94 protein-coding genes are annotated in these 93,601 nt (G+C 47.7%); 45 read left to right on the top strand and 49 right to left on the bottom strand.

The window, feature by feature from the left end; translation table 11 throughout:
- The 3 genes from EXT46_RS17755 to EXT46_RS17745 form a co-directional block, all read left to right on the top strand.
- The coding region (locus EXT46_RS17755) for a chemotaxis protein CheW (protein WP_130148903.1) at positions 1–635 on the top strand (635 nt) is incomplete at its 5' end.
- A 62-nt stretch (positions 636–697) separates the two neighbouring features.
- A complete protein-coding gene (locus EXT46_RS17750) occupies positions 698–1,192 on the top strand; it encodes a chemotaxis protein CheW (RefSeq protein WP_022944775.1) in 495 nt (164 codons plus the stop codon).
- A 3-nt stretch (positions 1,193–1,195) separates the two neighbouring features.
- Positions 1,196–1,612, top strand: a complete 417-nt coding sequence (locus EXT46_RS17745; protein ID WP_130148901.1) for a DUF2802 domain-containing protein — start codon at positions 1,196–1,198, stop codon at positions 1,610–1,612.
- On the opposite strand, the gene EXT46_RS17740 is transcribed toward EXT46_RS17745, so the two are convergent.
- Both EXT46_RS17740 and EXT46_RS17735 read right to left on the bottom strand, forming a co-directional pair.
- Positions 1,609–1,914, bottom strand: coding sequence for an EscU/YscU/HrcU family type III secretion system export apparatus switch protein (locus EXT46_RS17740; RefSeq protein ID WP_022944773.1), 306 nt, complete (start codon positions 1,912–1,914; stop codon positions 1,609–1,611). The two genes, EXT46_RS17745 and EXT46_RS17740, sit on opposite strands and share 4 nt — an antisense overlap.
- A gap of 1 nt (position 1,915) precedes the next feature.
- Positions 1,916–4,120, bottom strand: coding sequence for a flagellar hook-length control protein FliK (locus tag EXT46_RS17735; RefSeq protein ID WP_130148899.1), 2,205 nt, complete (start codon positions 4,118–4,120; stop codon positions 1,916–1,918).
- A gap of 102 nt (positions 4,121–4,222) precedes the next feature.
- Here EXT46_RS17735 and ccmA point away from each other — a divergent pair, with 102 nt between their 5' ends.
- Genes ccmA through EXT46_RS17685 form a run of 10 tightly spaced genes read left to right on the top strand, consistent with a single transcriptional unit; the run spans position 4,223 to position 11,919 of the window.
- A complete protein-coding gene (gene ccmA / locus EXT46_RS17730; RefSeq protein ID WP_081604405.1) occupies positions 4,223–4,843 on the top strand; it encodes a cytochrome c biogenesis heme-transporting ATPase CcmA in 621 nt (206 codons plus the stop codon).
- A complete protein-coding gene (gene ccmB / locus EXT46_RS17725; protein WP_022944770.1) occupies positions 4,843–5,529 on the top strand; it encodes a heme exporter protein CcmB in 687 nt (228 codons plus the stop codon). Before ccmA ends, ccmB begins: the two co-directional genes overlap by 1 nt.
- A gap of 1 nt (position 5,530) precedes the next feature.
- The gene (locus tag EXT46_RS17720; protein ID WP_022944769.1) at positions 5,531–6,280 is read left to right on the top strand and encodes a heme ABC transporter permease; all 750 of its coding nucleotides are present in this window, start codon (positions 5,531–5,533) and stop codon (positions 6,278–6,280) included.
- On the top strand, positions 6,270–6,482 hold the full coding sequence (gene ccmD, locus EXT46_RS17715; protein ID WP_022944768.1) for a heme exporter protein CcmD: 213 nt from the start codon (positions 6,270–6,272) through the stop codon (positions 6,480–6,482). The genes EXT46_RS17720 and ccmD overlap by 11 nt, the downstream gene beginning before the upstream one ends.
- Positions 6,479–6,958, top strand: coding sequence for a cytochrome c maturation protein CcmE (gene ccmE / locus EXT46_RS17710; RefSeq protein ID WP_022944767.1), 480 nt, complete (start codon positions 6,479–6,481; stop codon positions 6,956–6,958). The genes ccmD and ccmE overlap by 4 nt, the downstream gene beginning before the upstream one ends.
- A gap of 3 nt (positions 6,959–6,961) precedes the next feature.
- Entirely contained in the window at positions 6,962–8,914 is a 1,953-nt protein-coding gene (locus EXT46_RS17705; protein WP_130148897.1) for a heme lyase CcmF/NrfE family subunit, read from the top strand.
- Positions 8,911–9,480 carry a redoxin family protein gene (locus EXT46_RS17700; RefSeq protein ID WP_130148895.1) on the top strand — a complete coding sequence of 190 codons (570 nt, stop codon included), beginning with the start codon at positions 8,911–8,913 and terminating at the stop codon, positions 9,478–9,480. The genes EXT46_RS17705 and EXT46_RS17700 overlap by 4 nt, the downstream gene beginning before the upstream one ends.
- Complete coding sequence (locus EXT46_RS17695; protein ID WP_130148893.1) at positions 9,477–9,938, top strand: cytochrome c-type biogenesis protein; 462 nt, start codon at positions 9,477–9,479, stop codon at positions 9,936–9,938. Before EXT46_RS17700 ends, EXT46_RS17695 begins: the two co-directional genes overlap by 4 nt.
- Positions 9,938–11,173: a c-type cytochrome biogenesis protein CcmI gene (gene ccmI / locus EXT46_RS17690; RefSeq protein WP_130148891.1), complete on the top strand. Its 1,236-nt coding sequence runs from the start codon at positions 9,938–9,940 to the stop codon at positions 11,171–11,173. The genes EXT46_RS17695 and ccmI overlap by 1 nt, the downstream gene beginning before the upstream one ends.
- Before the next feature lie 8 nt (positions 11,174–11,181).
- On the top strand, positions 11,182–11,919 hold the full coding sequence (locus EXT46_RS17685) for a VacJ family lipoprotein (protein ID WP_053911151.1): 738 nt from the start codon (positions 11,182–11,184) through the stop codon (positions 11,917–11,919).
- Positions 11,920–11,978: 59 nt separating this feature from the next.
- Here EXT46_RS17685 and EXT46_RS17680 read toward each other — a convergent pair whose 3' ends face one another.
- Positions 11,979–13,199 (bottom strand): HDOD domain-containing protein, encoded by a 1,221-nt coding sequence (locus EXT46_RS17680; RefSeq protein ID WP_130148889.1) that lies wholly within the window; start codon positions 13,197–13,199, stop codon positions 11,979–11,981.
- Between the two features lie 374 nt (positions 13,200–13,573).
- Between EXT46_RS17680 and putP the strand changes: the two genes are divergently transcribed.
- Positions 13,574–15,061, top strand: coding sequence for a sodium/proline symporter PutP (putP, locus tag EXT46_RS17675; protein ID WP_130148887.1), 1,488 nt, complete (start codon positions 13,574–13,576; stop codon positions 15,059–15,061).
- A 111-nt stretch (positions 15,062–15,172) separates the two neighbouring features.
- Here putP and EXT46_RS17670 read toward each other — a convergent pair whose 3' ends face one another.
- From EXT46_RS17670 to EXT46_RS17635, 8 genes are all read right to left on the bottom strand, one after another.
- Positions 15,173–15,904: a DUF3379 family protein gene (locus tag EXT46_RS17670; RefSeq protein WP_022944759.1), complete on the bottom strand. Its 732-nt coding sequence runs from the start codon at positions 15,902–15,904 to the stop codon at positions 15,173–15,175.
- Positions 15,897–16,421 (bottom strand): sigma-70 family RNA polymerase sigma factor, encoded by a 525-nt coding sequence (locus EXT46_RS17665; RefSeq protein WP_257220993.1) that lies wholly within the window; start codon positions 16,419–16,421, stop codon positions 15,897–15,899. The genes EXT46_RS17670 and EXT46_RS17665 overlap by 8 nt, the downstream gene beginning before the upstream one ends.
- Before the next feature lie 141 nt (positions 16,422–16,562).
- Positions 16,563–18,164, bottom strand: coding sequence for a BatD family protein (locus tag EXT46_RS17660; RefSeq protein WP_130148885.1), 1,602 nt, complete (start codon positions 18,162–18,164; stop codon positions 16,563–16,565).
- Positions 18,158–20,056 (bottom strand): VWA domain-containing protein, encoded by a 1,899-nt coding sequence (locus EXT46_RS17655; RefSeq protein ID WP_130148883.1) that lies wholly within the window; start codon positions 20,054–20,056, stop codon positions 18,158–18,160. The genes EXT46_RS17660 and EXT46_RS17655 overlap by 7 nt, the downstream gene beginning before the upstream one ends.
- Positions 20,053–21,048 carry a VWA domain-containing protein gene (locus EXT46_RS17650; protein ID WP_045979854.1) on the bottom strand — a complete coding sequence of 332 codons (996 nt, stop codon included), beginning with the start codon at positions 21,046–21,048 and terminating at the stop codon, positions 20,053–20,055. The genes EXT46_RS17655 and EXT46_RS17650 overlap by 4 nt, the downstream gene beginning before the upstream one ends.
- Positions 21,041–21,472 (bottom strand): DUF4381 domain-containing protein, encoded by a 432-nt coding sequence (locus EXT46_RS17645; protein WP_130148881.1) that lies wholly within the window; start codon positions 21,470–21,472, stop codon positions 21,041–21,043. The genes EXT46_RS17650 and EXT46_RS17645 overlap by 8 nt, the downstream gene beginning before the upstream one ends.
- Positions 21,473–22,438: a DUF58 domain-containing protein gene (locus EXT46_RS17640; protein WP_130148879.1), complete on the bottom strand. Its 966-nt coding sequence runs from the start codon at positions 22,436–22,438 to the stop codon at positions 21,473–21,475. It abuts the gene before it with no gap.
- Positions 22,438–23,394: a MoxR family ATPase gene (locus tag EXT46_RS17635; RefSeq protein WP_130148877.1), complete on the bottom strand. Its 957-nt coding sequence runs from the start codon at positions 23,392–23,394 to the stop codon at positions 22,438–22,440. Before EXT46_RS17635 ends, EXT46_RS17640 begins: the two co-directional genes overlap by 1 nt.
- A gap of 293 nt (positions 23,395–23,687) precedes the next feature.
- On the opposite strand from EXT46_RS17635, the gene fadI reads away from it, so the two are divergent.
- The 4 genes from fadI (at position 23,688) to EXT46_RS17615 (ending at position 28,399) form a co-directional block, all read left to right on the top strand.
- On the top strand, positions 23,688–24,998 hold the full coding sequence (fadI, locus tag EXT46_RS17630; RefSeq protein ID WP_022944751.1) for an acetyl-CoA C-acyltransferase FadI: 1,311 nt from the start codon (positions 23,688–23,690) through the stop codon (positions 24,996–24,998).
- Positions 24,998–27,184 carry a fatty acid oxidation complex subunit alpha FadJ gene (gene fadJ, locus EXT46_RS17625; protein WP_130148875.1) on the top strand — a complete coding sequence of 729 codons (2,187 nt, stop codon included), beginning with the start codon at positions 24,998–25,000 and terminating at the stop codon, positions 27,182–27,184. Before fadI ends, fadJ begins: the two co-directional genes overlap by 1 nt.
- 199 nt (positions 27,185–27,383) lie before the next feature.
- A complete protein-coding gene (locus tag EXT46_RS17620) occupies positions 27,384–27,575 on the top strand; it encodes a hypothetical protein (RefSeq protein WP_022944749.1) in 192 nt (63 codons plus the stop codon).
- 371 nt (positions 27,576–27,946) lie between these two features.
- Complete coding sequence (locus EXT46_RS17615) at positions 27,947–28,399, top strand: FxLYD domain-containing protein (protein WP_130148873.1); 453 nt, start codon at positions 27,947–27,949, stop codon at positions 28,397–28,399.
- 138 nt (positions 28,400–28,537) lie between these two features.
- Here EXT46_RS17615 and EXT46_RS17610 read toward each other — a convergent pair whose 3' ends face one another.
- The 3 genes from EXT46_RS17610 to EXT46_RS17600 all read right to left on the bottom strand — a co-directional run bounded on the left by EXT46_RS17610 (position 28,538) and on the right by EXT46_RS17600 (position 33,930).
- Entirely contained in the window at positions 28,538–28,837 is a 300-nt protein-coding gene (locus EXT46_RS17610; RefSeq protein ID WP_045979849.1) for a hypothetical protein, read from the bottom strand.
- Positions 28,838–28,908: 71 nt separating this feature from the next.
- On the bottom strand, positions 28,909–31,008 hold the full coding sequence (locus EXT46_RS17605; RefSeq protein ID WP_235045733.1) for an EAL domain-containing protein: 2,100 nt from the start codon (positions 31,006–31,008) through the stop codon (positions 28,909–28,911).
- Between the two features lie 213 nt (positions 31,009–31,221).
- On the bottom strand, positions 31,222–33,930 hold the full coding sequence (locus EXT46_RS17600; RefSeq protein ID WP_130148871.1) for an insulinase family protein: 2,709 nt from the start codon (positions 33,928–33,930) through the stop codon (positions 31,222–31,224).
- Between the two features lie 164 nt (positions 33,931–34,094).
- Between EXT46_RS17600 and sixA the strand changes: the two genes are divergently transcribed.
- Entirely contained in the window at positions 34,095–34,562 is a 468-nt protein-coding gene (gene sixA, locus EXT46_RS17595) for a phosphohistidine phosphatase SixA (protein ID WP_130148869.1), read from the top strand.
- A gap of 3 nt (positions 34,563–34,565) precedes the next feature.
- On the opposite strand, the gene EXT46_RS17590 is transcribed toward sixA, so the two are convergent.
- Positions 34,566–34,895 (bottom strand): translation initiation factor, encoded by a 330-nt coding sequence (locus tag EXT46_RS17590; RefSeq protein ID WP_053911162.1) that lies wholly within the window; start codon positions 34,893–34,895, stop codon positions 34,566–34,568.
- 120 nt (positions 34,896–35,015) lie between these two features.
- Between EXT46_RS17590 and EXT46_RS17585 the strand changes: the two genes are divergently transcribed.
- The 4 genes from EXT46_RS17585 to EXT46_RS17570 all read left to right on the top strand — a co-directional run bounded on the left by EXT46_RS17585 (position 35,016) and on the right by EXT46_RS17570 (position 39,032).
- Complete coding sequence (locus EXT46_RS17585) at positions 35,016–35,321, top strand: STAS domain-containing protein (RefSeq protein WP_022944742.1); 306 nt, start codon at positions 35,016–35,018, stop codon at positions 35,319–35,321.
- Positions 35,314–37,008 (top strand): fused response regulator/phosphatase, encoded by a 1,695-nt coding sequence (locus tag EXT46_RS17580; RefSeq protein WP_240701161.1) that lies wholly within the window; start codon positions 35,314–35,316, stop codon positions 37,006–37,008. The genes EXT46_RS17585 and EXT46_RS17580 overlap by 8 nt, the downstream gene beginning before the upstream one ends.
- A 136-nt stretch (positions 37,009–37,144) precedes the next feature.
- The gene (locus tag EXT46_RS17575; protein ID WP_053911163.1) at positions 37,145–37,810 is read left to right on the top strand and encodes a GAF domain-containing protein; all 666 of its coding nucleotides are present in this window, start codon (positions 37,145–37,147) and stop codon (positions 37,808–37,810) included.
- A gap of 28 nt (positions 37,811–37,838) precedes the next feature.
- Positions 37,839–39,032 (top strand): amino acid aminotransferase, encoded by a 1,194-nt coding sequence (locus EXT46_RS17570; RefSeq protein WP_022944739.1) that lies wholly within the window; start codon positions 37,839–37,841, stop codon positions 39,030–39,032.
- Positions 39,033–39,088: 56 nt separating this feature from the next.
- Here EXT46_RS17570 and EXT46_RS17565 read toward each other — a convergent pair whose 3' ends face one another.
- Positions 39,089–39,400 carry a YebG family protein gene (locus tag EXT46_RS17565; protein WP_053911165.1) on the bottom strand — a complete coding sequence of 104 codons (312 nt, stop codon included), beginning with the start codon at positions 39,398–39,400 and terminating at the stop codon, positions 39,089–39,091.
- 216 nt (positions 39,401–39,616) lie between these two features.
- On the opposite strand from EXT46_RS17565, the gene EXT46_RS17560 reads away from it, so the two are divergent.
- A complete protein-coding gene (locus tag EXT46_RS17560; protein WP_130148867.1) occupies positions 39,617–39,913 on the top strand; it encodes a ComEA family DNA-binding protein in 297 nt (98 codons plus the stop codon).
- A 35-nt stretch (positions 39,914–39,948) separates the two neighbouring features.
- Here the strand turns inward: EXT46_RS17560 and EXT46_RS17555 are convergent, their stop codons facing one another.
- Both EXT46_RS17555 and dsbB read right to left on the bottom strand, forming a co-directional pair.
- Positions 39,949–40,251: a DUF6170 family protein gene (locus EXT46_RS17555; RefSeq protein ID WP_130148865.1), complete on the bottom strand. Its 303-nt coding sequence runs from the start codon at positions 40,249–40,251 to the stop codon at positions 39,949–39,951.
- Entirely contained in the window at positions 40,248–40,769 is a 522-nt protein-coding gene (dsbB, locus tag EXT46_RS17550; RefSeq protein WP_022945073.1) for a disulfide bond formation protein DsbB, read from the bottom strand. The genes EXT46_RS17555 and dsbB overlap by 4 nt, the downstream gene beginning before the upstream one ends.
- Before the next feature lie 439 nt (positions 40,770–41,208).
- Between dsbB and EXT46_RS17545 the strand changes: the two genes are divergently transcribed.
- The 11 genes from EXT46_RS17545 to EXT46_RS17500 all read left to right on the top strand — a co-directional run bounded on the left by EXT46_RS17545 (position 41,209) and on the right by EXT46_RS17500 (position 51,204).
- Positions 41,209–41,511: a hypothetical protein gene (locus EXT46_RS17545; protein WP_130148863.1), complete on the top strand. Its 303-nt coding sequence runs from the start codon at positions 41,209–41,211 to the stop codon at positions 41,509–41,511.
- Positions 41,512–41,534: 23 nt separating this feature from the next.
- Positions 41,535–42,029 (top strand): GNAT family N-acetyltransferase, encoded by a 495-nt coding sequence (locus EXT46_RS17540; RefSeq protein WP_130148861.1) that lies wholly within the window; start codon positions 41,535–41,537, stop codon positions 42,027–42,029.
- A 101-nt stretch (positions 42,030–42,130) separates the two neighbouring features.
- Positions 42,131–43,237 (top strand): serine hydrolase domain-containing protein, encoded by a 1,107-nt coding sequence (locus EXT46_RS17535; RefSeq protein WP_130148859.1) that lies wholly within the window; start codon positions 42,131–42,133, stop codon positions 43,235–43,237.
- A gap of 444 nt (positions 43,238–43,681) precedes the next feature.
- Positions 43,682–44,068 carry a hypothetical protein gene (locus EXT46_RS17530; RefSeq protein WP_240701160.1) on the top strand — a complete coding sequence of 129 codons (387 nt, stop codon included), beginning with the start codon at positions 43,682–43,684 and terminating at the stop codon, positions 44,066–44,068.
- 419 nt (positions 44,069–44,487) lie between these two features.
- Positions 44,488–45,018, top strand: a complete 531-nt coding sequence (locus EXT46_RS17525; protein ID WP_130148857.1) for a hypothetical protein — start codon at positions 44,488–44,490, stop codon at positions 45,016–45,018.
- A 78-nt stretch (positions 45,019–45,096) separates the two neighbouring features.
- The gene (locus EXT46_RS17520) at positions 45,097–45,585 is read left to right on the top strand and encodes a hypothetical protein (protein ID WP_130148855.1); all 489 of its coding nucleotides are present in this window, start codon (positions 45,097–45,099) and stop codon (positions 45,583–45,585) included.
- A 651-nt stretch (positions 45,586–46,236) separates the two neighbouring features.
- Complete coding sequence (locus tag EXT46_RS17515; RefSeq protein ID WP_130148853.1) at positions 46,237–46,797, top strand: SMI1/KNR4 family protein; 561 nt, start codon at positions 46,237–46,239, stop codon at positions 46,795–46,797.
- A gap of 578 nt (positions 46,798–47,375) precedes the next feature.
- A complete protein-coding gene (locus tag EXT46_RS18915; protein WP_165381156.1) occupies positions 47,376–47,618 on the top strand; it encodes a hypothetical protein in 243 nt (80 codons plus the stop codon).
- A gap of 584 nt (positions 47,619–48,202) precedes the next feature.
- Positions 48,203–48,916, top strand: coding sequence for a fatty acid metabolism transcriptional regulator FadR (gene fadR / locus EXT46_RS17510; protein WP_022945083.1), 714 nt, complete (start codon positions 48,203–48,205; stop codon positions 48,914–48,916).
- Positions 48,917–49,196: 280 nt separating this feature from the next.
- Entirely contained in the window at positions 49,197–49,802 is a 606-nt protein-coding gene (locus tag EXT46_RS17505) for a peroxiredoxin C (RefSeq protein ID WP_022946413.1), read from the top strand.
- Between the two features lie 157 nt (positions 49,803–49,959).
- Complete coding sequence (locus tag EXT46_RS17500) at positions 49,960–51,204, top strand: ectonucleotide pyrophosphatase/phosphodiesterase (RefSeq protein WP_130148851.1); 1,245 nt, start codon at positions 49,960–49,962, stop codon at positions 51,202–51,204.
- A gap of 71 nt (positions 51,205–51,275) precedes the next feature.
- Here EXT46_RS17500 and EXT46_RS17495 read toward each other — a convergent pair whose 3' ends face one another.
- The 5 genes from EXT46_RS17495 to EXT46_RS17475 form a co-directional block, all read right to left on the bottom strand.
- Complete coding sequence (locus EXT46_RS17495; RefSeq protein ID WP_045979836.1) at positions 51,276–53,048, bottom strand: DEAD/DEAH box helicase; 1,773 nt, start codon at positions 53,046–53,048, stop codon at positions 51,276–51,278.
- Between the two features lie 302 nt (positions 53,049–53,350).
- Positions 53,351–53,617, bottom strand: a complete 267-nt coding sequence (locus EXT46_RS17490; protein ID WP_022946410.1) for a GrxA family glutaredoxin — start codon at positions 53,615–53,617, stop codon at positions 53,351–53,353.
- A gap of 101 nt (positions 53,618–53,718) precedes the next feature.
- The gene (locus tag EXT46_RS17485) at positions 53,719–53,997 is read right to left on the bottom strand and encodes a peptidylprolyl isomerase (RefSeq protein ID WP_022946409.1); all 279 of its coding nucleotides are present in this window, start codon (positions 53,995–53,997) and stop codon (positions 53,719–53,721) included.
- Between the two features lie 9 nt (positions 53,998–54,006).
- Positions 54,007–55,029 (bottom strand): galactose oxidase, encoded by a 1,023-nt coding sequence (locus EXT46_RS17480; protein ID WP_130148907.1) that lies wholly within the window; start codon positions 55,027–55,029, stop codon positions 54,007–54,009.
- A gap of 22 nt (positions 55,030–55,051) precedes the next feature.
- Entirely contained in the window at positions 55,052–55,540 is a 489-nt protein-coding gene (locus EXT46_RS17475; RefSeq protein WP_130148849.1) for a TlpA disulfide reductase family protein, read from the bottom strand.
- A gap of 218 nt (positions 55,541–55,758) precedes the next feature.
- On the opposite strand from EXT46_RS17475, the gene EXT46_RS17470 reads away from it, so the two are divergent.
- From EXT46_RS17470 to EXT46_RS17460, 3 genes are all read left to right on the top strand, one after another.
- Complete coding sequence (locus tag EXT46_RS17470; RefSeq protein ID WP_130148847.1) at positions 55,759–56,205, top strand: Hsp20 family protein; 447 nt, start codon at positions 55,759–55,761, stop codon at positions 56,203–56,205.
- A gap of 64 nt (positions 56,206–56,269) precedes the next feature.
- Positions 56,270–56,614, top strand: a complete 345-nt coding sequence (locus EXT46_RS17465; RefSeq protein WP_130148845.1) for a Fis family transcriptional regulator — start codon at positions 56,270–56,272, stop codon at positions 56,612–56,614.
- A 9-nt stretch (positions 56,615–56,623) separates the two neighbouring features.
- Entirely contained in the window at positions 56,624–57,100 is a 477-nt protein-coding gene (locus EXT46_RS17460; protein WP_130148843.1) for an NYN domain-containing protein, read from the top strand.
- On the opposite strand, the gene EXT46_RS17455 is transcribed toward EXT46_RS17460, so the two are convergent.
- The 5 genes from EXT46_RS17455 to EXT46_RS17435 all read right to left on the bottom strand — a co-directional run bounded on the left by EXT46_RS17455 (position 57,086) and on the right by EXT46_RS17435 (position 62,768).
- Entirely contained in the window at positions 57,086–57,601 is a 516-nt protein-coding gene (locus tag EXT46_RS17455) for a hypothetical protein (protein ID WP_130148841.1), read from the bottom strand. The two genes, EXT46_RS17460 and EXT46_RS17455, sit on opposite strands and share 15 nt — an antisense overlap.
- The gene (locus EXT46_RS17450) at positions 57,598–58,785 is read right to left on the bottom strand and encodes a peptidylprolyl isomerase (RefSeq protein ID WP_130148839.1); all 1,188 of its coding nucleotides are present in this window, start codon (positions 58,783–58,785) and stop codon (positions 57,598–57,600) included. The genes EXT46_RS17455 and EXT46_RS17450 overlap by 4 nt, the downstream gene beginning before the upstream one ends.
- On the bottom strand, positions 58,785–59,804 hold the full coding sequence (locus EXT46_RS17445) for a phospholipase (protein WP_053911183.1): 1,020 nt from the start codon (positions 59,802–59,804) through the stop codon (positions 58,785–58,787). Before EXT46_RS17445 ends, EXT46_RS17450 begins: the two co-directional genes overlap by 1 nt.
- Before the next feature lie 95 nt (positions 59,805–59,899).
- Positions 59,900–61,456 carry a cryptochrome/photolyase family protein gene (locus EXT46_RS17440; protein ID WP_130148837.1) on the bottom strand — a complete coding sequence of 519 codons (1,557 nt, stop codon included), beginning with the start codon at positions 61,454–61,456 and terminating at the stop codon, positions 59,900–59,902.
- Positions 61,449–62,768 (bottom strand): DASH family cryptochrome, encoded by a 1,320-nt coding sequence (locus tag EXT46_RS17435; protein WP_130148835.1) that lies wholly within the window; start codon positions 62,766–62,768, stop codon positions 61,449–61,451. Before EXT46_RS17435 ends, EXT46_RS17440 begins: the two co-directional genes overlap by 8 nt.
- A gap of 124 nt (positions 62,769–62,892) precedes the next feature.
- Between EXT46_RS17435 and EXT46_RS17430 the strand changes: the two genes are divergently transcribed.
- On the top strand, positions 62,893–63,675 hold the full coding sequence (locus tag EXT46_RS17430) for a DUF4124 domain-containing protein (protein ID WP_130148833.1): 783 nt from the start codon (positions 62,893–62,895) through the stop codon (positions 63,673–63,675).
- Between the two features lie 71 nt (positions 63,676–63,746).
- Here the strand turns inward: EXT46_RS17430 and EXT46_RS17425 are convergent, their stop codons facing one another.
- The 16 genes from EXT46_RS17425 to leuS all read right to left on the bottom strand — a co-directional run bounded on the left by EXT46_RS17425 (position 63,747) and on the right by leuS (position 79,689).
- A complete protein-coding gene (locus EXT46_RS17425; RefSeq protein WP_130148831.1) occupies positions 63,747–64,919 on the bottom strand; it encodes a type III PLP-dependent enzyme in 1,173 nt (390 codons plus the stop codon).
- Between the two features lie 156 nt (positions 64,920–65,075).
- Positions 65,076–66,071 carry a DUF4382 domain-containing protein gene (locus EXT46_RS17420; protein ID WP_130148829.1) on the bottom strand — a complete coding sequence of 332 codons (996 nt, stop codon included), beginning with the start codon at positions 66,069–66,071 and terminating at the stop codon, positions 65,076–65,078.
- 60 nt (positions 66,072–66,131) lie between these two features.
- Positions 66,132–66,725 (bottom strand): hypothetical protein, encoded by a 594-nt coding sequence (locus tag EXT46_RS17415; RefSeq protein ID WP_130148827.1) that lies wholly within the window; start codon positions 66,723–66,725, stop codon positions 66,132–66,134.
- Between the two features lie 327 nt (positions 66,726–67,052).
- Positions 67,053–68,021: a lipoyl synthase gene (gene lipA / locus EXT46_RS17410; protein WP_130148825.1), complete on the bottom strand. Its 969-nt coding sequence runs from the start codon at positions 68,019–68,021 to the stop codon at positions 67,053–67,055.
- Positions 68,018–68,671, bottom strand: coding sequence for a lipoyl(octanoyl) transferase LipB (gene lipB, locus EXT46_RS17405; protein ID WP_026111315.1), 654 nt, complete (start codon positions 68,669–68,671; stop codon positions 68,018–68,020). The genes lipA and lipB overlap by 4 nt, the downstream gene beginning before the upstream one ends.
- A gap of 12 nt (positions 68,672–68,683) precedes the next feature.
- Complete coding sequence (gene ybeD / locus EXT46_RS17400) at positions 68,684–68,962, bottom strand: DUF493 family protein YbeD (RefSeq protein WP_022946385.1); 279 nt, start codon at positions 68,960–68,962, stop codon at positions 68,684–68,686.
- 157 nt (positions 68,963–69,119) lie between these two features.
- Positions 69,120–70,280: a serine hydrolase gene (locus EXT46_RS17395; protein WP_022946384.1), complete on the bottom strand. Its 1,161-nt coding sequence runs from the start codon at positions 70,278–70,280 to the stop codon at positions 69,120–69,122.
- A 47-nt stretch (positions 70,281–70,327) separates the two neighbouring features.
- A complete protein-coding gene (locus EXT46_RS17390) occupies positions 70,328–71,095 on the bottom strand; it encodes a septal ring lytic transglycosylase RlpA family protein (protein ID WP_045979817.1) in 768 nt (255 codons plus the stop codon).
- Entirely contained in the window at positions 71,095–72,198 is a 1,104-nt protein-coding gene (gene rodA / locus EXT46_RS17385) for a rod shape-determining protein RodA (RefSeq protein ID WP_022946382.1), read from the bottom strand. The genes EXT46_RS17390 and rodA overlap by 1 nt, the downstream gene beginning before the upstream one ends.
- Positions 72,195–74,078, bottom strand: a complete 1,884-nt coding sequence (mrdA, locus tag EXT46_RS17380; protein WP_130148823.1) for a penicillin-binding protein 2 — start codon at positions 74,076–74,078, stop codon at positions 72,195–72,197. The genes rodA and mrdA overlap by 4 nt, the downstream gene beginning before the upstream one ends.
- Positions 74,079–74,086: 8 nt before the next feature.
- Positions 74,087–74,557: a 23S rRNA (pseudouridine(1915)-N(3))-methyltransferase RlmH gene (rlmH, locus tag EXT46_RS17375; RefSeq protein WP_022946380.1), complete on the bottom strand. Its 471-nt coding sequence runs from the start codon at positions 74,555–74,557 to the stop codon at positions 74,087–74,089.
- Between the two features lie 2 nt (positions 74,558–74,559).
- Positions 74,560–74,877 carry a ribosome silencing factor gene (gene rsfS / locus EXT46_RS17370; protein ID WP_130148821.1) on the bottom strand — a complete coding sequence of 106 codons (318 nt, stop codon included), beginning with the start codon at positions 74,875–74,877 and terminating at the stop codon, positions 74,560–74,562.
- A 55-nt stretch (positions 74,878–74,932) separates the two neighbouring features.
- A complete protein-coding gene (gene nadD / locus EXT46_RS17365; RefSeq protein WP_130148819.1) occupies positions 74,933–75,574 on the bottom strand; it encodes a nicotinate-nucleotide adenylyltransferase in 642 nt (213 codons plus the stop codon).
- A 2-nt stretch (positions 75,575–75,576) separates the two neighbouring features.
- Positions 75,577–76,611, bottom strand: coding sequence for a DNA polymerase III subunit delta (gene holA / locus EXT46_RS17360; protein WP_045979814.1), 1,035 nt, complete (start codon positions 76,609–76,611; stop codon positions 75,577–75,579).
- Positions 76,611–77,105, bottom strand: coding sequence for an LPS assembly lipoprotein LptE (gene lptE, locus EXT46_RS17355; RefSeq protein WP_022946376.1), 495 nt, complete (start codon positions 77,103–77,105; stop codon positions 76,611–76,613). Before lptE ends, holA begins: the two co-directional genes overlap by 1 nt.
- A gap of 1 nt (position 77,106) precedes the next feature.
- Complete coding sequence (gene leuS / locus EXT46_RS17350; protein ID WP_130148817.1) at positions 77,107–79,689, bottom strand: leucine--tRNA ligase; 2,583 nt, start codon at positions 79,687–79,689, stop codon at positions 77,107–77,109.
- 167 nt (positions 79,690–79,856) lie between these two features.
- Here leuS and EXT46_RS17345 point away from each other — a divergent pair, with 167 nt between their 5' ends.
- From EXT46_RS17345 to EXT46_RS17325, 5 genes are all read left to right on the top strand, one after another.
- The gene (locus EXT46_RS17345; protein WP_022946374.1) at positions 79,857–80,315 is read left to right on the top strand and encodes a hypothetical protein; all 459 of its coding nucleotides are present in this window, start codon (positions 79,857–79,859) and stop codon (positions 80,313–80,315) included.
- 61 nt (positions 80,316–80,376) lie between these two features.
- Entirely contained in the window at positions 80,377–82,785 is a 2,409-nt protein-coding gene (locus tag EXT46_RS17340) for an ATP-binding protein (protein WP_130148815.1), read from the top strand.
- Positions 82,778–83,251: an FKBP-type peptidyl-prolyl cis-trans isomerase gene (locus EXT46_RS17335; RefSeq protein ID WP_022946372.1), complete on the top strand. Its 474-nt coding sequence runs from the start codon at positions 82,778–82,780 to the stop codon at positions 83,249–83,251. Before EXT46_RS17340 ends, EXT46_RS17335 begins: the two co-directional genes overlap by 8 nt.
- A 202-nt stretch (positions 83,252–83,453) precedes the next feature.
- Positions 83,454–85,094 (top strand): glycoside hydrolase family 19 protein, encoded by a 1,641-nt coding sequence (locus EXT46_RS17330; RefSeq protein ID WP_130148813.1) that lies wholly within the window; start codon positions 83,454–83,456, stop codon positions 85,092–85,094.
- 135 nt (positions 85,095–85,229) lie between these two features.
- Positions 85,230–86,537, top strand: coding sequence for an amidohydrolase (locus EXT46_RS17325; protein WP_165381154.1), 1,308 nt, complete (start codon positions 85,230–85,232; stop codon positions 86,535–86,537).
- Positions 86,538–86,548: 11 nt separating this feature from the next.
- Here the strand turns inward: EXT46_RS17325 and lnt are convergent, their stop codons facing one another.
- From lnt to miaB, 5 genes are read right to left on the bottom strand one after another with little or no spacing between them, the layout of a single operon-like run.
- On the bottom strand, positions 86,549–88,099 hold the full coding sequence (lnt, locus tag EXT46_RS17320) for an apolipoprotein N-acyltransferase (RefSeq protein ID WP_130148811.1): 1,551 nt from the start codon (positions 88,097–88,099) through the stop codon (positions 86,549–86,551).
- Complete coding sequence (gene corC / locus EXT46_RS17315; protein ID WP_022944677.1) at positions 88,074–88,955, bottom strand: CNNM family magnesium/cobalt transport protein CorC; 882 nt, start codon at positions 88,953–88,955, stop codon at positions 88,074–88,076. The genes lnt and corC overlap by 26 nt, the downstream gene beginning before the upstream one ends.
- Positions 88,956–89,015: 60 nt before the next feature.
- Complete coding sequence (ybeY, locus tag EXT46_RS17310) at positions 89,016–89,477, bottom strand: rRNA maturation RNase YbeY (RefSeq protein WP_053911201.1); 462 nt, start codon at positions 89,475–89,477, stop codon at positions 89,016–89,018.
- Positions 89,474–90,505 (bottom strand): PhoH family protein, encoded by a 1,032-nt coding sequence (locus EXT46_RS17305; RefSeq protein ID WP_022944679.1) that lies wholly within the window; start codon positions 90,503–90,505, stop codon positions 89,474–89,476. Before EXT46_RS17305 ends, ybeY begins: the two co-directional genes overlap by 4 nt.
- A gap of 48 nt (positions 90,506–90,553) precedes the next feature.
- Positions 90,554–91,990, bottom strand: a complete 1,437-nt coding sequence (gene miaB / locus EXT46_RS17300) for a tRNA (N6-isopentenyl adenosine(37)-C2)-methylthiotransferase MiaB (RefSeq protein ID WP_022944680.1) — start codon at positions 91,988–91,990, stop codon at positions 90,554–90,556.
- Between the two features lie 253 nt (positions 91,991–92,243).
- Between miaB and EXT46_RS17295 the strand changes: the two genes are divergently transcribed.
- Complete coding sequence (locus EXT46_RS17295; RefSeq protein ID WP_130148809.1) at positions 92,244–93,398, top strand: FAD-dependent oxidoreductase; 1,155 nt, start codon at positions 92,244–92,246, stop codon at positions 93,396–93,398.
- Positions 93,399–93,601 lie beyond the last annotated feature (203 nt).

Raw genomic sequence — 93,601 nt, 5'->3', positions numbered from 1 at the left:
AGCAACAGCAACAGCAACAGCAACAGCAACAGCAACAGCAACAGCAACAGCAACAGCAACAGCAACAGCAACAGCAACAGCAATCCAGTACGCACGTTGAGGATATTGCTCAGGCAATTAATAAGGCAAAACCTGCATCCTCTGGCACTCAGCTGCGCGCGCCACAGGCGGCGCGAGAAGAATATATGCAGGGCGAATTTCAGGCGCTGTTTTTTGACGTGGCTGGTTTGCTATTAGCAGTGCCTCTGAAATCTCTCGGTGGTATTCACCAGATTGGTGAAGTAAACCAATTATTCGGGAAACCACCTTGGTTTAAAGGGGTGATGTTAAACCGCGATGAAAAAGTTAGCCTTGTGGACACTGCCCGCTGGGTAATGCCAGAAAAATATGACAAAAACTTGGAACAGGCATTAAACTATAAGTATGTGATAATGCTTGGAGAATCTCAGTGGGGATTAGCCGCTGAGAATTTGATCAACAACGTAACCCTGAAAAGTGAAGACGTAAAGTGGCGACAAAGCCATGGTAAGCGTCCGTGGCTTGCTGGGGTTATAAAAGAAAAAATGTGTGCTTTAATTGATGTGGATAACCTGCAACTGCTTTTAGAGCAAGGGTTAGACAGTCAGGCTGAGTAATCAGGCACAAACTAATTGGTAACCAAGGCCGATTCATGACAGACGGCGTTATGGAGCTAAGTATGAGCGAAGAAAGAATAGTATCAGCGAAAGATGTAGACAGCAGTGATGAGGTACTGCAATGGGTTACCTTCCGGTTAGAGGAAGAGACCTATGGTATCAATGTGATGCAGGTACAAGAAGTACTTCGTTATACCGAGATTGCGCCCGTGCCCGGTGCACCCAGTTATGTCCTGGGTATTATTAACTTGCGGGGCAACGTGGTTACCGTGATTGATACCCGTTCACGCTTTGGGTTGGTTGACGCTGAAGTCACTGACAACTCTCGTATTGTGATTATCGAGGCGGAAAAGCAGGTTATTGGTATTTTGGTCGACTCGGTTGCTGAGGTAGTGTACCTGCGCAGCTCCGAAATCGACAGTGCGCCCAACATTGGCACAGAAGAGAGTGCTAAGTTTATCCAAGGGGTCTCAAACCGTGACGGTGAGTTACTGATTTTGGTGGATCTAAACAAACTACTCAGTGATGAAGAGTGGGACGAGTTAAGTAATATCTAAGTAATGAAAGACCCGAATCTGCTGTATATGATAGCCGCTAGCATAGTGTTATTGCTGGCGGTTTTAGTAATAGTGTTGTGGTTACGTACGTCGCAATTGGTGCGGCAAATGCGGGCGCTGCGACAAAACATGGACACTGAAAAACAGGCGTCATCACAAACGCAAATTTTGCGTGCGGAGGTCAGTGAGTTGCGCACAGCATTGGCAAATATGAGCAACCGTATTGGCCAAATTCAACAGCGCACCGAAGAAGTGGCGCAACAGCAAGACACTATTCGTGAAGCAGACCCGCAAGCGCGAATCTACTCTCGAGCAGTAAAAATGATTGAGCTAGGTGCGCCCATGGAAGAAGTCATGAGCGAATGTGAGCTACCTCGGGCAGAAGCTGAGTTACTGTTCTCACTGCATCAGAAAAATTAAGCTTTCACATTGAGCTTATTGCTAAAGTTCTGCCACCCAGGTGGAAACTTCCCACGTAATACATAGGAAAAGGCAATAAGCTCAGCAATCACATAATAAAGCTCTTTGGGGATTTCTTGGCCTTGATCGAGCTTTTCTAAGGTCTTCGCTAAATCAGCATCTTGGTGAATTAAAATGCCTTGTTCTTGCGCTGCTTCGATAATGTGCTCGGCTAACTCGCCAAACCCTTTGCTTGATACGGTTGGCGCACTGCCATGCTCGTAGAGCAGTCCAATGGCACTGCGTTGAGTCGATGCTGTCATACTACACCTTTAAATTAACGATACTATGACGGCGATAAAACTGCCGCCACTGTTGTACTTGTTGTTCACTCACCTGCTCAACCTTAATGGGCGCAACACCGAGGCCGTGACTTTGCAGCTTGCGTCTTAGTGTTTCACTGTGTTCGTTGGCAAGGTGGTGCAAAGCCTGAGAGCTGGCGCGAAGTTCACAATTGAGGGTTTGCTTACACAAGTGCGCCTGCACACTGAGCTCGCCCAATTTCGGGTAGTCAAATTGCATACGCACAAACCACACGTCTTCGCCTTTACCTTGTTGGCTCTTTTCTTTGTAGCGACCAATACTTAGCTGCGTTTGTCCTGCTTCAGGTGGCAAGCGCATAGGTAAAAACAGCTGTACCAAAGGGTTAGAATCTTGCTGCGTTGTTAATTGTGGAGCGCTGGACTGTGGCGTCATACTTTGTTTAATGGCTGCCAAATCGCCGCCTAATGCTTGCGCTCCCGCACTTTGCAGTTGCTGTAATACTTGCTCAGCAGCAGACGCTGGCGCTTGCGGTGTTTGGGCTAAAAGTAGGTTTATCAGTGGCATCAAGGCGCTTTGGCTGTGAGGAGCCATGGTGCTTGGCAGTTGTTGTAGGCTCTGAGCGCCCAACAGTGATAGCAAAAGAGTATCGATTTGAGCAGTGACGCTTGCACGGTACTGGCTGACAGGCTGTGACCAAGGCTGCAATTGGGCTTGCAACTGATTGACTGTGTTGGCTGCCGGGGTATGCGGTCCAACCATTTTACTAAAAGCTTGATTGACGAGTTGCTGTAGCTCTTTAGGCGCGTTCTGCACCAGAGTGTCTAGATTGGTAAGGTGATGAGTCAAGCTGTGCTGTGCTGTATAAGGTTTTATTAGTGGTGCCATTAACGCCTTGCTGAGAGGTAAGGAGAGTACTTGCTGTGCCCCTGATACCGTTTCTTTAGCAGCCCCGGGCACCAAGGTCGCTTTTACCGTGTGTTGCATCTGTGCGGTTAATGCTAATAGCGGCGATTGACTGCGAAGGGTATTAAGCAAGGTGCTCACCTCAACGCCTGGGCTTGATGGTTGCGCCATGGCGTTGTGTCTTGCCGCGCCATTGAAGGCGCTGAGTGACACCGGTTCAAGCCTTTTCGGCGAATCAAGTAGCACCATACTCAGTAGTGGTTTTGCAGTACTTTGTAATAACTGCTGAGCACTTGCGAGTGAATTGATACTTGGCGCACTTCGCCCTTGCTGCCAAGACTGTAATTGTTGCTTAGCATGCTGCCATAATGAGGGGTTTGCCTTGTTGTCTGTTACCGGCCTATCACCGAGTTGCTGTGTTGCCGGGGAGGCCTTGGCGGTGCTTTGAGTGCCCACAATCACTTGTGGGCGGGCAACGTGTAAGTCAATACGCGGCAATTGCAGTTTGAGTTGTAACGCAGGTGATGTTGGCGCCACCCCCAGGCTTGTTGTGAGACCCTGAGTTGGCAGTTGAGCCGATACGGTTCGGTTTATCGGCAAGGTCAATATGGCTTTATTCGCTTGGCCACCGACCAGGTTGAGCTGAGCATGCTTACCATCGGGACGTGGTAGCAACTGCAAGTTCATCGGCGTCTTTAGCAGCATGGCAACGAGCTTTTGTTGGCTCATCGGCAGTGGTAATTGGCTCCCTCCACTAAGCGGTAAGTGGGCCTGTATCTTTCCTTTCACTAACTGAACGATCAAGGATGTCGGCGATGGCTGAGCGTTAATTATCTCGGCACTGGATTTATTTAGATGCAAGCTGGCATTAAGCGCCGGTATTGATAACGCTGCTTTGTCAGTTAATTGCACGGTTAGCGCCAAACGCGTTGGGCTTACAACTTGGCCCTGACCATTGGTTAAAGCTGCGCCAAGCAAACGCATTATATCCTGAGCGGAGCCAAGGGGCAGCGAGGTTTTGCTGGGCGTTAATTGCAGTTGCCCTTGAGCATTAAGTTGTACGGTGCCTTGCTCAATAGTTAATGGTAGCGGCCCCTTTGGTGCTGATTGCAGGGGAACCTCGAGGGTACGCCATTGACCTTGTAGCTGAACTTGCATTGTTGCTTTGTCAGCGCTGATATGAACATTTTTAACCGCCAAGGGCTGCTCAGTGGGCAGCGTGAGTGTCTTAGCCTGCTGCGTATCGCCAGCGATGCTCAGCGTTTGTGTGTGATGAATTAAAGGGGCAGATGGGCCCGACATATTACCCCCGAAACAAGATCAAAGTTTTGCCCGCAATTTTTCGCATTAGCATAGCATTATGGTAGACTATCGCCCAATTTTAAGCACTGAGAATGTCTGTTCGTGTTACACGTTGACGCAGTCACTTGCATTAAGCAAGAGCGATGCCTGTTTGAAGACCTTAGCTTTTCGATAAACGCTGGGGAGATCATGCAGTTAGAGGGGCCTAATGGGGCTGGGAAAACCTCTTTATTGCGCATTTTGGCGGGCTTTTCAGAGCCTATGCAAGGGCAAGTGCGCTTTATGCAAAAGTGTATTCGCCGTGACTACGAAAACTATGCGCAGCAGGTGTTGTTTATTGGCCATAAAACGGGTGTAAACACACAGTTAAATGCATTAGAAAATTGTCAGTTTTGGCTTGATACCCACGGATTGAAAACCGACCTCAATATTTATGATGTGCTGAGCAATCTTGGCTTAGTAGGACTAGAAGATGTTCCGGTGCGACAATTATCAGCTGGCCAACAGCGCCGTGTTGCCTTGGCTCGGTTATGGCTCAATGATGCCAAACTGTGGTTTTTAGATGAGCCATTCACTGCTGTAGATAAAAAAGGCGTGGCATTATTGCAACAGCGTTTCGCTCAGCATTTAGCCCAACAAGGGGCGATTTTACTCACCAGTCACCAAGACTTGACCGCGCACTTTTCTCACCTCAGTAAGTTGCAGTTGGAGTATCGCATTTAATGATTCAGCAGCACTCCTACTGGCGAGTTTGGGCCAGCGTGTATAAAAAAGATGTGCGTCTTGCCTTTCGCCAGCGCAGCGATATTGTTAATCCGCTGCTGTTTTTCTTAATCGTGATTACACTGTTTCCACTTGGCGTGGGTCCTGAGCCAAACTTATTGGCACGTATGGCGCCGGGTATTATTTGGGTCGCTGCTTTACTAGCGACGATGTTGGGTTTGGATAAAATGTTCCGAGATGATTACCTAGATGGTACTTTGGAGCAGTTATTATTGTCGCCATTCCCTTTGTCGCTGAGTGTGTCGGCAAAAATTGCAGCGCATTGGACCATTACAGGCTTGCCAATGGTGTTATTAACACCACTGTTCGCATTACTAATGAATTTAGAAATGCAGGCCCTCAATGCAACGTTGTTAACGTTGCTTATCGGTACTCCATTATTAAGCTTGATCGGGGCGATCGGCGCGGGGTTAACCGTGGGTTTGCAAAAAGGGGGAGTGTTACTCAGTTTGTTGGTCTTACCGCTGTACATTCCCGTATTGATTTTTGCGACTTCCGCCATTGATACAGCCAGCATGTCGTTGGCTTATGGCGGTCAGCTCGCAATCTTAGGTGCATTTCTTACCGTCGCCATCGTGCTTGCGCCTATTGCCGTTTCATCAGCATTGAAAGTGAGTATTAACTAGTATGTGGAAGTGGTTACATCCCTATGCCAAGGCCGAGCGGGCCTACACGCTGTGTAACACACTGTTGCCGTTTTTTGCAGTGGTTACCGTGATATGCATGATCTTAGGTTGGGTTTGGGGGTTGGCTTATGCGCCGGCCGATTACCAACAAAAAGACAGCTATCGCATTATCTTCATTCATGTACCGTCGGCTATTTGGTCGATGGGTGCTTATTCGTCGATGGCCATTGCCGCCATCGTCGCGTTAGTATGGCAAATTCGCAATGCCCAACTGGCGGTGATTGCTATTGCGCCAGTGGGTGCGGCAATGACGGTGATCGCATTATTGACCGGCGCCGCGTGGGGTAAACCTATGTGGGGTACTTGGTGGGTATGGGATGCGCGCTTAACCTCAGAGCTCATCCTGTTGTTTTTATACCTAGGGGTCTTGTCTTTGTACCATGCCTTTGAAGACAAACGTGCCGGAGGCAAGGCAGCGTCTATTTTGGCCCTTGTCGGAGTGGTCAACTTACCGATTATTCACTTCTCAGTCGAGTGGTGGAATACCCTGCATCAGGGCTCAACCATTACTAAATTTGATACCTCTGCCATCGACCCAAGTATGTTTTGGCCGTTAATGGTTAATATTGTCGCTTTTGCTGGTTTTTTAGGCTGGGCAACGTTGATCCGTTTGAAAACGGAGCTGTTAAAAAGTGAACAACATCGACCGTGGGTGAGAGCACTCGCCACAGGAGCAAAACATGGAGTTTAATAGTTTTTCTGAATTTCTCGCCATGGGTGGGTATGGCTTTTATGTATGGCTTTCCTTCGGCAGCTGTGCATTTATTTTGATTGCGCTTTTAGTGACCTCGCTATTAGAGAAACGTAACGTGCTCAAGCAGGTTGCCGCTCAAAGCGCACGAGAGCAACGTATTGAGAGGGCGAAACGCTCGCAGCAGGAGTCGTCACTATGAACCCAAGACGCAAAAAACGCTTAATCACCATTATTGCCTTATTACTCGGTTTATCATCGGCGGTGGGGCTTACTCTGTATGCGTTGCAAGAGAACATTAACCTTTTCTATACCCCCAGTGAGCTGATTGAAGGCAAGGGTAAAGATTTGGAAAAACCCAGCATTGGCCAAAAACTACGGATTGGCGGCATGGTGGTGCCAGGCTCAGTCAAGCGCGACGAAAACTCGCTATTTGTAGAGTTTAAACTGATCGACAGTGGCCCTATGGTTACCATCCGTTACAAAGGCATCTTGCCGGACTTATTCCGTGAAGGCCAAGGCATCGTAGCCCAGGGCACCTTAGTGCAGACCGATGTGGTTGAGGCATTCGAGGTACTCGCCAAGCACGATGAAGAGTACATGCCAGAGGAAGTGGCAGAAGCGGTGAAGGGTATCAAACACGAGAAACCTAAATACAATAGCAATTACGGCAACTAAATTATGATTCCAGAGCTCGGGTACTTTTCCCTAACCTTAGCAATGGTGCTGTGTGTACTGTTGTTTATATTTCCTTTGTGGGGTGCGCATACCGGTAATCTCAGGTTAATGCGTGCAGCTCCGTCGTTGGCCGTGGGCCAATTCATTTTTGTTCTGCTCTCTTTCGCGGCTCTTATTTACGCCAGTGTCACCGATGACTTTACCGTCGCCTACGTTGCTTACCACTCCAGTAGCACGCTACCTTGGTATTACAAAATAACCTCGACTTGGGGTGGCCACGAAGGTGCTATTTTATTATGGCTGGTCATGCAAGCGGGTTGGACAGCCGCAGTGGCGCTGATGTCTAAATCGTTGCCATGGCCGCTGCGGGCACGGGTGCTCGGCGTACTTGGGTTCTTAGCGGTTGGCTTTATGCTTTACACCTTATTGATGTCGAGCCCGTTTGAACGCTTATTACCTTACTTTCCAGTAGAAGGGCGCGATCTTAATCCTTTGCTGCAAGACCCTGGCATGATTATTCACCCGCCATTGCTGTATATGGGCTATGTGGGTTTATCTGTCTCTTTCTCATTTGCTATTGCCGCACTGTTGACCGGTCAGCTAGATAATTTGTGGGCCAAGTGGTCTCGTCCTTGGACGATGGCTGCCTGGGGCTTTTTGACTCTCGGTATTACTATTGGTAGCTGGTGGGCTTATGCTGAACTTGGCTGGGGGGGCTGGTGGTTCTGGGACCCAGTAGAGAACGCCTCACTGATGCCGTGGCTGGTGGCCACCGCATTATTGCACTCTTTAGCGACCACGGAAAAACGCGGCATCTTTAAGTCATGGACTGTGCTATTGGCCATCGCAGCGTTCTCGCTGAGTTTACTGGGTACCTTTATCGTGCGTTCAGGGATCATCGTCTCGGTGCACGCGTTCGCGTCAGACCCAGATCGCGGTATGTTTATTTTGGCGTTTTTAGCCATCGTCGTCGGTGGTGGCTTGTTGCTGTATGCACTGCGTGCAGGGCAGGTACAAAGTGAGGGGCGTTACAGCCTATTCTCTCGTGAGGTCGCACTGTGGCTAAACAATATTTTACTAGTGGTGGCAACCCTTATTGTCCTGCTTGGCACTTTGCTTCCTATGGTGCACAAGGAGCTTGGCCTTGGGTCTATTTCCATTGGTGAGCCGTTCTTCAATCAGATGTTCAGTTATTTAATTGTGCCTTTTGCCTTGCTATTAGGCGCCGCACCATTGCTACGCTGGAAGCAGAATAAGTTTAGCCAAGTGGCACGTAAGTATGGCCTCGGGCTAGTCCTGACACTGATCGCGACGCCGGTGTGGCTGTATAGCAGCTTCGATAACGTCAGTGCCTTAACGCTATTGGCCACCGGCCTTGGAGTGTGGGTGTTAATCATGAGCGCCCAAGACCTGTTGTTAAAAGTGTCACAAGCAAACAGTGTGGCCACTGGCATTAAGCGCCTCGGTTTGAGCTATTGGGCGATGCTGCTTGGCCATGTCGGTCTTGCTTTAGTCGTGATCTCGGTCACCCTAACATCGGCTTATTCCACCGAACGAGACGTGCGCGTTGAGCCCGGTGAGCAAGTTGCCTTGGGCGGCTATGAATTCCGTTTTGATGGTGTGAAAGTCATTCGCGGCCCCAATTACAGTGGACACGCTGGCGTCGTCACTGTGTTTGATGGCGATGAGGTGGAAGCCGTATTACATGCAGAAAAACGCCGCTATGACATCGGCATGCAGTTTATGACCGAAGCTGCGGTTGACCCAGGTTTTACTCGTGATTTATACCTGGCCCTTGGTGAGCAGCTCAGTGGTAATGCCTGGTCCTTACGCTTGTACCATAAACCTTATGTGCGGGTGATGTGGCTAGGTGGGATATTAATCTCCTTAGCTGGGTTTGTTGTGTTGTTCGATAGACGCTATCGCCGCCGCGTGCGTAAGGAAGGTCAGTCATGAGTAAAAAGTGGATAGTGATTACGCCGTTATTAGTTTTCGTGCTGTTATGCGGGTTTTTACTCAAAGGCCTTTTCTCGGATCCGCGCGAATTACAAAGCGGTCGCGTGAATCAGCCTTTGCCGGCCTTTGACTTGCCTGATCTCATGGATCCAGATAAACGCTGGACCAATGCCGACTTGCAAGGGCAAACCTATTTACTCAACGTATGGGGCACTTGGTGTCCTACCTGCTTGGCGGAGCTGGGTTATTTGACCGAGTTGCGCGAGCAGGGAGTTAGTATTGTTGGTTTGTATTATGAGCAAGGCTACGACCCTGACTTTGACGGTCAATTTAACCTCGCTGCTTTGCAGCAAGAAGTGCGTGATATGTTGGCTCGTGCAGGCGACCCATATCAATTCAACATGCTTGATCTAGATCGCCAATTTCTTCTTGATTTAGGCGTTTCAGGCGCGCCCGAAACCTTCCTCATTGATAGCGAGGGGAAAGTGCTTGTGCATCATACCGGCGACATTAACCAACGTGTGTGGCGCGCTAAGTTCGCACCCTTAATGCAGGAGGCGCAATGAGATATTTACTATTAGCCATAGTCCTGATGTTGGCGCTGCCAGCACTTGCTGTGGAGGAAAAGTACGATTTTGCTACTGACGACCAAGCACAGCTATTTTCAGAGCTAACCAAAGAGCTACGCTGTCCAAAGTGCCAAAATCAAAACATCGCTGACTCTGATGCCGTGGTGGCCAAAGATTTACGCGATAAAGTCGAAGAGCTCGTTAAACAGGGTCAAAATAAAGACCAAGTGATTGATTATATGATCGATCGTTATGGTTACTTTGTGCACTATCAGCCGCCAGTCACCCCTGCGACCATTTTATTATGGATCTTGCCAGGGCTGATCGTTATTGCTGGCTTAGCTTTTATTGTTTTACGGCAAAAGAAAGCGGCGCAAAAAGCAAGTTGGTCAGCGGCCGATGAGCAAAAACTGCAGCAACTTATCAAGCAATATCAGCGTAAGGAGTCAGCGTAATGCTTACTATGTGGGGGGGCTTTGCTGCCCTGATTATTATTGCTTTAGCGTTTGTCTGCTGGCCGTTTTTTCGACGTTTTCAGGCACAGAGTAATTCAGGCGTTAATGCGCAGCGTATCGACATCTTCAATCAACGTCAGCAAGAGCTTGCAGACGAACTCGCCATGGAGCGCATCTCACAAAGCAGTTTTGACGAGTCCATGGTTGAGCTGAAGCGTCGTTTACTGAATGATTTATCACCTGAGCAACAGCTACATGGCCGAGGTAATAACCGTATTTTGGCGTTAACAGGGGTGCTCTTTGTGGTGGTCCTCAGTGGCGTGTTTTACTATTTTACTGGCAGTTATCAGCAGCTAAAGAGCTGGGAGCAGGCTATTGAACAACTGCCTGAGTTAGGTGAGCGCGCGGTGATGGGCAAAGGTGAGCCATTGTCGGCCAACGAGCGACAAGCGTTATTACTCGGGCTTCGCACCCGCTTGGCACAAGATGGCGATGATGCCGTTGCCTGGCTGATGTTAGGACGCGTTGCTATGACTCTGGACGAGTTTGAAATGGCCACTCAAGCTTTTGATAAAGTATTGGCCATGGACCCAGACAACTTAGGCGCTAAAGTCAGCTACGCACAAGCGCTACTGGTTCGGGGTAACGACAGCAGTATGACGCAGGCAGCAAAGTTACTCTCGCAAGTGTTGCAGCAGCAGCCACAAAACATGGATGCGATTTCCATGTTGGCGCTGATAGCCTATGAACGCCAAGATTGGCTTGAAGCAAAAAGTGCCTTTGAGCTTATTTTATCGTCCATGCGTCAAGACGACCCGCGTTATGCCATGGTGGCGCAGCGCATCGATGAAATCGAGCAACGCATTAGTCAATCGCAGCAAAGCTCCGGTGATGAAATAACGGTTGCTGTCGCGCTTGCCGATAAAGTTAAAGATCGCATTCCCCATCAAGCCATTTTGTTTGTCTATGCTAAAGCTGCTTCCGGGCCGCCTATGCCTCTGGCAGTAAAGCGTTTTTCTGAATTTTCATTGCCAATGACGGTGACTTTATCGCAAGCGGATGCGATGATGGCGGAATTAACATTGGCTCAATTTGAGCAAGTGCAAATCATTGCTCGTATCTCCAAAGATGGTGATGTCGCCATTGCCAGCGGCGAATTACAAGGACAGTCTGGTGTGATTGACCAGCAGCAACAGAAGCAAGTGGACGTGCTTATCGACACTTTGATTCAGTAGGAAGTGACATGTTAAAGAAGACTTTTATAACGCTTGTGGCGTTAGTACTCAGTGCCTGTGCCCAGGTTCCTCCAGAAAAAGAGGATCCGCGCGATCCGCTACAAAGCCTGAACCGACCATTGTATGACTTTAATATGGATGTGTTGGATGCTTACATCTTGCGCCCAGTTGCGGTGGGTTATGTGGAAGTAACGCCGGCGCCAGTTCGTCGTTCGGTGGTGAACTTTACCGACAATATCAGTGCGCCAACCGATGCTATTAACGCAGCACTGCAAGGCAAAGCGGATCACACCGGCATAAGCATTGCGCGCTTCTTAGTCAATACCACAGTAGGTATAGGGGGATTATTTGACGTGGCTTCATCCCTTGGGTTGGAGTATGTTGATGAAGACTTTGGCCAAACCTTAGGGGTTTGGGGGGTCGGTGATGGAGCGTATGTGATGATCCCAGGAATGGGGCCGAGCACCGCACGCAACGTAGCCGGCGATATTGTTGATAATGTGGTATTGCCTGAAATCGCTCTGACCACACCGCAAACTATTTTAGTGTTTGCTTTGAAGGCCGTGGAGGCGCGAGCTTCATTGATCCCCCAAGAGAGCCTGCTAAATGAATCGCTGGACCCGTATACCTTTATGAAAGATATATACTACCAGCGCCAGCTGTATGAGCTACATGACGGCAATCCGCCTGTAGAGGAAGAGCCTGAAGCGCAAGACTACGACGATGACTTTTTGGAAAACCTCTAATCGATTAGCGCGAACAGCGAATAATAAAAAAGCCGGCAATTTACCGGCTTTTTCAATTATTACATAATGGCTTGCATTTGCTCGTTGGCCCAATGAATTGCCTCGTGATAGGCATCGGGCACTTTGTTGGCATCCAGTTTCATTTCTTCTACTGTTGCGTTAGCTTGTTGCCACTGGGCGTGCTCATAATATTTTACCAAGGTGATATAGCCCGCAAGCACGCCTTCGTTGTCGCGCAGCGCCGCTTTTATATCATTGGCCAAAGGCAAACGTTCAACAACCGCTGCCATATCTTGGTCTAAAATCGCGTCTAACAGAGACATCATGCCGGTTAAGAATGCACGCCCTGGATCACCTGCATTTTGGTGTTGCTCCGCTAATACCTCAGCAAAACGGGCGCGGGTTAAGGATAAACGCATCAGTTCGGCGGGTTTGTCTGAAGACAGTTGCGCGGTGAACAGCAGCGATAAAAACTTTTTAATCTCTTTGGCACCGAGCACCACGAGCGCTTGCTTGATGGTGGATACCTCAGCGCGGCGTTTAAACATGGCGGAATTGGAATAGCGCAACAACTTGTAAGAGAGGTTAACGTCGCGCTCAAACACCTTAGTGACTTTTTCCAAATCCATTTCACTGGTTGATGTTTCGTATAGCAACTCGGCAAGCGTCAACTCCGAAGGCGGCAATGCCTTACTTTGTACCATCTCAGGCTTAGAGAAGAAGAAGCCTTGGAAGTAGCTAAAACCAAGGTCGAGGGCGTGCTGATACTGCTCGTAAGTTTCTACCTTCTCAGCCAACAGCTTGATGTTGTCAAAGCCTTTAATCGCCGCGACCACTTCCTGTATTTCTTGTTCGCTGGTTTCCAGGTAGTCGATTTTAATAATATCGATAAAAGGGAAGAAGTGACGCCAGACGTTTTGATGCTTATAGTCATCAAGGGCAATGGTATAGCCTTGCTCTTTCAGGTCTTGTACTAGGGCTAGCAGACGTTTGCCAGGTTGCACGGTCTCCAGTATTTCAACGACAATTTCGTCAGTGCCCATCATGGTGGCATATCCTTTACTGAGCGTTTCCAAAGTAAAGTTGATATAAGCCGGCTTATTGTCGGTTAGCTCTTCAAGGCCAAAGGTAAACTGACTTCCTTCGATAAGCTTGGAGGTGGCTTCATCACCATTGATTTGTGGGAACACATTGGCTAAGCCATCGCGGAACAACAGCTCGTAGCCGACCAGTGTTTTCTCTCTATCCAGAATGGGCTGACGCGCAGCGTAAAAATTCATTTATTGGCACTTCCAAAAATACGTTGCTAATTGCTTAACAATATATGAAAAATCTAGGTTGTTTTCATTAATAATTATACTTTTTTGTGAGCTAAGTGCGCAAATGTGACGTTGAAACCATCATATGTATCAAATATTTAATACATAAGTATGGATATCGCACTAATTGGAGTTGCGGGTCAGGGCCATGCTATAGTGGTGTGAGCGTACGTTGTGATAAAAAGACACTGCAACGTCGTGAGGGTATGCTGACCTTTGCTGCAAAAACAGGCAGCAAAGGTCAACGCGCCTAAGTAATAATAACAACATTCTTCGCCCAATCTGTGCTTCGTGCGGCTTTTGGGGTGAAGCTCAGCGCTAAGTTGGAGGCTAAATTGGAAGTAGGTACGATAATTTCTCTTGCTCTGTATTTCATCGTTATGCTCGGCATCGGTCTGTATGCATACAAGAAATCAACGGATGATGTATCAGGGTACATGTTAGGCGGGCGTAATCTTAGACCCAGTGTAGCAGCGCTTTCTGCAGGTGCTTCTGACATGAGCGGTTGGATATTGATGGGCTTGCCTGGCGCTATGTTCTTAACTGGCTTTAGTGCTACCTGGATTGCCATAGGATTGGTGATCGGTGCTTGGGCTAACTACCTATTAGTGGCGCCGCGCTTACGTGTATATACCGAGCGGGCCAATGATGCGATAACCATTCCTGATTACTTTGCTAACCGCTTTAACGATTCCAAAAACGCGCTGCGTGTGGTGTCGGCGGTGGTGATCATCGTGTTTTTCACCTTATATACCTCTTCAGGCGTTGTCGCTGGCGGTAAACTGTTTGAAAGCTCGTTCGGTTTATCCTATGAAATGGGCTTATATGTGACCACCGGCGTGGTCGTATTGTATACCTTATTTGGCGGCTTTTTAGCCGTGAGCCTAACTGACTTTGTGCAAGGCTGCATTATGTTCTTAGCGCTCATTATCGTGCCTTTTGTTACCTATACCTTACTTGAGCAGCCTCTGCCAGCCACGCTTGAACAGGTAAATCCGGATATGCTTGAGTGGGTGGGGACCGGCTCAGTACTAGGAATTATTTCGGCTATGGCGTGGGGTCTGGGTTACTTCGGTCAGCCCCATATCATCGTACGCTTTATGTCAGTTCGTGGTTTGAAAGATATTCGCGTTATGCGCCGTATTGGTATGTCGTGGATGATTGTTGCTGCGGTAGGTGCAGTGGCAACAGGTTTATGCGGTGCTGCTTATAGCTATGAGAAAGGTATTACCGTTGAAGATGCGGAAACCATTTTCCTCATTTTATCTCAATTGCTATTCCACCCACTGGTGGCCGGATTCTTATTAGCAGCTATCTTAGCGGCTATCATGAGTACCATTTCCTCGCAGCTATTAGTGAGTTCCAGCTCGCTGACAGAAGACTTCTACAAGATTTACATCAAACGTGATGCCTCAGAAAAAGAGCTTGTGCTCGTGGGTCGCATCAGCGTGCTACTGGTTGCACTGTGTGCCATCTACCTTGCATATGACCGCGATAGCTCGATTTTATCGTTGGTGAGTAACGCTTGGGCCGGTTTTGGTGCGGCGTTCGGTCCGCTAGTATTATTTAGCTTGTATTGGCGTCGTATGAACCTTCCAGGCGCGCTTGCAGGTATGATTGTTGGTGCGGCTACAGTGCTATTCTGGATTTACGCGCCTGTTACGATTGATGGCCAGTCACTAAGCGACTGGATGTATGAAATCGTCCCAGGCTTTATTCTTGCGAGTATCGCTATTGTTACAGTATCGCTGGCGACTAAAGAGCCTAGCGAAGCACTGACAGATACCTTTGATAAGGTTGAGGCAGAGCTGCAAGAAGGCTAATCCCTGAGAATTAGAGATAGTAAAAGGCCACCCTTAGCGGGTGGCCTTTTTTGTGTCTTTGAGCTGTCCTAAGTAGCGTTGAGGGTATTTAGTAACAGCAACCCTAGTTCGCTAATTCCAACGCAGTGATTGGTTTATTCGTGCCTGGTATTCATCCACTGGCGCTTGCGCCATAGCCACGAGTATGGCGTCTCCTTGAGGGAAGTGTGAAACGCGTCCAGCGAAGCGCTGATCATTAAAATGGGCATCACCGAGATAATCGTTCGCAGAGGGGACGATAAATACCGTCATCGGGCCGAAATCCGATTGAAAAACTAGGTGCAAACCTTTTTGCCCTTTGAAATTACAGTAACGGGCATAGGTGATAGCCCCAGGTAACTCATCAAGGTGGCCGCCAAGCTCAGAGAGTCGTAAATTGACCTCATCCAAGGCTATTTCCTCATTTACGCTCAGTGCGTCAATTTCATGATAAACATGCGCCAAAGCGTGCTCACCAATAGATAACGTTGGCGACATCAGGTGATACAACACCCCAGTAAAGGCGATAACGACAGACGCAGCTATGGCGATATACCACGGCGTTTTTGGTTTAGTCTGCTTCGCTGCGGAGTTATTGCCCGAGCGTTGATCGCTTTGCTCCCCCATGGTTTGGTTAAAAATAATTTTATCAGCCAAATTATCGGGTACAGGTACCTGCATCGCCTCAACAAGCTCTTTATCAAGCTGTTTTAACTCATTAACTAATTGTTTGCGCTCAGGACTTTGCTCTGCAAACTCAAGCACGTCCTTGTCTTTGGTGTTTGGATGAGCAAAAAGGCGCCGGCGAAATTCTAATTCATCCATTTGGAGCCCCTTTCATAGGTTCAGTGGTTCGAGTGAGTGCGCTTTTTAGCTGATTTCTAGCTCGATATAAGCGCGTCATAACCGTGTTTTTGTTTAAGCCGAGGATTTGCGCAATTTCATCGCCGCTGCAGCCACCAATCACTTGTAGGATTAACGGTTCACGGTATTCTTGCGCAAGCTCCATAATACGTCGTTGGACAACGGTCATTTCCATTTCGTCATCTAGAGAAGTGCTGCGTTCGTCGCAGAGGGTGTCTTGTTCGACATCACTGTAATCAAACTGCTTGCGTTCAAAGCGGCGAGCATTTTCTCGTCGCAAAATAGTAAACAGCCACGACTTAGCAGCGTTCTGATCGACTAATGAATCTAATGAACGCCATGCTCGTAAAAAAGTTTCTTGGACCAGGTCTTCAGCCACACTAGGGTCTTTGCAAAGCCAATAGGCAAAGCGATAGAGCTCTTTGTGGTATACCTGCACCAGCGCCTCATAGCGCTTTTGTTTATCTGCCATGCCCATTAAGACCTCCGACAGCAATAAAACATTTCACTTAACGGGAAATTTATTTGCTCAAGGCAATATTAAGCGCCTGCAGAGCAGGCGCTTAAAGACAGTTGCAGTTATTTGCAGTTGCCACTCGCAGTGAAGCGAACTAATGCCTTAATACAAGGAGTCTAGTTCAGTTTGTTGCTTTTGCTGCATGCTCACGGGTGTGTTAATACCTTGCGCAATCAAAAAGTAGTCAACCACGGTCTCGTCATGGCTATAGAGTTGCTGGCGCAACTTGGTAAGTTCTTGGCGGGCATTTTCAGGCCAATGGCTTTGCCATTGGTGAAGTGAGCTTTTGTTCGCTTTGGCATGCGCATCTAAGGCGCGATAGAGCTCCTGCGGGTTTTGCGCTTTAAGCGCGCGCTGCACAGCCTGCAAATTACCCTTTGCTGTTTTAGGCTGCGGTTTGGTGCTGGTTGGTGCTAAAGGCTGAGTACGTTGATGTTGCCACCACCACGCTGCCATAGTCAGGAGCCACAGCGCATAACCTAGTATCGCCCATAGCAAGCTTACATCAGAATGCGCGGGTGGCGCGCTAACATCGTTAGTTGCGGTGGTTTGCGGAGCATCACTAAGGGAGGGGGCGGCCGTGGTGCTGGCCTCGCCGACCACGGTAATGGTTTTTTCTGCTACTTTGGCTATTTGCGCGCGTCCTGTAACGGTATTAAACCAAGGCACCTCGATTGCTGGCAGCGTATAGGTGCCAGGCTGTTGTGGCACATAGGCAATGGATGTGGTGGTTTGAGCAATAATACGACCATCGCGAATAAGATGCGTGCGCTCGGATTGATCGGGGTAGCTGCGCACGTTTTCAAGGTCTGGGCTGGTTAAATCCGGCAGTTGCTCTTTGGTGGTATTCAAAGCCGTCAGTGTCAGCGTTCGAGTGATGGGGGTGCCCACCTGCACTTGTTCATCAGCGCCTTGCCACTGTTCACTTAAATCCACCAACTCACTTGGCAACCATGTGCCATTAATGCCTTCGGGCATGGGCTTCACATCAACCAATGTATTTGTGGCACTGGCACTGACTGCCATAGCACGGTAGTTTTTACGCACTTTGCCGTTTAAGCGTGGCGCTTGTAACTCAAAGGTGCCACTTTTTTGTGGTTGTACTAAGTAGTCGCGTTGGATCACTAGGTAGCGCCGCCCATCAATAACTTCTTGGCTCTCTCGCTGCTTGCCCATTTGCGTAATATTGGCGTTTTCCATACTCGGCGCGGCCAGTGAACCATCAATTAAATCAACACCTAAGTAAAGTTTAACGGTATAAACCCCGGCTTGCTGCACATACAGTGACTGCGGGGTGAGCTCGGTTTTAATAAAGGCGGTGCTATCGTCAAGACTGCTGTTGGCGTTGTTAACCACTTTTAGAGTGAATGGCTCTGAGCTCACGCCATTAATAGTAAACGCCGGGATTTCATAATTACCCGCTTCACGTGCCATCAGCTCGATTTGCCATGTAGATTGTCGGCTTACGGCACCATTGATAATACGTGTTTGGTTACTACGAGACATAGGGCCAACCACAAAGTCATCAAGCAGCGCTTGAGTATCGGGTTGGCTGTTGTTGACCGTATCATCGGCTTTGATGGTTATAGCGAAATACTCACCGGCAAGCACAGGGTTTTTATCGACACTGGCGGTAAGCTTAGTGAGCGCCAAAACGGGCATTGCTAAGCAGGTGAGTGCGATGAAGAAGGCGGTTCTTACCATGATTTTTCAACTCCTTGTGGTAAGCGGCGATAACGTTGTCTTTTTCTTGATTCAAGTTGCATTTTATTGCGCAGCAGAATTTCAGGGTCGTCAGGGATCTTGCGCAATAACTGATTCAACTGCTGGGCGCGCTCGCGCTCCTCAGGCGTCAGCTCACTGGCTTGTGCCGCCAGTTGTTGCTCTGTGCCCTGCTGATCACCTTGCTGTTGCTGCATTTGCTGAGCTTGTTGCTGTTGTTCAGCACTTTGCGCTTTATCGCCTTGTTGCTGCTCGCCATTTTGGCGTTGCTGCTGTTGCTGCGACTGTTCACTGTCGCTTTGTTTAGACTCAGACTCGGTAGGTTGTTGCCCACTCGATTCATCGTTTGCTTGGGCACTGTTTTGCGGGTCATTGTTGTTTGCGTCGTTACGCTGACCGGCGCTTTGTTGTTGCCCTTGTTGTGACTGTTGTTGCTCACCTTGCTGCTGATTATCGTTGTCTTGCTCTGTTTGCTGCTTATTTTGTGAGGAATCTTGTTCGTTATTTCCTTGTTGTGATTCCTGTTGCTGTTGTTGGCGCATTTGTTCCACTAATGCTTTGTTCCGTGCAGCCGATTCGAGCTCAGGATTTTTTTCCAGCGCTTGCTGATAACGCTCAATTGCCTCATCAAGTTGCCCTAATTGCGCCAGGGCGTTGCCTTGGTTGTACAGCCCTTGCGCTGAATTGTCTGAAGCAAAGGCATCAAGAGCGCCTTGGTAATCCTGTTGTTGATATTTTGCTGCTCCGGCTATCAGCGGGTTTTCAGTTTGGCTGGCCTGATCATAGGCCTCGTTCTGATAAGCGGATAGGGCGTTTTGCTGTTCGTTGTTAAACCAGCTCTGCCACTGCGCCGCATAGGCCTTAGGTTGTGGCAGTAGCACCATAAAGGCGCACAGTACTAAAGCGCGACGGCCCATTAGCCATAACATTAACGGCACGATTAGCAGGGTTAAATAGATGCCGGCATCAATGCGCCATAAGGTCTGTTTATTGTCCTGTTGCAATTCTTGCTGCGGTTGCTCGGTGCTCTGCAGTACCGAGAGGTTTGCCGCACTTGCTTGATAGCGTAATAACTTTCCGTTGCCGGCTTGGGCCAAGCGCTGGAGACGTGAAAAGTCGGTGGTAGGGATAACGATTTGCCCGTACTGATCTTTAAGAAAACCCCCATCTGGCAAGTTAATCGGAGCACCCTCGGCAGTACCTATGGCATAAATATGTAAGCGATAGTCATGACTGGCGAGCCAATCACGGACATCCGCTTCTTCATCGGCATCTATGCCATCGCTCAGTAAGATCACATCGCCACGTGCATAGCCTGCTTGGCTGAGTAACTCTTGTGCCTGTGTCAGACCAGCAAGCACATTACTGCCTTGTCCGGGCATAATATCTGGGCTGAGACTGGGAATCAGATTAGTCAACGTCTGACTATCTGAGGTTAAGGGCGAAATTGTATAGGCATCATTGGCGTAAGCAACCAGCGCAGTTTCTCCTTCGGTGAACAAATCCACCATATCCAGAGCTTTATAGCGTGCTTGTTGCAGCCGGCTTGGGGCGATGTCGGTGCTATACATTGAGCGCGACATATCCATGACTAACACCCGGGCCATTTTGCTTTGATAGACTGGCACCTCTTTTTTGCTAAAGCTTGGGCCGGCAATCGCCACTACCATCAAGGCCATAAGCAAAGTACTTAATACATGACTAGGTGCTCGCTTTTGCTGGCCTTGACTCAGGACCTGTGTTGCCAAGTGCGGAGCAATAAGTTGGCTATTGCTAGGTTGGCGTTTGCTCCCAGTGAGCCGCCAGAGCATGTACAAAGCCACCACTATCAGCAACCACAATGCATCGGGGCGAATAAACGTAAACTCGGTCATGCATCACCTACTACAGCTTGCTGCTTCAGTTGTCGCCATAAAGCAGCCAAAAATAACATCAATAAAGCGCCGCTTAGGGGCAGGTAAAACAAGGCATCCACTGGGCGGAATGTTTGCTCTTGCTCAGCTTGTGGCTCGAGCGCATCCAATTCTTTATAAATATTGGCCAAACTTTGGGTGTCTGTGGCGCGAAAATACTGACCGCCGGTCTGCTCTGCAATGGTTTTTAGCAGCGATTCGTCGAGCATGGCCCCAGAGCTGCCAAGCATAGAGAACAACCCGCCTTGGTTGCGGCCATCTGCGCCCACACCCACGGTATAGACTTTGACGCCGGCGTCTTTGGCCAAAATAAGCGCCTCTTCGGGTTTCAGGTTACCAGCGGTGTTTTGGCCATCGGTGAGTAAGATCACTACCTTGTTTGATTGTGACTTTTCATTAAAGCGCTTCACCGACAGCCCAAGGGCATCACCAATGGCGGTGGCACGTCCTACTAAACCAATTTGTGATTCTTCGAGCATTTGCGCCACAGTGTCAACGTCGCGTGTTAGTGGCGTTTGTAAAAACGCGGTGTCGGCAAATAAAATAAGCCCCAACTGATCGCCACGGCGCTGGCTAATAAACTCACTGAGCACCGCTTTAACGACACTAAGGCGGTCGACGAATCGCCCTTGATAAGCCATATCTTGCTCACGCATTGACCCAGATAAGTCCACCGCCAGCATAATGTCACGGCCTGGCTCTGAGAGGGTGATGGGTTCACCACGAAACACCGGATTGGCAGCGCTGGCCACGACCAGCGCCCAGACAATTGCGAGTAACCAGTGTGGCCACTTGCGGCTGGGCGTGACCTTGGTGTTGGTCATTCCCATGTGTGCCAGAGCGTGGATGCGCAGCATCAAGGTGCTATGGTGTTTTTGTTTGCCAGCGATGAGCGCAATAAGCCAAGGCAAAGGCAGCAGGGCAAAAGCCCAGGGCCAAGCAAATTCAAACATCGATGCGCTCCTTGGTTTTAAATTGCTTTATGGCTTGGTGCAGCTTGTTTTTTAACTCATCGCTTACCGCTCTAGGCTGATATAACTGCTGCAACTCTCGGGCGTTAAAATCAATATCACTTAATAGAGTCAATACTTGGCTCCAGCGCTCGGCACTGAGCGCCGCTACACGCGTACCATAGTAATGTTTGCCTAACCGTTTGAGCAGTTGATGCAAACGGGCGGCATCTTGGCTCTGCGCTAAGCGCAGTGCTTCGCGCTTGGCGCGGTTATGGCGGCGTTGACGCACATACAGGACGAGCGCCAATACCGCAGCAATCAACAGCACAGCCGCGATAACCCACCAGGCGGGGCCTGGCGGCCAAGCACTTACCTGCTCAGGGACCATGACATCGTCTAATTGAGAGAGGGGGTTGCCTTGCATTTATGCACTCCGAAGCGAAAATTGTTGCTCAAGGGCACTGGCAGCGGAAATCTCCACCAGTGAGTGGCAATGGCGAGATAAACGCTGTAGGCGCTGTGAGTCAAATTGCTGTGCTTGGCGATGATAGCGGCGGCGAAATTGGGCATCATCTAGAGCCAAACTTATTTTACCCCGGCCGGTGTCGACGTTGATGGCGTCATTGAATTGTGGCAGCTGGCGTTCGAACGGATCACTAATGACACCGGCTACCACTTCGCAATGGCGTGCCAGTTGCTGCAGTTGACGCTCTATGGCATCGCCGTATTCATCGTTGAGCTCAACAAAGTCACTGAGCAAATACACCACACTGCCTGGCTTGGCTAATTGGTTCATGCGTTGCAACTGGCTGAGCAGGTTCCCCGCGTGTACCTGCTCGCCAATGTCTGCATGCTGCATGTCTTGCATTGCATGAAGTACCCTCAATACCGCTTTATCACGGCTTTGTGGGCGAAACTCATGGTGCTGCTGTTCGTTAAATACCAAGGCGCCAAGCTTATCGCCGCGTTTACACGCCGACCACGCCACCAGCGCAGCCACATGAGCGGCTTGCACCGATTTGAATACAAACTGTGAGCCAAACTGCATCGACGAGCTAAGATCGACCATTAGCAACACAGGGCGTTCTTTTTCCTCTTGAAAAAGCTTGGTGTGCGCTTCGCCAGTACGAGCGGTGACGCGCCAGTCGATACTGCGCACATCATCGCCTTGTTGGTAATGGCGCACCTCAGCAAACTCCATACCACGGCCTTTGTGCGGGGCCAGATACTGACCACTTAGTGGGCTGCGTAAACGCTTTTGAACCGCCAAATCCAGCAGCTGGGTTTTGCTTTTATAATATGTCAGCTCTTTCAGTGACAGGCTATGACCGTTGCTGTGCAGCTTTTCAAGCCAGTACGCCACCGAGTGAGTGGGGGCCTGATTGTTCATTAGGGCACAGCCACTCGCTCGAGAATGTGCTGGAGCACTTGGTCTTTGGTGATGCCATCGGCTTGCGCTTCATAACTTAAAATGATGCGATGGCGCAGCACGTTGTGGAACACCGCTTGAATATCTTCGGGGCTGACAAAGTCACGACCCTCTAGCCAAGCATGGGCTCGCGCAGCACGGTCAAGGGCTATGGTGGCACGGGGGCTGGCACCATACTCTAGCCAGCTAGCGAGCTGGTCATCCAGTTGCTTGCCATCGCGAGTCGCCATAATGAGTTGCACTAGGTACTGCTCCAGCGGCTCGGCTAAGTGCAAGGCTAATACTTCCTTGCGCGCGGCAAATAAATCCGCCTGGGTGAGCGGCTCAATATGGGCGTGTTCCCCCTCAAGTGCTTCGCCGCGCGTCAGCCGTAAAATGGCGAGCTCGGAGTCCGCATCGGGGTAGTCAATATTAAGGTGTAGTAGGAACCGGTCAAGCTGAGCTTCGGGCAGTGGGTAGGTGCCTTCCTGTTCGAGCGGGTTTTGCGTCGCCATGACCATAAACAGCTGCTCTAACGGATAGGTGTTTTTACCCACGGTAATTTGCCGCTCTGCCATGGCTTCTAATAAGGCCGATTGCACTTTTGCTGGTGCCCGGTTTATTTCGTCGGCTAACACTAAGTTATGGAAAAGCGGGCCTGGCTCAAATACAAATTCGCTGGTTTGCTGACGATAGATATCGGTTCCAGTAACATCTGAGGGCAGTAGGTCAGGGGTGAACTGAATACGTTGAAAACTCCCCTCCAACCCTTTGGCCAGCGCATTCACAGCTCGCGTTTTGGCAAGCCCAGGAGGCCCTTCCACCAATAAGTGACCATCAGCGAGAACAGCAATTAATAATGCTTGAGTCAAATGGGGTTGGCCGATAATTTCGCTATCGAGGTAGGTTTTTAATTGTGCAAACTTAGCAACTGCCATAAGTGTACGTATCCTTGCCGGCATAAATGAAACAGAGCAACCTAAATGGTGGGGGAACCCAGCCCTAGGTTGGCGCAACGCCCTTTAGGCACTGCACTGTTTAAAAAGTTCGATTGATTTTACTCACAATTACATAGTTTTAAAGTCTTGTTTTTATTTTCATCGTACCCAGTTCTTAACTATTGTTGTAGCTGGCGCAGGAATTTTAGCGTCACTATTGGCATTGCGCTTTGGGTTGTTTTAGAATCGAGGAAATATTAACAGGTCAGACCTGTCAGCAGGAGAAGCATTTTATGTCTGAGCAAACAAAATTAACAACACGCAACGGGGAGCGCATCGCCATTGTTAGCGGCCTGCGTACGCCTTTTGCAAAACAAGCTACCGCCTTTCACCACGTCCCAGCACTCGATTTAGGCAAGCTGGTCGTCAACGAAATGCTTGAGCGCTTGGACTTTGATCGCAAAGAAATTGATCAGTTGGTGTTTGGCCAAGTAGTACAAATGCCCGAAGCGCCGAATATTGCCCGTGAAATTGTCCTGGGCACTGGCATGCCAGTCAATGTTGATGCTTACTCGGTATCACGGGCTTGTGCGACTAGCTTCCAAGCGATTGCCAATGTCGCTGAATCAATTATGGCGGGTCATACCCAAGTGGGTATTGCTGGCGGTGCAGACTCTTCTTCTGTCTTACCTATTGGTGTAAGCAAGAAATTGGCAGGCAGCCTTGTGGATTTAACCAAAGCGCGGACCCTCTCGCAGCGCTTGAAGATTTTCTCTAAGTTGCGTCCTAAAGATCTTATGCCAGTGCCACCGGCGGTTGCCGAGTACTCAACTGGGCTTTCTATGGGGCAAACGGCAGAGCAAATGGCGAAAAGCCACAGCATTAGCCGTGCTGATCAAGATGCCCTGGCGCATCGCTCGCATACGTTAGCCAGCCAAGCTTGGGCTGAGGGCAAATTGACGCAGGAAGTTATGACTGCGCATGTACCACCTTATAAGTCATTTATTGAACAAGACAATAACATTCGTACTAATTCACAGCTTGAAGGCTACGCCAAACTGAAGCCGGTATTCGATCGCAAATACGGTAGTGTCACTGCCGCGAACTCGACGCCATTAACCGATGGTGCGGCTGCCGTGATGCTGATGAATGAAAGCAAAGCCAAAGCGATGGGTTATGAAATCTTGGGTTACATCCGCAGTTATGCCTTCAGTGCCATCGGTGTGCACGAGGATATGTTGATGGGTCCGGCACATTCGACCCCTGTTGCCCTAGACAGAGCTGGGATCACCTTAGGCGATCTAGACCTAATTGAAATGCACGAGGCTTTCGCGGCGCAAACCTTGGCTAATATGAAAATGTTTGCTTCTGATAAGTTTGCCAAAGAGCAGCTTGGCCGTGATAAAGCCATTGGTGAAATTGACATGGACAAATTTAACGTCAACGGGGGCTCGCTAGCATATGGCCACCCCTTCGCCGCTACCGGAGCCCGTTTGATTACACAAAGTATTCATGAGCTTAACCGTCGCGGCGGTGGCTTAGCCCTAACTACGGCGTGTGCTGCCGGTGGTTTAGGTGCGGCCTTTGTATTGGAGAGCGCATAATGACAACAGAATCCGTATTTAGTTTTGAGTTAAACGATGAGCGTGTTGGCATCGTCACTATTGACGTGCCGGGCGAGAAAATGAACACCTTGCGCGCCAGTTTTGCTGAGCAGCTGCAAGACATTGTTCGCACCGCCAATGAAAATAACGTCAAAGGCTTGGTATTTACCAGCGCCAAGCCAGATAACTTCATCGCCGGCGCCGATATCAACATGCTTGATAATGCTCATTCACGTGAAGAAGCCTTAGCGTTATCGACCATGTGTCAGGAAGCGTTTTTTGAACTGGAAAAGCTGCCTTATCCCACCGTCGCGGCTATTCATGGTGCCGCCCTAGGCGGGGGCTTAGAGTTTGCCTTGGCATGCGATTATCGGGTGTGCAGCGACAGTGATATTACCAAAATGGGCTTGCCTGAAGTGCAGCTTGGCCTGCTCCCAGGAGGCGGCGGTACACAGCGTTTACCTAAATTAGTGGGCTTGCAGAAAGCCTTAGAGTGGATGCTAACCGGCAAGCAAGTGCGTGCTAAGCAGGCGAAAAAAGCTGGCCTCGTCAATGACAGTGTCCCTCACAGTGTTTTACTTGAAGTGGCGTGTAAATACGCACTTAAAGGCAAAGCGCGTGCAACCAAGCCGCCGTTGGATAAAGTATCGGCGTTGTTGGAGTCTAATCCATTTGGTCGCAACCTGATTTTCAAAAAAGCGGCTGAAAACGTCGCCAAAAAGACCGGTGGTCATTATCCCGCACCGAATAATATTATTAAGGCAGTGCGCGCCAGCGTTGAGCTAGATACCCTCAAAGCCTACAAGACCGAAGCCGATGGCTTTGCCGATTTGGTGATGAGTGATGTATCGAAATCGCTGCGCGGTATCTTCTTTGCTACCACGGAAATGAAAAAAGAGTGGCGCGCCGATGATGCTCCGAGCACCGATAAAGTGGCGGTGCTGGGCGGCGGCTTAATGGGCGCCGGTATCACCCATGTCAGTGCCATCAAAGCGGGCGTGCCGGTGCGTGTCAAAGACGTTGCCCATAAAGGCATTAGCGGGGCGATGAATTACAGCTATAAGCTACTAGAGAAAAAACGCAAGCGTCGTATTATCTCCAAAGCGCAGTTACAAGAGCAGATGAGCCGTATTACCGGCACTACTGATTACAGTGGCTTTGCGCACGTAGATATGGTGATTGAAGCGGTATTTGAAGATCTCAAGCTGAAGCAATCAATGGTTGCCGATATTGAAAGCCATGGCCAAGCACACACTATTTTCGCTAGTAACACCTCGTCACTGCCCATTGCCCAAATTGCTGAGCAAGCGCAGCGCCCGGAGAATGTTATTGGCTTGCATTACTTCTCGCCGGTAGAAAAAATGCCGCTGGTGGAAATTATCCCCCATACAGGCACCAGCGAGCAGACCATCGCCCGTACGGTGAGCTTTGCCCGTAAACAAGGCAAAACACCCATAGTGGTGAAGGATAAAGCCGGCTTCTTTGTAAACCGTATCTTGGCGCCTTATGTAAACGAAGCAGCCAACCTATTGTTAGCCGGTGAGCCCATTGAAAAAATAGACAAAGCCTTGGTTGAATTTGGCTTCCCAGTGGGACCATTAGCCTTGCTTGATGAAGTGGGCATCGATATCGGTTCTAAGATAGCGCCTATCTTGGAAAAAGAACTGGGTGAGCGTTTTAAAGCCCCCGATGCGTTTAGCCGCTTAATCGATAACAAGCGACTGGGACGCAAGTCAGGCCGTGGTTTCTACGATTACTCGAAAAAAGACAAAAAGCCTGACGAGTCAGTGTACGAACTTCTTGGCGTGACTCCGGCTCCGAAGTTGAACAAAGAGCAAATAGCCGAGCGTTGTGTTATGCAAATGCTTAATGAAGCGGCGCGCTGTTTGGATGAGGGCATTGTTGCAAGCGCCCGTGATGGCGATATTGGTGCCATCTTCGGTATTGGCTTCCCACCTTTCCATGGCGGACCTTTCAGTTACATGGATAAGTTAGGGCTGAGCAATGTGTGCTCAACGCTATCGAGCTACGCCCAGCAAAACGAAGTGTTCACGCCAGCCCCCGCTTTGGTGGCAATGGCTGAAAAAGGGCAGCGTTTTTATGAGCAAGACGCGGCGCCACAGGAGACGGTCGAGCAGGATACTGCAGAGCAGGGGACCGATGACCCCTCGACGCAACCATCTTGATGGCTCTGCCAATCGCCTAACACTTAGCGCTGGTTTTTAACCGGCGCTTTTTTATGCCACAGGCTTAGGCCGCGACGTGCTCAAAGGCACTAAAAAGGCACTATAGTTGCTGCTTAGGGCGATGAACTTACGACTTTGGTGTGGTTAATAACTGAGCGTAAAAATGCTAAACTGCGCGCCTACATTCAGTGGGGGTTGTATGTTGTTGTTAGTGAGTGTGTGTTTTGCTTTGTTGTTGTTTTTTGTGGCGTCGTTTAAAGGCATGCCAGCAAAACGCTGGGCGCTGGCGGGTGGCTTAATTGGCCCGGTCGCGTTAGCGCTATTTAACGTACATTATCGTCGTGCATTAATGCGCAGCGTTGCCCACTGCGGTATCATTTGGCGACCTTAGTACCTAAGAGTCAAAACATTGCGTGAGCAGTACGAAAAGGGAATAGGCAAGGTTAATGCGTGTCACCCTGATATACAACATATAACTTAGTGCTGAACAATAAGCAGCCGTGGTTCGTTTGCGAGACTCAGTAGTGCCATAGGCTAACGGCACCATCCAACTTAGACTATAAGCCTCGTTACATAACGTTTTTCCCCAAACAATCATATCAATTCATCAGTGGCACAGAGTGAATTTGTTACCGCGAGTGATTGTCTTTGTACAACCAAATAGTTCATCATTAAAACTGATTGGGTGAGGGAACCACTGGGGTACTGCTTCCCTAGCGAAAGCTACCCCTAACATTCAGGCATTAAGCCAAGGAGAGTATTATGTTAACTAAAAGTATGAATGAAGTATTAAAAGGGTTCTTTTGGGGGCTTGGTTTTGCTATTTCAGTTATAGGCTTGGCCAGTGTTTATAGCTTAACCATAGCCGCTTCCGTCGATATGGGTTTTAAGAAAAACGTACGTTCGCACGCTATGAGTTCGTTTGAAGACTTTGCATCTGACTATGAGCTGAGTTTATCGGAGATATTTAAGGAGAATGGCCGCGTTAAGATCACCGCTGAGCTCAAGAATATCTCTAACGATGAGTTGTATACGATGGGGGTTGTTGCGTCCACCTTCGATTCCAACGGCCGATTTATTGGCAACTGTTCAGGTAAAGGCGCCGAGATAAGTTTGTCTCCGGGTGAGGTCAGTTACGTTGAAATCGACTGTAACTTGTTCAAGACTCAAAGTGAAAGAGTGCACTCTGCGAAGTTAACACTTAAGTGGATTTGATTGTCTCGCAGCCAACTGCTGGTAAGAGGTGTAGGCAGGCGCTTGTGCCTATCGCCTTGGTGAGTTACTGCGCTTGAGGGCCTTTGCCGGTCTTTTCGGAGATGGCAATGCGGCCCTTTTTATTCGTGGTAGTGGGCATTACTGCCTAAGTCTCTGCTCCTTTAAATTGAGACGCTGGTGGGAACTATATACGCGGGCTCTGTCATCGCCTTTGCTCACATAGGCGTCCATCTCAACGCTTATTAGCGCTGATGGGAACACCTCGAGAATCCCCAACTCACCCAAATTAGCGGATAGCAGTGCAGTTTTGCCAGTGGCAATGAGGCTGCTATCGACATCTCGCAAATCGCCATCGACATATAATTTAGCGCCGTGGAACCAGGAGTTAATGATTCTAATATGGTGCCCTTTGACGGTGAAGGTGAATTCTTTTTTCATTTCTAAAGTCCTTTTAACAGCGGCCTAAAATATTCTTGTTAAGCCTTCATTGAGCCTGCGTCACACTGTGGTTATTGCACCAGCGACAAGTGATGCTGATCTTGCGTTTTACTGCGTTCGCGCAATAAAAACGCCTCAAATTGCTCAGCCGAAAGCGGTTTAGCGTAGTAGTAGCCCTGCATTGTTTCGCAGCCCAACTGCTTTAATTGCTGCAGTTGCTTGGCTTCTTCAACGCCCTCAGCAACCACATGAAGACCTAAGTTTTGCGCTATGGTAATAATCGAGTCGACCATGTTTTTACCTCGCTCATTAACCATATCAACGATAAAGGCGCGGTCGATTTTCAACGTGTGCAATGGGAAGCGTTTTAAATAGGCCAGCGATGAATAACCGGTACCGAAGTCGTCCATCGCGAGGTGAATTCCTTTCCCTACTAGGGCGTGCATAATCGCGATTGCTTGCTCTGGGCTGTCCATAACGGTGCCCTCGGTTATTTCTAGCTCAAGCGCACTGGCGGGAAGATGATATTGCTGCAGTAGAGCATCGATACGATCGGTTAAATCAGGCAGTGCAAACTGTTTCGCCGATAAGTTTACAGCAACTCGCCCGGAAAATAGCTCGGCGTCGCGCCAGCGTTTTACATCGCGACAGGCTTTTTTTAATACTACTTCACCAATCTCAATAATTTGTCCGGTTTCTTCGGCAATGGGAATAAACTGCCCAGGACTGATCAACCCTTTTTTCGGGGTTATAAAGCGCACCAGTGCTTCCATTCCGGCTAATTGGCCAGTGGCGATATCCATCTTCGGTTGGTAAAAAACCTCGAAATGATCCCGCTTAAGACCAAAACGCATTAAGTTCTCAATTTGCAGTCGTTTAACCGCTTGGTGGTTCATTGCATCATTAAAGAATAAGTAACGGTTCCCTTGCTGCTTAGCATGGTACATTGCGGTATCAGCGTTCTTTAATAGAATTTGTGGTGATACGCCATCCTCCGGGCTCAACACTATGCCAATCGAGGCGGTGATGGCGAGTTCATGGTTCATCATCCGAAATGGTGTGGCAATGGTTTGCAAAAAGTCGTTACTAATCGCGGTAATAGTATGAATGTCGTTGGTGCCGCGCATCACCAATGCAAACTCATCGCCGCCGAGGCGATAAAAAGTGTCTTGCGGGCGCTTACGTTCACTTAAACGCTGGGCTAATTTGATAAGCAGCTTATCGCCTAATTGATGGCCCAACGAATCATTAATCTTTTTAAAGTTATCCAAGTCCATCACCATCATGGCGTGGTGGCTGTCTTGTTTCATTAAGGTGTCGAGGTCGACAAAAAATTGATTACGATTGGCAAGCCCAGTGAGGCTGTCTTGATTAGATAAATCATTGAGGGCTTGTTCAGTCTTTTTGCGTTCGCTTAAATCGGAGTAGACCATAATATAGTAGTCTACCTCGCCCTGTTGGTTAAGTACCGGGTCCACGCTCAGTTCCATGGCTAATCTTTTGCCATGCTGGCTGCGCACCGACACTTCACACTGAATATGGCTGTGCTGTTGCACTTGGCGCTTCAGTGTACTTATTTGCTTGGTATTCAAACCCGGAAGAGTAAAAGCCAAGCCTTGGTGCTTTTTCTGAGATAAAGAGAACAATTCGGTGAATGCAGGATTGGTATCAACGAGCTTGAATTCATGGTCATATATGGCCATCGCATCACTGAGATTCTCAACGCATTTAGCAAATAGGTCTAAGCGCTGCTCAGTGGTTTTGATATCGTCGATATCTTTCATTGTGCCACTCATACGCAGCGGTTGTAGTTGGGCGTCTTTTTCTACCACCTTTCCTCTATCTAGCATCCATCGCCACTGTCCCTGCTGGTCAAGCAATCGGTAGTTAGCTTCAAAAAACGCTGTTTTTTGTGCAAGGTGGGCGCGTAAGGCACTTTGAACGCGAGGTAAATCCTGTGGGTGTATCAGTGCTTGGTTCGGGGGAATGCAAAAACTTTGTGTGGTTGCACTGTGATTGGCATGCTCATCATTAACGCGTTTGACCTCACCGGTTTTTATATACCAATCCCAGAGGATGTCACCACTGCCTTCTAAGGTCAGTTTTAGGTGTTGTTCTGAGCGTGCCAATTTCTTACGTGAGCGGCGCAACGAAATAACACTGAATGTCATAACGCATAGCAAGGCAAGAAGTAGTGATAAAACAACCGTGTGTAAAGGAGAGTCGAACAGCATGTGCGCTTGCTCATGAGCAAACGAGCACCCACTGACAAGCAACAATCCGCTTATTATTAAGCCTTTTCTACAACCTGACCTAAACACACACTGTCATTCTATTTACTACAATCATGCTAGGTTAATTCAAGCCGTTGATTGAGTAAAGCATTATGCGTGTTCCAAGGCTTGTTGCGACTGTTTAACCCCGTCACTGAGCCACTCCATGCGAGCCCGCGAAGGAGAAAAAAGCTGCTGCATATAGTGCTGTACGTCTTCCAAGGAGATAGCATCAAGTGTCGTTAATAAGTTACTTTGCAGGCTAAAATCGACGCCCGGGTTACTAATTGCTAACCAGAAGCGTTGTGAACGCAAGCGCAGGTTTTTGTCCTTTTCGGCAATTTGCCGGTAGAGGCTGTGCTTGGCTTGTTGCCAGTGAGGCTCATCAATTTCAGCGAACCCCTGCACATACTGCTTGATAAAGGCGCGGTGATGAGAAAGTAACGTGTGCGCATCGACATTGGGGGATTGCACGTAAAATGCCAGCCCAGCGCGAGAATTAAACGGTGCATAGCCTGCACCGACCAAATAACCTAATTGCTGCTGTGTACGCAGTTGATGAAAATAGGGCTGATTAATCAAGTGGTTAACAACCATCATCAATACTTTTTCTTTTATATCTGCGGTCTGTGCTTGGTAGTAAATGACCATGGCATTGTCACTGCATTGCAGTTTTAGGTGATGAGTGTCGACTTGCGTAATTTCATTCAGTGGGCGGCTAATGCTGTCGATACTGGCGCGGGTACGCAAATGAGATTGCACCAAACGTAAGAAATCGTAGGCATCGGCAGGGCGCCAATTACCATGTAAAAACGCCTCTACATGCACGGATTCGAAAAAGGCTTGGCGGAACTGTTTAAATTGCATGTAACTGGTGCTTTTAAGTGCCTGCGCGAGCTCCGTCGGGGTGGGGTTCCAAGGCATAATCTGCGCGCCGATACGGCTGAAAATCTCACTAACAGGCTTGTTCTGGTTACTGTTTTGCCAGTGGCGCACTAGCTGCTTTTTGTACTCAGCAAAGCGCTTCGTGCAAATATCCGCATGAAACAGCGCTTGCAATAGGCCTTGCACCAGTTCTAGTTGGCTTGATGACAAGCCGGCGGTGTGTAAAGTCAGTCCGCCTTGATGCGATGAAATATGGTAATTCAGCCCAGCCAACTCAGCAGGGTAAAATTGCTCTGCCACACAATCAATAAACAGATCGGCAAATAAACGAGTCAGCGCCATGTGTTGCACGTCTTTGACCGCCAGCTCTGAGTCCAAAGCGAGATAAAAGTGACCCTTAGCAACTCGGTAGGTCGCATCTTGCTTAAACCAGAAATTAAGTCCTGGATGAGTGGCGAGCTTTTGTGGTTTATTGCCTGGCGCCACTAATTCATGAAGCACGCAAGGACGCTGTAGGTAGGGGTTTGTGCTTGGCAGAGACATGGTATTAAGTGGCGTATCAATACTCTCCAGCGCGGTTAACCAATCTTTATCGAGTGCGTTGATGCGGTACGGTGTGTTATACCACTTTGTATAGCGACTTGGCTCGACGCCGGGGTGAATTAGCACCAGGCGCATATTCTGGGGAGTCAGCCATTGCAGTACCTCAGCAAATTGCTGGCTGTTAAAGCCAGTCATCAGGTAGTCACCGTACAAATAATGCTCGCTGGGGTAGTGGTGCATATTCACGCTGATACCGCTGACCCAGTCGAGTAAGCGAACTCGCTCTTGGTTATCAAAGGCAATTTGCAACAACGTTTGCTTGTCACGATACAGCGGTGGCAACTTATCGTCGTTACATTTTATCAGCGCAATATAGGCGAACACCGTTTCAACGATGTCTTGGTAATACTCAATGCCCTCATCGGTGAGTGCGAGGCTGATATTAAAATCTTTAAAGTTACTGCCATTAATGCCTCCACCTGCGGATAACGCATTGATCCAACCTTGATTTTTTAGCAGTGAGTGCAAGGAACCAGGGCCTTCGTAGCCTAATAAGTGAGCCAAAAAGCTCACCGTTTTGTGTTTATAAAAAGCATCAATGCTGGGCATAGCAAAACTAATTATGAGCTTTTGTAAGTGCTTGTGTGGCTCAATATGCAGCTCAACCCCCAAGTCCTGCTCTCGGTATAAAGGTTCGGTGATCGCAGGTTTAGGTTGCTGGGTGCCAGTGATGGGGGTGAATAGCTCCAGAGCCCATTGCTTGAGCTCAGACAAAGAGTGAGGGCCGCTCAACACCAATGTCATCCACTGGGCTTGATAATGTTGCTTAAAAAAAGCCAGCAAATCATCGCGAATAGCGTTTTGCTCATCACTTAATGTGTTGCTGTTGCCCACAGAGAACTTGGCAAAAGGGTGTTTTGGATTCACCGTTTCTTTGTGCGCCTGGTATATGCGTCGGCCATCGTCCTTTATTTTAAGTTTAAACTCGGCGTCAATGGCGTTACGTTCTTTATCGACCTCTTCGGCGTTAAACAACGGTGCATAAAAAAGCTGGCTGAAGCGTGTCAACGCTTGGTGATAGTGCTCGTTGGCGACATCAAAGTAGTAGCAACTGTGCTCGGTGCCAGTCCAAGCGTTACTGCTGCCACCATGATGACTGATAAAATCGTGGAATTCTCCAGAGGCAGGGAAATCTTTGGTACCGAGAAATAACATGTGCTCTGTGAAATGCGCTAATCCTTGTCGGTGCCAAGGATCATCAAAGTGCCCGGTATTCACCGTCAGTGCCGCAGCGGCTTTTTGGCTGTCTTGATCCTCGACCAACAACACCCTAAGACCATTGGGCAGTGTCAGCGGTTGGTAGAGTCTGTTATCATTGCGGCTGATATTCAAACAATGCTCCTGAAACTAGAGAAGTTGCAAGACGTTCAGGGCCAGCTGTTACGGCTTGGTGCCTACCCGAATATCGATGGTTAAGCTAGACTATAGCGAACATGCAACCAAGATGGCTAGCTTTTAGGTTAAAACTTTTTTGCTAATTAGTTGATTTCTTTGCAATGAAAACCATTTTAATCATGCGCCATGGGGAAGCTCAAGCGCTACAAGCGCAGGACCACTTGCGCGAACTGACTCAAAGAGGTCGGCAACAAGCTGATCATGTAGGCCAATGGTTAGCACAAAGGTTTAATCCACAAGGCTTATTAGTAAGCCCTTATGTGCGCGCTCAGCAGACTGCCGAGTGTGTCAAAGAACATTGCCGAGGTTTCACCTTGGAGCAAACGTGCGATGACATTATTCCCAGCGCTAACGCGAAAACCGCCGTTGACTACTTACAAGCACTTACTGAAGTTCATACTGAAATAGACACCTGGTTAGTGGTGGCACACATGCCAATCGTCAGTTACATGGTGGCGGAGTTCTGCCCTGAGCAAATGCCCATTTTCGCAACCTGTGGGGTGGCTCATATTGACTATGATCCGGCCACCATGAGAGCGCGCTGGCAGGCGTTATATAGCCCTAAATAGAGGCTAACCGCCGGCAATTTTAACTTTGAAGCCCTGAGCTTCAAGCAAACCTTTGAGCTTGTCGCGATCGTCGCCCTGAATCTCAATCACTCCCTCTTTAACGGCGCCGCCTTGGCCCATTTTTGATTTCAGGGTTTTTGCCAGCTTTTTCATATCATGCTCGCTCGGATCAATGCCCACAACGAGCATGACACCTTTGCCTTTGCGTCCTTTGGTTTGACGCTCAATACGCAGTGCACCGTCTTTAAAAAGCTTAACATCCGGCTGTTCACTTTGTTTTTCAGGTCGAATGCGGCCAGTGTCGGTAGAGTAAACCAAGTTATTATCGCTCATGGGTTGCTCCAATTAATAAACATAAAGTGTCATCCTAACATATTTTGGTGTTGTCATTGCGAAATGGCTGGCAAGGTTTATATTTTAAACAGGTAGATTATCAGTGGCTTAGGAGCGGGTATGAGTTTACAACAGCATTATGTTGAGGAAAAACAAAAACTAGTGATAGTGATAAAGGAAAAGTTTGACTTTAATCTTGTGCAAGATTTTCGTACAGCCTATGCAGACGTGCACGCAGACACTAAGCACGTAGAAGTCGACCTGCGAGAAACCAGTTACATGGATAGCTCAGCGTTGGGTATGTTGCTCAATATGCATAAAGCTCTGAAGGGGCAGGTAGAGGGCATTACCATCAGCCATGCAAACCCGCAGTTAAAAAAGATTCTCCAAATTTCGCGTTTCGATAAGAAATTTACCATTGACTGAAAAGTACATTTCCTTTCCTTCACATGGGCTTAGCGAAGACTTGCCCTTAGTGCTCATTGTTGATGATGAGTCCATGAACCGGCGTATTCTGCGAGCGATGCTGGAGCGTGACCACTATCGCGTCATCGAAGCTGAAAATGGCATTCAGGCGCTAGCGCAATGTCAGGCTCACGATGTTGATGTGGTACTGCTGGACATTCTTATGCCCGAAATGGATGGCTATGAAACGGCAGCGGAGCTTAAACGCACTAATACACGAGTTTATACTCCCATTATTTTTATTACCGCTTTGGAAGATAACCCCTCATTGGCAAGATGTTTGGACGTAGGCGGTGACGACTTTATGCCCAAACCGTTCGATTTACAGATATTGCGAGCCAAGTTACACGCACATCTGCGTATTCGCCATTTAGTCAGCGAGTCAAAAAAGCAAACGGACGCGTTAACCTATTATCAAAATCAAACCGAACGTGAACATGAACTAGTCGAGCATATTTTCAATAATGCCCTGCAACATAGGGATAAACCCAAGGGGGTCGACTCACACTTGTCGCCTGCTTCTATGTTTAATGGCGACGTGTTTCTCAATGCCTTGGGGCCAAATGGCTCGCAATATTATCTATTAGGCGATTTCACTGGACATGGGTTAGCCGCTGCCACCGGGGCGCTGCCAGTGGCGCGTATTTTCTACACTATGGTGGAAAAAAACTTGGCCGTAGGAGATATAGCCAGAGAGTTAAATGCCGCTTTATACGATTTGTTGCCGGCACATATGTTTTGCGCTGCAACTATTTTCGAAATTAGTGCCAATGCACAAAGTGCGACGTTTTGGATGGGCGGCTTGCCTGATGGTTATCTTATTGACCATTCGGGCTACATGCTTAGTCAGCTCGAATCAAAACACATGGCATTGGGTATTTTGGATGATGAGGAGTTTGAGCGTGATGTGCGCCATGTCACGCTCAATGAATATAGCCGTATCGTGGTTTACACCGATGGCATCATTGAGGCCGAAAATGCACAACAGCACCAATTTGGCTACAGCGGTTTGCTACGCACCTTGGCGTCGCAAGCGATGATCCGTACTGACAACATCATTGCCTCTGTGCATTATTTTACCGATAATGAAGATCAACAAGACGATTACAGCGTGGTGATTATCGACCCGCAACCTCAGGCGCCATTACAACCTATTAATCACACCATAAGTCCACTCCCCATTGAGCTTGAGGTAGCGTTAAGTGCCGAGGAGTTGAAAACGGTGGACCCAGTGGCGCAATTGATGGACCTCGTTGGCCACTTGCCTGGGCTGAACACCCACAAATCGACACTGTTTATATTGTTATCAGAGGCTTATAACAACGCTCTAGAGCACGGTATTTTAGGGTTAGACTCTGCTTTGAAGGCCGATGACGACGGCTTTTTACAATACTACAGCGAGCGTGAACAACGCCTAAGCGAACTCACCGAAGGTGAGATATGCCTGCGAGTTTGTTATCAGCCACAGCAACGAACACTGCTTTTAAGCGTTACCGACTCGGGTGCTGGTTTTTCTTTTGAGCCCGCAGCAGGTAGCCAACTCCAGCAAAGCTATGGCCGTGGTATTGAGCTACTTAAAGAGCTGGCTGAAGATGTGGAATACAATCAAGCGGGAAATGAAATACGCATTCGCTACCATATCGACTAACCCTCTCATATTGCCTCAGAACCCTATTTTTTACCTTCTAATGACTGGCTTAGTGTCGAAGCGACGGTTTTGTATTGCACGGTAATAAAAAGGTGTGTTAGCATCCGGCTAAATGTTTAGATGTTTGGACGGCTAAATGCTTTTAAGCTACTTAGAAAATGCACAACTTAGCGCTGAGCCCAAGTTAGTGGCGAATAAACAACAGGCGCTACAGCAATACCTTAACAACGCGAGTGCCGATGTTCGTTGGCAATATCAAATTCCTGAGTTGGGCGAGGGTGGAGCGTGTAGTTTATTTGGTCATCTGCAAGAGCAGCCCTTCGATTTACGCGAACATTTGCCCCCGAGCAGTGAAGCAAAGTTGAGAAAGCTTCAAGCGATTGTCGATTTTGTTGTTCAAGAAAGTGGCGTAGACTGGTTTGGTATTTATCAAAGTCAACATATTGAAGGTCAGCCACAGCTACTTAAGCTCGCTTATTACGGCGCACCTAGTCGTCCTCTTTTTCCTATTAACCCTGACTTTGCAACAACCAGCAATAATGTGCAGGTTACACTCAGCGGGGTTGCTCGGGTGATAAATGATGTGGAAGACTATGTTGCCAACGGTGGCGAATACTATACATGTGACCCCAAAGTGAAAGCAGAAAGCTGCTTGCCGCTTTATGACGAGACAGGTAAAGTAGTGGGCATTATTGATGCTGAAGCATTTACCGACGAGTTTTTTACCCCTGATCAGGTTGCGTTGCTAATAGCTGCGTGTTTAGAGATTAGCGAGCACTTACCAACCAGCCGTCAGGACTAACCTAACCTGAGATAATAAAGAGAGTTCCATGTTCTCACAATTAAAACCTTTACCGACAGATCCAATTCTTGGGCTTATGGCTGCGTTTAAAGCCGACACCAATGACAAAAAAATTGACCTAGGTGTTGGCGTATACAAAGACGAGCAAGGGCAAACCCCTGTATTGAAGGCCGTTAAAAAGGCTGAAGAGTTTCGTCTCGCCAATGAAACCACTAAGTCATACATTGGGCTGGCCGGTAATTTGGAATATTGTCAGAAAATGGAGCAACTACTACTTGGCGATGCTCACCCGGCTTTGCTAGCGGACCGTGTGCGTACAGCTCAGGCTCCAGGGGGCACGGGTTCGTTACGGGTGGCGGCCGAGTTCATTAAGCGTTGTAATGAGCAAGCCACGGTGTGGGTGACTACGCCAACATGGGCCAACCACATTAGCCTATTTGAAGCGGCTGGCCTGAATGTGAAAGAGTACCCTTACTATGACTATGATAACAAAGGGTTGTTATTTGATGACATGGTGAACACGCTCAGCCAAGTGCCTGCGGGTGATGTGGTGCTGTTACATGCATGTTGCCACAACCCAAGCGGCATGGACTTGAACTTTGCGCAGTGGCAAAAAGTAGCTGAAATCGCCAAAGTTCAGGGCTTTACAGTACTTGTTGATATCGCCTATCAAGGTTTTGGTACGAGTTTGGATGAGGATGCTGCGGGTTTACGCCATTTGGCCTCGCAGGTAGATGAGCTAATCATTTGTTCGTCATGTTCGAAAAATTTCGGCTTATACCGTGAGCGTATTGGTGCCTGTTCAGTGATCTCAAAAGATCAAGCCACTGCTGATATTGCTAATTCAGTGATGCTCAGTGTGGTACGCAGTATTTACTCGATGCCGCCGGCACACGGTGCAGATATTGTTAATACTATTCTTAGTAGCGACGAGCTAACTGCGATGTGGCACCAAGAGCTTGATGACATGCGCTCTCGTATCAATGGTTTGCGTTCATTGCTTAAGGATAAGTTAAACGACAAATGCGAAGGCATGGACTTCTCATTTATTGAACGCCAGCACGGTATGTTCTCTTTCCTTGGGATTAACAAAGAACAGATCGAACGCCTACAAAAAGAGTATTCAATCTACATCGTCGGTTCTAGCCGTGTAAATGTGGCAGGGGTAAGCAAAGATAATATCGATTACTTTGCCGATGCCGTTGCAGCGGTTACTAAGTAACGCGAATGATAAAAAAAGCCAGCAATGCTGGCTTTTTTTATATCTAAGAAATAGCTTTACGCTTCTTTGGCTTTGAGCTCGGTAACATTTTCCTTATCACTTGGCTCTTTGCTGGCTTTTTTTGTGGCCTTTGCTGCAGGCTTAGTACCTTTAAGTACGTGCATAAAGTCGTCTTTTTGTTTTGCTATTTCCAACGACAGGCTTTCTACTTGTTGCTCGCTTAAGGGAACATCAACGCCGCCTAATAACTCTTCTAAGCTTTCGGCAATATCGAGCATCTTATCATAGGCATCGGCTTCTTTTTTGCTAGTAAAGGTCATGCGCTCGACTCCGTCTCGTTCTACAACGTATTTAGTTACAACAGCCATGGCTTCTCCTCAAGGGTACTGTTTTTTTATACAGTAAGGGTAGTGGTTGGCGATTCGCCCGTCAAGGGTTTTAATCATTCCTTTTAAAGGGTTAAGCATTTTTACCACAAAAAAGCACGACTTCATCGTTAGTTTTATTTGACACATCTCAGTAATTATTCTTTATTTAGTTTTGAAGTAACAAGGATTTTTATTTTAACTTCTAAGGAGAGAAGCATGAAGCTACTAACCGCACTCTACACCACCTGTGCGCTTGTACTTACCCCAGCGGTGGTCGCTGCTGAGGCACCTCAACAAGCGAGTGAGCAGGTAACCCCAGCCAAACTTGATATTAACCAAGCATCCCAAGAACAGCTGCAATCGCTGCCGGGCATTGGCCCCACCAAAGCAGCCGCCATCATCGAATATCGTCAGGTGCAAGGCAATTTCCGTAGTGTTGATGAGCTAGACGCTGTGCCAGGTATTGGTGCAAGTACGTTGGCGCAAATTCGGGAATTGGTGAAGGTAAGATAGTGGCAAAGTATTGCTGATAAACCAAAGGGCAACGTTTAGTTGCCCTTTTTAAGTGCGGTGATGGCTTCATCAAGGTGAAACAGTGCGAATGCATGGCGCACTGGGAGCACAATAATAGGATAGGCGATGCCGGCTAAGAGCAGCCATGGTAACATGTGCCAGCCTTCAAAGCGCACCAGCAGCAGAAATAGTGGGGTGATCAGCAGCAGTTTAATAATATTGAGCATGACTCGGCGCTGCGCTGATAGCCTGTTTAATGAATCCGCCACTATAGCGAGTCGCTCATTGTGACTGAGCGACTTGAGTTTCGGAATTTGACTGGGAAGAAAGTAAATCATGAAGCCTTAGGTTTATAAAAAAAGCTGCTTAAGGTAATGATAATTGCAACGACTGCCATCACCGCAAAGATCACTTGCATCCACCCAGGCATTGATAACCCCATAAATTGCCAATCAATGTTGCCACAATCACCGGTAGCAGCAAAAAAGCTCGGCAGCCACTCGTGTAAAGGCATAAAGCTTGGGAAGTTAGGTTCAAACTCACATACAAAGGCAAACGGGTCTGTGGTGGTTTGCATCATGATATGTTCTTTGGCGAGCAAGAAACCCCAAATACTGGCAACCAGCCAACTCGCCAGCGCCACTAGGCGTAAATACATATTTTGTGGATTAATACAGCCTAGTAAGGCCGCAAATAGCACACCTAAGACTGCTGTACGCTGATAAATGCACATAATGCATGGTGCTAAGTCCATGGCATATTGGAAATACAAAGCAGTTGCTTCGAATACGGTGGCAATCACCGCTAACAGTACCCAAGGCGCACGTTGGTGCGATAACTTACCTAACCAGCTCATAGTTAACTCACGTCGTTGTTGATGGGCTGATTATGCCACGCCCTCGGCGCTATGCAAGCGTATTAGCGGCCGTAAAGGTAAGCTCAGTGGCGTGCCTAAGCACTTAATTTAGCGCCATTTGTGTACAAGCTAGCGTTGTTAAGTGAACAAAAAAGCTAATGAATCATTTAAAGCGGTAGGCTGGCTTCCGTTTCTGCTTATGAATCAGTGAAAATGAACAAAAAAATTATATATTGAATTGCTCGAAGAGCTATACACAGTGCGGAGCTAATGCCGATATTGAACGAATCGAAGTCTCGGCTTTCGACTAAATAAGTCCTTAATCTCTGGAAAGTACTTACAGGAGAGCATAGTATTCTCAGCATCAATTAGTGTTATATTCGATTTGCAAGTGAATGTAATAAGGAGGTTGTATGCGGGGGGGTATATCTAGGTGAGCATGAATAGAATCGCAACGTTAGTTGGGTCACTTCGAAAAGCTTATCCGGAAATAGAATCTTGTAAATTCGAACTAATTTTTTCTTTCCCTACTGAAGAAGCGGCCAAAGAGTACTTCAGAAAAACCTATCACTGGGAACATCATGATGGGATGATTAAATATCAACTTAACGGTGAATGTTTCTCGGGCTTTAAGACTGAAGTAGAATTAAATGCCAACTATATTAAACACTTAACGGGCTGCTATGTAGATTTGGCATCAGAAACCCAAGGTAGCCTTCACCGTTGGAAGCTATGGATTTGAGCCTTAATAAGAACGAGCACCAAATGGAAATCAAAGTAAGGAAAACTAAAACAACAGACAGTGGCACATTGTGTATGCTGTGGCAGTTTTACCAATATCACCAAAGTTCATTTGATCAAGAGGATGTTGGTACTGACGGGCGCTTTGATATTGATGAACAATACCTCAATTCCGTTGTTTGCGGTGAACAAGGGAGTGCCGCTTATCTAATTTTTGTTTCTGACCAGGTTGTAGGCTTTGCCACTGTTGAGACGACCGAGATTCGGGGTAAAGAAATGCCGGAATTGGCTGATATATTTATCCTCCCTAAATATCGAAAGCAAGGTGTCGGGAAATTTGTCGTTCAACACTTGATGCAAGCTGTGAGCGAACAATGGCATGTAGCAGTTTATATAAACGACGGCTTGGCGTTGAAGTTTTGGAGTAACTTGTTTACTCAATTAAATGTGGCTCTTGTTGAGAAAGTGGAGCCTGCTGAAACAGAAGGCTTTCACGAGTTTGTCATTACCAATGCCTAACAGAATAAATACGTGAACGACGTTGTAAGCTTGGCTGACACTCGCTTCTCGTTCAAGCTTAAAACGGCTCGTATCATGGAGCAGAACACACAAGGAAAGTTATGATTAGAACTATCTTGATAATATCGGGGGCTTTTTTTGCCAACGTTTCTATTGGCAAAGAAATTAAAGATATATCTGAGCTCACAAAGCGTTTGGACGATGGTGTACCGCAAATTTTAGAAAAGCACAAAGCTCCCGGCGTTGCTCTGGCATTCGTTAATGGAAGTAGAGTTGTGGGCTTTCGTTCCTATGGTTTTGCTGACGTTGCGGCTAAAACTAAAATTACTCAAAGGACTTTGTTCAATGTAGGCTCTATTTCTAAGCTGGTAACTGCTTGGGGAGCAATGCAATTAGTCGCTCAAGGCAAAGTGGATCTCGATACACCAATTAATCAATATCTTAAACGCTGGCAAATTCCCCAGTCTGATTTTGATGTAAAAAAAGTCACACTAAGAAATATTCTATCTCACACTTCCGGCCTGTCTTTGGGGCCTTATACTGGGTGGGAATCTCGAGACAAGTTATCCTCTATTGTCGACTCACTAAATGGTAATAACAACGGCGCTGGACCCGTTGAACTTATCCATGCGCCAAATACAAAATGGTCTTATTCCGGTGGTGGATATTCAGTGGTACAACTGTTAATTGAAGATGTATCCGGTATGACATTTGAAGCTTATATGCAGAAAAATGTATTCGAACCTTTAAATATGAAGGATTCAACGTTCAATATTACTGAGGTAGTAATGAGTAAGTCGGCAACACCTTATGATGATACCGGTAAAGTCACGGGTATGGTGTACTTCAATGAACAAGCAGCGGCGGGCTTACAAACAACGGCTGTAGATTTAGCTCGCTTCAATATGGCAGTTTTGCGTAATAGCGATGGACATTATAACGGTTCAATTTTGTTGCCAGAAAAGCTCATAGATCTAATGATTAAGCCAGCTCCAAATACTAACGGGCGCTGGAGCATGAGCTATGTTGTGGACACAGAAAACAACAGTCTCGGATTTGCTGGATTTAATCGAGGTTGGGTCTCTCTATCACGTTCTGTTACTGACCTAAATTTTGGTTACGTGATATTAAATAATAGTAGTATCGGTGCTGTGAACAATGAAATTGATAGCCTCATACTTTCTACCGTTAAACAAGAGCACAATTAAATTACATAAAAAACACTTTCAGTGGATAGGCTGCGGTGCCTGCGTGTTATGTGTCGAGGAAGCTATGAAGCCCAAGAAGCCAACAATCATGGGAATGGCAGAGTTTGAGCCATCAGCGAGGTGTCCTAATTGCACATTGATAATGTATTTGGGAAACAAATGTCCGCATTGTGATTATTTACTGAGCCAGTCAGAACAAAGAGCTCAAAATTTGTTTTGGAGAAAGTCTAGAAACACAGGTTATGTGTATGGCTTCATGTTTTTCATTATTTTCCTATTTATACTGCCTTGGTTGCTTAGCATGTAGCCTCAATCAAAGGTGTCTAAGTTTTATGGGGAGCTGTAAATTTAGCCAACTATGTTTAGTCGATTATAAAGGTGCTTGAAAAACCAAGGTTCAATATATGTTCTGGAGAAGTTTGTTAATAGGATTAACAACAGTGTTTGCTTGGTTGGCTACCTGCATCATTTCTTATGATATTTGCGCTAATCGGCTTGTTTGGTGGCGTTGCAAATATTTTCACTATGCCGATTGGTTTCAGCTTACAATGGATTCTTTGTTCCTTGGGTCGAATACTTGGTTATGTAGCATTAACCTCTGTGAGTTGGGGTTTAAAGCTCAAGCATAAAGTTCGATTGTTATTTCTTATTTTTGGCTTTTTGTCTCTAATATTCACTCATTCCTCAGTCATTGACCTTGATGGTGACTTATTCAAATTAGGTGATGGTTGGGTTGAACTCTATATGCTTTTATGCCCAGCTAGTTTTTTAGCTGTTCACATAGTCTTGCACTTGTTTTGGATGTCGCAAGACAATTTAGCAAGTGCATAATCTATTAATGGGAGTTAAACCCTTGACTAGCGTTTGTCTTTCGCTCGCTTTAATCATGTGCATGCAGCTATGAACGGGCGTTACTTTCACAGGGGATGATATGGAAATCGAAGACTTAATAAGCATTTTGGAATCTGGCAACGAACGTGAGATATCGGATATTTCATATAGCCTGATGAATGTGTCAGACAATACCTTTTTACAAAATCTCGCGGGCAGCCTTGAGTTAATAACGCCATTGTCTAGTTCTTCGTATTGGCCCTCTCATGGAAATAAGCACCGCGTGCGTGTATCAATAGATAGAATTACAACGTTTCTCGAGGCTGTGAGAACAACGGGCTGCAGGTGCGCGAAATACCTCCAGCTACCTTACTTTGCCCACAGTGAAGCGGATAAAGGCATGATAGAAATAATATTAAATGAGGCAGACCCACAAACGAGGAAGTCGAAAATCACCTGTCAATGTACAGCTTGTGCTCAATACTATGTTGCGCATGAGTTCGACGCGGGATTTGGGCGCAGAGCTCAGTGGGAAAAGCTCGCAAAACCATGAAAAAGATGCCTTCTACTGTTATTCCAATTTAAGAATCGGCTCGGTTACGGTAGGGTTGTTTTTGAGAATTCATCACGCAAAGAGGAATACTTACTTGGAAACGGATCTTCAACAAAAATTGACAAATATTTTTAGCACCCGGCTGTTCAAATTTAACGGGCTTCCCGAAAAAGTAATATCAGAGCTTAATGCATTAATGCTTGAATATGGCGCAGAGCAATTACTGTTAGCCTGCCAAGCATTGCGACCTAAATTTGAACAAAACGCCGACTTCACACGCGGAAGTAGAGGAAAGTCTGGATTAGGTGGTGAGTTTCATATGGCCGCTGCAATGGAGCTCAAATACCTTCAGGAAGCCATGGTTTATATAAGAAGCAAAACCACCGAGGCATCATAACCATGTAGTGTGGTGCTCTGCTATGAGGCTGGAGCATAAGCCAATTAGTGACGCAATGAAGAAAAGAAAGGGACCGCTATGAATGATCTACTAAAGAAAAACTTGCCAGAATTTATAGATAAGTATGATGAATTATTAGAAATCGTCGATTATGGGGCAGATAGGTTTCAAAGGGACCTAGCTTTAAAAATGGTTTATGTTTTACTTGATGCTCGAAATTTTTATCGGGAACATAAGGGTGATATAAAGCTAGAGCTCGCGATCAACGCATTCAATTCTGATGAAATGCTTAAAAATATTAGAGACGATGTGTCGGAAAATACCGCTATTACTTATGACTACCGGTTCTCTCCAGTAGCTATGAAAACGTTTGCAGAGTTAGGCTACCTAAATCTTTCCACGCTTATTTATATACGAGATCGCCTGGCTCATGAAGTTCATAAGCACAGGAATGCTAATTCCATGGAAGCCTTTGTATATAACCTTCAGGGTAACTCCCTAAATTGCAGCGTTCTTAATGACTGCATTGAAATTATGGAGAAAAGAGTTAACGGAGCGAATACATAAATAGTGCTTGTCATTAAAGTAAATCCAAGCGTGGCCGCATCCGTATTATTTATTAGTTACTTGAAAGATGATATTCGCGCTGAAAGCGAGTCTAAAAATTGAAGCAGCCGTATGCTGGTGGCGAGTATGGTGACAAACCCACAGGCAGTAAAATGCAGTCGCTGATATTTAAGCTAGGAGCTTTAGGCTATTGTTATGGATAGCTGGGCAGATTTTTTGATAGTTCTGAGTTTATTAAAATGGTGAATTGTTTAGATGTGTATTCTATTTTTGACGAAGATGGTCTACTCATAAAGCGAGTAGCGTTCTATGGAAAGAGCCAGATTAAAAAAGCATGGGATGGATATGAATACTAGATCCTGCTAGAATAAAAAGCGTTTATTTTCGGTACGGGTGTTTATTATATTTGTGTGTTTACAAACCGTGATGAAGGAATAGCTATTTTTCACCATGGCTCTGTTTTCTGTTCAGGTGACCTTGATAACACGGTTGAGACGTCTCAAAAAGAAGCGAATTGTTCATTAGAAAAACTGATAAATTTACTAAGGCCAAAAAGGTGGAACCAAAAAAGGTACGGCACGGATTTGCAAAACTGTCACTCGTTTTTCAAGCCGCTGCGCACGGCGTTAGGCGGTAATTGAAGGAGAGTGAATGAAAAACGAATGGAATGGAATCATCAAATCCCTCAATAAGATGGGATGTTTAGACGAGACTAAACTAAACCCTTCTGCAACACCCTCGGAAGTAGAGGAATTAGAAAAGCATCTTGGTGTAACTCTTCCAGCACAATTGAAAGAGTTTCTATTTATTCACAATGGCCAGGATGATCAAGGTGCTGGCATCGTATTTGGTGAACTAATACTTTCAACATCGAGTATCAAGCGTTACTGGGATGGTTGGAGAGATATAGACGAAGAAGAGATGAACGAAGACTGCGCCGACTTTATGGAGTCAGAACCACTCGGATTCATCAAACCTTTGTATACAAATAGGAAATGGATTCCTTTGACTCATGATTGGGGAGGAAACCATATTGGCATCGACTATGACCCTGATGAAAAAGGTGCAACTGGCCAAATCATTGCTTTTGGTCGAGATGAAGATACGAAGCGATTGATAGCCCCAGATTTCAAATCCTTCATCAGTAAGCTAAATAAATCTTTAAGTGAAAGTAGCTGGACCGGTGAATTTATAGATGGTCAAATCGCCTAATAAGCAGCAACGGATTGTCAAACCTGTCACTTTTTGTGCGTTTCGCTGCACCAAAATCGCTATCTTTGCCAGCCGCTGTACAGGGTGTTAAGGGGTTGTCGTGATCCCAGACTTTTTGCGCAAATTCATAGATGAAAACGATCTTTTAGGGAAAGAGATCGGGATTTCAGATGAAGCCGATTTGCCGATCTCAAGATCATGACGTGGGAGCAAGCGAAACCTTAATCTACAGAGTGTCACCCTGATATCGAGGCTGCAAAGTGCGACTACTTTCCAGTTGCTAAGCGTCTTGAAGTGGCCAGGGACTATTATTATATCAATGCAAAGCTTGAAAGTGGGCCACTCTTCAGAGTCTATCATGACTCGTTAGCAGGCGAAGAGTTGGAATAATTTTGTATAGAAATGGTGCTCGAAAGCTATGTTTAGTTGCTTAGCTAGTAAGCCCCATAACAAGTCAAGGCAGCGAGGGCGCTTCGCGCCGGGCGTGCCGCTGCTTGAAGCGTTATGCGTCAGAGGATAAAAAATGAGTTACTACTCTCAAGACATCTTCTAGGTATTAACTAACCTAGGAGACAGAAATGTCCGATAAAAACAAAATTCACGACCGAGATGAAAATGGTCGTATTAATAGAAAATATACGTGCAATCACAAAAGATTAAAGCTCGATTCAGCCCCTAAAGCGTGGGTCAACGTGTTTATGACACGCCCTAAGAGACGTGTGGAACGAGAGCTATGCCGTCGTGTTGTGCATTCGCAAGGTATTGACGGTGAGCACGTGTTTCCTCTAGGTAACCACAAACCTCACTTTTATTATCTGTAAGGTAAGCTGACACAAGCTGTTTAAGAGTGATTCGCAACGCGTGGCATTTTTACCATGTGTTGCGTTCGGTGTTTTGTATTGGGTGGAATGCGGCGGCTTTGTATTGCGTCGCTTGCACCTTCATAGGACGTTACCAAATAAATACTCTAACTGGTTTCTGTCCAAATATTAGTTAGGTTCAATGTCCGCTGTCATGGCTTTATTAAATCTTTGCTGGAGTAGCTCAAAGGTTCAAATTGATACACAAGCGGTTATCAAATTTAGCGAAGCCTACTCGTTGAGGAAGAGCAAGGTTACTGTGGTTATAAATTGATTTAATTCTTGCCTCTCCCACCACCTTGAAACAATGAGGCTTAAGCACTTATTGCTAAATTTGTCATTTAAGCTTCAAAGATAAATGGTTCTTCACTAATCAAACCCTCTGCATAGGAGTGGTTAAGATCTCACACTGTGTAACAATCCCACCTTCGCTGTGTATGACCAAAACTGTGACTGGGCGAGTGTGCTTGTTAGTTGCTTCGCATCTGGTACAATCAGTATGTTAAGATCAATAATAATATTTTTAGTAGTGAAGTGGACGTTAGATGAGAATATTCAAAGCCAAAAGCCCAGCTGGATTTGCTGAGGAGTACATAGTTGAGTCCATCTGGAACGGTGAGTTTCCGCCAGGCTCAATTCTTCCAGCTGAGCGCGAGCTATCGGAACTGATTGGCGTCACTCGCACTACCTTGCGTGAGGTGTTACAACGCCTAGCCCGCGATGGCTGGCTGACTATTCAGCATGGCAAGCCCACGCGCGTAAACAACTTTTGGGAAACCTCAGGGTTGAACATTCTTGAGACCTTGGCCCGTCTTGATGAAGACAAAATGCCAGAGCTGACCGACCAGCTGCTTTCTGCGCGTACGAACATCAGCGCCATTTACATGCGCGCAGCGATTAAGATAGACCCAGAACGTGTAAAAGAAATTGTTGCAGATAGAGAAACTGTAGAAGACACAGCGCAGGCCTTCGCTGATTATGATTACCTTGTCCATCACCAATTGGCAGGAGCAGGGAACAATAAAATCTATGTATTGATTTTAAATGGCTTTAAAGGTTTTTACTCTAAAATTGGCTGCCACTATTTCTCTGATCCGCGTACTCGAGAGCTGGCGCGTCAGTTCTATTCAGACCTAGCCGAGCTTGCCGAGCAGCAAGACCACGATGGCGCAATCGCCCTGATGCGTCGCTACGGTCATAAGAGTGGCCAAATATGGCAAGAGATTCGTGGCAATATGCCCGAAGATATTATGGATTAAGTAGCCTAAAAGCCCGCACTAGCGGGCTTTTTTGTGCCTAAGGTAAAGGCGTTGGTGATAATCAGTTTTATCGATGGTAGCTATCGCTAAATGCGATTGTTCTTTTGCGCACAGGGTCAGTACCATATTGCACAGAATTAGGTGCAACGTGAATTTTACGTGATGGGGTTGGTTTTTGCTTTTTCGTCACTATATTTAGTTGCACATACATAAAATGCTTTGACGCATTTGCCGTCAGAGCCACTGTGTTAACGATAAACTCAAACTATTGGAGATTACAATGGGTGTATTAGTAGGCCGCAAGGCACCAGATTTCACAGCAGCTGCAGTGCTAGGTAACGGCGAGATCGTTGAAGACTACAACCTACACGAAAAAATCAAAGGAAAGAAAGCGGTTATCTTTTTCTACCCACTTGATTTCACATTCGTTTGTCCTTCTGAACTTATTGCTTTCGACAAGCGCTATGAAGAGTTCCAAAAGCGTGGTGTTGAAGTAATCGGTGTTTCTATCGATTCACAGTTCTCACACAACGCTTGGCGTAACACTGCTGTTGCTGACGGCGGTATCGGTAAAGTTAAATATGACCTTGTTGCTGACGTGAAGCACGAAATTTGTCAAGCGTTCGACGTAGAGCACCCTGAAGCGGGCGTTGCTTTCCGTGGTTCTTTCCTAATCGACGAGGAAGGCACAGTACGTCACCAAGTAGTTAACGACCTACCTTTAGGCCGTAACATCGACGAGATGCTGCGCATGGTTGACGCTCTAGCGTTCCACAGCGAGCACGGTGAAGTATGTCCAGCTGGTTGGACTGAAGGTAAAAAAGGTATGGACGCAAGCCCTGAAGGTGTTGCTAAGTTCCTATCTGAAAACGAAGGCGACCTATAAGTCGACCCCAGGTTTCAAGAAAAGCCGCGCTCTAGCGCGGTTTTTTTATGCCTGAAAACAGCTGTAAGCCTGTACTACAATAACTAAAATCGGTACCTTCATCATAACTTCACTCTTCTCAACTAAGATTTTAGTTTTTATAACAAGGATATGTGACATGCGCGCAGTATTTTCTATGATGCTCATTCTGTTGTGTAGTGGGGCAGCTTACGGCCAGTCGGCCACTCAAAATTCCGCCACGGTGCCCGCCACAGTGATCATTTCCATCGATGGTTTTCGTCATGACTACATTGAGCATTTCGATACCCCGGCGCTGGCTAAACTAAGCCGTCAAGGAGTGCGGGCGCTGCGCATGAAAACGGTTTATCCGAGCAAAACTTTCCCTAACCATATCAGCATTGCCACAGGCCTGCTGCCCAGTCACCATGGTATTGTGGGTAACCGTTTTTGTGATAAACAGCGGCAACAATGCTATGCCATGGGCAAAGGGCAAGCCGATACCAGCTGGGTCTCGGGCACGCCACTGTGGAATTTAGCCGAGCTACAAGGGGTGAAAGCCGCTACCTATTACTGGCCAGAATCGGATGCGCGTTTCAATGGCCGCACTGCGTCTTACTTTTATCCGTATTCTAGCCATGGCAAGCAGTCCCATCGCGTAGAGCAAATCATTCAATGGCTTAAGTTACCCAAGCAGCAGCGCCCCAAACTCATTATGAGCTACTTTTCTGAGGTTGACAGCCTCGGCCACAAGTATGGGCCGAACGCGCCGCAAACCAAAGCAGGGGCCTTAGGAATCGATCGCCTTATTGGTGAGCTGTGGCGCAGAATAAATACCGAGTTAGACACCGAGGTGAACCTGATTGTGGTCTCTGATCATGGCATGAGCGAAGTAAACCCCGATGCCGGCATTCCATTAGCATCGCTCAACATCGATGATGGGTTTAAAGTGATTAACTCTGGTACCCGGGTGGCTATTTATCAACATAAGGCGTCTACGCGCGCTTTACAGGCACTGCGAGAGCGACTGCATAAACAGGCGGCGGACCAATATCAGGTGATGAGTAACGAGCAACTGGCTCAATATGGTGTCACTATGGGGCCGAGGCAAGCTGATATTGTGCTGCAAACGCGCCCACCGGTGGTTTTTACGCAGCCTGATCATCATTATCTGGGCACCCATGGTTTTATCGACGATGACAATATGGACGCTGTGTTCTTAGCGGTGGGCCCAAGTTTCCACCAAGGAAAAACGCTGGCGCAGGTGCGTAATCTTGATATTTACCCTATGGTGGCACATATCCTCGACTTAGAGATACTGACCCCCATCGACAGTGATGGCGCTACCTTGTGGCCAGCCTTGTTGTCACCGCCAAAGCGTGAATCGGCAACGCGCAGCAACTAAGGGTTGTTTCCAGGCTGAAATCCAGACACAAAAAAACCGCCATAACGGAGGTTTTTTATGTCACTGAAGGCTTATTGAAAGCTCACTGCTTTGCGCTCTTTACGCTGGCCACGGCCTTTAGCGTTAGGGTCGCGGAAGCTACGCTTTTTGCCTTCACCTCGTGGTTCACGTGCCTCACGCGGTGCACGTGCTTCGCTTTGGCTGAGTGTCAGCTTCATAGGCCGCTTGCAGATATACACTTTTTGGAAGTGAGCCAGCTTGTCCTCAGGCATACCTTTTGGTAGCTCAACGGTACTATGAGCGTCAAATAAACGAATGTCGCCGATAAACTTGCTGGAGATATCCGCTTCATTAGCAATGGCACCGACGATATTTTTAACTTGCACACCGTGCTCGCGACCCACCTCAATACGGTACGTATCCATTGGCGTGTTAGCATCACGACGCTCGCGGCGAGGCTTATCACCGTCGCGACGACGATCGCCTTTGCGCTCACTGCGTTCACCACGCTCTGGACGTTCCTTCGCTTTGATTTCCTCGACCTTCAACGGCGACTGTTGCTGTGCCAGATAAAGTAGCGCGGCGGCTAAGTCACCTTGGCTCAATTGCAACTTGTTACCTAGGGTATTGGCTACTTGCGCAAAGAACTCGCTGTCTTTGTGCTCCAACGCAGCGGCCACTTTCTTCTCTAGGGCATCAATACGCTTTTGCTCAACGACTTTAGCGCTCGGCAATTCTACCTGAGCGATGTCGCTCTTGGTGTGGCGCATAATGTTCTTAAGTAGGTAACGCTCATTACCCTTAACGAACAAAATAGCTTTACCTTGACGACCTGCACGGCCAGTACGACCAATACGGTGTACATAGGCTTCGCTGTCTTGTGGGATATCATAGTTAACCACTAGGCTGATGCGCTCAACATCTAGGCCTCGTGCCGCCACATCGGTGGCAATAACAATATCAAGTAAACCATTTTTAAGGCGGTCAACAGTGCGCTCACGCGCCTGCTGGTTCATATCACCGTTTAATGGTGCGGCAGAGAAGCCTTCGCGCTCAAGGAGCTCAGCCAACTGCACAGTGTCGTTACGAGTACGCACAAATACAATAGCAGCATCAAAGTCTTCGGCTTCTAAAAAGCGCACAATGGCTTTGTTTTTGTGTACACGCGCTTGCCAGTACACTTGCTCGATAGTGGATACTGTGCTGTTGCGTGGCGTAATACGCACTTGCTCTGCGTCTTGCAAATAGGTTTTGCAAATAGACTGAATTTGCTTTGGCATGGTCGCCGAGAACAAACAAGTTTGCTTGTCTTCTGGTGTTTGCGCCATGATGCTTTCCACATCATCGATAAAGCCCATGCGTAGCATTTCGTCGGCTTCATCCAACACCAATGCACTTAAGCGTGATAGGTCGATAGATTTACGACTGATGTGATCAAGTAGACGACCCGGAGTCGCGACAATGATTTGCGCACCGCGACGTAGGGCGCTGAGCTGAATACCGTAGCTTTGGCCGCCGTAAAGCGCGAGAACTTCTACGCCCTTAGTAAATTTTGCGTATTGCTCGAATGCTTCTGCAACCTGGATTGCGAGTTCACGGGTGGGAGTAAGCACAAGCACTTGCGGATATTTCGCATCCGCATCCAAGTTATTCAACAATGGTAAGGCAAAGGCGGCGGTTTTACCCGTGCCTGTTTGTGCCATTCCCAATACGTCCTTTTTGTCGAGTAAAAGAGGAATACATTGAGCTTGGATCTCGGAAGGAGTCTCATAACCCAATTCGCTCACTGCTTTTAAGGTAGCAGGAGAAAGGTGTAACGACTCAAAGGTGACTGGTTCTGACATTAAAACGCCTCAGGGAATTCAAAGAGGCGCGCATTGTACAGGAATGAAGCAGTAATTGCTTGTATAAATTACAACTATTTCCTATGTGCTTGGTTTTGTATGAAATTTAACCGGTGGTGTTCGTTGCGCTTAGATTTAATCACGGAGAAATTACGTAAATTTAACGGTTTAACGCATGTGTACTAAGTATGTTTTGTTGTTAAAAACACATTAAAAACTGACGGGCCAAAGTGAGTTTTCAGCGTAAAAATGGTGCGCAGGATGCAAAAAAAGCCGAGTATGATCCCGGCTTTCTTATCGTATTAGTCTTGGTATAGACCTAAATTTTCTTTCGCGTAAGCTTCGAACTCAGTGAATCCACCAATGTGCGCCTGATCGATAAAGATCTGCGGCACTGTTTCACATGGTTTGCCAGCTGATTTTTCTAAATCCGCTTTGCTGATCCCTTCTTTTACGATATCGATATAGCGGTATTTGAAGTCATCGCGGCTTTGCGTCAGTTGCTCGGCAACATCTTTTGCGCGTACGCAGAAAGGGCACCCTTCACGGCCAAAAATAACAGTTAGCATAGTTCTCTCCAGTGCAGTTAATAACGTTAGGTTTGCAGTGTAGCGAGGTTCGTCGCTGGGGTAAAATAAGCAAAAACGATTTCTATATTCGCTAAAAGCGATTAACTGCGATAAACGGTTTTAATTAGGTGATAACCAAACTTGGTTTTCACCGGCCCGTGTACTTCCAATAGCGGTTTTTTAAACACCACATCGTCAAAGGCTTTGACCATAGTGCCGCGCTGAAATTCACCCAAATCGCCGCCACGTTTTTTTGATGGGCAGGTGGAATATTGTTTCGCGAGTTTATTAAAGTCGCCGCCTTTGTCTAACTTGGCTTTGATAGCTAAACACTCTTCTTTACTCTTCACTAATATGTGATATGCACACGCTTTTGCCATAACTGCGTCCTAAAATGAATATCGATAAGGGGTGACCACGTCGAGCACCTTTTGCTTTTCGCCCATGCCGCCAATGCGATAGGCGGTGCCTTGGTGACTCAGTAAACCCCGGTGGTCCATAGTGCCCTGTTGGGCATGCTCTAAACGTTGCCAACGATTAGTGTCGGTATCGAAACGCCATACCTGATTTGACGGCGAACTGGGTTTACCATTATAGCCGATACCGTTGTAGTTATAAGGGTTCGGAGAGCCCGCCATAAACACCAGCTGGCCATTGATTGTTCCCGCTGCCATACGGTAATGACCTTTGCCGGTGGGGTGGCTAATCATACGCCAATCAATTTTTGTTGGCTTGTCGGGATGGATGATCCCTTTAAAGCACTGGGCCTTGCCATCGAATCCTCGGCGTTTATCAACATAAGCAACGGTTTTTACGCCATCACACACCACCATGATATTACCTTTAATTGCACCGGCGTGACCAAATACCGGCTCGCCTAAAAAAGGCGACGCTTGTTGCCAAGTATTATTTGCAATGTCATAGACTTGCACTAAGTTCACGTTGCCATCATTGTGCCAGCCACTGATCAAATAGATAAATTTGTCTTGGTAATTCAACGCAACGCTATCATCGACAGGCACCGGCATATCCCCTAGGCGCTGGTAGCTGTTGGTTAGCACATCAAAACGATAGGCGTCGGGCGCCGAAATTTCACTGTGATCGTCAGCCACGGTATAGCCACCAAAAACATAAGCGTATGGGCCGACTCCCACAGCAGTCGCCGCTAATCGGCCTTTTAATTCGGTACTGGCGGGAACACTTTTTTTGCCTTGCCATTGCCCCTGGCCAATTTTTAATGCCCACACTTTATTGTGCACGTCCTCGTGACTTTTCCCTGCACCTAACCCCATGAAGCTAATGAAATAAGGTCCTTGTTCCGTTGTCACTTGGGCGACGGCATTATTGGTCACCGGCTCGGGTAACGCTGGCAGGGTCTTTGTGGCCCATGTTGGCGCGCTGAGCATACTCAGCGCCGCGACGAAGCAATGTCGTTTATTCATCTCTACCTCGGTATTTTATGCCTAATTCACTGGAGTAGCCCATAGAGCGGGCTGTGATGCGCAGTGATTCATCAATAACATAATAGGTTGGGAATGCAGATATTTTATATTGCTTGGCGGTTTGTGCGCTACCTAAAAGTATGGGCATGGATAAAGAGAGGTCAGCGACAAAGTCTTGCACTTGTTGCTCACTTTGATAATCAAGGGCAATGGCCACAGCGTTAATATCGCCATCATCCATTGCCGATTGTAAGTTAGGCATGGACACCTTGCAGATAGAGCACCAAGGCGCAAAAAAGTAAACCACGGTGGTTTGCCCTTGGAGCTCCTTAATGCTGTATCGCCCCTGCTCATGGAGTTGCGGCAAAGCAAAATAAGGGGCAGGGGTGTGGTCGGTACTTAGCAGATTGCGCTGTTGAAATGCACTGACAGCAAAGAAAACGATCGCAATAACAATAATCTGCAATAAAATTTTTTTCATATTTAACTTAAAATTCATAGGCTTAATAAATTAGACCGGATAGTGGCAGAAAAAATTTTGCATCTTTTTCTTGAAAATAAAGACGCTGTCCATACATCAGTTAGTGAGGACGCCGGAATGGGTCCCAAACTAAGTAAAGTAATTGATTTAAAACGTAAATGTTACTTGTTCATTATGAAAAGTAGCAACTAATATCGCTTAATTATGAGGATATCATTATGCGTACAGTAGATTTATCACCACTATATCGTTCATTCATCGGTTTTGACCACCTTGCATCACTTATGGATGCGGCGGCACGCACCGACAAGCAACCAAGTTACCCACCTTACAATATCGAGGCGTTGGGTAGAGACCAGTATCGTATCACCATGGCGGTGGCTGGATTCAGCGAAGATGAGCTGAGTATTGAGTCAGAAAACAATACTCTGAAAGTTGCCGGTATTAAGGCTGACAAAGACGACAAGCAAGAGCGAAAATTCATTCATCAAGGTATTGCTGAGCGCAACTTCGAACGTAAGTTCCAGCTTGGCGACCATGTAAAAGTGCTCGGCGCAGGGCTTGAAAACGGGCTCCTAGTCATTGACTTAGAGCGAGAGATCCCTGAAGCCTTGAAGCCACGTAAAATCGAAATAGGCTCTGGCAACTTGCTTGAGAGCAAATAATTTCTATTCATTCTCCCTGTGTTTACGCCGCCCACCTGGGCGGCGTTTTTGTGTGGATAAACCAATGCGTAAAACTGATAAGAAAAAAGACAATACACTGCGCAAAGCGCTGACCCGCTTTTGTAATGAACATTGTGAGCCGTTGGTGGGTTTTGAGTGGCTGACCCACGTTATTGATTGGCAGCGAGCAGACAACATCAAAGTGATTGTGGTGTTCACCACCGATGAACAGTTACGTTCCTTTTTAGGTTCACACATGCGCCCGCAATTGGAAGCGCAGTTAATGGCGGTGCTCAAGGCTGAGGACTTAGCTATGCACAACCCGAAAAAACAGATAGTCTACGACACTGAACAGCAGTGCAAAGTAGGCCACAATGGTAACTGGGCACGGCGATTAATCCACCTTTAGAGAGGATCTATGCCTACAGCGGCCATTTTTGTAGATGTACAAAATATTTATTACACCTGCCGAGAGAGCTTTGCGCGCAATTTTGACTACAATGCCTTTTGGCGCGAGGTAAGCGCTAAGTACGAAATAGTCACCGCCATCGCCTATGCTATTGATCGTGGCGATAGCAAACAACGAGAGTTCCAAAATATCCTCCGAGCCATTGGCTTTGAGGTCAAGCTCAAACCCTATATTCAGCGTGCCGATGGTTCGGCTAAAGGCGACTGGGATGTGGGTATCACTCTTGATGCTATGGAGCATGGAACGCAAACGGATACCACCATTTTACTCTCTGGTGACGGTGATTTTGATATGCTCGCCGCCAAGCTACGCCATGAACGTAATAAGCGCGTCGAAGTGTACAGTTGTGCGCCGTTGACGGCGACATCTTTGATCAATGCCGCCAGCCATTTCCGCGCTATAGACGATACACTACTGTTGGGCTAACTGCTCTTCCAACTGTTGTTTGGCTTGCTCCAAGGCGGCAATTTTATCCCGAGCAAACTGCAGCTGTTCCGGCGAGATGCCTTCTCGCTCCCCCCGCGCTAGCCAAGTTTTAAGGAGCGCGACTTTATCTTTTGCGGCACTGATATAGGCGCGTTTAAAGTCGTTATGTTGGCGCTGTTGGTAGCGCTGGTAAGCTTGGTGATCGTGCAAATCACCTTGATATGCGTCGGCTTGTTGCCGGTCTTTGGCGATAGGAGGCACATATTCCGGCTCTGTGATAGGCGCTTGAGCGCTTATCTGTTTAGGGGGGCCAACGGCTTGCGAACGCTGTGTTTTACTCTGGCGAGCAGAGACCGCCTCTTCGGCTGCTACAGAGGGGGTATCATGCACTGGCAGCAAGGTGGGCGAGTCGCTGCGGGCTTTGACAGCCCCAGCATCAGCGCTCAAATACCAGGCTATAGCGCCTATGAGCAGTATTAAAATCACTGTGACTCGTTTCATCCGGCTGCCTCCATGTGCGCGCGCCACGCCTTAAATTGGGCTTCATAGTTCTGCTGTGCCTGCTCCTTAGCGAGTGCCTCAATGGCCTGGTAACGCACCGTTTCACTGTCTTTAGCATAGTATTCATAGGCTTTTTCCGTGCTCATTAGTACGAGCCACTTGTTTGTAGGCGTGCGTACTGGGCGCGATAAGGTATGTGTTGCCAATGTGAATGCCAGCTGCTTGGCAAATACCGGGGCGCTGTCGTTATCGCGACTTAATACGCCATTTTGTTTGCCGAATACGTTTTCTTTGTCGCCCATTGCGCTAATAAAACCCTGACTTTTGGCTTGTTGATAGAACTTTTGCGCTTGCTCATGCTGTTCAAACTGAACACCGTAAGCTCGTACTTTGGCAATATAGCGAAAGCGCTCGCGGTGACGCTCATAATAGGTAACGATATCTTGCTCTTTGATGTCCTGCTTGAGGCGCTCCAGCTCACCACTGCTGCCATGCATGGTTTGTTGTACGCCGAGCTCGGTTAACAGGCTAGGGCGAAGAATATCTGCCAAAGCGATGTCTTGTAGGCGCTCAAAGCTGAGCTGATGGCTCTTGAGCAGGGGGCTCACCAATAGGGCGCTTTGGCGAAATCGATGCCAACGTTGCAACTCGCTATGAAAGACGGACATGTCACCTTGATGCAACTTATATTTTATCTGCATCGACATGCTCTGGTAAAAATCTGCGATGTTCAAGGTGTTGGATAATGCCGTGGCATCCAGTAGCTTGATGCCTGCGAGCTTATTCACGGTGGCTTGATTGAGTGCACCATCGGCCGGGTAGTTCCCCAGTGTGCGGCGTAACCAATCAGCATTGTAAGCAGGGTTAAGCGCCAACGGCGCTATGGCATTGTCGTCTAACCAGCCTTGAGCCTGCCAAGCGCTCAGTAAGTAGCGGCGCACATGATAGTGATTGTTGAAGCCCACGGTAGCTTGGCGAACCACTAATGATGGAAAACGCTGATGTGCTTGGTGTAGCAAAAAAGCATTCTCCACCAACCTTTGACGGGTGTGCGCCGCTAAATCGGCACTGTGTTGTTGGTATACAGTGCGCATAAAGCGCACTTCAGCATTGCTCGGCAGTTGCGAGAATGACGAAAAAGATAGGCCAATAAGGCCTATCCAGATAAAAATCCTGAACCCCATTAACGCTGCTCCATGGCATGGTTAAGCAGGTGCACGACCATGGCAATAGCATGAGGAATAACAAGGCGTCCGGTGTTGACCCGATCGTAGTGATCTTCAGAGTTAAGTACGATGCCGCCTTGAGCGTAACTAAACGCCCCCCCTTGCGTGAGGAGTGGGCGAATATCTTGTTGTTGTGGGTCAAGGGCGCTAAAGCTATCCATTGCATCACGCACTAGGCGCATATCATTGAGCTGCTCTTGGTCATAATAGTCTTTTACCCAACCTTCCCAACTAGAGTGGTTAAGTGCTGAGGTTGTCCACGTATGATGTGGTTGCAATAAGTCTGTGGTGTGAAAGACAAACCCTAGCACCTGCGGGTTGCCGCTTTGCAGGTAGCTTTGATACCAGTACTGGCCCAGGTTATCTAAAGGTTGGAAGGGCATATCCTCAAAGTCATCGTACATGCTGTATTGTGAGTGACTATCGATACGGTAGTTACGCTCGGTGACGCCATAGCTATTGTATTTGCTACTGTCGGCATTGAACCAACCGGTCTCACCACCTTGACCATCATCGAGGTAGTCCCCCTTGAGCCACGTAGCGGCTAGATTATCAACATCACCCCAGACCGTGAGCTTTTGGTAATTGTAGCCACCAAAATCATTGCCGTGCACATCGGCACCTTGGCTGTGATTCTGAAAGTGCCAATAACTGGTGTATTTAACGATGCTCTTCGCAGCACCCCAAAGTGGCGCTTGTACGCACGACCCAGTTATTGCACCGCAAAAAAAGGTATCCTCAAAGTCATCCACATCATAAGCTGACTGGCCCAGTAAATCGGCGAGAATGTCCACCGACATATTGTTTTGTTGTGCATACTGCTCAAGCTCAGCATAGGCTGTGGTATTCGGATTCTGCTGCATATAAGCAACGGCATCGATAACGATACGCTTATGGGTCTCTTGGCTAAAAGCATGTGCTTGGCTGGTGGCCGCACTTGCTATCAGTAGTGCGGCAATAAGGTGTTGTTTTTTCATAATGTTCCCGTTTTTTAAATGGTAAGTGTATTAAAATGGGAACGTCTTACATTGAGGTTACATAAAAGTTAATTATTTGATCTATTTTTATGTCTTTATAATTTCTCCACATTATCGATGCACCACTGGGCTCGTTCTAACACCTGCTGTTGCTGGCGTTTATCTTGTTTATCCCAATTTCGGTAGATCATACCGATGCGGTGATTATTCCCAAAGCGCTCACGGTGGCGAACCATAAAGTGCCAGTAAAGACTGTTAAACGGGCATGCCTTCTCGCCCACTTTTTCGCGAACGTTATAGTGGCAGTGTTTGCAGTAATCGCTCATTTTGTTGATGTAGTTGCCACCACTGCTGTAAGGTTTGGTGGCAATAATGCCGCCGTCGGCAAATTGGCTCATGCCCCGGGTGTTGGGCATTTCCACCCATTCAATGGCGTCTACATAAATACCTAAGTACCAGGCATCGACGGCATCGGGGTCAACGCCAAGTAGTAAGCAAAAATTGCCGGTGATCATTAAGCGCTGAATATGGTGGGCGTAGGCATAATCAAGGCTTTGACCAATAGCATGGCTAAGACAGGCCATATTGGTTTTTCCATGCCAGAAAAACTCTGGCAGCGGCGACGAGGCCTCTAAAGTATTTAACGAACTGTATTTGGGCATGTTAGCCCAATAAATCCCACGCACATACTCACGCCAACCTAGGATTTGTCGAATAAAGCCTTCTACCTGAGCCAGGGTGATAGCGCCATCACTTTGCTCATAGGCCGAAGTGGCCTCGTTGATCACTTGCATGGGGTGCAGCATTTTACTGTTAAGCGCGAATGATAAGCGGCTGTGATAAAGGCTCCACTGGCTATCACTTTGACAGGTCATGGCATCTTGAAAGGTGCCAAAACGAGGTAGTAAGTGATCACAAAAATAGCGCAGTAACTGCTTGGCCTGTTTGCGGCTCACAGGCCATAATAGCGTATCGCTGCCTTGACCTATAGTACTTACCTTATGGCGGGTGATGCGCTCTTTGATACTGCGCACATCGTTGTCAAAGCATAGTGGCTGTGGCAGCTCGGTGAGGTCTTGTTGGGTTAGCTTATTGCGATTTTCTTTATCAAAATTCCACCGCTCCCCCAAAGGCTTGTCGCCCTGCATCAACACCTTAAAGCGTCGGCGCATTTTACGGTAAAACTGCTCCATAGTGTGATGCGTATCGGCCTGAAAGTAATCGCTCAGCTCATTAAAGCCCAACAAGAAGTGCTCGCTATCATAGGCATTCAAGGTGATGTCTGCACCGAGATTTAAGTCGCGCAGTTGCTCATATAAGCGATACTCATCAGGCAGTTGGTAGCTGAGGGTATTGGCATTAAAGCGCTGCACCTGCGTCTTGAGTAGGTGCGCTAAATCATCGTAATCCTGTGTATCATCGAGAGTCAGATGAAGAACACGGTGCCCAGCTAATTCCAGGGCTTCGGCAAAGCGAGCCATGGCAGCAAAAAAAGCACACACTTTTTGGATATGATGCTGGGTATACTGCATTTCTTGGTGTAGCTCAGCAATTATATACAGTACATCGTCGCTCTTGTGCTCAAACCAGCTATGTTGCGCATTTAACTGATCGCCGAGAATAAGGCGGATTTCTTTGTAGTTTTCACTCATGAGTCACGCCTTTTTGGGGCCAGCCGGTGTAATCTTGATAGTCGATATCGCTTTGGCTCGCTTCGCCTTGCCAACGGCTAATAAACTCGCCATCGGGATCAAATTGCTGTTGCTGTTTCGCTAGATTGAAATGACGGCCGCCACGAGGGTCGGCCCCTACGCCCGCGATATATTGCCAATTGCCATAGTTGCTGGCGCTGTCGTAATCAATCAACATGCGCTCAAAATAGGCGGCGCCATAACGCCAATCAAGATTGAGTTCGTTGACAAAGCAGCTAGCAACAATTTGTCGGCCCCGGTTGGACATCCAGCCGGTGGTATTAAGTTCATGCATCAGGGCATTAACCAACGCATAGGGGGTGTTGCCTTGGCACCACGCTTGGTAGCGCTGAGCGTAAAAGCTGGTTTGTGGCTTAGCGCTATTGGCGCCTGCAAAACAGTATAATTGCTTACCTTGTTTTATAGCCAGCCACTGAAAGTACTCGCGCCACAATAGTTCAAAGTAAATCCAGTACGTTGATTCGTTGGCACCGTGCTGTGCTTCATAGTTACGCAATTTGCTTAGCATCAGGCGTGCACTTAAAGCGCCGTTTGCTAACCAAGGTGACAGTGCCGTCGAAAAGTGCTGACCTTGAAGCGCGTTGCGCGTTTCTTTATAGCGACTGGGTGCATCCGTAGCAAAATAGTTCTCAAGCGCTTGCGCAGCGCTTTGTGCAAACCAAGGCGTGAGTACAGAGGTGGATGCATCACCTTGGACATAAAGGTTTTGCCTAACGGGGACGCTAGGAGCAAGCTGTGTTGGCGCTGCAAGCGGTTCATCGGCACTTAGCTCAGACTCAATGGCTTTGCGGAATTGACTAAAGGTGCTAGGTAACTCATCCACAGGGCCTGGGAGTTGTGCCAAGGTGAACAGCGTATGATCATGATCTTGAATCAGCTCAATAGCGTTGTAGCGCTCTTTAATATGAGCGATAGCCATTCGCTCATCCCAGCCATGCTGATGCCCTACGCCTAGGTGAGTGATGTCATGAACGCCTACCAGTTCGTCGAGTGTCTTAAGATTATCAATGCAGCACAGTGAGTGATGATAAGGCGCTAGCGCTTGGCTCAGGTGGTGTAGTGTTTGCTCAATAAATACAGTGCGCGCAGGCCCTTGCTCGCGAGCATTGTAAATGGCGCGCGATGGCACAGTGAGTGTGTGCAACGGACAATACGCCAATATAAGCCGATCAACTTGTGAAGATAATCGCCTAAGTGTCTGATTGTCTTCTAATCTCAGATCGTGATAAAAAAGATAGAGCCCCGTTTTCATGGTGCACCTCGGTTATTACGAATAGCGCTGTGGTACGTTTGAACGCCGCACATGGATCCTTCGCATGTGGCTATGCATCAGCTAGACTTGAGATAGGTACGCGCTCTGGCGCTTAGGAGAAAAAATGATTCGCTTGTTTGTTATAACAGTGTTTACCGCCGCTTTACCGGTGAGTGCTGGCACCACAGTATATCAATGCACCAAAAATGGCACTGTAGAATTTTCGCAGCTCCCTTGCTCTAAGGACGCCAAGCCAGTGGTGGTTAATACCATTGCCGCCGACACTTCAAGCGCAGATAAGCCGCAAAGCGACAGTGATATTGAGGGGTATATACGCAATCAGCAGGCGGATAAAGAAATTGCCCAGCACCGCGATAAAATAGAGACTTACACACGTCAAATGCAAGAAGAAATTGCGCGCTTGAAAGATCAGTCAGATGCCCAAGTAAATAACCTCACTGGAGCTGAAAAAGACCAAGCCATTGCCAAAGAAATGGAGGCGGTGAGTAAGCGTTATCAAGCGTTGATCGATCGGGAGCAAATGCATATTGACCGTTTGCTGGCCCAAAAAGAGATCTTTAAAGACAGTGCAGCAAATGCCCCAGACAGCATCGACAGCTTTATTCGCTTGCAGCAAATTGACCGCGATATGCGCCAGCATCTGGATAAAATTGATACCTATCACACGCGGTTAGACAATGAATTAGAAGCGCTGCAAGGGGAAGCGGCGCAAACTCCGGATAACCTCGTTGATGCTACTTATGACAATGCCTTGTCGCAACGTATGTCAGCAGTGACGGCTAAGTACACCACCTTGATTGATGTTGAACAAAAAGGGTTGGCGCGGCTATCTCAAGAGCGCGCCGAATTAATGCAAAAAGCCAAGGAAAACAAAGACACGAACTGATGTCCACCAGCGCGATTCTGAGACTCGCGCTGGTGGAGTAAGGTTAGCTTTTGAACTTCAGCTCTAGAGGGTTAACCCAATTGCGCCATGCTCAGTGCACTATCGACACTAATAACAGGCGCTTTGGCGAAGAAATTAAAATCAGTGCTCGTTGTCCATGTGTAAGCGCCCATATTAGCGGTAAATACTCGCTCACCATCCTGCAGTTGCGCCATATTCACATGCTCTGTAATGACATCTATGCTATCGCATGTTGGCCCCGCTAAAACACACGGCTGCTCTGGGGCTTGGTGCAAAGTGTAAAAGCGTTGCGCAGGCTCGCCGTACACGCGGCCGCTAAACGCACCATATACGCCATCATCCATATAATACCAAGGCTTACCGTCGCGCAGGCTTTGGCCCATTACACTCATTACGTGCACCATGGCCGAGGCAACAATATAACGACCAGGTTCTGCAATAAAATGGGTGGTTTGCGGCCACTGCGCCAACGCTTCGCGAATGGGTGCACAATAGCTATCGATATCAATGTTGTCGTTTTGATAACTCACCGGAAAGCCACCGCCAATATCCAGTGTATTCATGGCAGGCAAACCCGCGCGCCGAGCTAATTCAAAGACTTCTTTACATTGCTCTATTGCAGCCACGTATTTATGAGGGTCGCGTGTTTGTGAGCCGACATGGAATGACAGCCCGCGCACGCGAATACCCATGCTATGAGCTTGGTGTAACAAGGGCAAAGCCTGCGCTGGTGTTACGCCAAACTTTTTCGACAAATCAGCAGCCGCATCTTCATTTAAGAAGCTTAAGCGCAGTAGCAGCTCAACCTCATGTTTATAAGGCGCAAACTTATGTAACTCATTGGCACAGTCGAATACAAAGGTATTGCACCCATAAGCCAAAGCATGCTCAATATCGGCCACGCGCTTGACCGGGTGAGTGTGAATAGTTTTACTTGCTGGCACAGCACACTGAGCCACAACATCCACTTCACCATTGGTCGCAAGGTCAAAACTGCCACCCAGCGCGTCTAAGGCGCGCACCACATCCGCATGAGGTAGGGGCTTTAGAGCATAGTGTAAAGTCACTCCCGGAAGCGCAGCATGAAGCGCTAGGTAGTTTTCGCGAACACGGTCAATATCCAGCACCAGTAAAGGGGTACCGTATTGATTGGCAAGTTGGTCGGCTTGTACGAATTGCTCGGTAAATGAGTGAGCAGGAGCTCGCAAAGAAGAAACAGACATAATAACTCCAAAATTGAATTTGGATAGTTACTCTTCGCCTTGGCTGGGGGGCTGTACTAGGATTGGCTATCGAATTAAAGTGGCGCAATAATAGTTAAATTATCGCGCCATGCAAGCAAAAATTTAAAATATTTTTAGTCTTTAATTTTCAATAGCTTATTGGGCTGTGTCAAAGGTAACCTGAGCGTCTTCACCGCTTGTCACCGTGACTGTCTGTTGCTGATACAGCGTAAACGACTCATCGAGGATTTCGGCGTCATCAATGTGTGCAGCACAAGTGTAGGCTAGCTGATATTCACCTGGAGCGACAAAGCCGATTTCGAACTCATAACGTTCATCTTCCTCATCGTAGCTCACGCCACCGGTCGCGATAGGTGCATCAGCCGCAACCGTTTCGCCGTCAAGGTACAAATCTTTAGGCTCACTGACATCGCTATTATAGAGATATACGGCATGACCAAACCCCCCGGTGGCAGGCGCGATATCTGCATTGTCAGTTTCGCAGTTTTGTACCAACTGCTGGCTAACTACACCCTCAATATCTTCCACTTGGGCAAGGTTTTCTAGGCGAATTCCGGTAGGTTTAAGCTTAACTTCGTTACTGTTACTTGGGTTGACCAACGATTTTTTCAGGTCAAACTCAAGCACGAAGTCGTTGTCACCACTGACCAAAGTGAAGTCATTTATTTGAATTTCACCGATGCCGTCATTGCCCTTACGGGTGACAACAAGTGGCACGACAGTGTCATCGTTATAAACCAGATGTGAAGTCATCTCGATATTGGCCATGTCGCCATTGACTATATCAGCGCGTAGCCATTCGTAGTCACCGGCAGCAACAAGCTCATTATCGATAAGCGCAAACACATCATCACCCGTGTAGTCCAGTAAGTTTACCATCACGGGTTGATCTGGGTTCTCTTCAGAGCGAGTCTCAAAGGTTGGCATCTCACCATCGCCCGCGTTCAAAGTAATGCTGTCAAAGGCAACCCACACTGCTTTAACGTTACTTACCGGCGCATCAGATACGCCTAACGAGAATTCTGCTTGTGTCGGCTCCGGGTTGGTGATGTTGTCGTCATTATCGTCCGAACCCCCACAGCCGCTAAGTAAAACGGTGCTAATTGCACTCGCAAGAATTAGTTTATTCATTAAATGTACTCCGTCAGATTGCACACTTATCTAGCCTAGCAGAGTTACCTGAACACTGTTTTAACTGTGTGCTGCGAGGGAGTGATAAATCTCTTGAAAGCCTTGTTTGTGGTTGTTAAACAGGAACTGGCGGAGCTGTTTTTTGTTGGTGTTACGTATAAATGTGACGGCAATGAGTGAGCCTTGTTGCCGTGCTTTTTGCATCTCCAATTGCATTGGCGGATAGTCTGGCAGGATTAACTTGGCTGTGGCCCTTTGTGGCGCATGCTTGATTTGCTCAGCATCAATCACCGCTCCTGTAGAGGATAAAGAATGAATAGGAAGCTTTCGCCCGTCGTCGGTGAGCAAGTAAATACTCTTGGGATTATCAAAGCGCCAGCTGCGGTGCTGGCCAAGAGCCTCGAAAATTTCTGGTGCTTCCAGCGCGGGCTGTAAATCACCGTTTGCGGTTAATGACAGCGACAGTGGAAACCAAAGTTCAAAGTGCCCGACCTCAGCCAACATACATAACCCAGGCTGCTCAAATAGGGAGGCAACGTAATCCGGTAACTCCGAACGAAGGGACAAGCCGGTGGTGTTAACATCGCCGTCTTGGAACGTGTTTTCGCTAAATACCTGCTGGAAAAAAGCCAGCTCTTGTTCGGTGAACTCCATCTCTGTACCCCAAATAACCCTTTGCGACTATAAAAAAATAAGATCAAATATGCAAAATTTGGGCGCAAATTTAGCAGACACTTGCTGAACGTTTAAAGAACAACAAATTATAACCTAGAGCGTTATTCTAATTTTTGAATTAAATTGAATTAGTTTTGCTTAGCTTGCTTTAACTGCTGATTAGCTGGGTGGTCGTGTCCTTGACGTGCGCTGAAGTCATTTATCTCTATCCTTATCTTAACGACTTGCAACGGATACTAGCACATTTGTATTAGGGATGTGAATAAAGAAGGGACGCGTCACAATGCCATGACGCGTCGTAATCGCTTATTTAACTTCTTTACCTGCTGCTTGTTGGTCAGCATGATAGCTAGAGCGTACAAAGGGACCACAGGCTGCTTGGGTAAAGCCGATGTCATCTGCGTACGCTTTTAATGCGTCAAATTCCACTGGTGGCACGTAACGTTTTACCGGCAGGTGGTGTTTCGAAGGCTGTAAATACTGGCCTACTGTGAGCATATCAACGTTGTGCTCACGTAAGTCGCGCAGCACTTCCTCGATCTCGCTCATTTCTTCACCTAACCCTACCATTAGGCCTGACTTGGTGCGCACCTCAGGGTGTGCTTCTTTAAAGCGCTTTAATAGCTCTAAAGACCATTTGTAGTCTGCGCCTGGACGAGCCAATTTATAAAGGCGTGGGGCTGTCTCTAAATTGTGGTTAAAGACATCTGGTGGTGTCTCGCTGAGGATCTCTAATGCTCGGTCCATACGACCACGGAAATCTGGCACTAGAATTTCAATAGTAATGCCCGGGTTATGCTTACGAATCTCGCGAATACAATCGGCGAAATGTTGAGCCCCCCCGTCACGTAAATCGTCGCGGTCTACCGAGGTGATCACCACGTAGTTGAGCTTCATGTCCTTGATAGTCAGTGCCAGCTTTTCTGGCTCTTGAGCATCAGGTTTCAGTGGACGACCATGAGCGACATCGCAAAACGGACAACGACGCGTACAAATGGCTCCTAAGATCATGAATGTGGCGGTGCCGTGATTAAAGCATTCAGAAAGGTTAGGGCAGCTCGCCTCTTCACACACGGAGTGCAAGCCGTGCTTACGCATTGCCTGTTTAATGCCATCAATGCGCTCGTTAGATTTAGGTAAGCGGATTTTCAGCCACTCTGGCTTACGTAGCATTTCGTCTTTTTCAGTCGGTAGGACTTTGACCGGGATAAGCGCCATTTTCTCAGCGTCACGTAATTTTACACCCGGTTGCATTCTTACTGATGATTTCGTCATTCTTTCGCTAACCCTTGTTGATACTCAACGTGTTCGGGGTTGAGTCGTTTAATTAATTGCTCGACAAGCCCTTGACCGGCTTGCTCTGTGGACTGAGGCCCATTTAAATCTTTACATTGCACCATTTGCATACCCGCATAGCCGCACGGGTTAATGCGCAAGAAAGGCTCCAAATCCATATTGACGTTCAAAGCCAAACCATGGAAGGAACAGCCTCGACGCACGCGCAAACCTAAGGAGGCAATCTTGGCGTCATTAACATAGACCCCAGGTGCATCTTTTTTGGCGTAAGCGTCGATTCCATATTCACCAAGACTGTCGATGATACTGTCTTCTAGCCAGGTAACCAGGTCGCGTACACCGATTTTCAATCTTCGTAAGTTGAAAAGTACGTACAGCATTTGCTGTCCTGGGCCGTGATAAGTGACTTGCCCGCCACGGTCTACTTTGACCACTGGAATGTCACCGGGCATTAGCAAGTGCTCGTCTTTGCCTGCTTGGCCTTGCGTAAATACAGGCTCATGTTCTACCAGCCAAATTTCATCGGCACTGGCCTCGTCACGGGTGTCTGTGAAGGTTTGCATTGCCTGCCAAATAGGCATGTATGGGCGAGAGCCCAATTGGCGTACTATTAAGGTGCTCAATGTCAGTCCTTAAAAGGCTTACAGAACGTAGCGTACATCATCAATGCTACCTAATTCAGTATAGATAACTTCGATATGCTCTTTTGATGTCACCGTCGCAACTAAAGTCACTGACTCATAATTACCTTTACTGCTCGGTTTCGTTTTTGGTGCATAATCGCCAGGGGCGTGCTCTTGCATAACCGTTAATACCTGTTCCGTCAGGCTCACGTTAGCAAGACCCATCACCTTAAATGTGAAAGGACAAGGAAACTCTAGATATTCATCAAATTTGGTATTTTTGACCGGTTTGACCACGACAATAAACCCTCTTAACTACAGACGACGGTGTGTTTAAAGTATACGGAGCAAAGCTCTTAATAGTGCGTATTCTAGCATTTTTTAAGGTAAAAAAAACGCCCCAACAAGTGGGGCGCTCGGTAATGCGTGATCCGCTGTAACAAATCAGCGGCGATTACATGATTTGTAAGCGCAAATAGTCGTAGATCTTGCTGAAAAAGCCACCTTCTTCAATACTTTCCAGTGTTACCAGTGGATAGTTGGCCACATCTTCACCGTCAAGTTGTAAGTACAAAGTGCCTACTTTGGTGCCTTTCTCTAGTGGCGCTTCAAGTGTCGTATCGAGCTCAAAGTTCGCTTCTAGATTCTTCTGTTGGCCACGAGGGATAGTGATAGGCGTGTCTTCTAAAATGCCTAACGCCACAGTTTCTTTGTCGCCCATCCAGATGCGTTGGTCGGCAAATTTGTCGCCAGCTTTATACGGTGTGATGGTTTCGAAAAAACGAAAGCCGTAGTTAAGCAGTTTTTTGCTTTCCACTTTACGTGCACGCTCAGAGCTGGCGCCCATGACCACGGCTATTAAACGCATATCACCCTTAGTGGCAGAAGACACTAAGCTATATCCGGCTTCGCTGGTGTGACCAGTTTTAATGCCGTCTACGTCGAGGCCTTGATCCCACAGCAAACTATTGCGGTTAAATTGTTTGATACCGTTGTAGGTAAAGTCTTTTTCTTTATACAGTGCGTATTCGTCTGGCACATCACGGATAAGTGCAGCACCCAAGGTCGCCATATCCCGAGGGGTAGTGAAATGCTCGTTGGTGTCTAAACCATGGCTGTTGATAAAGTGGCTGTTATCCATGCCAAGCTTCTGCGCGTGGGCATTCATGAGATCGGCAAATGCCGATTCACTTCCCGCAATATGTTCGGCCATCGCTACACACGCATCGTTACCCGATTGAATGATGATACCGCGATTTAAATCTTCAACGCTTACTTGCTTACCAACTTCGATAAACATTTTTGATGACTCTGGGAAGTTTTTTGCCCATGCATTTTCACTGACGGTCACCATATCTGAAGGGGAGATGTTACCGGCATTAATTTCTGTACCGATGACGTAGCTCGTCATCATTTTCGTAAGGCTAGCGGGTGCCAATTTAGTGTCGGCTTCGCCTTCGGCGATCACCTTGCCCGTTGTGAAATCGACAAGAAAGTGGCCCTTAGCGTTAACTTCAGGTGGAGCCGGAATGATCTGCGCTTGAGCGGCAAACACTGAGCTTGCACACAGTAATCCGCCTAGGCCTTTGAGAAGAGAATGTTTAATTGATTTCATTATGCTTTTAAATATATTTTAGGTGAAAATGCGAATTGGTTAATATCTTAAAGGGCATGGTCATCATAAAGCAAGAAAGCTTGGGCGAATTGGCCACTTTTTAATTGCTTCAATAGCGACTGTGCCTGATTTTCATCAGTTATTGGACCTAAGCGTAAGCGAAAAATTCCATCATTTTGCTTTTTAATATTCGTTGGTACGTGATACTGCTGCTCCAATTGATAAGCCAATGCTTCAATATTAGCGAGTTTTGAGCCCGCAGCGACTTGAATATACTTAGTACGAGGTTTTGCGTCGGCAAGGGTAACTGCTTCGAGCTTAACCCGCGCTGTACCTTGGCGGTGATAGCCCAGTTTGTAGGCTGCTGAGTATGATAAATCAATAATCCGGTCGTCATGAAACGGGCCGCGATCATTGACGCGAACGATCACGCTTTTGCCGTTATCGAGGTTGGTCACTCGAACGAAGCTGGGTAAGGGCAGGGTTTTATGGGCTGCGGTCATGGCGAACATGTTGTAGGTCTCGCCATTGGAGGTGTGATAGCCATGAAACTTACGGCCATACCACGAAGCAATACCTTGCTGTGTAAACCCTCGCTCGTCAAAAATAGGCACGTAATGGCGCCCACGAACTTCATAAGGACGATTTGCAGCGGCACTTTTGGGTTCATCGGTGATCACCGCGTCTTGCAGCTCCAGCGCGGTAGGCTGGCGTAAAGGAGCGGCATCATGGCGCATATGATAGCGCCCCGATGGCGTACTACAGGCACTTATTAAAAGTGTTATAAGAGTAAGAAAAAGCGCACGAACTGCCATTATTTATTTAACATCCGTTTTTCTGTGGCGATACTCATAATAATGCCAAAACCCGCCATCAGAGTCACCATTGAGGTGCCGCCATAACTGATCAGTGGCAAGGGGACGCCTACGACAGGTAATAACCCAGATACCATACCGATGTTGACAAACACATAAACGAAGAAAGTTAGGGTTAAAGCCCCTGCGAGTAACTTACCAAAGGCTTCTTGGGCATTCACGGCGATATAGAGGCCGCGAGCGATAATGAATAAATACACCCCTAAGAGGATTAACACGCCAATTAGGCCAAACTCTTCACTCAGTACTGAGAAGATAAAGTCGGTATGGCGCTCAGGTAAAAACTCCAACTGTGATTGGGTGCCTTGCAACCAGCCCTTGCCTTCTATGCCGCCCGAGCCAATGGCGATTTTTGACTGAATAATATGGTAGCCTGCACCGAGGGGGTCGCTTTCCGGGTTTAAGAAAGTAAGGACTCGCTGCTTTTGATAGGCGTGCATACCATAGTGCCAAAATAAGGGAGCGCCGGCGCCAACGAGCACAGCCAAAGAGCCAATCAGCTTCCAGCTTACACCGGCCAGAAACAACACAAAAATCCCCGAGCTGGCGATCAGAATAGATGTCCCCAAGTCGGGTTGTTCTTTAATTAGCAAAGTGGGCACCATGACGATAACCAGCCCGATAAACAAATGCCCCAAGCGAGGCGGCAGATGATTGCGGCCAATATACCAAGCAACGCCCATGGGCACCGCAAGCTTCATAATCTCTGAAGGCTGAAAACGAATACCAATGTCGAGCCAGCGCTGTGCACCCTTAGAACTGACACCGACAAACAACACCGCGATGAGCATCAAGGTGCCCATCAGATACAAAGGCACAACAACACGCTTTAACGTAGGTGGAGAGACTTGTGCAAACACTAACATAGCCACTAGAGCGCCACCCATCCGGGTGCCGTGGCGCATCATCATATTCCAATCTTGGCCGCTAGCACTGTAGACGATGCACAAGCTTGCGAACATCATGGCGAGCAAGGCTAAAAACAGCGGCAGGTCGATATGCACGCGTTGCCATAAAGAGTTGTGCTGATGTAATGGCGTCATTGCGATTCATCCTGTACTTCGCTGGCAATGGGGTTCGCAAGGAAATAGTAGTCCATTACCTCGCGGGCGATTGGGGCGGCCACCGAGCTGCCACCACCACTGTTTTCAACAATGACTGTGACAACGATTTGCGGGTCGTCAAACGGAGCAAAACCAACATAAATGGCGTTATCACGATGGCGCTCTTTGAGCTTATCAGCGTCGTAACGCTCGCCCTGGGCAATACTCACCACCTGTGCGGTACCCGTTTTACCGGCTGGATCATAATTAGTCCCTTTGAATGCCTTATGCGCCGTACCTGTGACTTTTTTCACGGTATTATGCATAGCATCTAAGGCAATTTGCCAATGCTCAGGATTTTGTAATTTTACCGGTGGCTTTTCGTCGTCATTAACGGTGGTAATATCGCTATCACGGCGTAATTGATGAACTAAGTGGGGCGGATTGTGTACGCCGCGATTGGCCATGATGTTGACGGCATTAGCAATTTGAATTGGGGTTGCTGTCCAATACCCTTGGCCGATTCCTACAGAAATCGTATCGCCACGCCACCAAGACTCGCGAAAACGGTCTTCTTTCCACTCCTTGGAAGGCAAAATAGCCGTCGTTTCCTCGTGGATATCAATACCGGATAAATCGCCAAAACCAAACTGCGCCATAAAATTACTAATTTTGGTTATGCCAGCACGGTAAGCGATGTCGTAAAAATAAGTATCGCATGACTCTTCTATGGCTTTATAAACGTCGACATGGCCATGACCCCAGCGCTTCCAGTCGCGCCATTTGTGTTCAACGTTGGGAATTTGGAAAAAGCCAGGGTCCCACATTTTTGTTTCTTCGGTCACCAACCCCTGCTCTAAGCCAAAAATCGCCATATGTGGTTTGATCGTTGACGCCGGGGCATAGCGGCCTTGGGTAGCACGGTTTATAAGCGGTTTATCGGGGTTAAGCAGGGCTTTGTAATTTGCTGAGCTAATACCGTGAACGAATAAGTTAGGGTCATAGCTGGGGTTAGAGTATAGCGCTAAGATGCCTCCCGTTTTTGCATCTAATGCGACAATGGCACCACGTTTATCTTTTAATGTCATTTGCGCGATTTGCTGAAGCCCAATATCGAGGGTCAGCATTAAATCTTTACCGGGCACCGGAGGCGTTTCCTCAACGCGACGTAATACTCGGCCTCGATTATTAATCTCCACCGATTGCGAGCCTACCTGACCATGTAACTGCGACTCATAAAATTTCTCAAGGCCGAGCTTACCGAAATCCCGGGTGGCGCGATAATTGGTGGCCAAGCCTTGCGCTTCCAGGTTGGTTAGTTCTTTTTTATTCAGTTTGGCAACATAACCAAGAGCATGAGTGAGGGTATCTCCGAAGGGGTAGTACCGGGCTAAGCGAGCCTCGACACTGAACCCTGGGAATTTATGTTGGTTTACAGAAAATAGCGCGACTTCTTTGTCATTCAAACGGCTTTTTAGCACCTGACTCTGGAACCGGCGATTGTGGCGGATATCGTCGAGAAACTCTGCACGTTGCTGCTCGCTAATATTGAGTAATGCGCTAATATCGTCCAGTGATTGTGTTAGGTCATCCACCTGTTCGGGGATCACCTCAAGGTTATAAACCGGCTTGTTCTCGGCCAGCAAAGTGCCGTTCCTATCGTAAATTAAGCCTCGATTAGGGGCCACAGGCAATACTTTAATTCGGTTATCGTTGGAACGGGTTTGATAGGTTTTGTGCGCCACCACCTGTAGGTTGTAGAGATTCGAAATTAAAATGGCGACCAGAATAAGAACAAAAATAAAAGCCGTAAAAGAACGGCGCGCAAACAAATTGGCCTCGGCGGAATGATCGCGGATAGGAGTGCGTTTACGCAGCATAAAAACGGCTATTCTCGGTGATAGGGGTGATTGTTATTTAAGCTCCAGCCTCGATATAGGCTTTCCGCTACGATAATGCGAACCAGCGGGTGAGGCAAGGTTAAATTCGATAACGACCACTTTTGCTCGCTGCGGGCAATGCATTCAGGAGCTAGCCCCTCAGGGCCTCCGATAAGCAAACTGACATCACGACCATCGAGTTGCCACTTTTCCATGGCCTTGGCAAGCTGGTGCGTGTCCATCGCTTTGCCTGTCACTTCTAAGGTAACAATACGATTTCCCTTTGGAATGGCCGCTAAGGTGCGCTCACCTTCTTGCTGTAAAATACGTTTGATATCGGCATTTTTGCCGCGTTTACCAGCGGGTATTTCAATCAGCTCTAGAGCCATGTCCTTGGGAAACCGGCGCTGATATTCGCTAAACCCTGTCTCTACCCAAGATGGCATTTTGGTCCCCACAGCGACCAGTTGGATTTTCACCGTTAACCCCAGAGCTTCTCGAGTTGGTAAAAGTCACGAGTTTCATCTTGCATTACATGCACGACCACGTCACCTAAGTCCACCAATACCCATTCACCGATGTCTTGTCCTTCCATGCCTATCACATCTAAGTCATGTTCCTTGGCCTCTTTGGCAAGGTGTTGGGCGATGGATTGAACTTGGCGTTTGGAATTACCCGAACAGACAACCATGAAATCAGTAATGTTCGATGTGTTGCGAACGTCCAAGGTAATGACGTCACGCGCTTTCATATCGTCAATTTTATCTAATGCAAAATCAAGAAGATTGTTGGTTTGCAAAATGCACTCTCTAAGTTAGTTAAAGCTTTCTAAGCGGCGTATTTTACCACTATTATCAACCTATATACAGGCGCTTATCGCGGATATATTGGTACACGGGCGGCGTAAGCAGTTCCTCACAAGGCTGCTGACGTTGCAATTTGGCGCGCACCTCGGAGGATGAAACCGCCAGCTGCGGGCCGGGTAAAAAGTAAACAAGCCCGCTGCGATGGTTATTGAGCGCCGCGCCTTGCTGACACTGATGCTGTGATAAGTATTGCGTGAGTGTTGCGGAGAGGTCAAGGCGCTCTTGTGGACGCTGATAGACCACTAAATGACACAAAGATGTAATTTGCTGCCATTGATACCATGAATCAAAGCTGTTGAATGAGTCCAAGCCCATCAAAAAGAGTATCGGCTCTTGGTGATTACCGGCACTATCCAGTTCTTCACGTAACTCTTGTAGGCTCAGTAGTGAGTAGGATGGACCTTCCCGATGCAGCTCGCGCTCATCGATTTTAAAGCGCGGCTCGGAGGCTATGGCTAAGCGTAACATCGCTAGTTTGTCAGCATTACTGATGTTGCTCGCCTGCTTGTGAGCAGGGACGCGGTTGGGCATAAAAAATAGTTGCTCACTATTGAAGTGATTTAAGCACTGATTAGCCATATTAAGATGGCCGATATGAACCGGATCAAACGTACCGCCGAACAGAAGCATATTTACTCCGAAAAAATAGGCGCAGAAAATGGTAAGGTGCGACAGAAGCTCATACTGATGTGTGCAAGCATGGGGTAGGGTGAAGATAACTTGCCGCTTTTAAACTGGCTATCAAAATCACTGAGTAAATCACAAAGTTGCTCTATACGTGCCATGTCTAAGCGTTGCAGGGCTCTTTGATACAAAGGTTGCTGATTCTTCCAAATCCCCAGTTTTTTACACGCGCTATTAAAATCCTGTCCTTGATGGCGCAACTCTGCGAGTGTGAGGAGTTGCTGCGCTTCCTTGCCAAGAGCCCAAGCGATGGCGGTGGGCTCGGTGTTATCATTTTGCAGTCGTGCTAACACCTGCATCGCTTTATCACCTTCGCCACCAAGGACCGCATTAGCCAAATCAAAAATATCAAACTTATTTTGATTCAATAACATGCCTGTAAGGGTACGCCCATCAATGGCTTTATTTGCGTACAGCAAAGCCAGCTTTTCTAGCTCTTGGTGACAGGCCAGGAGGTTCCCCTCTGTGGTATCGAGCAGCACCTGCTTAGCATCCCCTTCAAGATTAAGACCTAGACGTTGACAGTGGTTATCAAGCCAGCGCCGTAAGTGATTGCCGGTTAGTGGGTAGCAGGGGACAAAGATGCCTTCTTTATCAAGCGCTTTAAACCAGGCTGAACGCTGGACGTCTTGCGATGCTTTCATGCCACGGATCACAATAATGCAATCAGGATTCACGCCTTGTGCACATCGCTTCAGATGCTCGGCGCCGGTTTTCGCAGGTTTTTGACCGTTTAAGTCTAATTCTATTAAGGTGCGGGAGCTAAATAGCGACAGGCTGTGGTAGTGGCCGTCTAACTCTTGCCAGTCAAATTGCGCTCCGGCGGTGAGTTTAATGACCTCATCAAAGCCTTGTTGGCGCGCATTTTGGCGAATATGGCGGATACACTCATCAACTTGAAAGGGTTCATCGCCAAACACCATGTAAAAAGGTGCCAGCCCACGGGATAGTTGCTGTGCCAGTTGATTCGCGTAGATGCGCATTAGAGCTGTGCTAACTCCCTAACAATGCGGCGACTCGCCTGTTTGCGTAGCTCCTCCAACAAAATCGTCATTTCATTGGCTTTAGCTAAGGCATTGTCTGGATCGTCTTGGTAATTGCGATAAAGCTCAAAATATTGCTCGATAGGGTCTTCACCTGCTCGCTTAAGCGTGTAAGACACCGAGTAAATAAGCTCGTATTCTGCGACCTGACCGTTTTTAAACAGCGACAGTGTTCGTCTATCTAGGCGGTCGGAGGTGAGTCGTAACATCGGAGAGTTAGCGCGCAACCCTTTATTGACCTGCACATTACTGCGTGCAAGTTCACTCAATAGTTGCTCATACAGAGCTGAATTAGGATCGCTAGCGTTGACTTCCAAAGTCATGAGATCTTGCGGTAGATCCGAGGCCTTTTTAAGGTGAAAACCACAGCTGCTTAGTAATAATACTAAGCAGCTGATCACTAGGCTATGGCGTAGTGCACTGGCAGCGAACATCTTAGTTCGCCACCACATTAAGCACTTTGCCTTTGATGTAGATGACTTTACGCACGGTGAGTCCATCGGTGAACTTCTGTACGTTGGCATCTGCAAAGGCTGCTTGCTCAACGGCCTGCTGATCTGCATCGGCCGCTAGAGTCAGCTTCGCGCGGACTTTACCATTGACTTGAACTACCACCAGTTTCTCACTTTCAACCATGGCTGATTGATCGGCAACAGGCCATTGTGCGTCAAGGATATCGCCAGGCTTATCGAGGTCTTGCCACAACTGATGTGATAGGTGTGGGGTAATCGGTGCCAGCATAATCAGCATTGCTTCTAACGCTTCATTGGCTACGGCTTTGTCACCGTCATCAGCTAATGGTGCCTTGATCAGCTTGTTCGATAGCTCCATTACCGCTGCAATGGCGGTATTGAAGGTTTGGCGACGGGCTAAATCATCAGTGATTTTAGCGATGGCTTTGTGCAACTCGCGGCGCAGTTCTTTTTGCGCTTTCGTTAAGCTGGCAACATCTAGCTCAACAAAGCCCGCTTGCTTCACATCATAGGCATACTTGTATACCCGTTTGATAAAGCGATGCGCGCCTTCAACACCGGAGTCAGACCATTCCAATGTTTGCTCCGGTGGCGCTGTAAACATCATAAACAAACGCACGGTATCGGCACCGTATTGGTCGATTACCGTTTGTGGGTCAATGCCATTGTTCTTGGACTTAGACATCTTGCTCATGCCGGCGCTTTCAACCGGTTGACCATCATCCTTGTGCCAAGCTTTAATGATACGGCCTTTGTCATCAGTTTCTACTTCGACATCACTGGGTGAGAACCAAATATCACCGCCTTTTTCGTCTTTGCGGAAGTAGGTGTCGGCCAGTACCATGCCTTGGCAAAGTAGGCGCTCAAATGGCTCATCAGAGTCGACCAAACCAAAATCACGTAATAATTTGTGGAAGAAACGCGCATAAAGCAGGTGCAAAATTGCGTGTTCAATACCGCCAATATACTGGTTGACTGGCAGCCAATAGTTAGCTGCACCTGGCTCAAGCATGCCTTCGTCGTAACGCGGGCTGCAATAACGAGCGTAGTACCAAGATGATTCCATAAAGGTATCGAAGGTATCGGTCTCGTGGAACACGGTTTCACCGTTGACGCTTGCCTTGGCCCATTCAGGGTCTGATTTAATGGGGGAAGTCACGCCGTCCATCACCACATCTTCTGGTAGGCGCACCGGTAGCATATCTTCTGGCGCCGCCAGTTCGCTGCCATCTTCTTTATTCAACATTGGGATAGGTGAACCCCAATAGCGTTGGCGGCTAACGCCCCAATCGCGCAGGCGGAAATTAACCTTGCGCTCACCTACGCCAAGTTCAGCTAACTTATCGGCAATGGCATTAAAGGCGGCATCAAAATCCAGACCATCGAATTCACCAGAATTGATGAGCGTGCCTTTTTCTGTGTAAGCGGCTTGGGATAAATCACACTCGTCACCTTCATTGGCAGCAATAACCTGCTTGATCTCTAAACCGTATGCTGACGCAAACTCAAAATCACGTTGATCGTGCCCTGGTACTGCCATAACCGCACCTGAGCCGTAGTCCATCAACACAAAGTTAGCTATCCAAATCGGCACTTCTTTACCCGTTAGCGGGTGAACTGCGTTCAGACCCGTGGCGATGCCTTTTTTGTCCATGGTGGCCACATCGGCTTCGGCTACTTTAGTGTTTTTACACTGTTCAACAAACGCCGCAACATCGGCATTGGTCTTCGCAGCTTCTTGAGCAATAGGGTGGCCTGCGGCAACAGCCACATAGGTAACACCCATGAAGGTATCTGGGCGTGTCGTGTAGACGCTGAATTCGCCTTGGTTATCGGCGCGTTTGAAGGTAATGTCGACGCCTTCAGAGCGGCCAATCCAGTTGCGCTGCATGGTTTTAACTTGCTCAGGCCAGTGCTCAAGCTTGTCTAAATCATCCAATAATTCTTGTGCATAATCGGTGATTTTAATAAACCACTGCGGAATTTCTTTTTGCTCAACCACAGCACCAGAGCGCCAACCACGACCATCAATTACCTGCTCGTTTGCTAAAACAGTCTGATCTACAGGGTCCCAGTTAACAGTGGACATTTTTTTGTACACTAGGCCTTTTTCGTACAGCTTAGTGAAGAACCATTGTTCCCACTTGTAGTAATCTGGGTGACAGGTGGCGATCTCACGGTCCCAGTCGTAACCAAAGCCTAATAGTTTGAGCTGGTTACGCATGTAATCAATATTTTGATAGGTCCATTTGGCTGGGGCGGTGTTGTTTTTAATTGCGGCATTCTCTGCCGGCAAGCCAAAGGCGTCCCAACCCATGGGTTGCATAACATTTTTACCTTGCAAGCGCTGGAAGCGAGAAACAACGTCACCAATGGTGTAGTTACGCACGTGACCCATGTGCAGTCGACCACTCGGGTAGGGGAACATGGACAGACAGTAAAACTTCTCTTTTGAGTCGTCTTCACGAACTTGGAAAACCTTGTTTTCTTCCCAGTATGACTGGGCCTTAGCTTCTATTTCCTGCGGGTTATATTGCTCTTGCATCTACTATTCCAGACTTCTTGCAAAATGATGACAAATTTGCCGATAGCATACCCCAAATCGATATCTAATCACAGCAAGGCACAGGCTTTTTTATCGCTGTTATTGAATTGTCGGTAAGCGGGCTATAGTTACAAAGAGAGAGGCTGTTAAATTCAAAAGGAGCGAACATGGCAGATTATCGTCAATGGTTGGGTCAGTTTAGTGATTGGCTCAAAGATGTGAAAGAGCATGAAGTAAAAGACATGGTGTCCTCCTTTATGGAGTCGAAGCAGGCTTTGCAGGAGCTGAGTAAAGACAAGTACGAGCAATATAAACAATATTTACAGCGCGACATCGACCACCTCATTGAACACGAGAAACACTACAACGAGCTAGCATGGCAAGAACTTAAAGAGTCGCTGTGGTTCGAATTATCACATATCGAAGATAAGTCACAATTAGAGTGGCAAGCGCTTAGCCAAGACTTTAAACATAAAGGCGTTTATCACGCTGGAGAATGGATAGCCATGGGCACCTTAGTGTGCCAAAATTGCCATCATCAGGTGGATATTTACCACGCCAGTGAGATTCAGCCTTGCAGTCAATGCGAAGGCATTCACTTCAGCCGTCAGGCACTGCAGCCATAACGCAGTGCTCAGCGGATAATAATTGGGGCCCGCTAATAGGGCCCACTACAAGATGTGTCGAATGAAAGATAAAAGCAATAACGGTGTTACTCCTCTTAGTGCCAATGCGTTGGCCCCACAAATTTCAGCAAATCATGTGCGCACTTGTTTAGCGCATCCCTACCCCGAGGACTTACCTTTTATCGGCCAGCAGCGTGCCGACAGTGCTTTGGAATTTGCCCTGGGTATGCAGCTTCCTGGGTACAATGCTTATGTGATGGGAGAGCCAGCGTTAGGGCGCTTCACGTTAGTGCAGCATAAGCTGCAACAACATGCCAAAGAGCGCGAAACGCCGCGGGAGTGGCTCTATGTTAATAATTACGATGATCACCGCGAGCCTATCGCCTTGTTAATGAATCCGGGCGAGGGACAAGTCCTTGTCGACGATATTGATGCGTTGCTGGATGAGATTCTCGATACCTTTCCGGCTGCGTTTGATAACCCTGGATTCCAACGCAAGAAAAAGTCCATTGATCGTGAATTTGAAGATAAGTACGAAGATGCGTTGGCTGCGGTAGAAGACTTGGCCAATGCCCGCAGTGTCGAGTTGATCGAGGATGAGAATAACGTAGGTTTTGTGCCAATCGTCAACAATCAGCGCCTCAGCGATGAGCAATTCAGTGCCCTTGATGAGCCCACGCAAGAGCGCTTTCTCGACGCTATCGCAGAGCTTGAAGACGCATTAATTGATGCCCTTATTGAGCTGCCAAAGTGGAAGCGCGAGTCTAGCGAGGCACTGCGCAAGCTGAAGAAAAGCACCGCCGAAGCGGCAATCAAACCGCTTTTACGTGAGCTTGAGCACAAGTATGCCACCCATGTTGGGGTGTTACGTTACTTAAAAGATTTACGCTCAGAGTTGGTCGATACGGTACTCGAGTGGCTTGATGAAGAGCAAGGCAGTGAAGATAACAAAGATGAGTATGATCGTGATGAAATGCTCACCGAATTCTTTGCTCCCAATTTATTGGTGTCTTTTAAAGAAGACGATCCCGCGCCAGTTATTTATGAGCCTAATCCGACCTTTGGTAATCTGTTTGGCAAAATAGAATATTCAACATCGCAAGGGTCGTTGGTAACCAGTTATCGCAGCATTCAGCCTGGCGCACTGCACCGTGCCAATGGTGGTTATCTGATTATGGATGCGGAAAAAGTGATGACCAACGCGCAAGTGTGGGATGGCTTAAAACTATCATTAAAAACACATCAGATAAAAAATGATTTACCTTACCAAGACAGCTCGGTAGGTAGCAGCTTCACCTTACGACCGCAATTGATCCCGCTGGATGTAAAAGTGATTTTACTGGGTTCTCGGGATTTGTATTACACCCTCAATGAATATGACGAAGAGTTTGCCGAGCATTTTCGCGTTCTGGCTGATTTTGATTATTACCTGCCAGGCTCAGATAAATACCAATATCAATTTATCACTAAAGTGATTGAGTACTGTCGAGAAAAGCTGAAAATTGAACCTAATAATGAGGCGATGGCACTGCTGTTGCGTTTCAGCCACCGCCAGGCTGAGCATCAACAAAAGTTGTCAGCACGGTTTGCCGATGTACTTGAGTTAGTGGCTGAAGCAAGCTTTTATGCTCGTCAAGACAGCAGTGAACAGATCCTAGCTGCCCACGTAGAGGAAGCAATTGCTGGGAAAGAGTATCGCACTGGGCAAATGAGCGAAAACATGCTGAGTGATATTCGTGAAGGACACATTCTCATTGATACACAAGGTGAGGCAGTCGGCATTGTTAATGGCCTTACCGTTTTGCACGTAGGTGATACCTCATTTGGCACTCCGGCGCGTATGAGCGCCTCGGTTTATGCAGGCAGTGATGGGGTGATTGATATTGAGCGCGAAGCCGAATTGGGTAAGTCTATTCACTCAAAAGGTGTCATGTTGCTAACCGGTTACCTAGGGAATAAATACGCGCAGGATTTCAGCCTGACTCTCAGTGCCAACATCGCAATTGAGCAAAGCTATGGCTATATCGATGGTGACAGCGCCTCGCTGGCTGAGTTGTGTGCTTTGGTCTCAAGTATTACCCAAGTGCCCATAAAGCAAGGCATTGCACTGACTGGTTCAATCAACCAACGCGGTGAAGTGCAAGCCATTGGCGGTGTTAACGAAAAGATTGAAGGGTTCTTCAAACTTTGCCAAATGCGCGGTTTAGACACTAAGCAAGGCGTCATTATTCCCAAGTCAAATTGTTTGAACCTGGTGCTCAATCAAGAGGTGATAAGTGCCGTTGAGCAGGGAAAGTTCCATATTTATCCAGTTTCGAGTGTCGATGAAGCCCTCAGTCTGCTGACTGGTAAGCAATGCGGGCAATTTCATCAGGGCCAATATCCCGAAGGAAGCTTGCACGACTTAGCCATGAAACGCTTGCGGGCTATAGCTGACATTGTTGCTGGTGAGGAAGAAAAGGATGATTAATGCGTTATTAATTCTCGCCATTGTCGTGTTGTTGGTTCTGACCTTTCGCGGCCATCGGCGCAATCAAGCGGCAGCAGCAGAAAATGGCGATGCCGAGGCGCAATTTCTGGCCGAGAATAAACACAAAGAAGGAGTTGTGGAGCTTGATTGTGGGGTGCAAATGCTGTGGCATACTCGCAATCAGGCTGGTGAGCAGCCAAGTGCTAAGTCGAAAGTAACGGTGCACTATCGGGGTACATTGCTTGATGGCAGTGAATTCGATAACTCCCAGAAGCGAGGCCAACCCCTGACCTTCAAATTAAACCAAGTGATCAGTGGCTGGCAGCAAGGGTTGCTTGCCATGCATGCTGGAGAGCGGGCCACGCTGTATATTCCAGCTAAACTTGCCTATGGTAACCGCCGGGTGGGGAATATCGCCCCAGCAAGCTTGTTAATCTTCGACGTTGAGCTTATTGCTGTTAACTAAACTGTTGTGAATACGCTAGGTCAGCGTAGCTGATTTAGCGTGTGCCCCGTCAATTTCATGTCCCCTATATAAGTAAAATTGAAAATGCAATGTAAAAATATATTTGATAACGCTGTCTTTGTGGCAACAATAAACGGTGGGAGGGCTCAGTGATCAGTGCATGAGTAGCTGGTCGGTCTTACAACGAAAAAATGAGTCAAATATGTCTACAACAACACAACTATTCACCGTGCTGGGGATCAGCGCAGCCGTCTCCACAGCGGCCCACGCCATTAATGTACAACCCGATCCACAGAACCCCGAGGGCTATGTCGTCGCCAAAGCCGATATTGAAGCCATGGCAGCGGCGAAAACAGCCGATCCTATGTATCAAGTGTGGGCGCAGGCACTGCGTACTCGCGACAATGCCGTGGTTGAAGCTATTGTCCCAGGGAGCGCCACAAACCCCGAAAACGTGCAGCGCGCACAACGGGTATTTCCACAGCAGCAGTGGGACTTTCTTACGCAAATGGCGGCACCAGAGTACACCTACACGCGATTTTTAAGAGCGATAGGCAAATTCCCCGCGTTTTGTGGCGACTATAGCGATGGGCGCGATGCCGATGCTATTTGCAAACGCTCAATAGTCACAGCCTTTGCTCACTTTGCCCAAGAAACTGGCGGTCATATCAGTAAAGACAACGTCTCTGATAACCCTTTGGGGTTAGAGGAGTGGCAACAAGCGTTAGTGCATGTGCGAGAAATGGGATGGTCCGAGGGCGAAGAGGGCTACACCACAGGCTGCGGTCAAAATGATTGGCAAAACCGTCGTTGGCCATGCGCTCCAGGTCAGGGTTACTTTGGTCGCGGCGCAAAACAGCTCTCTTATCATTTTAACTACGGCGCATTCTCAGAAGTCATGTTCGATGGTGACGCCACCGTATTGCTAAATAACCCGGCGTTAGTGGCGGACTCGTGGTTAAACTTGGCTTCAGCTATTTGGTTTTTCCTCACTCCGCAAGCCCCGAAACCGGCAATGTTACACGTGATTGACCGTACCTGGGTGCCGTCGCAGCGTGAGCGTAATGCCGGGATTGGTTATGGCTTTGGCACCACCATTAATGTTATCAATGGTGGTATAGAGTGCGGCGAGCAAAATAAATATAAGGGCCAACCAGTCAATCGTATTCGTTATTGGCAGGGCCTCGCTCATCACTACAATATCGTTATAGAAAGTGACGAAGAAGACACCTGTTGGCAACAAACCCCGTATGGCAGTCTTAATCTTGAGGGCGCGACAGATGTGTTATACACCAATTGGGAAGGTGATTGGGGCTATTATGCCGACCGCCCCGGTGGCTATTCCTTCGAATGTAAGTTAGTAGGTTATCAAACGGCTTATTCGGCCTTGGTCCCCGGTGACTATGAGAAATGTGTTACTAACTTCTATCATTCTCATGCCGGCTGGCCGCAAGTGCGCGTTAGCGACACCTTGCCTAGTGAGCCGCCCACAGAGCCGCCTGTGGATGGCGTTGCAGCGTGGGATGCAGCAACGGTCTATGTACAAGGTGAGCAAGTGAGCCAAGATGGGCAAATCTATGAGGCCAAGTGGTGGACTCAAGGTGATGACCCTCTTAATGGTGGGCCATGGCAACTTATTGACAGTGGCGGCCAAAGCGAGCCAACACCGCCAAGCGATCCGGTAGACCCTGCACCCGGTGATGGGGCGAACACTTGGGATGCGGCGACTATCTACGTCGGGGGTGACCAAGCCAGCAAAAATGGTGTCCTGTATCAGGCTAAATGGTGGACACAAGGTGACGACCCCATCAATGGCGGGCCTTGGCAGCGCGCCAATAACTAAGCTCATGAGTATAGCCTGCCTTAGCGCAGGCTTTTTTATGTCGTTGGTCGCAACCCACTGTTTTTCACCTAAGTGTTACATTAGCGTTAATATCGAGGTGTAAGCACCGACCATTATTCAACAGGGGAACAATCCATGACAAAGCTTTCGGTTTTAGGCCAAGCGTTATTGCTGGCAGGCATGTTTAGTGTCACATCAAGCGTTGCGGCCGCTGATTTAGACCAACAAATTCAACAAGCCAATGAAAAGGTTGCTGATAAGGTGATCACTTGGCGACGTCATATTCATCAATATCCGGAATTAAGTAACCGTGAGTTTAAGACCGCGCAGTACGTGGCGGAACACTTACAAAGCTTGGGCCTTGAGGTGGAAACCGGCGTGGCTCATACCGGGGTGGTCGCCAGGCTCAAGGGTGATAAACCGGGACCCTTGATTGCCTTGCGTGCGGATATGGACGCACTGCCTGTGACCGAGCAAGTAGATTTACCATTTGCTTCGCAGCAGAGTGCCACTTACCGTGGTCAAAAAGTGGGGGTGATGCATGCCTGTGGTCACGATGCCCATGTCGCTATCCTTATGGCTGTGGCTGAGTCCTTGGTGGCGTTAAAGTCTGAACTAGCTGGGGAAATACTGTTTGTGTTCCAACCAGCGGAAGAAGGCGCTCCTGAGGGAGAGCAGGGCGGTGCCGAACTGATGCTTAAAGAAGGCTTATTTGCACAAAAGCCTGAGGCGGTGTTTGGTTTGCATGTCACCTCGTCACTCAATACCGGGCAAATTGGTTTTCGCTCAGGGCCGTTGATGGCCAGTGAGGACTCATTTAGCATCAAGGTCAAAGGTCGTCAGACTCATGGTTCACGACCTTGGAATGGAGTCGACCCCATTGTCGCTTCTAGCCAAATCATTATGGCTACACAAACCATTGCTTCGCGCCAAGTCGATGTCACCAAAGCGCCTTCGGTGATTTCTTTTGGTGCCATCAATGGTGGGGTACGCAGTAATATTATCCCTGATGAGGTGGAGATGGTGGGCACTATTCGCACCTTTGATCAGCAAATGCGCGCCGACATCAAGCAGCGTTTGCAAAAAACCGTGGAGTTAACCGCCCAGGCAGCTGGGGCAAAGGCTGATATCCATATCGACCATGGTTACCCGGTCACCGTGAATGACCCGCAGTTAACGAACATGATGACCCCCACGCTGCAACAGGCCGCAGGCAGTGACAATGTCATCACCACGGATCTGATCACCGGCGCTGAAGACTTCTCTTACTACGCCCTGGAAACCCCTGGACTGTTCTTCTTTTTGGGAGTGACGCCAAAGGATCAGGATGCCAAAACGGCGCCAAGCAACCACTCGCCGCACTTTTACATTGACGAGAAAGCGTTGCCTTTAGGGGTCAAAGCGATGACTAACTTGGTGTTTGATTACCTCGACAAGCAATAAAAAAAGCGCCGTTAGGCGCTTTTTTTAACTCTTCTAGAATAGTACAGACTCAGGCCCAGTAAGCACAGCAGCGCCAACCACGTAGGCCAACGACCATACTGGGCGTATAGGCTGTCGCCAGAGATCAAGCGAACATCAGCGCGCAGTACATCCGCATCAAATTGCGCAAGACTAAGTTGTGTTTGCGAAATCGGGTCATACACGCCAGTCACCCCAGTATTAGTCACTCGTACCAGTGGACGCTGCAGCTCGAGCGCGCGCATGCGTGAGATTTGCATATGTTGATGAGGTCCGTGGGAGTCGCCAAACCAGGCATCATTGCTCACGGTAAAGAGAATATCCGAGTCACTGCGGTAATTATCTCTGACTAAATCCGGAAAGGCGATTTCGTAACAGATAGCTGCAAGGATATGATAGCCGTTAGCTATCAGGTTATCTTGCACGCGCTCACCGCGACTAAAACTCGACATTGGCAAGTCAAACAGCGGTGCCAAAGGACGTAGTAAGTCTTCAAAAGGCACAAATTCGCCAATAGGTAGTAACTGATGTTTGCGATAACGGTTTTTATGGAGGTAGCGGTACTGACCTGCGCTGCTGTCTTGTTGTTTTTTACCCACCACCACTAAGGTGTTGTAAACATTGCGGGTATCATATTGATAGTCGACGATGCCGGTGATAAGCGCAGTATCGTTAAATACCGCCGCCTTATCCAAGGATGTGAGGTATTCCCCCGCTAACTGTTCGAGCTCGGGGATCGCAGCCTCAGGCCACACCACCAGATCGGCATCCCAATGTAGGCGCGTCATATCTTGGTACTTGAGCATGGTGGGCCAGAAATTCTCGGGTTGCCAGCGCATGCTTTGCTTGATATTGCCTTGTACTAAGGCCACATTCAGCTGTTTGCCAGAATACTGGTTATAATTGAATACTGTGGCTAGGGCTGCAACTAGGGCGCCTGCGGCGAGTGTTGCCACAAGGGGTTGCCAGACCTTGGCACAAAATAAACGATAAAGGCCATAACCCACGGCCAGCACCAGCACACTTAAGCCAAATTCACCCACCATCGGCGCGAGAATATTTACTGGTGAATCGGTTTGGGTGTAGCCCAGTGATAACCAAGGAAAGCCGGTTAGTAGTGTGCCGCGCAGCCATTCGCTGAAGGCAAAGCTGATTAACAGCGGAGCCAGCCAAGCGCCGCTGTGTTTGTGTATAAACGCAGTGAGTGCCAGTGCCAGTGCAGGATAAAGTGCTAAATACGCCACCAGTAAGGCCATAATGGCAATGGAGGCGGGCAGTGGCATACCACCAAACTGGGCTATGGAGACGTGCACCCAGCTTATTCCCGCAGCAAACCAGCCGATGGCAAAGATAAATCCGTACCAAGCCGCTTGTTTGACCGGTGCCTGATAACTGCAGTAACACAGTGCTGCAATACTAAAAAAAGCTAAAGGCCAGACCCCGAAAGGGGCGTAAGCAAAGGTTAAAACAAGGCCGGCAACCAGTGCCAGCCATGTTTTTTTATCACTAAATTGCTGTTTAAGCCGCGTCAGTATCTTCGCCATCGCTCGATTTCGGCAAGGTAACTTGCAGCTGCAAAATACGACGGCTGTCGGAATTTGTGACCTTAAACTGCAAAGGATCAATGTCTATGATTTCACCGCGCCCAGGCATATGGCCGAAGGCATGTAACACAATACCACCAATGGTATCGGCTTCGCTGGTGTTGAAATCGGTTTTAAACACGTCGTTAAATTCTTCAATAGGCGTCAGAGCCTGTACAGAATAAACGTGCTTAGAAACCTTACGGATGGCTTTACTTTCATCTTCATCATCATGCTCGTCTTCAATCTCGCCGACAATGATTTCGAGAATATCTTCAATGGTCACTAAGCCAGACACACCACCATATTCGTCGATAACAATCGCCATGTGGTAGCGCTGTTGGCGAAACTCGTTCAGTAGCGTATCAACCCGCTTACTTTCCGGGACGACTACCGCCGGGCGGAGCATATCGCGTAGGTTTGGTAAGGCGGCCTCTTTGTCCATCAGTAATGGCAATAAGTCCTTGGCCAATAAGATACCTTCGACGTGGTCTTTGTCTTCACACACCACCGGAAAGCGCGAGTGCGAGGACTCGATCATCATCGGTAGTTGATCGAACAGTGGTTTATCTACATCTAAGGTGATCATGTGTGAGCGTGGGATCATAATGTCGCGCACTTTCAGCTCCGACACACCCAATACGCCTTCCATCATTTCCTTGGTCTCAGGGTCAATCAGATCGCGTTCTTGCGCATCTGAGATGACTTCAACCAATTCTTCCTTATTTTGGGGTTCTCCTTGGAACATCTGGGTGATGCGATCCATCCACGATTTTCCAGAAGAACCCTCTCTACTATGCGAGTTTTCGTCGCTCATTAGCTTTATGCGCTCCAAGTTGAATTAATTCCGATAGTGAGCAGAGCCTCACTATTGGGATTAACACTCATCATCCCTGTATGGGTCGCTGATATCAATGGTTGCCAACAGGCGTTTTTCAATCGCTTCCATTTCTTGGGCATCAGCGTCATTTATATGGTCATAGCCAAGTAAATGCAAGCACCCGTGTACCACCATGTGGGCAAAGTGGTCATGAAAGCTTTTTTGTTGCTCCAAAGACTCACGATATACCACTTCGGGGCAAATAATCAAATCCCCAACTAAGGGTAGCTCTACACCCGGGGGGGCATCGAACTCAAAAGACAAAACATTGGTCGGTTTATCTTTGCCTCGGTAACTATGGTTGAGGCTTTGGCTTTCCTCTGCATCGCTGATGCGAATAGTGATTTCGCTGTTGGGCTTAAGCTCATCAAGCACCAACGCGGCCCAGCGCTGAAATTGCTCAGCGCTCGGTAAGTTATCAAATTCACAAGCAAGTTGCAGATCGACAGTGGTGGTCATGAGTCAGACTCTTTTTTGTTTTGCTCTTTAGCGGCACGTTTGGCGCGCTGTGCTTCATCATGGCTTTCGTAAGCTTCAACAATAGCAGCGACCACGGGGTGGCGCACCACATCATGAGCTTGGAAAAAGTTAAAGCTGATAGCCTCAACATCACTGAGCACCTCAATTGCATGACGCAGGCCTGAGCGTGCGCCGCGAGGCAAGTCGACCTGAGTAATATCACCGGTGATCACCGCTTTTGAATTAAAGCCAATACGGGTTAGGAACATCTTCATTTGTTCCACTGTGGTATTTTGGCTTTCATCAAGAATGATAAAAGCGTCATTCAAAGTGCGACCACGCATATACGCCAAAGGAGCCACTTCGATGACGTTTTTCTCTATGAGTCGTTCAACCTTCTCAAAGCCAAGCATTTCAAATAAAGCATCATAAAGCGGGCGCAAGTAAGGGTCGATTTTTTGGGTGAGATCACCAGGTAAAAAGCCCAGTTTTTCACCTGCCTCAACCGCTGGGCGGGTCAATAGAATACGGCGAATCTCTTGGCGCTCGAGGGCATCGACGGCAGCGGCTACGGCTAAGTAAGTTTTCCCGGTCCCTGCTGGGCCAATACCGAAGCTAATGTCGTGATTTAAGATATTAGCTACATACTGGCTTTGATTGGGATTACGCGGTTTGATGACACCACGGCGGGTTTTAATGAACACTTCTTTACCCCACACACTGGGCTGCTCTTGTTCGAGCACATCAGCTTCGGTGATGGCTAAGTGTACGTGTTCAGGTTCAATCTCTTTTTGCTTACCTTTAACAGGGGCCGTATCAACGTAAAGATTTTTTAGAATTTCCCCGGCAGCTTTTGCAGTGTGCGGCTTGCCGGTGACTTTAAAGAGGTTTTCGCGGTGTGCAATTTCAACTCCCAGACGACGCTCGATGTGCTTAATATTTTCGTCGAAGGGTCCACACAAAGAAGAAAGGCGGGCATTGTCTGACGGTTCTAAGTATATATCGATATTCTTCAGCTGGTTACTCAAAGTTGCTTCCTGTTGCTTGGCGCTGCGTAAACGCAGCGCACGATTATTTTAATTCGGGGTGAATGTACCGACGCCTATGTCATTGGCTTGCGGCTCGCTCGGTGCTTTGGCAAGAATGTCGCTCGGCGCTACATCGCGACGTAGATTCATTTCATCTTCAGTGCGCAGCAGTTCTCCACGCAATGAATTAGGCAATGCTTCAGTGATACGGACATCAACAAATTGGCCGATCACAGAATGTGGACCCTCGAAGTTAACTACACGGTTGTTTTCGGTGCGTCCGCGCAGCTCCATAGGGTTCTTTTTCGAAGGGCCTTCCACCAAAATACGCTGCTCAGTAGCAAACATATCACGGCTGATTTTCTGTGCCATTTGGTTGATGCGATCTTGTAAAATGTATAGACGCTGCTTTTTCTCGTCTTCGCTGACGTCATCGGGCAAGTCTGCTGCGGGTGTACCAGGGCGGGCACTGTAAATAAAGCTAAAGCTCATATCAAAGCCGATGTCGTTGATAAGCTTCATTGTTGCTTCAAAGTCTTCGGTGGTTTCGCCTGGGAAGCCGATAATAAAGTCTGAGCTCATGCTGATATTAGGGCGGATCTTACGCAGTTTGCGAATAGTCGACTTATATTCAATGGCCGTGTGGCCACGCTTCATTAGGTTTAACACGCGGTCTGAACCACTTTGTACTGGCAAGTGCAAGTGATCAACTAACTCAGGTACATCAGCATAGGCATCAATAATATCAGGCGTAAACTCAACAGGGTGCGAGGTCGTGTAGCGAATGCGATCAATACCATCGATGGCGGCCACATAGCGCAGTAAGTCAGAAAAGTAACAGATTTCGCCATCATGCGTCTCGCCACGATATGCGTTAACGTTTTGACCCAGTAGGTTCACTTCACGCACACCTTGCTCAGCCAGTTGCGCAACTTCTAAAAGTACATCATCCAGAGGGCGGCTTACTTCTTCGCCACGAGTGTAGGGGACCACGCAGAACGTGCAGTATTTTGAACAGCCTTCCATGATCGATACAAAGGCACTGGGTCCTTCTGCTTTGGGCTCTGGCAAACGGTCAAACTTTTCGATTTCAGGAAAAGTGATATCAACCACCGACCCTTCTTTTGCCTGCACTTGTTGAATCATTTCAGGCAAGCGGTGCAATGTTTGTGGGCCGAACACGATATCTACGAAAGGCGCGCGTTGGCGAATGGTATCACCCTCTTGTGAAGCTACGCAGCCACCAACACCGATAACTAAATCGGGGTTTTGCTCTTTGAGTAGTTTCCAGCGGCCAAGTTGATGGAATACTTTTTCTTGTGCCTTCTCACGGATTGAGCAGGTGTTAAGTAAAATGACATCCGCATCGCTGGCTTCTTCGGTCAACTGATAACCATTGGTGTCATCAAGTAGATCGGCCATTTTCTGGGAGTCATATTCATTCATCTGACAACCCCAGGTTTTTATATGCAGCTTTTTACTCATTGAGATAATGCCTCGCTTTCAATCCGGTAGATAATGCACGACAGAGCTTTGGGTTGGACTAATGGCCCGAGCTTCGCCTAAAGGACGCGTATTTTATATGCTATCGCGCTATGAGCCAAGTATAGATTTGATATTTACACTGTGACACAGGATGACATCAAAGCAACACGCTTTAGCCTGCGCTTAGACTGCCACCATTGCCTTAACTGAGTTACAATCACCATAATATTGAAGCATTTAGAGGCAATAGGCCATGAGTGTAAAAAATGTGCTAATCGTCGGTGGCGGGATGGTCGGAGCTGCTTGTGCCATTAAGCTGGCGCAACAAGGCATGAAGGTGACGGTATTTGAGCGCCACTTTCCAGATGCCACTACTGATTTGCAAAACAGCCGTGTTGATATTCGTGTCTCAGCGATAAATCGTGCCTCCGAGCGATTGCTTGATGAACTCGGAGCTATGGCGACGATTAAAGCGACGCGTAGCGCGCCATACACTGAGTTAGAAGCTTTTGAACAGCCCAACGCGCGTTTATTATTTTCCGCTGAACAACTTGGGTTAACCCATTTAGGTCACCTCATTGAAAACAACGTGATTCAAGCAGCGTTATGGCAACAATTCTCACAGTACGATATTACCGCTATCGAAAGTGCTGAGCCAATAAGTGCGATTGACGATGACGGTGAGCAAGTAACACTGATCTTAGGGGCAAAGCAGTATCAAGGCGATCTACTCATTGCTGCCGATGGCGGGCGTTCCGCTGTACGCTCGATGTTAGGAATAGGTAGCGAGGGGTGGCAATATCAGCAACATTGTATGGGCATATTGGTTAAGCTTGATGCCCCGCAGCAGGTGCGTACTTGGCAGCAATTTCAGCGCACCGGGCCAGTGGCGTTTTTACCCATGCAGGCGCCTTATGCCAACTTGATTTGGTATCACCACGGTGATCACTTAGCTCGTTTAAAGGCTTTACCAAAAGAGCAACTGAAACAAGAGATTATTACTCATTTCCCAAGCTTGCCAGGTGATTTTGATATTGAGTCTGTGGCGGTTTTTCCGCTTACCAGAGCCCATGCTCAGCGCTATGTTCAAGGACGCTGCGTGTTAATCGGGGATGCCGCTCACACCATCAACCCGTTGGCGGGGCAAGGGGTCAATCTTGGCTTTGCTGATGTAGTGGCGCTCAGTGCACAGTTACAAAATGACAACCCCATTGATATTGCATTGCAGCGTTATTGGCAAGCGCGCCGGTATGCCAACTTGGCTATGATGAGCACAATGGATGCATGTTATTGGGGGTTCTCTAATGAGAGTGGGCCATTAAAATGGGGGCGCAATCTATTTTTACGCGCAGCAAACCAGGCTGGGCCGATAAAAGATTGGGTACTAAAATACGCGATTGGTCACTAGATCAATCGCCATCTTGCAGTCGTGCCGGATTTTTTTATTAAGTGAATTCTATAAATGCTTATGGGTGATCGCGATAAGCAAGTAGTGTTTAGACTATGGTGATGTATAAAAGGTGAGATAATAAAAATGGTGCGGAAGGAGAGACTTGAACTCTCACATCCGAAGATACTGGAACCTAAATCCAGCGCGTCTACCAATTCCGC

Origin of the sequence: Pseudoalteromonas sp. CO325X, assembly GCF_004208955.1 — a bacterium.
GTDB classification, from domain to species: domain Bacteria; phylum Pseudomonadota; class Gammaproteobacteria; order Enterobacterales; family Alteromonadaceae; genus Pseudoalteromonas; species Pseudoalteromonas ruthenica.
Note: the sequence above shows the minus strand (reverse complement) of the source record. Positions and strands in the feature narration are given on the sequence as shown.

Coding starts and splice junctions, on each gene's coding strand:
- EXT46_RS17435 (WP_130148835.1), bottom strand. CDS start 62,768: ATGAAAACGGGGCTCTATCTTTTTTATCACGATCTGAGATTAGAAGAC.
- EXT46_RS17585 (WP_022944742.1), top strand. CDS start 35,016: ATGAGTTTACAACAGCATTATGTTGAGGAAAAACAAAAACTAGTGATA.
- EXT46_RS17750 (WP_022944775.1), top strand. CDS start 698: ATGAGCGAAGAAAGAATAGTATCAGCGAAAGATGTAGACAGCAGTGAT.
- EXT46_RS17635 (WP_130148877.1), bottom strand. CDS start 23,394: ATGGCAGTTGCTAAGTTTGCACAATTAAAAACCTACCTCGATAGCGAA.
- EXT46_RS17705 (WP_130148897.1), top strand. CDS start 6,962: ATGATTCCAGAGCTCGGGTACTTTTCCCTAACCTTAGCAATGGTGCTG.
- EXT46_RS17440 (WP_130148837.1), bottom strand. CDS start 61,456: ATGAGTGAAAACTACAAAGAAATCCGCCTTATTCTCGGCGATCAGTTA.
- EXT46_RS17740 (WP_022944773.1), bottom strand. CDS start 1,914: ATGACAGCATCGACTCAACGCAGTGCCATTGGACTGCTCTACGAGCAT.
- sixA (WP_130148869.1), top strand. CDS start 34,095: ATGAAAACCATTTTAATCATGCGCCATGGGGAAGCTCAAGCGCTACAA.
- lnt (WP_130148811.1), bottom strand. CDS start 88,099: ATGGCGAAGATACTGACGCGGCTTAAACAGCAATTTAGTGATAAAAAA.
- ybeY (WP_053911201.1), bottom strand. CDS start 89,477: ATGACCACCACTGTCGATCTGCAACTTGCTTGTGAATTTGATAACTTA.
- fadJ (WP_130148875.1), top strand. CDS start 24,998: ATGACAACAGAATCCGTATTTAGTTTTGAGTTAAACGATGAGCGTGTT.
- EXT46_RS17430 (WP_130148833.1), top strand. CDS start 62,893: ATGATTCGCTTGTTTGTTATAACAGTGTTTACCGCCGCTTTACCGGTG.
- EXT46_RS17340 (WP_130148815.1), top strand. CDS start 80,377: ATGAAAGATAAAAGCAATAACGGTGTTACTCCTCTTAGTGCCAATGCG.
- lptE (WP_022946376.1), bottom strand. CDS start 77,105: ATGTTCGCTGCCAGTGCACTACGCCATAGCCTAGTGATCAGCTGCTTA.
- EXT46_RS17420 (WP_130148829.1), bottom strand. CDS start 66,071: ATGAATAAACTAATTCTTGCGAGTGCAATTAGCACCGTTTTACTTAGC.
- EXT46_RS17500 (WP_130148851.1), top strand. CDS start 49,960: ATGCGCGCAGTATTTTCTATGATGCTCATTCTGTTGTGTAGTGGGGCA.
- EXT46_RS17425 (WP_130148831.1), bottom strand. CDS start 64,919: ATGTCTGTTTCTTCTTTGCGAGCTCCTGCTCACTCATTTACCGAGCAA.
- EXT46_RS17575 (WP_053911163.1), top strand. CDS start 37,145: ATGCTTTTAAGCTACTTAGAAAATGCACAACTTAGCGCTGAGCCCAAG.
- lipA (WP_130148825.1), bottom strand. CDS start 68,021: ATGACGAAATCATCAGTAAGAATGCAACCGGGTGTAAAATTACGTGAC.
- EXT46_RS17470 (WP_130148847.1), top strand. CDS start 55,759: ATGCGTACAGTAGATTTATCACCACTATATCGTTCATTCATCGGTTTT.
- EXT46_RS17445 (WP_053911183.1), bottom strand. CDS start 59,804: ATGAAAAAACAACACCTTATTGCCGCACTACTGATAGCAAGTGCGGCC.
- corC (WP_022944677.1), bottom strand. CDS start 88,955: ATGAGCGACGAAAACTCGCATAGTAGAGAGGGTTCTTCTGGAAAATCG.
- nadD (WP_130148819.1), bottom strand. CDS start 75,574: ATGCTTCTGTTCGGCGGTACGTTTGATCCGGTTCATATCGGCCATCTT.
- rodA (WP_022946382.1), bottom strand. CDS start 72,198: ATGACGCCATTACATCAGCACAACTCTTTATGGCAACGCGTGCATATC.
- EXT46_RS17570 (WP_022944739.1), top strand. CDS start 37,839: ATGTTCTCACAATTAAAACCTTTACCGACAGATCCAATTCTTGGGCTT.
- EXT46_RS17695 (WP_130148893.1), top strand. CDS start 9,477: ATGAGATATTTACTATTAGCCATAGTCCTGATGTTGGCGCTGCCAGCA.
- EXT46_RS17700 (WP_130148895.1), top strand. CDS start 8,911: ATGAGTAAAAAGTGGATAGTGATTACGCCGTTATTAGTTTTCGTGCTG.
- fadR (WP_022945083.1), top strand. CDS start 48,203: ATGAGAATATTCAAAGCCAAAAGCCCAGCTGGATTTGCTGAGGAGTAC.
- EXT46_RS17505 (WP_022946413.1), top strand. CDS start 49,197: ATGGGTGTATTAGTAGGCCGCAAGGCACCAGATTTCACAGCAGCTGCA.
- ccmI (WP_130148891.1), top strand. CDS start 9,938: ATGCTTACTATGTGGGGGGGCTTTGCTGCCCTGATTATTATTGCTTTA.
- fadI (WP_022944751.1), top strand. CDS start 23,688: ATGTCTGAGCAAACAAAATTAACAACACGCAACGGGGAGCGCATCGCC.
- EXT46_RS18915 (WP_165381156.1), top strand. CDS start 47,376: ATGTCCGATAAAAACAAAATTCACGACCGAGATGAAAATGGTCGTATT.
- EXT46_RS17680 (WP_130148889.1), bottom strand. CDS start 13,199: ATGAATTTTTACGCTGCGCGTCAGCCCATTCTGGATAGAGAGAAAACA.
- mrdA (WP_130148823.1), bottom strand. CDS start 74,078: ATGCTGCGTAAACGCACTCCTATCCGCGATCATTCCGCCGAGGCCAAT.
- dsbB (WP_022945073.1), bottom strand. CDS start 40,769: ATGAGCTGGTTAGGTAAGTTATCGCACCAACGTGCGCCTTGGGTACTG.
- EXT46_RS17495 (WP_045979836.1), bottom strand. CDS start 53,048: ATGTCAGAACCAGTCACCTTTGAGTCGTTACACCTTTCTCCTGCTACC.
- EXT46_RS17475 (WP_130148849.1), bottom strand. CDS start 55,540: ATGAAAAAAATTTTATTGCAGATTATTGTTATTGCGATCGTTTTCTTT.
- EXT46_RS17415 (WP_130148827.1), bottom strand. CDS start 66,725: ATGGAGTTCACCGAACAAGAGCTGGCTTTTTTCCAGCAGGTATTTAGC.
- EXT46_RS17620 (WP_022944749.1), top strand. CDS start 27,384: ATGTTGTTGTTAGTGAGTGTGTGTTTTGCTTTGTTGTTGTTTTTTGTG.
- EXT46_RS17520 (WP_130148855.1), top strand. CDS start 45,097: ATGAATGATCTACTAAAGAAAAACTTGCCAGAATTTATAGATAAGTAT.
- EXT46_RS17325 (WP_165381154.1), top strand. CDS start 85,230: ATGACAAAGCTTTCGGTTTTAGGCCAAGCGTTATTGCTGGCAGGCATG.
- EXT46_RS17390 (WP_045979817.1), bottom strand. CDS start 71,095: ATGGCAGTTCGTGCGCTTTTTCTTACTCTTATAACACTTTTAATAAGT.
- EXT46_RS17450 (WP_130148839.1), bottom strand. CDS start 58,785: ATGGGGTTCAGGATTTTTATCTGGATAGGCCTTATTGGCCTATCTTTT.
- holA (WP_045979814.1), bottom strand. CDS start 76,611: ATGCGCATCTACGCGAATCAACTGGCACAGCAACTATCCCGTGGGCTG.
- EXT46_RS17745 (WP_130148901.1), top strand. CDS start 1,196: ATGAAAGACCCGAATCTGCTGTATATGATAGCCGCTAGCATAGTGTTA.
- EXT46_RS17640 (WP_130148879.1), bottom strand. CDS start 22,438: ATGAACAATCAGGCCCCCACTCACTCGGTGGCGTACTGGCTTGAAAAG.
- EXT46_RS17335 (WP_022946372.1), top strand. CDS start 82,778: ATGATTAATGCGTTATTAATTCTCGCCATTGTCGTGTTGTTGGTTCTG.
- EXT46_RS17345 (WP_022946374.1), top strand. CDS start 79,857: ATGGCAGATTATCGTCAATGGTTGGGTCAGTTTAGTGATTGGCTCAAA.
- EXT46_RS17540 (WP_130148861.1), top strand. CDS start 41,535: ATGGAAATCAAAGTAAGGAAAACTAAAACAACAGACAGTGGCACATTG.
- EXT46_RS17565 (WP_053911165.1), bottom strand. CDS start 39,400: ATGGCTGTTGTAACTAAATACGTTGTAGAACGAGACGGAGTCGAGCGC.
- EXT46_RS17615 (WP_130148873.1), top strand. CDS start 27,947: ATGTTAACTAAAAGTATGAATGAAGTATTAAAAGGGTTCTTTTGGGGG.
- EXT46_RS17485 (WP_022946409.1), bottom strand. CDS start 53,997: ATGGCAAAAGCGTGTGCATATCACATATTAGTGAAGAGTAAAGAAGAG.
- leuS (WP_130148817.1), bottom strand. CDS start 79,689: ATGCAAGAGCAATATAACCCGCAGGAAATAGAAGCTAAGGCCCAGTCA.
- ccmB (WP_022944770.1), top strand. CDS start 4,843: ATGATTCAGCAGCACTCCTACTGGCGAGTTTGGGCCAGCGTGTATAAA.
- EXT46_RS17655 (WP_130148883.1), bottom strand. CDS start 20,056: ATGACCGAGTTTACGTTTATTCGCCCCGATGCATTGTGGTTGCTGATA.
- EXT46_RS17525 (WP_130148857.1), top strand. CDS start 44,488: ATGAGGCAGACCCACAAACGAGGAAGTCGAAAATCACCTGTCAATGTA.
- EXT46_RS17720 (WP_022944769.1), top strand. CDS start 5,531: ATGTGGAAGTGGTTACATCCCTATGCCAAGGCCGAGCGGGCCTACACG.
- EXT46_RS17660 (WP_130148885.1), bottom strand. CDS start 18,164: ATGGTAAGAACCGCCTTCTTCATCGCACTCACCTGCTTAGCAATGCCC.
- EXT46_RS17555 (WP_130148865.1), bottom strand. CDS start 40,251: ATGATTTACTTTCTTCCCAGTCAAATTCCGAAACTCAAGTCGCTCAGT.
- EXT46_RS17395 (WP_022946384.1), bottom strand. CDS start 70,280: ATGAAATCAATTAAACATTCTCTTCTCAAAGGCCTAGGCGGATTACTG.
- ccmD (WP_022944768.1), top strand. CDS start 6,270: ATGGAGTTTAATAGTTTTTCTGAATTTCTCGCCATGGGTGGGTATGGC.
- ccmE (WP_022944767.1), top strand. CDS start 6,479: ATGAACCCAAGACGCAAAAAACGCTTAATCACCATTATTGCCTTATTA.
- EXT46_RS17465 (WP_130148845.1), top strand. CDS start 56,270: ATGCGTAAAACTGATAAGAAAAAAGACAATACACTGCGCAAAGCGCTG.
- EXT46_RS17665 (WP_257220993.1), bottom strand. CDS start 16,421: ATGGGCATGGCAGATAAACAAAAGCGCTATGAGGCGCTGGTGCAGGTA.
- EXT46_RS17645 (WP_130148881.1), bottom strand. CDS start 21,472: ATGCAAGGCAACCCCCTCTCTCAATTAGACGATGTCATGGTCCCTGAG.
- EXT46_RS17735 (WP_130148899.1), bottom strand. CDS start 4,120: ATGTCGGGCCCATCTGCCCCTTTAATTCATCACACACAAACGCTGAGC.
- EXT46_RS17590 (WP_053911162.1), bottom strand. CDS start 34,895: ATGAGCGATAATAACTTGGTTTACTCTACCGACACTGGCCGCATTCGA.
- EXT46_RS17545 (WP_130148863.1), top strand. CDS start 41,209: ATGAATAGAATCGCAACGTTAGTTGGGTCACTTCGAAAAGCTTATCCG.
- EXT46_RS17460 (WP_130148843.1), top strand. CDS start 56,624: ATGCCTACAGCGGCCATTTTTGTAGATGTACAAAATATTTATTACACC.
- EXT46_RS17490 (WP_022946410.1), bottom strand. CDS start 53,617: ATGCTAACTGTTATTTTTGGCCGTGAAGGGTGCCCTTTCTGCGTACGC.
- EXT46_RS17295 (WP_130148809.1), top strand. CDS start 92,244: ATGAGTGTAAAAAATGTGCTAATCGTCGGTGGCGGGATGGTCGGAGCT.
- EXT46_RS17670 (WP_022944759.1), bottom strand. CDS start 15,904: ATGGATGAATTAGAATTTCGCCGGCGCCTTTTTGCTCATCCAAACACC.
- EXT46_RS17535 (WP_130148859.1), top strand. CDS start 42,131: ATGATTAGAACTATCTTGATAATATCGGGGGCTTTTTTTGCCAACGTT.
- EXT46_RS17610 (WP_045979849.1), bottom strand. CDS start 28,837: ATGAAAAAAGAATTCACCTTCACCGTCAAAGGGCACCATATTAGAATC.
- EXT46_RS17455 (WP_130148841.1), bottom strand. CDS start 57,601: ATGAAACGAGTCACAGTGATTTTAATACTGCTCATAGGCGCTATAGCC.
- miaB (WP_022944680.1), bottom strand. CDS start 91,990: ATGAGTAAAAAGCTGCATATAAAAACCTGGGGTTGTCAGATGAATGAA.
- EXT46_RS17560 (WP_130148867.1), top strand. CDS start 39,617: ATGAAGCTACTAACCGCACTCTACACCACCTGTGCGCTTGTACTTACC.
- EXT46_RS17515 (WP_130148853.1), top strand. CDS start 46,237: ATGAAAAACGAATGGAATGGAATCATCAAATCCCTCAATAAGATGGGA.
- EXT46_RS17650 (WP_045979854.1), bottom strand. CDS start 21,048: ATGTTTGAATTTGCTTGGCCCTGGGCTTTTGCCCTGCTGCCTTTGCCT.
- EXT46_RS17330 (WP_130148813.1), top strand. CDS start 83,454: ATGTCTACAACAACACAACTATTCACCGTGCTGGGGATCAGCGCAGCC.
- EXT46_RS17685 (WP_053911151.1), top strand. CDS start 11,182: ATGTTAAAGAAGACTTTTATAACGCTTGTGGCGTTAGTACTCAGTGCC.
- EXT46_RS17605 (WP_235045733.1), bottom strand. CDS start 31,008: ATGACATTCAGTGTTATTTCGTTGCGCCGCTCACGTAAGAAATTGGCA.